Origin of the sequence: Pseudonocardia sp. EC080619-01, from assembly GCF_001420995.1 — a bacterium.
GTDB lineage: Bacteria > Actinomycetota > Actinomycetes > Mycobacteriales > Pseudonocardiaceae > Pseudonocardia.
Genome location: NZ_CP012184.1, coordinates 5,947,265 through 6,062,607, shown reverse-complemented (window position 1 = coordinate 6,062,607; position 115,343 = coordinate 5,947,265). Strand labels below are relative to the sequence as shown.

Here is a 115,343-nt window from a genome sequence, read left to right as displayed (position 1 = left end):
GCTGCGCGGTGCCGTCCGGCTCACGCAGCGGTGTGACGACGGCGTCGATCCAGATCTCGGCGTCGTCGGCGCGCCGCACCGGCTGGACCAGCCGCAACCGGTCCAGGGAGCCCTCGAGGAGCCGTCGCCGCTCGGCCCAGATCCCGGGGGCGTCGGCGCGCGAGACGAACTCCTCGACGCCCATCCCCGCCAGCTGCGCGCGGGTGTAGCCGAGCATGGTGGCGGCGGCGTCGTTCGCCTCGATCGACGCGGCGTCGGGATCGAAGATGACGATGCCCACCGCCGCCGAGTCGAACATCGCCGTGAACCGGGACTCCGACACCCAGCGGGCCCGCTCCGCGGTCTCCCGGGCCTCCAGCGCGGCCCGGGTGATCGTCTCGTGCTCGCCGAGCACCTGGTGCCGGGTGGCGTCGGTGTAGCCGCGGGCGAAGGCGCCCGCGACGGCGGCGAGCCGGCGCACCCGTGCCGCGGTGTCGGCGGCCGGTTCGAGGTGGGCGCCGAGGAGCCGCAGGCTGATCTCCAGGCAGGCCGGGTCGGTCAGCCGCGCGACGATCAGCTCGCGGCCCGCGGCCGCGGGGACGGCCGGGTCGAACGGCTCCGCGACGGCGGACTCCCGGATCTGCGCGGCGAGCCGGTCGAGCAGCGGGCGGAGCTCGCCCGCGGTCGGGACGGCCCTCCGGGACAGCTCGTCGGACCAGCGTTCCGCCAGATCGGAGGCATCGGGCAGCCCACCCGCGACGAGGGCCCGCCCGTGGTCGGGGCGTGCAGCGGCGACGTCGGCCTGCTGCATCCGCCGCCCCCGTTCGTCCCCGGCGGAGGGTGTCCCCCCGTGATCGGGAGACACCGTAACCGATGCTCACGGTCCGGTGGGGCCGACCGGGTTACATCACGGGGCCCGTCCGGGGCCGTCAGGACCCGTCCGTCACCGCCGTCACCCACACGACGGGAACCCCCGCCTCGTCCGAGGCCGCGAGATCGACCTCGGCGGTGACCGCCCAGTCGCGGTCGCCCGCCGGATCGTCGAGGACCTGACGCACGAGCCAGCGGTCCGCCTCCTCGGTGAGGTCGAACAGCTGGGGACCGCGCGCGTCCGGGCCGATGCCGATCCGGTCGTGCAGGTCGTAGTACGGGTCCAGGGCCTCCCGCCAGCGGTCGGCCGTCCAGCCGGCGTCGGCGTCGAGGTCGCCGAGCTCGGCGTACCGGCCGAGCGAGGCCAGCTCCACCCGGCGGAACATCGCGTTGCGGACCATGACCCGGAAGGCGCGGGCGTTGCCGGTGAGCCCGGACGGCCCGGTGGCGATCTCGGCCCCGGGCGGGGTGACCTCGCCGCCCTCGGCGTCGGCACCCGCGGCGAGCTTCTCCCACTCGTCGAGCAGCGACGAGTCGGTCTGGCGGACGAGCTCGCCCAGCCACTCGATGAGGTCGGTCAGCTCCTCGGTGCGGTCGTGCTCGGGCACGGTCTGGCGCAGCGCCCGGTAGGCGTCGGCGAGGTAGCGCAGGACCAGGCCCTCGGAGCGGGCGAGCTGGTAGTGCGAGACGTACTCGGTGAAGGTCATCGCCCGCTCGCTCATGTCGCGGACGACCGACTTCGGCGACAGCTCGGCGTCGGCGACCCACGGCGCACCGCGCCGGTAGGTCTCCAGCGCGGCCCGGAGCATCTCGTCGAGCGGCTTCGGGTGGGTGACCTCGTCGAGCCGGGCCATCCGCTCCTCGTACTCGAGGCCGTCGGCCTTCATGGCGGCGACGGCCTCACCGCGGGCCTTGTTCTGCTGGGCCGCGAGCACCTGGCGCGGGTCGTCGAGCGTGGACTCGATGACCGACAGCACGTCGAGCGCGTAGGTCGGCGACTCCTGGTCCAGCAGCTCGAACACGGCGAGCGCGAACGGCGACAGCGGCTGGTTGAGGGCGAAGTCGAGCTGCAGCTCGTCGACGATGCGCACCCGGCGCCGGGTGGCGCCGGGCTCGTCGTACTCCTCGACGACGCCCGAGGTCCGCAGCGCACGGTAGATCGCGATCGCACGGAGCATGTGCGCCCGCTGCCGCTTGCGGGGCTCGTGGTTGTCGGTGAGCAGGTGCTCCATCGCCGCGTAGGTGTCGCCGCCCCGGCTGATCACGTTCAGCAGCAGCGCGTGCGTGACCTCGAAGTGGCTGGTCAACGGCTCGGGCCGGGCCTGCTGCAGCTTCTCGAACGACGTCTCGGACCAGCCGACGAAGCCCTCCGGCGGCTGCTTGCGCTGCACCTTGCGCCGCTTCTTCGGGTCGTCGCCGGCCTTGGCGAGGGCCTTCGCGTTCTCGATGTCGTGCTCGGGCGCCTGCGCGACGACGGTGCCGACGGTGTCGTACCCGGCCCGGCCCGCGCGGCCGGCGATCTGGTGGAACTCGCGGGCCTTCAGCGGGCGGACGCGGCGGCCGTCGTACTTGGACAGCGCGGTGAACAGCACCGTGCGGATCGGGACGTTGATCCCCACCCCCAGGGTGTCGGTGCCGCAGATGACCTTGAGCAGCCCCGCCTGGGCGAGCGTCTCCACCAGCCGCCGGTAGCGGGGCAGCATCCCGGCGTGGTGCACGCCGATGCCGTGCCGGACGAGCCGGGAGAGTGTGCGGCCGAACCCGGAGCTGAACCGGAAGCTCCCGATCGTCTCGGCGATCGCCGCCTTGTCCTCCTTGGACGTGACGTTGACGCTCATCAGCGCCTGCGCCCGCTCGACGGCGGCCTGCTGGGTGAAGTGGACGACGTAGACCGGCGCCTCCTTCGTCGCCAGCAGCTCGGTGATCGTCTCGTGCAGCGGCTCGACGACGTAGCGGAAGTGCAGCGGCACCGGCCGCTCCACCGACGTGATCTCCGCGGTCTCCCGGCCGGTGCGGCGCCGGAGGTCCTCGGCGAAGAACGAGGTGTCGCCCAGCGTCGCGCTCATTAGCAGGAACTGCGCCTGCGGCAGCTCCACGATCGGGACCTGCCAGGCCCAGCCGCGGGACGGGTCGGCGTAGAAGTGGAACTCGTCCATCACGACGGAGCCGACGTCGGCGCCGGACCCGGTGCGCAGCGCGAGGTTCGCGAGGATCTCCGCGGTGCAGCAGACGATCGGGGCCTTCTCGTTCACCGCGGCGTCGCCGGTGAGCATGCCGACCTGGTCGGCACCGAACACCTCGCACAGGGCGAAGAACTTCTCGCTGACCAGCGCCTTGATCGGCGCGGTGTAGAAGGTGCGCTCCCCGCGGGCCAGCGCCGCGGCGTGCGCCCCCATCGCGACGAGGGACTTCCCGGAGCCGGTCGGCGTGGAGAGGATGACGTTCGCGCCGGTGACCAGCTCGAGCAGCGCCTCCTCCTGCGCCGGGTAGAGCGACAGGCCGCGCTCGTCGAACGCCCAGTCGGCGAAGGTGTCCACCAGCTCGGCGGGATCGGGGGAGCCGTCGGGGCCCGCGGTGCGTCGGAGTCGCTCGGTCAGCGTCATGATGGGTCGATTGTGCCTGGCCGCCCGGGAGCGGACGGCAGGGCCGCGCAGCCGCCCGACTACCGTGTCGTCCGTGGGCGGGGGCGCTGCGACGGGCGAGCAGGGCCCGACCCTGCCCGATCTCGTCCCGCCGATGCTGCCCGCGGCCGGCGAGCTCGGCGACGCGACCGACCCGGGCCGGTGGGCCGTGGAGTTCGGCTGGGAGGGCCACCGTTGCGTGGCCTACGTGCGTCCGGGCCGGGTGCGGCTGCTCTCGTCGACGGCGCGCAGCGTCACGCGGTCGTTCCCCGAGCTGGCCGTGCTCGGCGAGCAGTCGCCACCGGGTGGGATGGTGCTCGACGGCACGGTCGTCGCGCTCGACGAGGCGGGCCGCCCCTCGCGCGGGCCGCTGCTGCGCCGGACCGCGACCGTCGCCCCGGACGACGGGCTGCGCGCAGAGGTGCCGGTCGGCTACGTCGTGACCGACCTGCTCTGGAGGGACGGCCGCCGGGTGCTGGAGCTGCCCTACCGGCGCCGCCGGGCCGAGCTGGAGGCGCTCGGACTGGCCGGGCCCACGATCCTGGTGCCGCCGTCGTTCGGGCTGGACGAGGCCGATCTCGTCGTCCGCACCGCCGAGCAGTACGGGCTCGACGGCCTGCACCTCAAGCGTCTCGACGTGCCCTACCAGCCGGGCAGGCGCACCCGGAACTGGCTGCGGGTACCGCTGCGCCGGCGCCGTCAGGTGCAGGTCGCGGGCTGGGTCCCGGCCGGCAGCACGGCGGGCCGGGAACGGATCGCGGCCGTGCTGCTGGCGCTGCCCGGTGCGGACGGCCCGGTCTACGTCGGCCGGGTCGGGATCGGCGCGGCCGACGGCGACGCCCGCACGGTGCTGGGTGCCCGTCCGGGCCGCCCGCCCGCCGACGTGCCGGAGGGGATCGCCGCGGACGCCCGCTGGCTCGCGCCCGGTCTCGTCGCGGCCGTCGAGCACCGGGGCCGGACGGCCGCGGGCCGGCTCGCGCTGCCGTCCTGGCGCGGCCTGGTCCCCCCGGACGCCCAGGACGACGACCTGCGCGACCCGGCCCCGGCGCGCCGCGAGCCGCCCGGCGGCGGTGGCGCGACGGTGCCGGTCCGCACGGCCGCGGCCCCGCCCCCCGCCGCGACCCCCGCCCCGGCGACCACTCCGGCCACCGAGGAGACCGTCCGGATCCGGGTCCGCGAGGCCGTCCCGCCGGAGGCCCCGGCCCCGGCGCCCGAGGGCCCCTGGCACGGACCGCTGTCGCGGCGGCTCGAACAGCACTTCGTCTACAACACCCTCAACACGATCGCCTCGCTCGTCCGGACCGACCCGCCCCGCGCCCGGGAGCTGCTGCTCGGGTTCGCCGACCTGTCCCGGGCGGCGGACCGGGCCGAGGAGCCGGCGATCCGGCTCGACGAGGAGCTCGCCGCGGTCCGGGCGTACCTGCAGATCGAGCGGACCCGGTTCGGTGCCCGGCTGGAGTCGGACGTCGACGACCCGCGGACGGCGGGCGTGGACCCGGCCGCGGCCGTCCCGCCGCTGGCGGTGCTCGCCGCCGTCCGGCGCGGGGTGCAGGAGGAGATCGAGCCCGCCACCGCCGGGGGGACGGTGCACGTGCGTCTCGTCACGGGCACCTGCCGGGTGGAGGTCCGGACGGCGGACCGGCCGGGCGTCCCCGGCGGTGCCGCCCGCGCCCCGCTCGTCCTCCTCAGCCTGCCGCTGGACGCACCCGCCGAGTAACGCCCGCGTGACCGGGTAACGGAGTCGCCGCCCCGGCGCGACGGACTTCATCGATCCGGATAGCGTGCGCGCCATGCTGGGGCTGCCCGAGGGCACACGTGCGTGCCTGTTCGACCTGGACGGCGTGCTGACCGACACCGCGAGCGTGCACGCGGCGGCGTGGAAGCAGATGTTCGACGAGTACCTGCGCTCGCGCGACGGTGCCGGTTTCACCCCGTTCGACGCCGGGGCCGACTACGGCCCCTACGTCGACGGGAAGCCGCGCCTGGAGGGCACCCGCAGCTTCCTCGCGTCCCGGGGCATCGAGCTCCCCGAGGGCACCCCGGACGACTCCGCCGACACCGAGACCCTGTGGGGCCTGTCGACCCGGAAGAACGCGCTGGTCCAGACGAAGATCACCGAGGGGGTCGACGTCTATGCCGGCTCGCGCCGGTACCTGGAGGCCGTGAAGGACGCCGGGCTCGCCGCCGCGGTGGTCTCCTCCAGTGCGAACGCCGAGCAGATCCTGCGGGTCACCGGCCTGGAGACGTTCATCGACCACCGCGTCGACGGCGTCACCGCACGGGAGCGGGGGCTGCCCGGCAAGCCCGCACCCGACACCTTCGTCGCCGCCGCGGCCGACCTCGGGGTCGAGCGCTCCGCGGCGGTCGTGTTCGAGGACGCGCTGGCCGGTGTGGAGGCCGGCCGCGCCGGGGACTTCGGCGCCGTCATCGGCGTCGACCGTCTCGACCAGGCGGCCGCGCTGCGCGAGCACGGCGCGGACGTCGTCGTCACCGATCTCGCCGACCTGCTGGAGCGTTCGTGAAGCCCGACCACCTGCCCACGTTCACCACCGAGCCGTGGGTGATCCGCGAGCCGCGCCTGGACCTCGGCGCGATGGGCCAGACCGAGTCGGTCTTCGCGCTGTCCAACGGGCACATCGGCCTGCGCGGCAACCTCGACGAGGGTGAGCCGCACGTCCTCCCCGGGACCTACCTGAACTCGTTCTACGAGGTCCGCCCGCTGCCCTACGCCGAGGGCGGCTACGGCTACCCGGAGTCCGGGCAGACGATCATCAACACGACCAACGGCAAGCTGATCCGCCTGCTGGTCGACGATGAGCCGTTCGACCTGCGCTACGGCTCCCTCCGCAAGCACGAGCGGGTGCTCGACATGCAGGCCGGGACCCTGCAGCGGGACGTGGAGTGGGAGTCCCCGGCCGGGCGCGCGGTGCGGGTGCGCTCCACCCGGCTGGTGTCGCTGACCCAGCGCGCGATCGCGGCGATCTCCTACGAGGTCGAGGTGGTCCACGCCGGGGACGACGACAACGGCGAGGGCGCGCTGCTGGTCCTGCAGTCCGAGCTGGTCGCGAACGAGCAGCTGCCCGGCCGCAACGGCGACGACCCGCGGCTGGACAGCGCCCTGGACAACGTCCTGGAGCCCGAGCAGTCCCGGGCCGGTGACGCCGGGGCGACGCTGGTGCACCGCACCCGCCAGTCCGGCCTGCGGTGCGGCGCCGCGATGGAGCACGAGGTCTTCGGGCCGGACGGCGTCGAGGTCACCACCGACGCCAACGAGGACCTCGCCCGGACGACGATCATCGCGAGGGTCAAGCCGGGCGAGACGCTGCGGGTGGTCAAGTACCTGTCCTACGGCTGGTCGTCGCGGCGCAGCCTGCCCGCGGTGTACGACCAGGTGCGTGCGGCGATCGCCGCCGCCCGCTACACCGGCTGGGACGGACTCGTCCGCGAGCAGCGCGAGTACCTCGACGACTTCTGGGCCACCGCCGACGTCGAGATCGACGGCGACGCCGAGCTGCAGCAGGCGGTCCGGCTCGCCACGTTCCACATCCTGCAGGCCGGTGCCCGTGCCGAGCGGCGCTGCATCCCGGCCAAGGGCCTCACCGCCGACGGCTACGACGGCCACACCTTCTGGGACACCGAGACGTTCTGCCTGCAGGTGCTGTCGTTCGTCGCGCCGGACGCGGCGGCCGACGCGCTGCGCTGGCGCAAGTCCATCCTCCCGCTGGCGTTCGAGCGTGCCGAGACCCTGGGCCTCAAGGGCGCGGCGTTCCCGTGGCGGACGATCCGCGGCCAGGAGTGCTCGGGCTACTGGCCGGCGGGCACGGCGGCGTTCCACATCAACGCCGACATCGCCGACGCGGTGAAGCGGCACGTGCACGCGACCGGCGACACCACGTTCGAGCTCGAGGTCGGGCTGGAGCTGCTGGTCGCGACCGCCCGGCTGTGGCGCTCGCTCGGCCACCACGACTCGGCCGGCAACTTCCGGATCGACGGCGTCACCGGCCCGGACGAGTACTCCTCGATCGCGGACAACAACGTCTACACCAACCTCATGGCGCAGCAGAACCTGCGCTACGCGGCCGAGGTCGCCGCCAAGCACCCGCGTTCGGCGTCCCGGCTGGGCGTCGACTCCGAGGAGATCGCGTCCTGGCGGGACGCGGCGGGCGCGATGCTGATCCCGTTCGACGAGCGGCTCGGCGTGCACCCGCAGTCCGAGGGCTTCACCGACCACCAGCGGTGGAACTTCGAGGACACCCCGGCCGAGCGGTACCCGCTGCTGCTGAACTACCCGTACTTCGACCTGTACCGCAAGCAGGTGATCAAGCAGGCCGATCTCGTCCTGGCCATGCAGATCTTCCCGGACTCCTTCACCGACGAGCAGAAGCGCCGCAACTTCGCCTACTACGAGGGCATCACGGTGCGGGACTCGTCGCTGTCGGCGTGCACCCAGTCGGTGATGGCGGCCCGCACCGGGCACCTGGAGCTGGCCCACCAGTACCTCGCCGAGGCCGCCCTGGTGGACATGCAGGACCTGGCGGGCAACACCGACCACGGGATGCACATCGCCTCGATGGCCGGCACCTGGACCGCGGTCGTGCTCGGCTTCGGCGGGATGCGCTGCGAGGCCGACGGGCTGTCGTTCGCGCCGGTGCTGCCGCCGTCGCTGTCCCGGATCTCGTTCGGGCTGAAGTGGCAGGGCCGCAGGCTGCGGGTGACGATCACGCCGGACGAGGTCGAGTACCAGCTGCACGACGGCGCCCCGATGCGTCTGCGGCACCACGACGAGCCGATCGCGCTCGACGGGGAGACCCCGGTGACGGCGCCGACGCCGACCCCGGACTGGGTGGAGCCGGTCGAGCAGCCCTACGGGCGGGCCCCGCGCCAGCGCGCCTGAACCTCCGTGGTCCTGCGTGTACCGGACGGGCGGCCCACCGGGTTGACTGTCCGGTATGCGGCGTCCTGGGGCATGGGTCCTGTTCTTCGTGGTCGTGGCCGGGTTCCTCGGGCTGTGGGTGTGGGTCGCCTCGCCCGGGACCCGGCCGGACCGCGCGGAGATCGAGGCCGCCGTCCGGTCCCACCTGCTGGCCCGTGACGGGGTCGAGGTCACGGCGTCCTGCGAGGAACCGGCGGAGTCCCCCGACGGCGCCTACCGCAGCGGGTGCCGGCTGACCTCGGCCGACCGTGCCGGGTGGGCCGCGGTGCGCCTGGACGGCCGATGGGGTGGGGACGACCGCGGCCGGCCGCTGAAGCAGCACGAGCTCGCGCGGCTGCCGTCGTCGGGGGAGTGGCGGATCACGGTGTCCGGCTCCGTGCCGGTCGCCACCGGCCCTGCCGGGCCGGGCGCCGCCGCCTCCGGCACCCGGGTCGACACCGAGACCGACCTCCGGCGCTTCTCGGGGAGCTCGCCGACGGTCGCGGTGACCATGACGGTGTGGAGCGCGCTGAAGGCCGGCGGCCGCGACGAGTTCGTCCACCTCGAGTGCCCCGGCGAGCTTCCCGCCGGTCGCGCGGTGACCTGCACCGGGACGGACCCCGTCCCGGAGGCGACGATCGAGCGGCTCGACGGCACGCAGGTCCGGATCCGCGCAGAGATCGCCCCGCAGGCGGGGTGACCGCCGTCGGTGCGCGCACCGCGGCCGATCGCGCACTACTGGTACTTTGGTTCGTCGCGCCGCCGGGCGACGGGACATCTCCCGCCACCGGGCAGCGCGGTCGTGTACGCCCTCTCGGTGGAGGATCCCCGCGCCGTGCCCGAACCCACTCCTGCCACTGCCGGCGATCCCGCTGACGACCCGGAGCTGGCCCACGAGAAGACGTACGTGGGCATGCTCTACGAGCAGCTCGAGGACCGGCGTCGCGACACCGCGACGCGGCTCGCCGCGACCCTGCGCGACGAGACCGTCGGCACCCCGCAGGCGCTGACCCAGCGTGACGCCGCGGCCGCGCTGCTCGCCGACAAGCTGGCCGCGCTGCGTGCGGCCGAGCACGGCCTCGCGTTCGGCCGGCTCGACACCGACGCGGGCGAGACCCGCTACGTCGGCCGGATCGGCCTGCTCGACGAGCAGAACGAGTACGAGCCGCTGCTGATGGACTGGCGCGCGCCGGCGGCGCGGCCGTTCTACACCGCGACGGCGGCGAACCCGGAGGAGATGCGGCGGCGCCGGCACCTGCGGACCCGGCTGCGCGAGGTCGTCGCGATCGACGACGAGCCGCTCAACCTGTCCGACATGGACGCCGAGGAGCGCGCCCGTGCCGGGTCCGGCCTCACGAGCGAGGCCGCGCTGCTGGCCGCCGTGTCGGAGGCCCGCACCGGGCGGATGGGCGACATCGTCGCGACGATCCAGGGCGAGCAGGACCGGATCATCCGCTCCAAGCCGTCCGGGGTGCTCGTCGTGCAGGGCGGCCCGGGTACCGGCAAGACGGCCGTCGCGCTGCACCGCGCGGCGTACCTGCTCTACACCCACCGGGACCGGCTGGCGCGGCGCGGCGTGCTCGTCGTCGGGCCGAACCCGACGTTCCTGCGCTACATCGGGCAGGTGCTGCCGTCGCTGGGCGAGACCTCGGTCGTCCTCGGCACCGTCGCGCAGCTCTACCCGGGACTGGACGCCCGCCGCGAGGAGGACCCCGCCACCGCGGAGCTGAAGGGCCGGGCCGACCTCGCACCGGTGGTCGCCGCAGCCGTCCGGGACCGCCAGCAGGTGCCGCGCCGGCCGATCGAGCTCGTCGTCGAGCAGCAGCGGGTCGTACTCGACCGCGACACCGTCACCCAGGCCCGCACCCGGGCCCGGCGGTCCCGCAAGCCGCACAACGAGGCCCGCCGCACGTTCCGCAAGGAGCTGCTGCGGCTGCTGGCCCAGCAGGTCGCCCGCCGGGTCGGGGCGGAGCTGCTGGACCGGCGCGACATCGACGACATCCGCGACGAGCTCGCCGAGTCGCCGGACGTCCGGCGCGAGATGGAGGAGCTCTGGCCGACCCTGTCGCCGGAGCAGCTGCTCAGCGACCTGTTCGCGGACCGCAAGCGGCTCAACTCGGTCGCCCGGCGGATCCCGGCCGAGCAGCGGCGGCTCCTGGAGCGCGACGCCCCGGGCGACGACGTCCCCTACGACCGGCGCTGGACGCCCGCGGACGTGGCGCTGCTCGACGAGGCCGCCGAGCTGCTCGGCGACGACGGCGCCGCCCAGGCCGCGGCGGAGGCCGCCGCGCTCCGGGAGGAGGTCGAGTACGCGCAGGGCGTGCTCGACGTCCTCGATCTGGAGGAGGACCTCGACCCGGAGCTGCTGCGCGCGACCGACATCATCGACGCCGACCGGCTCGCCGAGCGGATGCAGGTGTCGCGGTACGACTCGACCGCCGACCGGGCCGCGGCGGACCGGGAGTGGACCTACGGGCACGTGATCATCGACGAGGCCCAGGAGCTGTCCGCGATGGCCTGGCGGATGGTGATGCGCCGCGCGCCCGCCCGCTCGATGACGCTGGTCGGGGACATCGCGCAGACCGGCGACCGGGGCGGAGCCGGGTCCTGGGACGAGGTGCTGTCGCCGTTCGTGGCCCGCCGCTGGCGGCTGGAGCAGCTGACGGTGAACTACCGGACGCCGTCGGAGATCGCCGACGTCGCCGACGACGTGCTCGCCGAGATCGACGCCTCGCTGGAACCGCCGTCGTCGGTCCGCTCGACGGGGGAGCCGCCGTGGGCGGCACCGCTCCCGGAGACCGGGGCCGACGAGGTGCTGGTGGACCGGGTGACGGCCGAGCGCGACGCCGTCGGCGACGGCCGGACCGCGGTGCTGGTGCCGTCGGCGCGCCTGGAGCCGGTGCGGGCGGCGCTCGCCGCGGCCGGGGTGACCGATCCGGAGGCGGACACCGAGGAGCTGGACACGGCCGTCGTCGTGCTGCCTGTGACGGCGGCGAAGGGCCTGGAGTTCGACGCGGTGCTCGTCGTCGAGCCGCAGGAGATGCTCGACGAGTCCCCGCGCGGCCTGAACGACCTCCACGTCGCGATCACCCGGGCGACGCAGCGGCTCGGCGTCCTGTACTCCGGCCAGCTGCCGCCGGTGCTGAAGCGGATCAGCCGGGGGTGACCCCCGCCCGGTACAGGTCGCGCAGCAGCGCGATCTCCGCGCCGTGGTGGATCACCTCGCGGTGGATGTGCAGGACGAGCGTCGCCAGCGGCGCGTCCGCGTACGGCCCCTCCGCGGGCCCGCACGGCCGGGCCAGGCCGCCGGCCCCCAGCGCCGCCACCCCCTCGGTCCAGCGGCGGTACACCTCGTCGAGCTGGGCGAGCGCGCCGTCGGCGGTGCCGGCGTAGGTGTGCGAGGCGTAGTCGACCGGCGGCCCGCCGAAGTGCGAGTGGTTCCGCATGCCGAACACCCCGACGATCACGTGGGCGAGCCGCCAGGCGATCGTCGTCACCGGGGCCGGGTCGGGCTCCGGGAAGGCGAAGTCGACGACCAGGTCACCGGCCCCGGCGCTGTGCGACGCGACGGACTCCGCCCGCGGCCGGACGCTCCAGGCACCGGGCGCCGGTTCCCAGAGGTACTCCTCGTCGGTGAGGCCCGCGAGCCGCGGCCGCAGCGTGGTCTCCCAGTGGAAGGTGAGCTGCGCGCTCAGCTCGGCGTTCCAGTCGATGTCCGTGGTGGTGGGCGTTATGCCCGGCACGGTAGAGCCCGACGCGGACACCCGCCGTCCTCGACCCGGCGCCTCACCCGGCCCGGCGTACCGGCGGGGGACCGGCCGCCCGCCGCTCCCGTGCCGCGTCGACGAGCGCCCGGGCCAGACGCAGGTCGTCCGGGCTGCGCTCGGGGTGCGACTGCACCCCCATCGCCCAGGCCCCGGACCGGGCCTCCACCGCCTCGACGACGTCCCCGGCGCGGGCGGTGACCCGCAGGCCGTCGGCGACCCGGTCGATCGACTGGTGGTGGTGGCAGCGGACGGTCACCGGGCCGGAGCCGAGCAGCTCCCCGATCCGGGACCCCGGCTCCGTGGTGATCCCGACCGGCGCGTAGGTCCCGGGCCCGGCCGAGTGCGCGGCAGCCACCTCCGGTGCGACGACGTCGGGCAGGTGCTGGTGCAGCGTCCCGCCGAGCGCCACGTTGAGCAGCTGGTGCCCGCGGCACACCCCGAGCACGGGGATGCCCAGCTCCATCGCCCGGCGGACGGCGGCCAGGTCGGCGGCGTCGCGCTCGGTGCGCGGGTCGTCGTCGTGCGGGCCGGGTGCGGCGCCGTAGCGGCCGGCGCCGATGTCCGGCCCGCCGGTGACCAGCAGCCCGTCGCACGACACGGCGGCGTCCGGGGCGTCGGCGGTCGGCGGCAGCAGCACCGGGATCCCGCCCGCCGCGGACACCATGTCGAGGTAGCCGCGGGGGAGCAGGACCGTCTCCTCCTCGTCGACGATCCAGTAGGTGGCGCGCTCGGTGTAGGCGGTCAGCCCGATCAGTGGCCTCACCCGTCGTCACCCCCGCGCAGGACGTCGATGACCTGGTCGCCGTACCGGGCGAGCTTGCCCTCGCCGATCCCGGAGATCGTGCCCAGCGCGGCACGGTCGGCGGGTGCCCGCGTCGCGATCTCGCGCAGCGTCGCGTCGTGGAAGATCACGTAGGCGGGCACGCCCTGCTCCTTCGCCGCCGACGCGCGCCAGGCCCGCAGCCGCTCGAACACCGGCGCGACCTCGGCCGGCATCTCGACCGCCGGCTTCGACCCGCCCCGCGACCGCGACGACCGCGCCGTCCGCTCCGGCTCGGTGCGCAGCATGACCTTCTGCTCGCCGCGCATCGCGGCGGGGGAGTCGTCGGTGAACCGCAGCGTCGAGTAGGTCCCGCCGACGGTCAGCAGCCCGCGCGCGACCAGCTGTCGCAGCACGTTGCGCCACGCGACGTCGGTCAGCTCGGTGCCGACGCCGAACACCGACAGCTCGTGGTGGCGGTGCTGGTCCACCTTCGGGGTGCGCTTGCCGAGCAGGATGTCGACGACCTGCCCGGCGCCGAACTCCTGGTTGCGCTCCTTCTTGAGCCGCCACACCGTCGAGAGGACCTTCTGCGCGGCGACCGTGCCGTCCCACGACGACACCGGCGTCAGGCAGGTGTCGCAGTTGCCGCACGCCTCGGTGGCGGGCCTCTCCCCGAAGTAGCGCAGCAGCTGCGCGCGGCGGCACTCGGTGGTCTCGCACAGCGCGAGCATCGCGTCGAGGTGCTGGGCCAGGCGCCGCTTGTGCGCGGCGTCGCCCTCGCCGTCGTCGATCATCTTCCGTTGCTGGACGACGTCGGCCAGCCCGTAGGCCAGCCACGCCGTCGACGGCTCGCCGTCCCGGCCCGCACGACCGGTCTCCTGGTAGTAGCCCTCGACCGACTTCGGCAGGTCCAGGTGCGCGACGAACCGGACGTCGGGCTTGTCGATCCCCATGCCGAAGGCGATCGTCGCGACCATCACCAGGCCGTCGTCGCGCAGGAAGCGGGACTGGTTGCGGCGGCGGACCTCGGCGTCGAGACCCGCGTGGTAGGGGAGCGCGGCGATCCCCTGCGAGCCGAGGAACTCCGCGGTCTGCTCGACCGACTTGCGGGACAGGCAGTAGACGATGCCTGCGTCACCGGGGTGCTCGGAGCGCAGCAGGTCCAGCAGCTGCTTGCGCGGCTCGTTCTTCGGCGCGATGCGGTACCGGATGTTCGGCCGGTCGAAGCTCGCGACGAAGTGCCGCGCCCCGGTCAGCTGGAGCCGCTGCGCGATCTCGGTGCGGGTGGCGTCGGTGGCGGTCGCGGTGAGCGCGATCCGCGGCACGTCCGGCCAGCGCTTCGGCAGCTCCGAGAGCAGCAGGTAGTCGGGCCGGAAGTCGTGCCCCCACTGCGCGACGCAGTGCGCCTCGTCGATCGCGAAGAGCGCGATCCGGCCGCGCTCGAGCAGGCGCACGGTCGACTCGACCCGCAGCCGCTCCGGGGCGAGGTAGAGCAGGTCCAGCTCGCCGGCGAGGAACTCCTGCTCGGTGAGGCGCCGCTCGTCGGCGTCCTGGGTGGAGTTGAGGAACCCGGCGCGGACGCCGAGCGCCCGCAGCGCGTCCACCTGGTCCTGCATCAGCGCGATCAGCGGCGAGACGACGACGCCGGTGCCGGACCGGGCGAGCGCCGGGACCTGGTAGCAGAGCGACTTCCCGCCACCGGTGGGCATGAGCACCAGCGCGTCGCCGCCGCCGGTGACGTGGGAGACGATCGCCTCCTGGTCACCGCGGAACGCGTCGTAGCCGAACACCCGCCGCAGCACCTCGTGCGGGTCGGACGACCGGACGGGGGCGGGCGCCGCACCGGCCGGTTCCGGCGCCTCCTCGGGCGGGGGCGGGTCCGCCTCGACGTCCTCGGGCTCGGGCGGGAGCGGGATCTCGTCCGGGTCGGAGGTGTCGAACACGGGGTCGATCGTACGAGCCGTGCTCGGCGCCGTCCGCCCGGCTCCGCGGATCCGGCAACGGGCGCCGCGGTGGGGGACTGTGAGCCACCCGGGGCTGCGCCGGGCCGCGCCGGGGTGTAGCAACACGGGAGGGACACGGCGCGCCGGACGGCCTGCGCGCCAGGCACGCGATAAGGACTGATCCGTGAATCTCAAGATCGGGTACAAGGCGTCGGCCGAGCAGTTCGGCCCGCGCGACCTCGTCGAGTACGCGGTACTCGCCGAGGAGCTGGGCCTGGACAGCGTCTGGGCCTCGGACCACTTCCTGCCGTGGCGGCACACCGGCGGGCACGCCCCCGCCGCGCTGCCGTGGATCGCGGCCGTGGGGGAGCGGACGAACCGGGTGCAGATCGGCACCTCGGTGCTCACCCCCACCTTCCGCTACAACGTCGCGGTGCTCGCCCAGGAGTTCGCGACGATGGCGATGCTGACCGGCGGCCGGGTCGCGCTCGGCGTCGGCACCGGCGAGGCGCTCAACGAGATCGCCGTGTCGGGCCGCGAGTGGCCGGAGTTCAAGGAGCGCTTCGCACGGCTACGCGAGGCGGTCCGGCTGATGAAGGCACTGTGGACCGAGGACAGCGTCAGCGTCGAGGGCGACTACTACACCCTCGTCGACGCGATGATCTACGACCGTCCGGAGCAGCCGGTGCCGGTGTACATCGCCGCCGGTGGGCCGATGGTCGCCCGCTACGCGGGCCGGCACGGCGAGGGCTTCATCTGTACCTCCGGCAAGGGCATGGAGCTCTACACCGACAAGCTGCTGCCCGGTGTCCAGGAGGGCGCCGACAAGCAGGGCCGCGACGCGTCGCAGATCGACAAGATGATCGAGATCAAGATCTCCTACGACCGCGACCCGGAGGCGGCCCGGGAGAACTGCCGGTTCTGGGCCCCGCTGTCGCTGACCCCGGACCAGAAGAACTCGGTCGACTCGTCGCGGGAGATGGAGCGGCTCGCCGACGAGCTTCCCATCGAGCAGGTGACCAAGCGCTGGATCGTGGCGTCCGATCCGGACGAGGCCGTCGAGCAGATCAGGCCCTACGTCGACGCCGGCCTGAACCATCTCGTCGTGCACGGCCCGGGGGACGACCAGCGTCGCTTCCTCGGTCAGTTCACCGAGGACGTCCTGCCGAAGCTGCGGGAGCTCGGGTGACGGCGGAGGCGGTCCGGAGGGACGGGCGCGTCCTGCGCTGCCGGATCTCCACCGGCCGGCACGGGGCGCTCGACGGCGCGGTGATGCAGGAGGTCACCGACGCGCTGACGGGGCTGGCCGGGCAGGACCCGGCCGATCCGGGCGCCGTCGGTGCGGTGCTGGTCCACGGCGACGGGGAGAACTTCTGCACCGGGGGCAACGTCCGTGACTTCGCCGCGGCCCCGGACCGGGGCGGCTACGTGCGCGAGGTCGCCGACATCTTCCACGCGCTGCAGCGCCCGCTCGTCGCGAGCCCGGTCCCGACCGTCGCCGCCGTGCGCGGCTGGGCCGCCGGGGCGGGGATGAGCGTGGCGCTGGCCTGCGACCTCGCCGTCGGCGGGCGGTCGACCCGGATGCGTCCCGCCTACCCGGGGATCGGCTTCTCCCCGGACGGCGGGATGACCTGGACGCTGCCCCGGCTGGTCGGCGCGGCCCGGGCCCGCCGGATCCTGCTGACCGACGAGGTGCTCGACGCCGACGCGCTCGACGGGCTCGGACTGCTCGCCTCGGTCGTCGACGACGACGCGGTCGACGACGAGGCCGCGACCCTCGCGCACCGGCTGGCGCAGGGGCCGACGGCGGCGCTGGGCCGCATCCGGGGACTGCTCGGCGGGACCTGGGAGGCCACCCTCGGCGAGCAGCTCGACGCCGAGGCCGCCTCCATCGCCGCCTGCGCGGCCGGGCCGGAGGGCGCGGAGGGGCTGGCGGCGTTCGGCGAGAAGCGGCGCCCGCAGTTCCACTAGCGGCGCCGGGGTGTGGTGTGTCGGGGTGCCGGGTTCAGCGGCCGCTGGCGGGGCTGCCCGCCGCGAGCCGGCGCCCGCGTTGCGCGGGCCGGTGTGCGCCCGGCATCCCGACGCCCCACCGCTGCACCGGGCGGTGCACCCCGGGGCCCAGGGGCCACGCCGAGTCGTAGGGCGCGAGGAGCCGGTCCAGCTCGGAGTCCGGGGTGGCGCCCACGCTGTTGCGGAGCAGCCGCTGGAACTCCTCGTACTCGGCGAGGGCGTCGGCGACGCGGCCGCCGGCGAGCAGGGCCTCGACCAGCGCCCGCCGCGAGCGCTCGCGGCTCGGCGCCGTCCGGACGGCGCGCCGGGCGACGGCGACCGAGTCGTCGTGCCGGTCGGCGGCGCTCAGCGTGGTGGACAGGTTCTCCAGCGCGGAGAGCCGCAGCTGCCGGAACCGCTCCCGCTCGACCACGATCCACGGCGCCGTCCAGGACGGGAGGATGTCGGCCTCGAGCAGGTCGGTCGCCGGGCAGCCGATCTCGCGGACGGTCCGCGCCATCTCCGGTGACGAGAACCCGCGGACCATCAGCAGACCCTCGGCGAGATCGACGGTCACGTCGTCGGCGAGGTGCAGGCGGCCGCGGTCGTCGGCGGTGAGCAGGCCGGGGACGTCGACGCCCGCGACGGCCTCGTCCAGCAGCCGGGCCGCCGGGGCGGGCCCGACGCCGGGCCACAGGTCGGCGGCCATCGCCGCGGTCGGCTGCGGGCGCGGGTGCACGGCCAGGTAGGCCACCAGGCGCCGGGAGTCGACGGGCAGCGGTACGGAGTGGTCGCCGACCCGCAGCCCGAACGCCCCCAGGACGCGGACGTGCAGCGCGGAACCGTCGGTGGGCTCGCTCAGCGTGGACTCACTGGATCGACAGTGATCGTCGTCGGACATGCCGTCTTCCCCGGGTCGGTCGTGACGTGCGGCCCGCACGCGGTTCTGCGCCGGTGCCGGGCGCGCCGCCCGGGCGGGAGGGCCGCGGGGCGCTGTGTGGACACGACGAAACCGCACCAGCACGGACGGCGGGCGGCGTCTCCGTGCGGTGTGCTCGAGGGCCAGGATAGCCGAGGTCGGGCGGGTGCGTGAGATCCGGGTGAGCGAATCGCCACGCACGGCTGCCGGTCGCCGGTGGAGGCGCTGGTCAGGCCCTGGCGAGGAGGCGGACGTGCGTGCCGTCGCGGGCCCGCCACACGTGCAGGCTGTCGCACAGCTGCCGGGCGATCCAGGTGCCCCGCCCGCGCGCCTGCGACGGGTGCGGCGGCGCGAGCCCGATCAGCGGCAGCGTGAGCGCGCCGGTGTCGTGGATCTCGCAGACGAGCTCGCCCGGCCGCGCCCACACCGACAGCCCCGCCTCGGGGGAGCCGTGCTCCACCGCGTTCGTGGCGACCTCGTTGACCGCCTGCACCATGTCCTCGCCGCGGACCGGGTCGAACCGGCAGGCGCGGGCCGCCTCCTCGACCGCGTCGCGGACGCGGGAGAGCTCGAAGGTGTTGTAGTGCAGGCGGACGTCCGGCGGCCCCAGCAGGTGCGGCGGCGCGAAGGGCAGCGCCGCGAGGACGTCGGCGGGGGCGGCGTGCCGCGGGTTCGGCACCCGCTCGCCGCCCCGCAGGTGCAGCGGGTGGTTCGCGAGCGCACCGTCGCCGACCGCGCCGTGCAGCGGCATCCGCGGGTACACGCACAGCTGGGTGACGGGCAGGCCGTCGAGCGAGATGTTCAGCGCGGCCTCGAACTCGACCCAGAAGCCGCCGTCCACCCCGTCCAGCTCGGGGTCGTGTTCCGCGACGACGACCACCGGCCGCCCGGACGACGACAGTGCCCGCAGCTCCCGGGCCCGCCACGCCGCGACGGTCTGGCCCGAGTCGCGGGCCGACCGCGTGAGCGTGGTGAGACGGCCGAGCGCGGCGCCGGTGCCGGCCAGCTCGTCGCGCAGTGCCTGTTCGACCGGCTCGGAGACGGCCAGTGCGATCTGCGCCCCGACGTCGTGGACGGCGGCCGCGGCCTGCGGGGCGACCTTGGCCACGAGCTCCGCCGGGTCGTCGGCGTGCACCAGGACGTGGACGAAACCGGGCGAGCGGGGAGCGGCGTTGATCTGCACGGGCGGCCTCCGGTCACCGGTCGGGCAGGACGGGGACGACCTTCGGCGGCTCGTCGTCGAGCGCCAGCTGCGGGGAGAAGGCCGCCCCGCAGCGCTCCAGGACCCGCTCGACCCGCGGGCGGACCCGGTGCAGGACGAGCCGGTGGGTGGCGGGGAAGCTCTCGGCGGCGTGCACGAACGCCACCGCCGACGCGACGTCGACGAAGCGGACCGAGGCCATGTCCAGCCCGATGTCGGTGGGGGCGTCGGGGGAGCGCAGCACGGCGTCCAGCGACTGGTGCAGCAGCGCGGTGATCTTCGGACGGTTGCTGTGGTCGATCTCGCCGGCCAGCCGGGCGTGCCCGACGCCGAGGCGCACGATCCGCAGCAGCCCGTCGTCGTAGGCGCCGGTCACCGCCAGGTGGTCCCGGTGCAGGGCGCGCATGATGTCGATCTGCTCGTCCGGGAAGTGCTCGTGGTCGTAGGTGCACAGCGCGGTGAGGGAGCCCGAGCTCTCCCGGACCAGCCGCGCCAGCAGCCCGTCGTACTCGGGCAGCGTCGCCGACGCCCCCGCCGCGATGGACGCGTGCATCTGGCCGGTGAGGCGGGTGCCGTGCCAGCCGTCGCGCAGCGACTCCTCGACCTGGCCGGAGACGCCGGCGTGGATGTCGGGGAGCGGCGTGCGGAAGGTCTGCCGGGTGTTCTCCTCCGGCAGGATCAGGAGCTGGCCCCGGCGCAACGGCTCCTCGACGTCGACGCCGTCCTCGGACAGCCTGCGCAGCAGGGTGTCCGCGGCGCCGTCGTCGTCGAAGTAGAGGACCCGCTCACCGAGGTCGAGGCCGTGCGCCACGAACCCGGCCCGGATCTCGCCGAGGTGCTCGAGGCTGTCCGGGACCGCACACACGTGATCGCCGGACGAGAGATCGTCCGCAAGCTTGATCACGATTCACCTGCCGTGACGTGCGCGCGCGGGTGACGCGGGCACGCCCAGTCACGTCGTCCCTGGACGCGACCACCGTACGGACGTCCGAACAGGAGCCCGCAGACCCCGGAGAGTGCCGGGCGCCGAACCGACGGTGAAGCGCGCCGAGCGGCCCGCCACCGGCGGTGAGCCGTGATCGTGGCGGGCCGCCCGTGTCCGTTCGCCGCGCGCCGGTGCTCCGGACGGACGAGCGGCGGTGTCCCGGGTACGGGCGCTCAGGACCTGCTGGTGACGTCCACCGAGGTCGTGGCGCTGCCCTTGATCGTCTGCAGCACCACGCAGTACCGCTCGGTGAGCTTGATCAGGGTGGCGATCTTCTCGTCGTCGGCCCCCGGCGCGTCGATGTCGAAGGTCAGCCGGATGTCGCGGAACCCGACGGGCGCGTCCTTGACGACGCCGAGCGTGCCGCGGAAGTCGAGGTCGCCCTCGGCCCGCACCGAGCCCGTCACGTCCAGCTCCAGCGCGGTCGCGACCGCCTGGAGGGTGACGCCGGAGCAGGCGACGAGCGCCTCGAGGAGCATGTCGCCGGAGCACAGCTGCGTGCCGTCGCCACCGGTGGCCGGGTGCAGGCCGGCCTCGGCGAGCGCCTGCCCGGTCGTCACCTTGCAGGAGACGCCGGCGCCCAGCTCGCCGTCCGCCTTCAGCGTCACGACGGCGGCCTCGGGGTCGTCGCGGTACTGCTGCTTCAGCGGGGCCTGGATGTCCTTCAGCGATGTGGTGTTCGAGTCCGTCACGCCCTCCATCCTCACCCCACCGTCCGCTCCGGTACAGCGCGGAGGGGCGTCTAGGCTGACCACGTGGGCGGGGAGTCGGACACGGGCAGGGCCGCAGCCGTGCGGCGGAACGCCCGCGAGACGGTGCGGGAGGCGCGCGACACGGTGCGCGTCACCGTCCGGGACTCGGTCCACGAGGTCGCGGGCCCGCCCACCGCCGACGACCGGCTGTGGACCGTCCCGAACGCGCTCAGCGTGCTGCGCCTGCTCGGCGTCCCGCTGTTCCTCTGGCTGATGCTCGGCCCGGAGGCCGACGTCTGGGCCGTCACCGTGCTGGCGATCGGCGGCTTCACCGACTGGCTCGACGGCAAGCTCGCGCGGGTCCTGGACCAGTACAGCCGGCTCGGCGCGATGCTCGACCCGGCGGTCGACCGCCTCTACATCCTGGCCGCTCTGGTGGGGCTGGCGATCCGCGGGCTCGTCCCGTGGTGGGTGGTGGCCGCGCTGGTGGCGCGCGACGTCGTGCTCGCCGCCTGCGTGCTCGTGATGCGCCGCCGCGGGTGGGCGCCGTTCGAGGTCGTCTACCTCGGCAAGGCGGCGACGTTCGTGCTCCTCTACGCCTTCCCGCTGCTGCTGCTCGGCGACGGGCCGACCCCCGCGGAGTCCGTCGTGGCCGTGATCGCGCACGCCTTCGCGATCTGGGGCGTCGCGCTCTACCTCTGGACCGGGGTCCTCTACCTCGCGCAGTTCGTGCTGGCGATGCGCCGCCCGTCGCCGGCCGGTCCCGCTGCGCGCACCCGGTTCGATCACGGCGGCGCGGGGGGCTAGGCTCGCCGCGTGAGCTCGGAGATTCCGTCGGACCTGACCTACACCGAAGCCCACGAGTGGGTACGTGAGACCGGGGACGGGGTGGTCCGGATCGGTATCACCGACCATGCCCAGTCCCAGCTCGGCGACGTCGTGTTCGTCCAGCTGCCCACGGTGGGCGAGACCGTGACCGCGGGCGACACCATGGGCGAGGTCGAGTCGACCAAGTCGGTGTCGGACATCTACGCGCCGGTGGCCGGCGAGGTGGTGGCCGTCAACGAGTCGCTCGAGGGCGCCCCGGAGCTGGTCAACTCGGGCCCCTACGGCGACGGGTGGCTGGTGGACGTGCGCCTGGCCGACGGCGGGCTGCCCGAGGGGCTGCTCGACGCGGAGGCCTACCGGCAGCTGGCAGACGGTTCCTGACCCGTTCCGCCGTGCCTGCCGGACCGGTAGTTTCGAATCCCCTGACAACGCCGCTGATCATCGCCCGGACCACGTCCGGGACCCGTTTCCTACAGGAGGAGACCCCGACGTGACCACGAACGACCCGCGCGACGTGCCACCGGAGCGCGCACCGGAGACCACGTCGGTGTTCCGGGCTGACTTCCTCGCCGACGTGGAGCAGCCGAGCGCGGAGCCGGCCGTCTCCGGTGTCGACGGTCTGCCCGCCGGGTCGGCGTTGCTCGTCGTCCGGCGCGGCCCGAACGCCGGTTCGCGCTTCCTGCTCGACGTGCCGACCACGAGCGCGGGCCGGCACCCGGACAGCGACATCTTCCTCGACGACGTGACCGTCTCCCGGCGGCACGCGGAGTTCCGCCGTGACGCCGGCGAGTTCGTCGTCGTCGACGTCGGCAGCCTCAACGGCACCTACGTCAACCGCGAGCCGGTCGACACGGCCGTGCTCGCGAACGGCGACGAGGTGCAGATCGGCAAGTTCCGGCTGGTCTTCCTGACCGGTCCGCGCGAGCCCGGCCAGGGCTGATCCCGCACGACGTGCGGGCGGGCGGATGTCGAGCCGACACGCCGCGCGCGACGGCCGTGTGACGATCGTCGAAAGGACGTCGTCACACCCCGTCCGGAGGCGGGCGTGGACGGCCCCGCCCGTGTAGCGTCGGAGCGTGTCGGTGGTGGGAGCGGAAGTGACCACACGGACCAGGGCGAGCAAGGCGATCCGGGCGGCCGGGGTGGCGGGTACACCCGGGCCGGCCGACAGGCCCGCAAGGGCCGGGGAGGCGGGCTGATGAGCGAGATGCGCGTCGTGGGCGTCCGGGTCGAACTCCCGGCGAACCAGCCGATCCTGCTGCTGCGGGAGACCAACGGGGACCGTTACCTCCCGATCTGGATCGGGTCCGTGGAGGCGACGGCGATAGCCCTGGAGCAGCAGGGCGTGAAGCCGGCGCGGCCGCTCACCCACGATCTCCTCAAGGACGTGATCGGTGCGCTCGGCCGTCGGCTGGAGCAGGTCCGGGTGACGGACCTCCAGGAGGGCACCTTCTACGCCGAGCTGATCTTCGACGGCGGCGTGACCGTCTCCGCACGACCGAGTGACTCGATCGCGCTGGCGCTGCGCACCGGGGTCCCGGTGCACGCCGACGAGAGCGTCCTCGCCGAGGCCGGGCTCGTCATCCCGGACGAGCAGGAGGACGAGGTCGAGAAGTTCCGCGAGTTCCTCGACTCCGTCTCGCCGGAGGACTTCCGCGGCGCCCAGCCGGGCTGAGAGCGACCGTTCGGCGCGGCCGGCGACCGCCGGCCGTGCTCCGTCCGGCCGAGGGACGTGGGTCCCGCGCCGTCCGGTACGCCCGTGTCGGCGAGCCGCGTTGACCACCCCGTCCGCCGGGCCTACCGTCATCACTACTGATGACATCCGTGGAACTCCTCGGGCACCCAGAGTGATGTGGTACCGGAGGGGAGCGCGGTGCGGCCGACCGAGGGAGACCACGCGGTGCAGACGCCACCACCCGAGGGGCCGGGACAGGGAGAGCTGTTCCCGGACCCGCTCGTCGGTGACGGGCTCGACGGGGTGCCCGACAGCCTCGTCGGCTTCCGCGGCCCGACCGCGTGCCAGGTCGTGGGGATCACCTACCGGCAGCTCGACTACTGGGCCCGCACGGGTCTGGTCGTGCCGTCGATAAGAGGTGCGGCCGGATCGGGCAGCCAGCGGCTGTACTCCTTCAAGGACGTCCTCGTCCTGAAGATCGTCAAGCGCCTGCTCGACGCGGGTGTGTCACTCCAGAACATCCGGATCGCCGTGGAGCACCTGCGCCGGCGGGGCATCCGGGACCTGGCCGGCATCACGCTGTTCTCGGACGGAACGACCGTCTACGAGTGCACCTCGCCGGAGGAGGTCGTCGATCTCCTCCAGGGTGGCCAGGGCGTCTTCGGCATCGCCGTCTCCGGTGCGATGCGCGAGATCACCGGTGTGATCAAGGATTTCCCGGCGGAGCGCGCCGACGGCGGCACCGTCGACGAGTCCCCGGAGGACGAGCTCGCCCGCAGGCGGTCCCGCCGCGCGATCTCCTGAGTCCTGCACGGCCCCGGGTCACGCCACCGAGCGGAACGGGTCGTGCTCGGACAGGAGCTTCTCCATCCGCGCCTGGTCTACCCGGTTGACCACGGTCAGGCTCTCCTGGCGGTCCCGCACGCACTTGGCGAGGGTGAACGCGGACGTGATCGCGTAGAGGACGGCGATCGCGAGGAACGCCTTCACCCACCCGTCGACGGGCAGGTAGACGGTCCCGATCACGACGGCGGCCAGCGACACGCCGAAGGACAGGACCGACTGCATGTGGAAGGCCGCGGTGGTCGCGGGCGTGGTGGTCGCGCTGCTGGTGTTCGACATGCACGGAAGTGTGACGAGCACCGGCGGGCGCCGGCGCCGTGAAAGTACGGAGAAGACGGGTACCCTGTTGCCGGTAGTCGTTGACGCCGTGCGGGAGAGACCCGGTGCAGGAGGCCGGGCGCCGAAGGAGCAAATCCCTTCCCGGAATCTCTCAGGCACACGGACCGTACGGTCGAGACGCCTCTGGAAAGCGACGGGCCACCACGGGGAGGTCCGTCCGCCGACGGGGAAAGCCCGAAGCCTCGGGTGAATCTCTCAGGCGCCCGCCACCGCGGGTACGGACAGAGGGGGAGGGGCGTGACCGCCCTGTCCCCGGCCTGACCGAGTAGTACCCCGGAGGCGCCGTGAGCCCGACCCCGCAGCAGGACCGCCCGACCCTCGCCGAGCTCGAGCACGGGTTGCCGTTCGCCGAGCGCCACATCGGCCCGCGCCCCGACGAGCTGGCGCGGATGCTCGAGGCACTCGGCGTCGACTCCCTCGACGCTCTCGCCGGCCGGGCCCTGCCCGACGCGATCCGTGACCCCGAGCCGGTCGGCGCCTCGCTGCCGGCCCCGGAGAACGAGGCCGGGATGCTCGCCGAGCTGCGGGAGCTGGCCGACCGGAACACGGTCACCGTCCCGATGATCGGGCTCGGCTACCACGGGACCCGCACACCGTCGGTGATCCGCCGGAACGTGCTGGAGAACCCCGCCTGGTACACCGCCTACACGCCGTACCAGCCGGAGATCAGCCAGGGCCGGCTGGAGGCGCTGCTGGCGTTCCAGACGATGGTGTCCGACCTGACCGGCCTGCCGGTCGCCGGGGCGTCGCTGCTCGACGAGGCGACCGCGGCGGCCGAGGCGATGACCCTGCTGCGGCGCGCCGGGCGCTCGAAGAGCCCGCGGTTCGTCGTCGATGCCGACACCCTCCCGCAGACCCTCGACGTGCTCCGCACCCGTGCCGAGCCGCTGGGCATCGAGCTCGTCGTCACCGACCTGACCGGCGGCCTTCCCGACGGTGAGTTCTTCGGTGCGCTGCTGTCGTACCCCGGGGCGTCCGGGCGGGTCGCGGACCCGTCCGCGCTGGTCGCCGAGGCGCACGAGCGGGGCGCGCTGGTCGCCGTCGCGTCGGACCTGCTCTCGCTGACGCTGCTGACCCCGCCCGGCGAGTTCGGGGCGGACGCCGCGGTCGGCTCCACCCAGCGCTTCGGTGTCCCGCTCGGGTTCGGCGGACCGCACGCCGCGTACCTGTCGGTCGGGCAGAAGCACGCGCGCCAGCTGCCGGGGCGCCTGGTGGGCGTGTCCCGCGACGCCGACGGCAACTACGCGCTGCGCCTCGCGCTGCAGACCCGCGAGCAGCACATCCGCCGTGAGAAGGCGACGTCGAACATCTGCACCGCGCAGGTCCTGCTGGCGGTGATGGCGGCCTGCTACGGCGTCTACCACGGCCCCGAGGGGCTCCGCTCGATCGCGACCCGCACGCACCGGATGGCCGCGGTGCTGGCCGGCGGGCTGCGCGAGGGTGGCGTGGAGATCGTGCACGACGCCTTCTTCGACACGGTGCTGGCCCGGGTGCCCGGGCGGGCGACGGCCGTCGTCGGCGCCGCGCACGACGCCGGCATCGCGCTCCGGCAGGTCTCCGACGACGAGGTGGGTGTGTCCACCTCGGAGATCACCACCGTCGCCCACCTGCAGGCGGTGTGGGAGGCGTTCGGGGTGACCGTCGGCGACGTCGCGGCCCTCGATGCGGCCACCGCCGACGCCGTGCCCGGTGGGCTGGTGCGGACCAGCGAGTACCTGACGCACCGGACGTTCCACGAGTTCCGGTCGGAGACCGCGCTGATGCGGTGGCTGCGCCGCCTCGCCGACGCCGACCTGGCGCTCGACCGCGCCATGATCCCGCTCGGCTCGTGCACGATGAAGCTCAACGCCGCCGCCGAGATGGAGGCGGTGACCTGGCCGCAGTTCTCGGACCTGCACCCGTTCGCGCCGGAGGCCGACACCGCCGGGTCCCGCGAGATGATCGCGCAGCTCGAGGGCTGGCTGGCCGACCTGACCGGGTACACCGCCGTCTCCCTGCAGCCGAACGCGGGCAGCCAGGGCGAGCTCGCCGGGCTCCTCGCGATCGCCGCCTACCACCGCTCGCGGGGGGACGACGAGCGCGACGTCTGCCTGATCCCGGCGTCCGCGCACGGTACGAACGCCGCCTCGGCGATCATGGCCGGGATGCGGGTGGTCGTCGTCGGGACCGACGCGCAGGGCGACGTCGACCTCGCCGACCTGCGGTCGAAGATCGCCGAGCACGGCGACCGGCTGGCCGCACTGATGATCACCTACCCGTCGACGCACGGGGTCTACGAGGCGCAGGTCCGCGACGTCTGCGGCGCCGTGCACGAGGCAGGCGGCCAGGTCTACGTCGACGGCGCGAACCTCAACGCGCTGGTCGGGGTGGCCCGGCCGGGCGCCTTCGGCGGCGACGTCAGCCACCTGAACCTGCACAAGACGTTCTGCATCCCGCACGGCGGCGGCGGTCCGGGTGTCGGGCCGGTCGCGGTGGCCGAGCACCTGGTCCCGTTCCTGCCGGGTCGCGGCGAGGTCGGGCCGGTCTCCGCGGCGCGCTACGGCAGCCCGGGCGTCCTGCCGATCTCCTGGGCCTACCTGCGGATGATGGGTCTCGACGGGCTGCGCCGGGCCACGTTGACCGCCGTCGCGGCCGCGAACTACGTCGCGAAGCGGCTGGCGGAGCACTACCCGGTGCTGTACTCGGGGACCGACGGCGCGGTCGCCCACGAGTGCATCCTCGACCTGCGGACGATCACCAAGGACACCGGCGTGACGGTCGACGACGTCGCCAAGCGCCTGATCGACCACGGCATCCACGCCCCGACCATGTCCTTCCCGGTCGCCGGGACCCTGATGGTCGAGCCCACCGAGTCCGAGGACCTGCCGGAGATCGAGCGGTTCGTGCAGGCGATGATCTCGATCAAGGGCGAGATCGACCGGGTCGCGGCCGGGGAGTGGCCCGCCGACGACAACCCGCTGCGCAACGCCCCGCACACCGCGGCCTGCCTCGCCGACGACAAGTGGGACCACCCCTACCCGCGGGAGCTCGCCGCGTACCCGGCCGGCCAGACCCCGGGCGTGCACGACCGCAAGGTGTGGCCGCCGGTCCGCCGGATCGACGGCGCGCACGGCGACCGCAACCTGGTCTGCTCCTGCCCGCCGCCGGAGGCGTTCGCCTGATCCGCTCCGGGCCCCGGCCGCCGCGCGGCCGGGGCCCGTTTCAGGACGGTGCGGGTGACCGCGCCAGCCGGGAGCGGCGGTGGGCGGCCATCCGGACGGGCGCGTCGGTCCAGCCGTGGCCGTCGTGGGTGCCGGTGCGCTGGACGAGGGCGAGGAACAGGCGCCCGCCGAGCAGCTCGGTACAGACCTGCAGGTAGTCGCCCCCGGCGTCGCGTTCGTGCAGGACACCGAGGTCGCGGTAGGCGGAGATCGTGGGTCCGGGCAGGTCGAGGCGGGCGGCGAGGTCGTCGTGGTAGTTGCCCGGTACGGGCAGCAGGGGGACCCCGGCGTCGCGGGCGGCGGCCGCGGTGGCGAGGACGTCGTCGCAGGCGAGGGCGACGTACTGGGGGTCGGCGACGCCGGGACCCCACTCGCCGCGGCGCAGCAGGGACACGGTGAGCGCGATCCGGACGCGGCGGGCGTCGTCGGCCAGGGCGCGGCTGCGGACCAGGCCGAACGGGGCGGCGTACTCGCCGTCGGCGACGGTGCCGAGTCCGAGGACGGTGCGGTGGAACAGCACGGCCTCGTCGAACGCGTCATAGGGCTGGGTCAGTCCGATGTGGTCGATCGCGTGGATGCCGGTGCCGGGCACCGGGGGCTCGTCGACGGTGACGAAGTCGTGGGCCCAGCTCGTGGGCGAGTCGGTGCGGCAGAGGAACACCGAGGTGCCGTCGGGCGCGGAGATCTCGGCGAGATCGGCCTCGCCGGGGCCGGTGGCCCGGGGCAGCGGGGGTGCGCAGAGCCGGGCGGCGCGGCGGGCCGAGGCGGTGGGGTCGGCCGAGTCGAGGGCGATCGCGGCGACGGCGCTGCCGGTGCCGGGGTGCGGGCCGGCGGCGTTGACCAGCAGTGTGGCGTCGCCCTGCCGGTAGCGCTCGACCTGTTTGGTGCGGTGGACCCCGGTGCGGCTGAACCCGAGGGCGCGCAGCACGCGGCCCAGCTCGGGTCCGGCGGCGAGCTCGACGAACGCCGGCCCGCCGAGCCGTGGTGCGGGTGTGGCGACCGGGTCGGTGCCGGTGCCGCCGGTGCCGTGGTGGGCGGTGGCCTCGGCCAGCGCGATCAGGGACCGGCGGGCGTCGACGGCGGTGCGGACGGGGTCGGCCTGGCGGAAGACGTCGTTGAACACCTCCAGCGACAGCGGGCCGCTGTAGCCCGCGGCCAGGACGGGTGCGAGGAAGGCGGGCAGGTCGAAGCCGCCCTGGCCGGGGAACAACCGGTGGTGGCGGCTCCAGGACAGCACGTCCATCGAGAGCTCGCGGGCGTCGGCGAGCTGGAGGAAGAACAGCTTGTCGCCGGGGACGCCGGCGATCGGGGCGGGATCGGAGCCGCGGGCCAGGACGTGGAAGGAGTCCAGGCACAGTCCGAGTGCGGGGTGGTCGGCGGCGGCCACGGCGGCCCAGGAGGCGTCCCAGGTGTCGACGTGGCGGCCCCACGCCAGGGCCTCGTAGGCGATCCGGATGCCGCGGTCCTGGGCGCGGCCGGCGAGGGTGTGCAGCTGTGCGGCGAGCCGGTCGGTGCCGGCGACGGCGTCCGGAGCGACCGAGGAGCAGACGAGCACCGTGTCGGCGCCGAGGCCGGCCATCACGTCGAAGGTGGCCTCGGCCCGGCGCAGGTTGGCGGCGAACCGGTCCGGGTCGGTGGAGTCGATGTCGCGCAGCGGCTGGTAGAGGTCGACCGAGAGGCCCAGGTCGCGGCAGCGCTCGCCGATCGCGGCGGGCGGCAGCGGGTCGGCGACCAGGTCCGGGGCGAAGATCTCCACGCCGCCGAACCCGGCGGTCGCGGCGGCGGCGAGCTTGTCCTCCAGGGTGCCGGACAGGCACACGGTGGCCAGCGCGAGCCGGGGGACCTCAGGCGACACGCTCGGCCTCCTGCTCGGCGGTGACGAGCTCGGCCAGGTGCTCCAGCATCCGCGCCGGGTCCGGCGCGTGCCCGGTGAACAGCCGGAACGCCTCGGCCGCCTGGTGCACGGCCATCCGGCCGCCGTCGACGGTGCGGCAGCCCGCCGCACGGGCGGTGCGCAGCAGCTCGGTGTCCAGCGGCCGGTAGACGATCTCGGCGACCCACGGGCGCCCGGCGAGCAGCGCGGCGTCGCACGGCAGGCCGGGGTGGTCGGCCATCCCGACCGGTGTCGCGTGCACCAGGCCGTCGGCGCCGGGGAGGAGCCCGTCCAGCTCGGCCCGCGGGCGCCCGGTCGCGGTGGCGCCGTCGCGGAGGTGCGGGGCGAGCAGCCGGGCGAGGCAGGCCGCCCGGTCGGCGTCGACGTCGACGACGTGCAGCTCGCGGACGCCCTCCCGGGCGAGCGCGTACCCGGCGGCCGCCCCGGCGCCGCCTGCACCGAGCAGCACGACGCGTCCGGCCCCGGCGCCGGGGAGCCCGTCGCGCAGGCCGTCGCGGAATCCGGTCCAGTCGGTGTTGTGCCCGGTCAGGGAGCCGTCGGTGCCGACGACGACGGTGTTCACCGCGCCGATCGCCGCCGCGTCGGGGGACAGGGTGTCGAGGTGCCGGATCACCTCTTGCTTGCAGGGGTGGGTGATGTTGACACCGGCGTAGCCCTCGGCGCGGGCCCGGTGGAGCAGCTCGCCGACGTCGGACGGCGCGGCACCGAGCGCGCCGAGGTCCCAGCGCCGGTAGCGCAGGGGCACGCCGAGTGCGGCAGCCTCCCGCTCGTGCAGCGCCGGGGACAGCGACGGTCCGATCCCGGCGCCGATCAACCCGGTCCGGACGGTCCCGGTGGCGGTCTGGCTGCTCTGCACACGTCCTCCTCGGCTTATGTACCGTACGGTTAGTTGTACCGGACAGTGCGCGCGTCGGCCAGTCCCGGCCCGGCGCGGTCCGTAGAGTCCGGCCCGACGACGGAGCCGGGACGAGTGGAGGTGGGCGGTGGCCGCGGCACCGGAGGAGGGCGTGCGGCAGCGCGACGCCGAGCGGACCCGCGCCGAGATCCTCGACGAGGCGACCGCGGAGTTCGCGCGGGCCGGCCTGGCCGGTGCCCGGGTCGACGTGATCGCCGCCCGGACCCGCACCACCAAGCGGATGCTCTACTACTACTTCGGCTCGAAGCAGGGCCTCTACCTGGCGGTCCTCGAGCGGGCCTACGTCGGGATCCGGGCGCTGGAGCGGGGTCTCGAGGTGGACGACCTGCCGCCGGCGAAGGCCGTGCGCGCGGTCGCCGAGCTGACCTTCGACCACCACGAGGCGCACCCGGACTTCATCCGCCTCGTCGCGATCGAGAACATCCACCACGCCGAGCACCTGCGGACCTCCCCGGTGCTCTCCGGGCTGGCCGACCCCGCCGTCGACGTGCTCGGCGGCATCCTCGAGCGGGGCCGGTCGGTCGGGCTGTTCCGTGACGACGTCGACGCGCTCGACGTGCACGTCCTGGTCAGCTCGTTCTGCGTGTTCCGGGTGGCGAACCGGCACACCTTCTCCGCGATCTTCGGCCGGGACCTGCTGGAACCCGGGCGGCGCGAGCACTACCGGCGGATGGTGGGCGACGTCGTCGTCGCGTACCTGACCGCGAACGTCGGCCGGGACTGAACGGGCCGGGCCCCGGGGCTTGACACGCCACCGCCGGACAACTCACTATCCGGTACGTAACCAGACGGTACATAAGCGCGGCCTGCCGCCTGCGCCACCGTGCCTGCTACGTGCCTGCAACGACGCACACGCCGGGAGAGACCCGTGAGCCCCAGTCCGTCCGACCCCACCCTGGCGCCGACCGCCCAGCCGAGGCGGGCCGCGCTCGCCGCCTGGACCGGCAGCGCCCTCGAGTACTACGACTTCTTCATCTACGGCACGGCCGCGGCGCTGGTGTTCAACAAGGTGTTCTTCCCGGAGACCAGCGCGGTCGCCGGCACCCTGCTGTCACTGGCCACCTTCGGCGTCGCCTACGTCGCCCGCCCGCTCGGCGCGGTGCTGTTCGGCCACATCGGTGACCGGCTCGGCCGCAAGAAGGTGCTGGTCGCGACGCTGCTGATGATGGGCATCGCCACGCTGGCGATCGGCCTGCTGCCCTCGTACGGGCAGATCGGGGCGCTCGCGCCGGTCCTGCTCGTCGTCTGCCGGCTGCTGCAGGGCCTGTCCGCGGGCGGTGAGCAGGCCGGCGCGAACTCGATGACGCTGGAGCACTCGCCGCAGGACCGGCGGGCGTTCTTCACCAGCTTCACCCTGTCCGGCACCCAGGGCGGCCAGATCCTGGCCACCGCGGTGTTCCTGCCGGTCGCGCTCCTGCCCGAGGAGGCCCTGCTGAGCTGGGGCTGGCGGGTGCCGTTCTGGGCGAGCGTGCTCGTGCTGGTCGCCGGTGTCCTGATCCGGCGCACGCTGCACGAGACGCCGGTGTTCGAGCGGGAGGTCCGGGAGGGCGCGGGCACCACCGCGGACGGGGCCCCGGCACCGTCGGCGAAGGACCAGCTGCCGATCGCCGCGCTGCTGCGCGGGCACTGGCCGAACCTGCTGCGGGTGTCGCTGGCCGCGACCGTCGCGTCGGTCAGCACGCTCATGACGGTGTTCGCGCTGTCGTTCGCCGTGAACACCGTCGGCCTGGAGCGCTCCACGATGCTGTGGGTGGTCGTCGCCGCCAACATCGTCGCGCTGGCCGCGATCCCGCTGTTCGCCACGCTCGCCGACCGGATCGGCCGCCGCCCGGTGTTCATCGGCGGCGCGCTGGGCAGCGCGGTGATGCTGGCCGCGTACCTGTGGGCCGTCTCGACCGGCGACCTGGTGCTCGTCTTCGTCACCGGCATCCTGCTCTCCGGTGTGGTCTACAGCGCCGCGAACGGTGTCTGGCCCGCCTTCTACGGCGAGATGTTCCCGGCGAAGGTGCGGCTCACCGGCACCGCGGTGGGCACCCAGATCGGCTTCGCGCTCGGCGGGTTCGCCCCGACCATCGCCACCGCACTGGCCGGTGACTCGGGTTCGGGCTGGGTGCCCGTCGCCGTCTTCGGCGGGGTGATCTGCCTGCTGGCCGCGGGTGCGGCCTGGTCGGCCCGGGAGACCGCGCAGCTGAGCCTGACCGAGATCGAGGCGGCCCAGGGCGGCGAGCGGGAGCCCGCCCGCCTCTGACGGTGCCGGCCCGGTGGCCGTTGTGTCAGGCCGGGCCGCCGTCCCCGGGACCGGGGGCGGCGGCCACCAGCAGCCGGACGACGTCGTCGGCGGCGGCGCGGTCGGTCCGCCACACCGCCTCGGTGCCGATCCGGACGTCGGCCCCGAGGACCGGCAGCACGTGCACCGGCTCCCCGACGAACGCCTTGTGCGTGGCCCCCGACCCGAGCCCGACCAGCGTGAACGCCTGCCCCGCCGCGACGACGTGGGTCAGGTCCCCGGGGTTGTGCGTGTCCAGCTCGATCCGGCCGTGCACCCCGTGCCGGGCCAGCAGCTCACCGGTCGCCCGGTAGACCGAGGGTGCCGCGTCGTAGCGGATCGAGACGTAGGGCAGATCGGTCAGCTCGTCGAGCCGGATCCCGGTGCGGTCGTCGAACCCCAGCCCGTGCCCGACGGCGACGCCCGCGGGCCGGCTGTCCACCCGCCGCTGCGCGAGCTGCGGGTCGTCGTCGTAGCGGCCGTGCACGAACGCCAGGTCGAGGTCGCCGCGGCCCACCGACCGCGCCAGCTCCGCGCTCGCGCCGGGCCGGATCCGCACGGCCAGCTCGGGATGGGCGGCCCGGACCCGCTCCAGGAAGCCGTCGCGGACCGCCGCGGACACGTCCGGTGCGATCCCGACCGCGGCGACCGGATGGCCGTCGGCGGCCGCGAGCTCGCCGGGGAGCGACTCCACCCGTCGCACGATCTCCCGCGCGCGGGGCAGCAGGGCCCTCCCCGCAGCGGTCAGCGCCATGCCGCGCGAGGACCGGACGAACAGCGGCGTGCCGAGATCCCGCTCCAGGTCCCGGATCCGCCGCGACAGCGGTGACGCGGCCAGGTGCAGCCGCGCCGCGGCCCGCGTCAGGTTCAGCTCGTCGGCGACGGCGAGGAAGTAGTGCAGGTGGAACAGCTCCACCCGCATGACCCTAGGGGTCACGCCGTCGTGTGCGCATCGGTCGTGGTCACGGGCACGCCGCACCCCTAGCGTGACCGGTATGGCCACACGATCACTGCGGATCGGCAACGTCTCGGGCTACCTGGGCGACCGGTTCACCGCCGTCGACGAGGCGATGGCGGGCGACCCCGTCGACGTCCTCATGGGCGACTACCTCGCCGAGATCACCCTCGCCGCTCTCGCCGCGGCGGCCGGGCGGGGGAAGCCGGGCTACGTCGCCTACGCCCTCGACCAGCTCACCCCGCACCTCGGCGAGATCGCCCGGCGCGGCATCCGGGTCGTCACCAACGCGGGCGGGTTCGACCCGGCCGGGATGGCCGCCGAGCTGCGGCGCCGGATCGCCGACGCCGGCCTGGACCTGCGGGTCGCGCACGTCGCCGGTGACGGGGTGTTCGACCGGCTGGCCGACTTCCACGCCGACGGCCACGGCATGGAGCACCTCGACACCGGCGCCCCGCTCAAGGACTGGGGGTTCGAGCCGATCACCGCCAACGCCTACCTCGGCGGGTTCGGCATCGCCGGCGCGCTGGCCGCGGGCGCCGACGTCGTCGTCACCGGGCGGGTCACCGACGCCTCGCTGACCGCGGGCCCGGCCGCCTGGTGGCACGGCTGGACCCCCGACGACCACGACGCGCTGGCCGGCGCCGTCACCGCCGGGCACGTGATCGAGTGCGGCGCGCACGCCACCGGCGGCAACTTCTCCGGCTTCCGCGCCGTGCCGGGCATGGTGAAGCCGGGCTTCCCGATCGCCGAGATCGCCGCCGACGGCTCCTCGGTGATCACCAAGCACGCCGCCGACGGCGGCACCGTCACCGTCGACACCGTCACCGCGCAGCTGCTCTACGAGATCCAGGGTCCGCGTTACCTGAACCCGGACGTCACCGTGCACCTGGACACGGTCCGCCTCACCCAGGAGGCGCCCGACCGGGTCGCGATCGGCCCCGTGACGGGGTCACCGCCGCCGCCCACGGCGAAGGTCGCGGTGTTCGCCCCGATCGGCTACGAGATCTCCACGATGCTGTTCTGCACCGCCCCCGACGTCGAGGGGAAGGTCGAGCTGCTGCGGGCCCAGCTCCGCGCCCAGCTCGAGGGGCACGTCGACCGGCTCGACGTCACCCCGCTCGGCGTCGCCGCGGTGGACCCACCGGACCAGTGGGCGGCGACCGTCCCGATCCGGGTGATGGCCACGGCCCGGCACAAGGAGCCGCTGCGGCGCTTCGCCCCGGCCGTCGGGTCGCTGTACCTGCAGGGTTTCCCCGGCTTCCACCACGACGGCCACGCCCCGCGCGCGTCGGAGCCGTGGCCGCGGATCGAGTACTGGCCCGCGCTGCTGGAGTCGGCGCTGCTCGACCACCACGCCGTCGGGGAGGACGGGGTGCGGATCGAGGTGCCGCGCTCGTCGCGCACCGCCACCCCGGACGAGCTGGCCCAGCCGGTGCACCCGGAACCGGACCTCCCGGCGCCCGCCGGTGACCCGGTGGAGCTCGGCGCCTTCACCCACGCCCGGGCCGGGGACAAGGGCGGCAACGCCAACGTCGGCGTCTGGGCGCCGGACCCCGCGCACTGGGAGTGGCTGCGCGCCACGCTGACCACCGCGACGGCGGCGGAGCTGCTGCCCGAGGCGCGGGGCGAGATCGTCCGGCACGAGTTCCCGCACCTGCGTGCGGTGCACCTGGTGTTCACCGGGCTGCTGGGGTCCGGCGGATCGGCGAACATGCGGGTGGACCAGATCGGGAAGTCCGTGGGTGAGTACCTGCGGTCCAGGCACGTGGGAGGGCCCCGGTGAGCATCGCGGAGCGGATCGGGAAGAACGTCGCCACACCGGCCACCGGGGACGCGTTCGACCCGGGGGCCGCGCTGGACGAGCTGCTCGGCTGTGTCGGGCTCTCCGCCGCCGACGCCGGTGGCCGGGTCCGCTTCCTCGGCGCCGACCCGGTCGTGCCCAGCGCGCTGCGGCTCGGCGGCGGCGCCGCGGTCGCGCTCGCCGCGAAGTCGGTCGGGATGGCGGCGGTGCACCGCGACCGCGGCGGCGAGGGCCAGGAGGTGACCGCCGACCTGCGCAGCGCCCCGCACCGGCTGTGCCCGTTCTACGACCGTCGCTGGGAGCTGGTGAACGGCTTCCCGGCGGCCAACGCGGCGTCCACCTCGCAGGCGCTCGGGTTCTCCTTCCACCGCACCCGGGACGGCCGCTGGGTGATGCCGCTGAACCCGTACCCCGCGCTGCGCTATGCGGGGGAGCGGTTCCTCGGCGTCCCCGAGACGCCCGAGGCGGTCGCCGCCGCGATCGCCCGGTGGGACGCCACCGACCTGGAGGACGCGGCGGGCGAGGCGGGCATCGTCATGCCGGTGGCCCGGACCCCCGGCGAGTGGCTGGCCACCGCGCAGCACGCCGCGCTGGAGGGCACGCCCCCGATCACGCTGCGCCGGATCGGCGACGCGCCGCCGGAACCGTTCCCGGAGCGGGGACGGCCGGACCTCCCGCTCGACGGGCTGCGCGCGCTCGGCATGGGCCACGTGATCGCCGGGGCCGGCACCGGGCGGGCGCTGGCCCTGCACGGCGCGGACGTGCTGAACGTGTGGCGGCCGGGGGAGTACGAACCCGACACCACCTACGTGAGCGCGAACGTCGGCGTCCGGTCGGCGACCGTGGACCCCCGCGCGGAGGACGGGAACGCACTGCTGCGCGGGCTCCTCGGTGGGGCCGATGTCTTCTACGCCAACCGCCGGCCCGGGTTCCTCGGCTCGGTCGGGCTGTCGGCCGAGGAGGCCGCCGCGGTCCGGCCGGGCATCGTGCACGCCACGAACACGCTGCACGGCCCGGTGGGGCCGTGGGCCGACCGGATCGGGTTCGACCAGACCGCCGGGACGCTCGTCGGGATGATGACGCTGGAGGGCGGCTCCACCGACGACGGCTTCGTGCCGCCCCGGCTGTCCCCGATCCTGGTGGTCAACGACTACGTCGTGTCCTGGCTGACCGCCGCCGGGATCACCGCGGCCCTGCGCCGGCGCGGCGTCGAGGGCGGCTCCTGGGCCGTCGAGGTCTCGCTGGTGCGGGCCGCGCTGTGGATGCTGGAACTGGGCGTGGTCGACCTGGGCTACGCCCGGGCGGTCGCCGGTACCGGCGCCGACCACGCCTACCTCGACCCGGAGACCTTCACCGCCGACACCCCGCTCGGCCTCTACCGGGGCGTCACCGACCAGGTGCGGATGTCGGCGACCCCGGGGGAGTACCGGACGGTGCTGGTGCCCCGCGGGTCGGGCCGCCCGGAGTGGCTGCCGCGCTGACCTGTCGCCCCGGAGTGGCTGCCGCGCTGACCGGGCGCCCCGGGTGTGCTCAGCCGCGTCCGGGGCCGTCCGGCGGTCCCGCCGGGGGCCGCCCGGGCCCGTCGGGGGTGATCCGCGGGAGCGGGCGCGTGACATCGGCGTCGGAGTCGGCGGGCGGGACCGGGGCGAGGCGCCGGGTCTCGCTCTCCGCCCCCGCACCGGGCGCCGGGTCCGGCTCGCCGACGCGTGCGGCCGCGGGCTCGAGCCGCCGCTCCAGGAACATGATCCCGACGACGAGCGCGGCGCCGAGCAGCGCCGGGACCAGCATCGCGTACCAGCCGGGGTCGGGTGCGAGCAGGCCCCGGGCGTCGTCCTGCCAGGGCCACAGCGCCCGCAGCGCGCCCAGCAGCACCCCGGTCATGACCACCATGAGGGTCCGGCGGTGGTGTTCCAGTAGCCACTGCAGCAGTGACACGAACGAGGCGAGGCCGAGCACCGCGCCGAGCCCGAACACGGCGATGTAGGCGATGTCGAGGTCGCGCACCGCGCGCAGCGTCGGCTCGTAGAGGCCGAACACCAGCAGCAGGAACGACCCGGAGAAGCCCGGCAGCACCAGCGCGCAGATCGCCACCGCGGCGGCGAGCGCGATCAACGGGTACGGCGGCCGTCCGTCGCCGGCCGCCGGGGGCAGCCCGCTGACCAGGAACGTCACGACGAACCCGGTGACGACGAGTGCCCACTCCCGGACGCCGCGCAGCATGCCGGTGATCCGCAGCGGGACGGCGACCGAGGCCGCGACCATCCCGAGGAACACCGCGCGGGACCCGACCGGGTGGGCCTCGATCAGGCCGGGCAGCACCTGCGAGGCCAGCACCACGGCGAGCACCATGCCGGCCGCGACCGGGAGGAGCAGACCCCAGTCGAGCCGCCGGAGCTCGGTGCCGGCCCGAGCCGCGCGACCCTGCCCGCCGGTGCCGGGGCGGACGACGGCGCGCGCCGCGCCGACGAGGTGCCCGGCCTGCGTGATCAGCCGCTCGTAGATCCCGACGACCAGCGCCATGGTCCCGCCGCTGACGCCCGGGATGGTCTCGACGACGCCGATGGCCGCTCCGCGAGCGAGATTCATTCCGGACATACGCGACAACACGTAGACGAATCGTACGGATCGACCCGTCCGGTGCGTCGTGCGGGGCAACCCGTTGCACGGTGGAACGTCAAGAGGGGTGTACGGACCATGACGATCGGGGGACTGACATGGACGACAGGAGTGACGGACGGGGCCGGAGCGGTGCCGTGGGCCGGCGTGCGGGCTGGACGGCGGCGGTGGTCGCCTGCGGCGCGCTCCTCGCCGGGTGCGGGGCGGGCTCGGGCCGGCCGGGCGCGGCGGGGCCGGCCCGGGGGCAGGACGAGGCCGCGGTGGCCACGCCGGCCGCCGCGGAGCTGCCGGAGGAGCCGGTCGCGGGCGGCTCCGACGTGCCCGGCGGGGCCGATCCCGCAGGGGGCCGGTCGCCGAGGGCGCCGAGCGCTGCCACACCTCGGAGCTGGGAGGCTCGCTGGTCGCCGATCCCGCGGGCGGCGCGGCCGGGTCGACCTACGCGACCCTCGTGCTGCGCAACGACGGCGGCCGGACGTGCGTCGTGCGCGGGTTCCCCGGCCTGTCCTACGTGGGCGGTGACGACGGGGCCCAGGTGGGTCCGGCCGCCGCGATGCAGGGCGGGCACGGCGATCCGGTGCAGCTCGCGCCCGGAGCGTCGGCGGGTGCGCGGGTGCGGATGGTGAACGCGCACAACTTCGACCCGGCCGACTGCGCCCCGGTCCCGACCCGTGGTTTCCGGGTCTACCCGCCGGGGGAGACGGACTCGCTGTTCGTCGCCCAGGACGGGACCGGCTGCTCCGGGCGGCCCCCCGGCGACCAGCTGACCGTGGAGGCCTTCGGGCCGCAGTGATCCGGTTCGGTCGCGGCGCGGCGGGTACCTACCCTGGAACGCCCGCCGCGACCGTCCGGAGAGGATCTGCATGACCCGCCCGCACCGTTCCCGACCCGGCTCCCGATCCGGGGGCCCGCGCCGTACCGGCCCTGCGCCACGGGGGATCCAGGGCGACGGCCACGAGCTCGCCTCGCGGCTGCACGGTCTCGACGGTGCGAGCTACGGCGCCTACAAGGGCCTGGCCGGTCGCTGGAGCATGGACGGGTTCGAGCTGGAGATCCGCAAGGTCCAGTCCGACCCGTTCGCGCCGCCGTCGCGGCTGCGGGTGACCGTGCCGGCCACGACGGCCAACCTGCCCGGCGATCTCCACCGCACCCCGGAGCGTGCCCGCGCGCTCGGCGGCTTCCTGCTGCGGGCGCTGCGCAGCGCGCTGCGCGGCACCCCGGTGACCGTCGACGCCGGCGGGCAGGAGGTCCTCGACCGCAGCGCGATCCGGATCGGCCGCGCCGGGACCGGCGACGGTGACGGGGCCGGGGACGGGGACGGATCGGTGACCGTCGAGCTCGGCGCGCCGTTCCCCGGGCACGGCCGCCGGATCGCCGGGCACGCGGCGGCCCGCACCCTGGCCGGGGACCTGCCCGACGCCGTGCACCAGGCGCTGACCTGGGCGAACGCCGACCGTGACGCGGCCGTGGAGTTCGTCGAGACCGTCGAGGACTCCTGCGCCCTGCGCGCCGCGCTGCCCGGCGCCGGTCTCGTCGCGTTCGTCGCCGACGACGCCGTGCTGCCGCGGGCGTCCGGGGTGGACGACCGCCCGCTGCGCGACGGCGTGCCCTTCGCCTCCCCGGAAAGTCTGCGCGTCACCCTCGACGTGCCGAACCGCGGTGCGGTGCCGGGCATGGGGGTCCCCACCGGCGTCACGCTGATCGTCGGGGGCGGCTACCACGGGAAGTCGACCCTGCTGCGGGCGCTGGAGACCGGGGTGTACGACCACGTCCCCGGCGACGGCCGGGAGCTCGTCGTCGCCCGGCGGGACGCGGTGTCGGTCCGGGCCGAGGACGAGCGCTCCGTGCAGCGGGTCGACGTGCGTGCGTTCGTGTCGGGCCTGCCGTCGGGGAAGCCGACTGCGGACTTCTCCACCGAGTCGGCGTCCGGCTCGACGTCGCAGGCCGCGTCGACGATGGAGGCGCTGGAGTCCGGTGCGGACGTCCTGCTCATCGACGAGGACACCTCTGCGACGAACGTCATGATCCGCGACGCCCGGATGCGGGAGCTGATCGAGGCCGAGCCGCTGGTGCCGTTCGTGGACCGGGTCCGGCCGCTGCACCGCGGCGACGGTGTGTCGACGGTGCTGGTCATGGGCGGGTCCGGCGACTACCTGGACCGCGCCGACACGGTGGTCCTGCTGCAGGACTACCGGGTCTCCGACATCACCGCCCGGGCCCGCGACGTGGCGGGTCTGGCCCCCGAGGGCAGCGACCCGGAGTTCCCCGGCTTCGGCGCGCGGGCCTTCGACCCGCGCAGTGTCGATCCCGAGGTGCGCGGGCGCCGCAAGATCACCGCCCGCGGGCGCGGGCGGCTGACCTTCGGCGGCGACGACATCGACCTCTCGGCCGTCTCCCAGCTGGCCGACCCGTCGCAGACCACCGGCGTCGGGCTGGCGCTGGCCCACCTGGACCTCGACGGCGTCACCCTGGCCGAGGCGCTGGACCGGCTGGAGGCCGACCTGGGACGCGGTGGGGCGGCGGCGATCGCGCACGGCTCGCTGTCCGACTTCGCGGTGCCCCGCCGGCACGAGGTCGCGGCCGCGGTGAACCGGCTGCGGGCGGCACGTGTCACGGGTCACCGCACAAACGGTCAGCACTGACTGTTAATGTCCCTCGGGACCGTGCACCGCCGCACCGCAACCCGGAGGACCCCATGACCGATCTGCAGGGCCGCACCATCATGATGTCGGGAGGCAGCCGCGGCATCGGGCTCGCCATCCTCACCGCCGCCGCGCGGCGCGGGGCGAACGCGGTGATCCTCGCCAAGACCGACCGGCCGGACCCGCGGCTGCCCGGCACCGTGCACACGGCCGTCGCCGAGATCGAGCAGGCCGGCGGCCGGGCGGTCGCGGTGGTCGGTGACGTCCGGGTGGAGGAGGACGTGGAGCGCGCCGTGCAGGCCGCGGTCGACACCTTCGGCGGCGTCGACGTCGTCGTGAACAACGCGAGCGCGCTCAACACCCAGGGCACCGAGGACGTCACCCCCAAGCGCTACGACCTCATGCAGTCGATCAACTCGCGCGGGACGTACCTGCTGACCAGGGCCGCGCTGCCGCAGCTGCGGAAGTCCGGTGACGCGCAGGTGCTCACCCTGTCCCCGCCGATCAACCTGGACCCGAGGTGGCTGGGCGAGTTCCCGCCCTACATGCTGTCGAAGTACGGGATGTCGCTGCTGACGCTGGGCTGGGCGCACGAGTTCGCCGCCGACGGCATCCGCGCGAACTGCCTGTGGCCGCGCACCACGATCGCCACCGCGGCGGTCGTCAACCTGCTGGGCGGCGACGAGGCCGGGAACCGGGCCCGCAGCCCCGAGATCATGGCCGACGCGGCCGTCGCCCTGCTCACCGACGACGCGCGGCCGACCGGCCGGACCTTCGTCGACGACGAGGTGCTCGCCGCGCACGGCGTCTCCGACCTGTCCCGCTACGGCGGGGGCGACGAGCCGGACCTCGACTTCTTCGTCGAGCGGGCCTGATCGGGCGGGCCGTGACCGGTTGACCCGTCCGGGTGATCACGGGAACCGCCCGGGCCGGGCGGGCGACCACCACGACGGCGCGGGCATCCGCCCGCGACCGCCGATGCGAGGAAGAGGAGCGCCGCGTGCGTCACATCGCCACCTTCTGCGGCAGCTGCAACTGCGGCTGCCCCGAGCTCTACGTCGACGAGGCGGCCGCGCCGGACAAGCGGATCGTGATCACCGACGACTTCGGGCAGCGGGTGCAGATGAGCGTCGACCAGTTCTCCGACCTGGTCGCCTCGGCCCGTGACGGCGTCCTGGACGAGCTCGTCGGGAGCGCGACCGGGTGATCACGGCATCGGAAGGGATCCGGCCGGATGTGGCCGGATCCCTTCCCGATCCGTGATCAGGGGTCGAGCAGGGTCCCTGCCACGTCGATCAGGCGGTCGCGGAGCGGGGCGGCGCGGCCGGCGAAGGCGGACTGGGCGCGTGCGTAGTCGGCGCGGCCCTCGGGTGTCTCGATCCGCACGGGGGAGAACCCGTGGTCCGCCAGGTCGTACGGGCTCGCCCGCATGTCGAGCTCACGGACGTCCGCGGCCAGCTCGAAACAGTCCGCCACCAGCTCCGACGGCACCGCGGGGGCCAGCTTGTACGCCCACTTGTAGAGATCCATCGTGGCGTGCAGGCAGCCCGGCTGCTCCAGCTCGACCTGGGTCTCCCGGGTCGGGGTGAGGGTGTTGCGGGGCGCCGCGGGACCGGTGAAGAACCGGTACGCGTCGTAGTGGGTGCAGCCGATCCGCATCGACTCGACGACGTCGTCGGTCCCCTCCGGGCCCAGCCGCAGCGGCACCGTGGCGCCGTGCCGGGGCCGGTCGGTCCGGTAGACCATCGCCCACTCGTGCAGGCCGAAGCAGCCCAGGCGTGGCGGCCGGGAGCGGGTCGCGGTGAGCAGCCGGTGCACGAACCCGGCCGTGGTCCGCAGCCGCTCCGGCGCGGCCGCGGGATCGAACGCGACCCCGCCGCCGGGGACCCGGACGTAGCCGGGCCGGTCCAGGAACTCCCCGCCGTCGGCCAGGACGACGCCGGCACCCGGGTCCCAGCGCTCCAGCAGCGCGGGCCGGTGCGAGTAGTAGGTGAACAGGAAGTCCCACACCGGGTGCGGCTCGCGACGCCGACGGCGCTCGCGGTGCGGCGTCGTCCAGGCCGACACCCGGTCGCGGTGCGCCTGAGCGCGGGCCCGCCAGGAGCCGGCGTCGAGCTGCGCGCCGGTCCCGCGTCCGGCGGGGGCGCCCGTGCCGTGGCGGGCGGCGTCGGTGGTCACGCCTGCGACGGTACGTCCCGCGCGGCGACCGGCACGGCCCCGGGCCGCGCCCGGCTCAGGCCGGTGCGCCGGGGGTGTGCGTCGCGTCCCGCACGGTCCCGACGAACGCCTCCGTCACGTCCTCCATGGTCACGACGCCGACGGTGTCGCCGCGCGCGTCCACGGCCCGCGCCAGGTGCGCCCGCGCCGTCCGCAGGGACGCGAGCGCCTCGTCGAGGCGGGCCGTGACCGGCACCGACGGCAGGCTGCGGACGCGCTGCGGCGGCACCGCGGCCGAGCCCGTGTCGGCGAGGTCCAGGACGTCCTTGACGTGCAGGTATCCGGTCAGCCCGCCGCGGGCACCGCGGATCGGGAACCGGGAGAACCCGGTGCGCTCGACCGCCGCGGTGAGCGCGTCGACGGTCGGGGAGCTGTCCAGGCACACCAGGTCGTCCACCGCGACGACGACGTCGGCGACGGTCGCCTCCGCCGAGGACAGCGTGCGGGCGATCCGGGACGACTCCTCGTCGTCGAGCAGGCCCTCGCGGCGCGAGTCGTCCATCATCTCGGACAGCTCGCCGGGGGTGAAGGCCGTCTCCAGCTCGTCCTTCGGGGTCACGCCGAGCAGCCGCAGGGTCCCGTTCGCCATGTGGTTGAACAGGTCGATGAAGGGCCGCGCGATCGAGGTCCACACCAGGAACGGCGGGACCAGCATGATCGCCGCGCGTTCCGGCCCGGCGATCGAGATGTTCTTCGGCACCATCTCGCCGAGCAACATGTGCGCGACGACGACCACCATCAGCGACACCACGAAGGCGATCGGGTACGCCAGCGCCTGCGGGACGCCGACGGCGCCCAGCGGGCCGTCGATCAGGTGCGCCACGGCGGGCTCGCCGAGGCGCCCCAGCAGCAGCGAGGCGATCGTGATGCCCAGCTGGGAGGCGGCGAGCATCCGCGACAGGTCGTGCGAGGCGTCGAGCACCGTGCGGGCCCCGGTGGAGCCGTTCTCGGCCATCGCCTCCAGGCGGTCCTTGCGGGCCGAGATCAGCGCGAACTCGGCGGCGACGAAGAACGCGTTCGCGCCGAGCAGCGCGACCGCCGCGACCAGGGCCAGCACGTCTCCCGAGCTCATGCGGGCACCCCCTGCTCCACCGTCCGGGACAGCCGGACCTCCGCCACCCGGTTGCGGTCCCGGCGCAGCACCGTCAGCCCCCAGCCGTCGACGACGAGGTCGTCGCCCACGTCGGGGATCCGGCCCAGCTCGGCCATCACCAGTCCGGCCAGGGTCTCGTACTCGCCGCGCGGCATCCGGAACCCGGTCGCCTCGTCCACCTCGTCGGACCGCATCAGCCCGGACAGCGCCCACACGCCGTCACCGAGCCGCCGTACCCGGTTCTGCTCGTCCCGGTCGTGCTCGTCGCGGACGTCGCCGACGATCTCCTCGAGCAGGTCCTCCATGGTCACCAGACCCGCCGTGCCGCCGTACTCGTCGACGACGACGGCGGTCTGCAGCCCGGCCGCCCGGAGCCGGGTCATCAGCTCGTCGCCGTCCAGCGACGACGGCACCGTCACCACCGGCCGCGCCAGCTCGCGGACCGGGGTGCCCGCGCGCTCCCCGGCCGGGACGCCGAACGCCTGCTTGACGTGCACCAGCCCGAGCGGTGTGTCCGGGTCGCCGTCGATCACCGGGAACCGGGAGAACCCGGAGCGCCGGGCCAGCGCGACGAGGTCGGCCACCGTGTCGGTCGCGTCGATCGTCTCCACCCGCACCCGCGGCGTCATCAGGTCCTCGGCGACCCGGTCGGTGAACCGCAGCGACCGGTCCAGCAGCGCCGCGGTGCCGGCGTCGATGCTGCCGCTCTCGGCGCTGGCCCGCACCAGGGAGCTCAGCTCGCCGGGAGAGCGGGCCGAGCGGAGCTCCTCGGCCGGCTCGACGCCCAGCCGTCGCACGATCGCGTTCGCGGCCCCGTTGAGGCCGGTGATCAGCCAGCGGAAGGTCCACGCGAACCCCGCCTGCAGCCACACGACGGCCCGGGCGACGCCCAGCGGGTTCGCGATCGCGAGGTTCTTCGGCACCAGCTCGCCGAACACCATCGACAGCGCGGTCGCGACGACCAGCGAGAGGACCGTCGCGACGCCCGACGCCCAGGACGTGGGCAGCCCGGTCAGCTCCAGCGGCGGGCGGAGGAGCTCGGCGATCGCGGGCTCGGCGATGTAGCCGGTGGCGAGCGTGGTGACGGTGATGCCGAGCTGGCAGCCCGAGAGCTGGAAGGACAGCGTCCCGTGGGCGCGCTGCACGGACCGCGTCCGCCGGTCACCGCTCGCGGCGACGGCGGCGTCGATCCGGCTGCGCTCGAGTGCCGTGAGGGAGAACTCCGAGGCGACCGAGACCGCGGTGCCCAGGGTCAGGGCGGCCACCGCGACGAGGCCCAGCAGGGAGAGCAGGACGGTCACCGGTGTGTGCTCCTGGATCGCGACGACGGGCAGCGGACACGGGGAAACGGTGCACGACGATACGACGGTCCGGAGGTACCTGCGCGGCGGGCACTGCGAGTGATCTCACGGTCTGCCGGGCCCGTGCGGGGTCTAGGTTGGTCTGCCATGACCACGGCGATGCCGCCTCCGGCCCGCGAACCCCTGTCCGCACGCCGGGTCCTCGTGACCGGTGCCTCGGCCGGGATCGGTGAGTCGACCGCCCGGGCGCTGACGGCCCGCGGGGCGCGGGTCGCGCTGGTGGCCCGCCGGGGGGAGCGGCTCGCCGAGCTGGCCGCGGAGCTGCCCGGCGCGGTCGCCGTGCCCGCCGACCTCACCGACGACGCCGCGGCGGCCGCGGCCGTGCACACCGCCGCGGACGCGTTCGGCGGTCTCGACGCCGTGGTGAACGCCGCGGGCGTCTTCCACGGCGGCCCGGTGCTCGGCGACGAGCCGAGCACCCCGGACCAGTGGCGGCGGATGTTCGGGCTCAACGTGGTCGCGCTGCTCGTCGTGACCCGGGCCGCGGCGGAGCACCTGGAGCGGGGCACCGAGCCGGCCGTCGTCTGCGTCTCGTCGATGTCGGGACGGCGGGTGCCGAACCCTGCCGGGGCGGTGTACGCGGCGTCCAAGCACGCGGTGCACGCCGTCACCGAGGGCCTGCGGGCGGAGCTGGCGCCGCGCGGGGTGCGGGTGACCACGGTCTCGCCGGGTTTCGTCCGCACCGGGATCGTCGACGGGTGGTCCGACGGTGCGCTCCGGGACCGCTACACCGAGCGGCTGGCCACGGTCGGGCTGGACCCGGCCGTCGTCGCCGACGGGATCGTGCACGTGCTCGCGAGCCCCGCCCAGGTCGTCGAGTACGCGCTGACCTCGGTGACGCAGTGACGGCCGCCGCACACTACGGGGGCCGCAGGCCATCGGGGCTGGCCAAGGGCAGCGCGTCGCCGTTCGTCGACTTCGACCGGGCGTCGTGGGCCCAGCTGGCGTCGTCGACCCGGGTGCCGCTGTCGGCGGAGGAGCTGGACCAGCTGCGCAGCTTCGGCGACTTCGTCGACCTCGACGAGGTCCGCGAGGTCTACCTGCCGCTGTCGCGGCTGCTCAACCTGCACGTCGAGGAGGGTGGCCGGCTCTACCGGGCCTACCGCCGGTTCCTGGGGGCGGGCGGCGCCCGCACCCCGTTCGTCATCGGGGTCGCGGGGTCGGTGGCCGTCGGGAAGTCGACGACGGCCCGCCTGCTGCGCCTGCTGCTCGCCCGCTCGCCCGAGCACCCCAACGTGCAGCTGGTCACCACCGACGGGTTCCTCTACCCGACCGCCGAGCTGGACCGGCGCGGGCTGATGGAGCGCAAGGGCTTCCCGGAGTCCTACGACCGGCGCAAGCTGCTCCGGTTCGTCTCGGAGATCAAGGGGGGCCGGCCCGAGGTCACGGCCCCGGTGTACTCGCACCTGACCTACGACATCGTCCCGGACGAGGAGCTGGTCGTCCGCAGCCCGGACATCCTGATCATCGAGGGCCTGAACGTGCTGCAGCCCGCGGTGGCGGGTGCGCTGACCGTGTCGGACTTCATCGACTTCTCGGTCTACGTCGACGCCGCCACCGCCGACGTGCGGCGCTGGTACGTGGAACGGTTCCTGCGGCTGCGGGAGACCGCCTTCCGGGACCCGCAGTCGTTCTTCCGGCGCTACGCCGAGCTCGACCACGACGCCGCGGTCGCCCGGGCCGAGACGATCTGGGCGTCGATCAACGCGCCCAACCTGGAGCAGAACATCCTGCCGACCCGGTCGCGGGCCAGCCTCGTGCTGACCAAGGGCGCCGGGCACGACGTCAAGCGGATCCGGCTGCGCAAGCTCTGACCAGGGCGTCGGTGCAGGCGACGACGTTCGCCGCGGAGCAGGTCTCGTCGGTGACGTGGGCGAGTGCCGGGTCGCCGGGGCCGTACACGAGCACGGCGCAGTCGCCGCCGGGCCCGCCCAGCGTCCCGGCGAGCACCGAGGCGTCGGTGAAGTAGGACGCGAACTCCGGCGCGCCGCTGTGCCCGAGCCGCTCCGCGACCGCGGCCGCCCGGGGATCGGCCGGGTCGGTGGCGACCGCGGGGAGGTCGATCAGGACGTCGATCTCCGGCGCGGTGCCCGGCCGGACGGGGGCCGCGGCGAGCGCGTCCCGGGCCAGCGCGGCGACGGCGTCGCGGGCGGTGCCGGCGTCGAACCCGGGGACCAGCCGCAGGTCGAGCTCCAGCTCCGCCCGGTCCGGGACGAGATTGGGCTGGCTGCCCGCGCGCAGCACGCCGGGATTGCAGGTGACCGCCCCGTGGGTGTCGCTGACCGGCCAGCCCGCGCCGGCGCCGTGGTCGTGCACCGCCGCCGCCACCCGGCCGAGCGCCACCAGCGCGTTCTCGCCCAGCTCCGGCCGGGAGCCGTGGGCGCTCACCCCGGCCTGCCGCAGGCGCAGCCACAGCACGCCCTTGTGGCCGTGCAGGACCCGGTTCGACGTCGGCTCCGCGACCACCAGAAGCGGCGACGGTTCCAGGCCGTCGAGCGTGCGGGCACCGTCGCAGCCGGTCTCCTCGCCGAAGGTGAACACCAGCTGCAACGGGACGTCCGGGGCGCTGCGCAGCGCCGCGACGGTGATCGCGGCGACACCGGCCTTCATGTCGGTGCTGCCGCGGCCGCGCAGCCTGCCGTCGACGACGTCGCCGGCGTGCGGGTCGAACGACCAGCCCGCCGGGTCGGCGGGGACGGTGTCGAGGTGCCCGGTGAGCGTCGTCGGCGGTCGGCCCGCGCCGCGGCGGGCGACGAGGTTCGCGCGGCCCGGCTCCGGCTCGTGCAGACGGACGTCGAAACCGCCGTCGTCGAGGAGGTCGGCCAGCAGGTCGGCGGCGGCGCGCTCGCCGCCGCCGCGGGTGTCCAGGGCCACCAGGCGGCCGGCGAGATCGACGGGATCGGGCACGGGGAACCTCCGTTCGCGGGAACACCGACTGTGACACGTGACGGGGCCGATGCCATTGCTCATGGATTGTTTGGCACCATGTCCGGATGGGTGGGAACTCCGGCGCCGGCAACTCCGGCGCTGCGGCGGTGAGCAGCAGGTTCGAGACCCCGGACGACGAGGTCGCGTCCCGGCTGCGGCTGGCCGTCGGCCGGCTGAACCGGCGGATCCGTATCGACGGCACCGAGTCGCTGCCGCCGTTGCAGCTCTCCGCACTGGTCACGGTGGAGAAGGACGGCCCGTTGCGGCTCTCCGAGCTCGCCCGCCGGGAGGGCGTGACGGCACCGACGATGTCGCGGGTCCTGTCCGCCCTCGACGACCAGGGCATGGTCCGGCGGGCACCCGATCCCGGCGACGCGCGCGGCGTGCTCGTCTCGGTGAGCGACGAGGGCCGCGCGAAGCTGCGGGAGGTCCGCAACGAGCGCACCGCCCTCATCGCGCGGCGGCTCGACCGCCTCGACGCCGACCAGCGGGCCGCCCTGGAGGCGGCCCTGCCGGCGCTCGAGGCGCTCATCGTCTGCGACGACGAGGAGTAGGGGTCAGGCCGGCTCGCCGTCGACCGTCACCCTGATCTCGGACCCGTCGTCACGGGGGCCGTCGGTGACGCTGAGCAGCCCGGCGATCCGGGCCGACTCGGGCAGCGGGTCGGGATAGACCCAGAACGCGTCGGCCAGCGTGGTCGCGGGTGGCAGCAGGGCGTCGCGGTAGGCCGCCTCGCCCTTGTACGGGCACCGCGTGCGGGTCTCCGAGGGCGCCAGCTCGACCGTCACGTCCCCGGCCGGCAGGTACCAGCGGTTGCGCAGCCCCGTCTCGGACAGCACGAACGGCGCGTGGGACTCGGCGAGCACCGTCGTCAGGCCGTCCGGCGCGACGTGCGTGACGACGACGTGGCGGTGCGTGGGACGCACGTCGACCCGGGTGTAGGGGTCGGTGAGGTGGGCGAAGACCTGCTCGTCCTCGTCGTACCAGGCGTCGGCCGCGTTCCAGTACAGGGCGACCAGCCCGTGCAGCCACGGGGCAGCGGCGACCGGTTCCGGGTAGGTCCAGACGGCGTTCTCCCGGACCGTGTCGCCGACCCGCAGCGAGCGGTAGGTCGCGTCGCCCTTGAACGGGCAGTGCGTGGTGTGGTCGCTCGGGACCAGCACGGAGGTGTCGACGTCGTCCTCGGGCACGTAGAGCACCGGGAGCAGGTTCGACTCGTGCACCAGGTACCCGCGCCGGGTGTCGAGCACGGTCCGGCCGGCGACCTCGGCCCGGACCCGGCGCGGGAACGGGTGCATCAGCAGTTTGTGCGGCGGGCCGTCGATCGCGTAGTTCACCGTCGCCGGTGCGTACGACGACAGCGGGCCGTCGGTGCGGGTGAGTCCCACGGGTGCCCTCCTCCGGAGCTCGACTCAGGGAGCGGTGGTCCGGTTCCACCGAACCAGAGCTCCCCGGGCCGGGCCAGCGGAGGTGCGCGGGGCTACACCGCCAGGTCGATGTCGTAGTCGCGGATCCAGGTGTTCAGGTCGATGATGCGCTCCAGCTGCATCCGGCTGCCCATCGAGTTCTGCTCGTGGGTCGCCGCAGAGTCCAGCCGCCGCTGCACCGCCGCACGGTCCACCAGCGGCGCGACGGGGGCGTCGTCACCCTCGGAGAGGATCGACGAGACCTGGTCGCGCAGCGACTTCTCGTACCCGGCGTCCTGGGTGGAGGGGTAGGGGCTCTTCACCCGCTGCACGACGGACTCGGGCAGCAGGTCCTTCGTCGCGTGCCGCAGCAGCGACTTCTCGCGGCCGTCGAAGGTCTTCTGCGACCACGGCGTGCCGAACACGTACTCGACGAGGCGGTGGTCGCAGAACGGCACCCGCACCTCGAGCCCGACCGCCATGCTCATCCGGTCCTTGCGGTCGAGGAGCACGGGCAGCCACCGGGTGAGGTAGAGGTAGCAGATCTCGCGCATCCGGCGCTCGTGCGGATCGTCCGCCGCCTTCCCGGTGAGCTCCGGGACCTCCGAGAGCGCCGTCCGGTACTGGTCCTCGACGTAGCCGGGCACGTCGAGCGTGTTCCACAGGCTGCGGTCGAACAGGCCGGGATCGTGGTGGTCCTGGTTCATCATCCGGCCGGCCAGCCAGGGGAAGGTGTCGGCGGCGACGGTCTCCGGGTCGTGGAAGTCGCGGTACCCGCCGAACACCTCGTCGGCGGACTCCCCGGAGAGCGCGACCGTCGACTCCTTCCGGATCGCGGAGAACAGCAGGTACAGCGAGGAGTCCATGTCGCCGATGCCGGCGGGCAGGTCGCGCGCGTGCAGCGCGGCCCGGCGCACCGCCGGGTCCATCATGTCCTCGGTCTGCAGGACGATGTCGCGGTGGTCGGTGCCGACGAACTCGGCGACCTCGTGCACGAAGGGCGTGTCGGGCGTCCCGCGGGCGTCGTCGGCGACGAAGTTCTCGGCGTAGCCGGCGAAGTCGACGGCGAACGAGCGGACGGTGCCGTCGACGTGCTTCGCGGCCAGCGCGGTCAGCGCCGACGAGTCGAGTCCGCCGGAGAGCAGCGTGCACAGCGGGACGTCGGCGTAGAGCTGGCGCAGCGCGGTGTCCTCGAGCAGCTCCCGGACGTTCCCGACGGTGGTGTCGACGTCGTCGGCGTGACCGGTGTCGGTGAGCTGCCAGTAGCGCTCCTCCCGGTACCCGTCACGGCCGATCCGGACGACGCAGCCGGGCGGCACCTCCCGCATGCCGCGGAACACGGCGTTCGACGGGTCGGAGACGAACGCCAGCGCGCGGCGCAGGCCGTCGGCGTCGACGGTCCGGTCGGCCTCGGCGTTGGCCAGGATCGCCTTCGGCTCGGAGCCGAACAGCACCCCGTGCGGGGTGGGGTAGTAGTAGAGCGGCTTGATGCCGAGCCGGTCGCGGACCAGCACGAGCTCCTGGGTGCCGGAGTCCCAGAGCGCGTAGGCGAACATCCCGTTCAGCCGGCGCGCGACGGCGGACGGGTCCCGCCGTCCCCACTCGCGGTGGGCGCGGAGCACGACCTCGGTGTCGCTGGACGTGCGGAACCGGTGCCCGGCGGCGGCGAGCTCCTCGCGCAGCTCCCGGAAGTTGTAGGTCTCGCCGGAGTAGACGATGTGCAGCCCGGGGGCGTCACCCTCGTCGAGGCTCATCGGCTGGCGGCCGCCCTCGATGTCGATGACGGCGAGGCGCCGGTGACAGAGCGCGGCCGGCCCCTGCGCCCAGACGCCCTGCTGGTCCGGTCCGCGGCAGGCCATCGTGTCGTTCATGGCGGCGAGGGTGCGGACGTGCTCGTCCGCACCCAGGTCGTGCCGGTAGTCGATCCAGCCGCAGATTCCGCACACGGGCGCGCTCCTCACTTCTGATGAAACCGGAACAAGATCCAACACATCGATTGCAACGCTAATCATTGCGGCGCGCAACACCGGCGTAACACGGAAGATCCCGTGGTGTCCGTTCCCCGGTGCAATGACCTGCGACGACGTCGTGGAGCGGTCCCCGTCACACTCGGACGGCCCAGCGTGCCGGTGCCCGGAGCTGCCAACCTTTCGATCGGCTTACGTGATTGCGATGCCGAATGTTGCGGTCCGCAACGTGTGTACCATGCGAAACATGACCGAAAGTCCGATTGGCCCGATTGACGGTGACGTGGCCGGCGGCGGGGTCGCCACGGCCGAACGCGACGACCTGGAGGGCGCGCTGCGCCCGGCGAGCACGGGTGCCGCCGAGGCGTCGCTGGAGTCCCTGGAGAAGCAGATCACCCTGCTGGTGCGTCGCACCATGGAGTCCGTGTGGGCGCACGGCTACGGCGCGAACGACGCCGTCGACCGCTACACGTACCCCGTCCTCATGCTGCTCGACGACGAGGGCGCCCTCTCGCTGACCGCCCTCACCGGCAAGCTCGGTGTCAGCAAGCCCACCGCGAGCCGCCAGGTCTCCCGGCTGTCCCGGGCCGGCCTGGTCGACGTGTCCCCGCACGAGCGCGACCCGCGTTCGGTGAGCGTCGCACTGACCCCGGCCGGCGAGGCCGCCCGCGAGGAGGTCCGCGCGGCCCGGCTGGCGCCGCTGCGGGAGGTCATCGCGCACTGGCCGCAGGCCGACCGGGACGGGCTGGCCGGGCTGCTGGACCGGTTCAACACCGACCTGGACCTGTTCCTGCGCTGATCCCGCCCCGGTCCACCCGCCCGGCGACGACGGCGGCGGGACCCGATGCGCGCCACGGCCCGCCACCCGGGTGATGCCATAGTGGGGGAGCCCGGCCGGCCCGGCCGGGCCGGCGGATCGGCGGACGAGGGGGGTTGCGGGCGTGGACGCGCTGGTGGCACTCGTCGCCGGGCTGCTGAGCGGCATCCGGGGCCTCGGGATCCCGGACACCTGCCCCGGTGACTGGGCGTGGTCGGTCACCGCACTCGGTGTCCTGACCGGGCTGCTCCCGACCGCCGGCGCCGCGACCGTCGCCGTGCTGCGCCGCCGGATCGGGTCCGGGTCGTCGTCGGGGTACAGCGGCGCCGAGTCCGTGCTGATCGGCGGGATCGGCGTCCTCGCCGCCGGCCTGCTGCCGCTGGCCGTCTTCGTCGGCGCGGGCGGGGTGTTCGCACAGGCGACCCAGGGGGTCCCCGCGGTGCCCGGGCTGTCCGCCCAGGTCACCGACTCCATCCGGGTCACCACCTGCGACCTCGTCGGCACCCAGAGCAGCTACCTCGGCCGGGGCAGCGTCGCGGGGTCGATCGGCGGCGGCGACGTCGTCACCTCGGTGACCGCGATCGTGCTGCTCGGCCTGGTGCCGCTGCTCGCCGTCGTGCTCGTCGCGGTGCAGGCCCGCACGGCGCTGCGCCGCGGGCCGCGCTGGCCCGCCAAGTTCTTCTGGCTCCCGCTGTTCGCGCTGGTCGTGCTGACCGCGACGGTCCCCGCCGGGACGGCCGAGCACCTGTGGGTCGGCATCCTCGGCGGGAGTCTCGCCGGGGTGCTGGTCGTACCGATGTTCCCGGCGCCGTCGCGGGCCAGGATCGAGCGGGTCCGGGCCGGCCGCGACGCGGCGCCCGCCGCACGGGCCGTCCCCGCCGCCCCGACGGGCTCGTCGCGGGGCGGGGCCACGGCCGCCGGCTCGTCGCGGGCGGGGCGCGGCCCCGGGGAGCCACGGGGCAGCGGGGTGAGCGCCACCCCGAGCGTCGCCGAACGGCTCGCCGGCCGGTTCGCCCAGCGCGAGCCGGAGCACCCCGTCGACTTCTCCGGCCGGTCCGCCGCGGCCGCGCCCGGAGCGCCGTCGTCGTTGCCGCAGGCGGCGCCCTACGCCGGGTTCGGGGCGCTGCCCGCCCCGGCCGGTTCCCGGCCGCCGTCCGGGTACGCGGGGCCCCCGGGTGCGCCGCCGCCCGGTGCGTACGCCCCCGGCGGGCCGGGGCGCCCGCCGACCGGGCCCGCCGCGCACCCGGCCGCGGGGCCGATGCGGCCGCAGGCACCGTCGGGCGGGCCGTTCCCGCCGCCGGGGCCGCCGCGGCGCCCGACGCTCGTGGCGCCGGTGCCGGGAGGCCCCGGCCGCGCCCCGCGGTTCCGGCTGATGAAGCGCCTCGGTGCCGGAGGGTTCGGTGGCGTCTGGCTGGCCCACGACGCGAAGCTCGGCCACACGGTCGCCGTGAAGTCCGCGCACGCCGCCGACCCCGAGACCGAGGAGCGGATCCGCCGGGAGGCCGCCGCGCTCGGGTCGATGCGGCACCCGTGCTGCGTGGAGATCTACGACCTGCTGCACGCGTCGTCGGACCCCGGCCTCCAGGGCATGGACGGCCTCGTGATCGTGATGCAGTACGTCGACGGCATGTCGCTCGGGCAGCTCGTCGCCGAGCGGGGCACGGTCGACGACGTCTCCGCGGCCCGGATCTGGACCGGGGTGGCGGGGGCGCTGGACACCGCGCACCGGTCCGGGGTGCTGCACCGCGACCTCAAGCCCGGCAACATCGTCGTCGACCCGCACGGTCACCCGCACCTGATCGACTTCGGGATCGCCCGCAAGCAGGGCGACTCGACGCTGACCCAGACCGGCTACGTGCTCGGCACCCCCGACTACCTCGCCCCGGAGACGGCGGCGGGCAAGCCCGCGTCCCCGGCGTCGGACGGCTGGCAGCTGGCCGCCGCGGTCTCCTTCGCGCTGAGCGGGGCACCCCCGCGGGGCGAGTCGAGCGACGCCGTCGCCGGGCTCCGTGCCGCCGCGGCCGGGGGGAAGCTGACCCACCTGCCGTCGCGGACGGCGCACCTGTCGCTGCTCAAGCAGGCGTTGCGCACCGAGCCGCAGCGGCGTCCCGAGCTGCGGGCGGTGCAGGCGAAGCTGGACGGCTGGCTGCAGCGCCAGGGCTACCGCGCCGACGGGCCCGTCACGGCGGTGTTCGACCGGCAGTGACCCGGCGGGCCGGGCCCGGTGGTGTCTCGACCGGCCGGGCGCGCTCGGGCACCATTCCCGTCATGACGGGGGACGACGGGCAGGGCCGGGACGGGCAGGACACCGGGAGCGAGCAGCACTCCGGTGCGGTCGCCTCCGCCGGCAGCGTCGGGACCTCCGGCAGCGTCGCCGTCGCGGGCAGCGTCGACACCGGGGGGAGCGTCGCGGTGGCGGGCAGCGTCGGGACCGCCGGCAGCGTCGGCGTCGTCCGGAGCGCAGCCACCGCGGGCAGCGTCGCCGTGGCCGGGAGCGCGGCGACCGCCGGCAGCGTCGCGGTGGCAGGCAGCGTGGCCACGGCCGGGAGCGTCGCGGTGGCCGGCAGCGCCGGGACCGGCGGGAGCGCCGGGATCGTGGCGAGCGTCCTCACCCTGCTCGGGGTCGGGCTCCGGCGGTGCGTGGCGACCCTGGCCTGCGTGAACTGCACGCGGTGCGTGGCCTGCGTCGCCTGTGTGGACTGCGTGGACTGTGTCGGGTGCGTCGGCTGTGTCGGTCTCCGCGGGGCCGTCGGGCAGCGGGGCGTCCGCGCCTGACCGGGGACCCGTCAGAGCCAGGCGTCGGCGAAGAGCGTCCCGGCGAGACCGAGCCCCGCGACGGCGATCCCGATCCGCATCAGCCGTGCCGGGAGCCGCCGGGCGACGGCGGGGCCGAGCCTGCCGCCGGCGACGAGGCCGAGCGCGAGCGCCGGCACCACGGCCCACGCGACGTCCCCGAACACCGCGAACCCGACGGCCGCCACCGCGTTCGCCGCCCAGGTCAGCACGTTCTTCAGGGCGTTGGCGCGCAGCAGCGTCGCCCCCGGCAGCGACGCCAGCAGTGCCAGCATGAGCACGCTGGCGGCGGCGCCGAAGTAGCCGCCGTACACCGCGACCGCGAACACGCCGACCGTGACGCCTCGCCCGGGGGTCCGGGTGGAGTCCGGCCGCGGGGGTACGAGGAGCAGGACCGCGGCGCCGGCGACGAGGAACGGCACGATCCGTTCGAACCCGCCCTCCGGGGTCGCCAGCAGCAGGGCGGCACCGGTGGCGCCACCGAGCAGGGCCGGGAGCACCCACCGGCGGACCTGCGGGCCCGCGCCGCGCAGCTCGGGCCGCGAGCCGGCCACCGCCCCCGCACCCTGGAAGAGCAGGCACACCGTGTTGGTGACGTTGGCGGTCGTCGCGGGCAGGCCGACCGCGAGCAGCGCCGGGTAGGAGAACAGCGAGGCCAGACCGGCCACGGCACCGCTCAGGCCGGCGGCGAACCCGGCCACGAACAGCAGGGCGAGCTCCGGTGCGGTCACCGGCCGGGGAGGGGGAGCGGGAGATCGATGGCGATGCACACGACCCTACCCAGGGCGCACCGTCCGGACCCCGGACGTCCGACCGGGTGACACGCAGGTCACAATCACGCCGTGGGCGGGCGGCGCACGGCGCGACTGCAGGTGAGCGGGGTGCTCGCCGGCCTGCTCGTGCTCCTGAGTGCGTGCGGTGCGCCTGATGCCGCACCCCCGGTGTCCCCGGCCCGGTCCACGCCCGCCGCCGCGCCGGCCACGGAGGAGCCCCCCACGACGGTTCCGACGGAGCCAGCGGCGACCGGGCCGGTGCGGCCCTGCACCGGCGACGGTCTCGACGTCTCGGCCACCCCGCCCCGCACCGACGACGGCGGCACCCTCTCCGAGATCGTGTTCCGCAACACCGGCTCCGCGCCCTGCGTGCTGCGCGGCTACCCGGGCGTGTCGTTCGTGGCCGGGAACGAGGGCACCCCCGTCGGCCCGCGGGCCTCCGTCGAGGGGCCGCGTGCCGAGGTCCGGCTGGAGCCCGGCCGGGCCGCCACCTCCGCGCTGCGGGTCCGCGACACCGACCGCTACCCGGTCGCGGTGTGCGTGCCCGCCGAGGCCCGCGGGCTCCGGGTGCACCCGCCCGGCGGCAGCGGGGGGACGTTCGTGCCCCGGGCCGGCCGCGTCTGCTCCGGCGAGCCCCACCGGCCCCAGGTCACCGTGGAGTCGGTCGTCGCCCGCTGACGGCCGTGCTCACGTCGCCGGGACCGGGGTGCGCAGCGCGGGCCGCAGCACGGCGAGGGTCCCGGCCGCCGCCGCGACCAGCAGGACCGCGACGCCGAGCCGCCAGCCCGCCGACCCACCGCCGGTCAGGGTCCACCCGAGCGCCGCCACCGCGGGCCCGACGGCGCTGCCGACGGTCCGCGCGGTCATCGCGATCCCGCCGGTCGCGCCCTCGGTGCCGGGTGGCGCCGCGGCCAGCACCGCAGCGTTGACCGCCGGGTTGAACACCCCGCCGGCGACGCCGAGGAGCGCCATCCCCCCGGCCAGCGCGGCCCAGCCCGTCCCGGCGCCGAGCGGCAGCAGCGCCGCGAGCGCGAGCACGCTCAGCGCACCCCCGGCGACGGTGACCCGCAGGGGCCCGAACCGGTCGGTGAGCCGGCCCGCCACCGGCGAGGTCACCGCCACGGCGGCGACGAACACCAGCAGCGCGGAGCCGCCGGACGCGGCCGTCCCGCCCAGCACGTCGGCGACGAACCACGGCACCAGGAACGACACCAGCCCCGCCGTCGTCGACACCGCGAACAGGGCGGCGAGGGTCGGCCCGAACGACGGGCGGCGGACCAGGTCCCGCACCGCGCCCGCCGCGGGCAGGCGCAGCCATCCGGCGAACAGGACGACCGCGGCCACGGCGGCCACCGGCGACCGCCAGCCGGGGCCGCTCCCGTCGAGCGCGAGCAGCACGGCGGTCACCGCACCGCCGAGCAGCACCGCCTCGGCGAGCAGCGACCGTGCCGGCGCGGGCACGCCGCGCACCCGCCGCCGGTCCAGGAACAGGATCCCGGCGACGACCGCGGCCAGCACCGCGGGCACCTTCACCAGGAACACCGCACGCCAGCCCAGTGCGTCGGCGACGAGGCCGCCGGCCGGGGCACCGGCCATCGTGCCCACTGTCATGATCATGATGATGAAGCCGATCGCCCGGCCCCGGCGTTCCGGCGGGACCGACGCCGTCACGATCGGCATGTAGACCGCGACCACCAGGGCCGCGGCGACCCCCTGCACCACCCGGGCGGCGACGAGCACCGCGAACGTCGGCGCCAGCACGGTCAGCGCCGTGCCGAGCAGGATCCCGAGCTGGGCCAGCAGGAACACCGGCCGCGGGTCGGCGCGGTCGCCCCACCGCCCGGCCGGGATGCCCAGTGCCGCCATCGGCACCGTGTAGGCCAGCATCACCCAGGCCGTCGCGCCCGGTCCGACGCCCATGTCGGCGCCGACGCCCGGCAGCGCGACCGCGGCGATCGTGATCTCCGAGGTCACCGCGAGCATCGCCAGCCCGAGTGCGGTGACGGCGCCCCGGCGGGCCGGGGCGCTCATGCGACGGTCCCGTAGGTGGCACGGGCGTCGCGCAGGGCTCGTCCCCACCACACGAGCTGGTCGGTGAGCACCCCGGCGGCGGCCGCGGCGGCACCGCCGTCGGCGGGACGGCCGTCGGCGCCGAAGAGCTCCGGGAAGGAGTGCAGGCTGACCGCGTCCCGTACCGGGGCGCCGTGCAGTTCGACGAACACCGGGCGCAGGTGCTCGACCGCGCGGATGCCGCCGGAGAGCCCGCCGTAGCTGACGAACCCGACCGGTTTCGTGGCCCACTCGGCGTGGAACGAGTCGATCGCCGTCTTCAGCCCGGCCGGGTAGGAGTGGTTGTACTCCGGGGTGACGACGACGAACGCGTCGGCCGCGGCCAGCCGCGCGCGCAGCGGGCCGGCCGGGGCCCGGTCGAGTGCGGGGGAGAGGTCCGCGCCGAGCAGGTCGACGACGTCGACCGTGACGTCGTCGCGGTCGTCGATCTCGCCGGCGAACCAGCGGGCCGCGGTCGGTCCGAACCGCCCGGTGCGGACGCTGCCGACGATCACGGCGATGCGGATCGGTGTGCGGCTGGGTGTGTCCGTGCCGGTCATGGCGGTGCTCCTCACGTCGACGGGGTGGCCTCCCCACCCGATCGGCCGCGACGCTAGAAGCTGGAGCTGACTTCAGGTCAAGAACATCACCGGCCGGCGTGCAGCGCGAACCACAGCTCGGCCCGCACGCCGGGGGAGTCGAGGTCCCGGTCCAGCAGCGCACCCGCCTTCTCGATCCGGGCGCGCAGCGTGTGCCGGTGCACCCCGAGCCGGGTCGCGGCCGGGTCCCACTGCCCGTGGTGGGCGAGCCACTCGCGCAGCGAGCCGACGAGGTCGCCGCGGCGCTCGGCGTCGTGGCGTACCAGCGGTGCCAGCACCGACTCGGCGAACGCCTCCGCGTCCTCCGGCAGCACCAGTGCCGACAGCCCGCGGGCGGCGAGATCGGCGAAGCGGACGGTGCGGCGGTCCAGGCGCTCGGCGGCGTCGAGCGCGCGCCCCGCCTCGCGCAGGGCCCGGGCCAGGCCGGTCACCGGGGCGGGGTCGGAGATGCCGGCCCGGACGTCGCGGACCCGGGAGGCCACGGTGAGCAGCGGCGGCACGGCGTCCGCGCCGACGATCACCGCCACCCGGCCGTCGAGCTCCGCGTGGAAACCGGCCGACGCCCGCTCCAGGGTGTCGAGCAGCACGTCGAACCGGCCCGTCGCCGGCCGTCCGCCCAGCGCGACGGCCACCAGGTCGCCGTCGGGGAGCGGCCCCCAGGTGTCGGCGAGGACCTGCTCGGCGCCGGAGCCGGGCAGCACGGCCAGTGCCCGGAGCACCGCGGTGCGCACCCGGTGCTCGGCCCGTCCCGCGGCGGCGCTGCGGGCGTGCGCGAGGGTCAGCACCGACACCGCGGAGCCGATGACCTGCCGGTCGACCGGGGAGAACTGGCGGTCCCGGCCCACGACGAGCACCGAGGGCCCGACCATCCGCACCGGCTGGAGCACGACCTGCCCGCCCCCGGCGGCGACCGTGACGCTGGAGGGGCCCGCGTGCTCGCGGACCCGGGCGATCTCGCCCGCCAGCGCGGCGGCCCGCCGCGAGGACGGGCGCGGTGCCGCGTACCGGACGCGCTCGTCGGCGTCGGAGATCAGCGACCACGCGTCGAGGCGCTCGGCGAGCCGGTCGAGCACCCGCCCGGGGCCCGACTCGCGGTCGTCGCCGAGCGCGGCGGCGGTGAGCGCGCGCTGGGCCTCGTCGGTGCGGACGACCTCGGCGTAGCGCTCGGCGGCCCGGGCCTCGGACACGGCCCGGCTCAGTGCCAGGAACGGGGTGCGCTCGGGGACCTCCACCAGCGGGAGCCCGGCCCGGGCGCACGCCGCGGTGACGGCGGGCAGCAGGTCGTCGTGGCCGAGACCGGTGCCGAACCCGAGGCCGGCGAGCCCGTGCGCGGCGAGCCGGGCGACGTAGCCGTCGGGGTCGGCCGCCGGGCCGAGGCCGGTGGTGAGCAGCAGCTCGCCGCCGTCGAGGTACGGCGTCGGATCGGACAGTTCGCTCGAATGCACCCAGGTGATGCGTCGTTCCAGATCCGCGGAGGGACACGCGGAGCGCAGTCCGAGGCTGCGGTCCGCGCAGAGCTCACGCAACGAGACCGGCACGGCTCCCCCTGACAGATCGGAGTGTGGTGACCCTCGAACTGGACGATCGGGACACTACCGCGTCCGGGTGTCGTGGATCACGCTGTGCCACACGCAGGACGTCGGCGAAGGGAAGCCCAGCGTGACCACCACCGCGCCCCGGTACGTCGGGACGAGCCTCCCGCGCAAGGAGGACCCGGCCCTGCTGACCGGCCGGGCGACCTGGACCGACGACATCGTCCCGCCGGGGACCCTGCACATGGCGTTCGTCCGCAGCCCGCTGCCGCACGCCCGGATCACGAGCATCGACACCGGCGCCGCGCGGCAGCACCCGGGTGTCCGGGCCGTCCTGACCGCCGACGACGTCGACGGCGAGTTCCTCGCCGGCATCCCGTGCGGCTGGCCGGTCACCGAGGACATCAAGGTCCCCGACCACCGCCCGCTGGCCGCCGGGGTGGTCCACCACGTCGGCGACGGCGTCGCGGTCGTGCTCGCCACCAGCGCCGCCGCCGCGCGGGACGGGGCCGACCTGGTCGACGTCGAGTACACCGAGCTGCCCGCGGTCGTCGACATGGCCGACGCGCTGGCCGACGACGCCCCGCTCGTGCACGCCGAGCTGGGCACCAACCACTGCTACACCTGGCCGCTGGCCACCGGGGACGTGGACGCCGCGTTCGCCGGCGCCGACGTCGTCGTGTCGGGGCGGTACCTGCAGCAGCGGGTGGTGCCCTCGCCGATGGAGCCGCGCGCCGTCGTCTGCGTCCCGGACGCGGTCGGTGGCGGGTTCACCGTCTACACCGCCACCCAGGTGCCGCACTTCGTCCGGGACATCCTGGCCGCGTGCACCGGCATCGCCGACACGAAGATCCGGGTCGTCGCACCGGACGTCGGCGGCGGGTTCGGGGCGAAGCTCAACGTCTACGCCGAGGAGTTCCTCGCCCTGGTCCTGGCCCGGAAGCTGGGCACCCCGGTCAAGTGGACCGAGACGCGCTCCGAGCACCACCAGGCCACCACGCACGGCCGCGGCCAGATCCAGGACGTCTCGGTGGCCGCCACCCGGGACGGGAAGATCCTCGCGATGCGGGTGGAGCTGCTCGCCGACATGGGCGCCTACCTGCAGCTGCTCACCCCGGGCATCGCCGTGTTCGGCGCCTTCACCTTCTGCGGGCTCTACGACTTCGGCAGCTACTCCTTCACCGCGAAGGGCGTGTTCACCAACCTCACCCCGACCGACGCCTACCGCGGCGCCGGCCGCTCCGAGGCCGCGTACGGCCACGAGCGGATCATGGACGACCTGGCCCGCGAGCTGGGGATGGATCCCGCGGAGGTGCGGCTGCGCAACCTGCACCCGAAGTTCGACGAGCCGCGCACGGTCCCCTCCGGCGTCCAGTACGACTCCGGCGACTACGAGACCTGCATGCGTACCGCCATGGACCTGGTCGGGTACGACGCGCTGCGGGCCGAGCAGCAGGACCGCCGCGCGTCCGGCGACCCCGTGCAGCTCGGCATCGGGTTCGGCAACTTCACCGAGTCCGGCGGGCTCTCCCCGTCGAAGGTCGCGGCCGGGGTCCGGCTGCAGTCCGGCGGCTGGGAGCAGGCCACCGTCCGGATGACGACGAGCGGCAAGGTCGAGGTCGTCACCGGCACGTCGCCGCACGGCCAGGGGCACGAGACGGCCTGGTCGCAGATCGTCGCCGACCGGCTCGGCGTACACCCCGACGACGTCGAGGTCCTGCACGGCGACACGCTCGTCGCCCCGTTCGGCCGGGACACCTACGGCTCGCGCAGCCTCGCCGTCGGCGGCACCGCCGTCCACCTCGCCGCCGGGAAGGTGCTGGACAAGGCGATGCTGATCGCCGCGCACCTGCTCGAGGCCGACGAGTCCGACCTGGAGTTCAGCGGCGGGCAGTTCCGGGTGGCGGGTACCGGCGGGCCGTCGGTGACCATCCAGGAGGTCGCCGGGGCGGCGTCGCTCGCGGCGGACCTGCCCGAGGGCATGGAGCCCAACCTGACCGCCGACTCGGCGTTCGACCCGCCGAACTTCACCTGGCCGTTCGGCACGCACGTCTGCGTCACCGAGGTCGACACCGAGACCGGGTTCACCCGGATCCGCCGCTACGTCGCCGTCGACGACTGCGGTGTCGTCGTGAACCCGACGATCGTCGAGGGCCAGCTGCACGGCGGCATCGCGCAGGGCATCGGCCAGGCCCTCTACGAGCACGCCACGTTCGACGAGGCCGGGAACCCGACCGCGGGCAACCTCGCGTCCTACACGGTGCCGTCGGCGTCGGACCTGCCGAACTTCGAGCTGACCCAGACCGTCACCCCGTCGCCGACGAACCCGATGGGGGTCAAGGGGATCGGCGAGTCCGGTGCGATCGGCTCGTCCCCGGCGGTGGTCAACGCGGTGATCGACGCGGTCGCACACCTCGGCGTCACCCACGTCGACATGCCGGCGACCCCGCAGGCCGTCTGGCGGGCGATCACGGCCGCGGCGCGGAAGACTGCCTGACCCCAGGGGAGAGGAGGCACCTCATGGTGGCCATCAACTGCGACATGGGCGAGTCGTACTCGATCTACCACTGCGGCGACGACGAGGGGCTCATGCCCTACGTGACCGTCGCCAACGTGGCCTGCGGGTTCCACGCGTCGGACCCCCGCGTCATGACCCGGACGGTGAAGCTCGCCAAGCGGCACGGCGTCCGGGTGGGCGCGCACCCGTCGCTCCCGGACCGGGAGGGCTTCGGCCGGCGCGAGATGAAGCTCGACCGCGACGAGCTGACCGCGGCCGTCGTCTACCAGATCGGGGCGCTGACGGGGTTCCTGCGCGCCGAGGGCATGGAGCTCCATCACGTCAAGGCGCACGGCTCGCTCTACGGCATGGCGTCGCGCGACGAGGAGGTCGCGGCCGCCGTCGCCGACGCGGCCGACGTGTTCGGCGCGCCGCTGATGGGCATGGCGGGCTCGGTGCACGAGAAGGTCTGGGGCGACCGCCCCGCCGGGTTCATCTCGGAGTACTACGCCGACCTGGACTACCGCGACGACGGCTCGCTGATCATCACCCGCGAGCACCAGGCCTTCGACCCGGAGACGTCCGCGGCGGGCGCGCTGCGCGCGGTCACCGACGGCGTCGCGACCTCCGAGAACGGTCGCGAGATCCCGGTGCGCGCCGACTGCGTCTGCGTGCACTCCGACACCCCGAACGCGGTCGAGCTGGCCCGTGCCGTCCACACCGCGCTGACGCCCCACCTGAGCTGAGGAGCCGCACATGTCCCGTCACGAGGTCGTCTCGCCGATCCCCGGCGTCTTCTACCGGCGGCCGGACCCGGACAGCCCGCCGTTCGCCGAGGACGGCAGCGCCGTGTCCGGCGACTCGCCGGTCGGCCTGGTCGAGGTCATGAAGTCGTTCCACCAGATCGCGGCGGGGGCGTCCGGCACGCTCGTCGAGTTCCTCGTCGGCGACGAGGACGAGGTGGACGCCGGCCAGCCGGTGGCGGTCATCGAGATCGGCTGAGGGACGGCACCGTGGAGAAGCTGCTCGTCGCCAACCGCGGCGAGATCGCCGTCCGGATCGTCCGGGCCGCCCGCGACCTGGGGATCCGGACCGTCGCCGTGCACTCGAAGGCCGACGCCGGCGCGCTGCACACCCGGCTCGCGGACGCCGCCGTCGAGATCGGGCCGTCGCCGGCGTCGAAGTCGTACCTGGTCGCCGACGCGGTCCTGGCGGCCGCGGCGGAGACCGGTGCCGACGCCGTGCACCCGGGCTACGGCTTCCTGTCCGAGCGGGCGTCGTTCGCCGCGGCCGTCGCCGGCGCCGGGCTGACGTTCGTGGGGCCGTCGGCGGCGACGATCGAGCGGATGGGCGACAAGGTCGCCGCCCGGGAGGTCGCCCGCGCCGCCGGTGTGCCGACCGTGCCGGGCACCCCCGGCGGCGTCGACGGCGTGGACGCCGCCGCGGCGGCCGCCCGCGACGTCGGCTACCCGGTGATGCTCAAGGCCGCGGCCGGCGGCGGTGGGCGCGGCATCCGGGTCGTGGACGACGAGGACGGGCTCCGGGCGGCCTTCGGGCAGGCGTCCACCGAGGCGCTGAAGGCGTTCGGCGACGGGACCATGTACCTGGAGCGGTACGTCGAGAAGGCCCGGCACGTGGAGGTGCAGGTCCTCGGTGACGGCTCGTCCGCGGTGCACCTGTTCGAGCGGGAGTGCTCGCTGCAGCGGCGCAGGCAGAAGGTCGTCGAGGAGGCGGTCTCCCCGGGGATCACCGACGCCGTCCGGGACCGCATGACCGCCGCGGCGGTGGCGCTCTGCCGGGAGGTCGGCTACACCTCCGCCGGCACCGTCGAGTTCCTCGTCGACGACGCCACGCAGGAGTTCTTCTTCATCGAGATGAACACCCGCATCCAGGTCGAGCACCCGACGACCGAGCTCGTCACCGGCATCGACCTGGTCGCCGAGCAGCTGCGGATCGCGGCGGGGGAGACGCTGCGCCCCGGACAGGACGGCATCGAGCGGCGCGGGCACGCCGTCGAGTTCCGGATCTGCGCCGAGGACCCGGAGCGGGACTTCCTGCCCCAGCCCGGACCGGTCGGCCGGATCACCCTGCCGTCGGGGCCGTGGGTCCGCTGCGACACCTGGCTCGAACCCGACGCGACCGTCCCGCCGTACTACGACTCGCTGCTGGCGAAGGTCGTGGTCTGGGGCGGTGACCGGGCCGAGGCGCTCGCGCGGTCGCGCCGGGCGCTGGAGGAGTTCTCCGTCGACGGCATCCCCACGACCGCGGGTCTCCTGCGGTCGCTGGTCGACGAGCCGTGGATGGCGTCCGCCGACTTCCACACCGCAACGCTCGAGCACTGGTTGAGAGGGGACAAGGCATGAGCGCCCGCTACAGCTGGGGCGGCGACGAGTTCGTGTTCGTCGAGCTGGCCGAGGAGATGAGCCTGCAGGCGAACTTCAAGGCCGTCGCCATCACCAACCTGCTCCGCGACGAGCGACCGGACGGGATCCTCGAGATCTGCCCGGCCAACGCGTCGTACCAGGTCCGCTACGACCCCGACGTGCTGGAACCGCACGCCTTCCTGGCCCACCTGAAGGAGCTGGAGGACCGCGTCGGCGACGCGCTCGGCGTGACCCTGGACTGCCGGGTCGTCGAGATCCCGGTGCTCTACCAGGACCCGTGGACCACCGAGACGCTGATGCGGTTCCGCGACCGTCACCAGGACCCGGACGCCACCGACATCGAGTACGCGGCCCGGATCAACGGCTTCGCCGGTGTCGACGAGTTCATCGGCGCGCACTCCGGGTCGCCCTGGTTCACCTCGATGGTCGGGTTCGTCGCCGGACTGCCCTTCAAGTACCAGATGGTGCCGCGGGAACGGCAGATCGTGGTGCCCAAGTACCTGCGCCCGCGCACCGACACCCCGAAGCAGACCGTCGGCTACGGCGGCTGCTTCTCCTGCATCTACTCGGTGCGCGGCGCCGGCGGCTACCAGATGTTCGGCATCACCCCGGCGCCGATCTACGACCCGCGGCAGACCAAGCCGGACTTCACCGAGCACACGGTGTTCATGCGGCCCGGCGACATGGTCAAGTTCCGGCCCATCGACCGCGACGAGTACGACGACGCGCAGGCGCGGGCCGAGGCGGGGGAGTACCGGATCACCGTCCGGCCCGTCGAGTTCGACCTGCAGCCGTTCCTGGACGACCCGGACGGCTACAACAAGCGCCTCCTGGAGGTCCTCGCATGACGGCGATCGAGGTCCGCAAGCCCGGTCTGTCCACGACGGTCCAGGACCGCGGACGATCGGGGTACTACCACCTGGGCATCCCGCCGTCCGGTGCACTGGACATGTACTCGCCCGAGGTGGCGAACGCGCTGGTCGGCAACACGCCGGACGCCGCGGTGCTCGAGATCGTCTACATGGGCCCGGAGCTGCGGTTCACCGGGCCCGCCGTCGTCGCGGTGACCGGCGCGGAGATCGCACCACGGGTGAACGGCGAGGCGCGCCCTCAGTGGGAGTCGTTCGCCGTCGCCGAGGGCGACGTGCTCGACTTCGACTACCTCAAGGCCGGGGCGCGGGCCTACCTGGCGGTGTCCGGCGGGCTCGACACCCGGGTCGACCTCGGCAGCCGCGCCACCTACGTGATCGGCTCGCTCGGCGGCGTGGACGGCCGCCCGGTCGCCGAGGGCGACGTGCTCCCCGTCGGCGACGGCGGGACGGGCCGCCCCGGGCGCGTGCTGCCGGCCGCGCTGCGCCCGGTCATGGCGAAGGACGTCGAGGTACGGGTCGTGATGGGCCTCTACGACCACCGGCTGACCGACACCGGCCGGGCCACGTTCCTCGACACGACCTGGACGCTGACGCCGGTCGCCGACCGGATGGGGTTCCGCTACGCCGGCGGGCAGCTGGAGACCGTCGACCGCGAGCCGCCGTTCGGGGCGGGGCAGGACCCGTCGAACATCGTCGACTCGCCCTACCCGATCGGCTCGATCCAGGTGCCGGGCGGCGTGGAGCCGATCGTCCTGCACCGCGACGCCGTCTCCGGCGGCGGGTACATGATGGTCGCGACGGTGATCTCCGGTGACCTGGACGTCGTCGCCCAGTCGGCCCCCCGGACCCGGACCCGGTTCGTCGAGGTCGATCTGGAGACCGCGCTGGGGTTGCGCGCCGAACGGAAGGACCGGATCGCCCGCATGTACGCCGCGTTGGGCGATTGACCCGTTCGATTCCCCCGATCGGGGTGGCCGAACGCGATCATCTGGTCCACACTCGACGCTCGGTCACACACCGATCACGGGGAGGCGGCGGACGCAGATGAGCGGCAGGCACCGGAGGACCGTTCGTGCGGGGCTCGTCAGGAAGATCCTGGCGGTCGCCGTGCCGTCGATCGGCGCGCTCGCGCTGGCGGCGGCCGTCGTCATCGGCAGCGGCATGGTCGGCGACCGCGCCGGCGCCCGTCCGGCCGAGCCGGAGGCGGGTGGGCCCGACCCGGTGGGGACACCACGGCCGGGCACGACCGGCGAGTCGTCGCCGCTCGCGGCACCGGCGCCCGATCCGGCCGGGGCCGCGGGGTCGGCCGCCGGAGCGGTACCGCGCGCCGCCGGATCCGACCGCTCCGCCGGAACGGCGCAGGACGGGTCGTCCGGTGCGCGGAGCGCTCGGCCGGACCGTGGTGCCGCCCCGGGCGGCGGCTCGTCCTCCAGCGCTTCCTCCAGCGGCTCGTCGAGCGGTTCGTCGTCGGGCAGCGGGTCCGCGTCCGGGGGCAGCTCCTCCGGCGGTGGGCACGACCGCGCGTCGGGATCGGGCACGGCCACCGGACGGGACACCGCCACCGGGCCGGCCGACCCCGTCGCCGTTCCCCGGCAGCGTTCCGCCGGTCCCACCGGTACCCCGGCCGCACAGCAGCCCAGCACCCCGCAGCAGCCCAGCGCCGTGCAGCAGCCCAGCGCCGTGCAGCAGCCCAGCGCCGTGCAGCAGCCCAGCGCCCCGCAGGAGCCCAGCGCCCCGCAGCAGACCACGGTCCCGCAGCAGACCACGGTCCCGCAGCAGCGTTCGGCGGAGCCGTCCCCGTCGTCCGCTCCGGGCACCCGCTCCGAGCCGGCCGACCAGGACCCGTCCGACGGCTCCGGCTCCGGTGGATCGGCCCGCGACGACGACCGGGGTTCCGACGACGCCCTGGTCCGGCTGCGGCTGAAGGTGCTGGAGTCCCAGGACGTCGAGGTACGCGTCCCGGGGCCCGCACTGTCGCTGATCGGCGACTGAGCGGGCGCCGCCACCCGGCCCGTCCGAGCCCCGCTGTCGGCGCCGGCGCCGCCCTCCGCATCCGGTCACCGCGTGCCGTGCGTCACCGGACGGCCCGGCCCGCTCGTCGACGTCACCCGCTGAACCGGCCCGGACCGGCCGGACCCACCCGATCGGCGCATGACCGGGGCGCCGGACAGCCGTCACGATCATGGGTATGACTGCGCCGAACGGCTCATCGGAATGTGGCTGATGCCGGGCCGGCACTCCGTCCCGGGCGCGCCGGAGGCGCCGGAGGCGGCACCGCCGGGCGGCCCGTACGGGGCGGACCCGCTGCGGGAGGCTCCGCCGGAGCCCGTCGCGCGGCCCGTGACCGGCGGCGGGCGGCCCGCGCGGCGTCTGCGGACGGTGCTCGCCGGCGTCGTACCGGTCCTGCTGGCGGCCTCGTTCGCCGCGGCGGTCGGGACGGGGCCGCTGGGCGGGAACGCTCCGGCCGGGCAGCGCACCGGACTGTCGGTGCCGGTCCCGACGTTCGCGGGCGGCCCGCCCGCCTCGTCGCCGGAGGGTGCCACGGACGGGGGTGTGATGGAGGCCTCGCCCGACCTGCGGGCGCGGCCGCCCGCCACGGCGGGGGCGGGGTCACGCGAGACGGCGGCAGCGGGGGCCGCCGGGGACGCGGCACGCGCCGCTGCCGTCCGGGTGGCCGACGAACGCGCGGTGGCGCAGGAGCGGGCGCAGGAGGCCCGGCGGGCGGAGCAGCGCGCGGCCGCGCAGCGGGCCGGACGCGAGCGCGCGCAGGAGCGGCAGGCCGCCGAGCAGCGTGCGGATCAGCAGCGTGCGGACCAGCAGCGTGCCGATCAGCAGCGCGCCGCCGAGGAGCGGGCCGCGCAGGAGCGGCGCGACCGGGAACGGGCGGAGCAGCGGGCCCGGCAGGCGCCGGCCCCGTCGGCGCCGCCGCCGGCCGGCACCCCGGCAGCCCCGGCCGGACCTCCGCCGCCGCCGGCGGGCGGGACCCCGGACGGCACCGGACCGGGCGCACCGCCCCGCCCGTCGCCCGCGGCCGAGGGCGCCGTGTAGCGCGGCCCCGGCGTCCGCGCCGGGACCCGTGTGAGTGAGCGGCGGCCGGGCCGCTCGCGCCGCACTCCGGTTCGCGCCATCATCGCTGACCACTACGCCGTTCGGTCGTGCCGGGGAGGGTCCTGATGGGCGGACGTCATCGCGTGCCGCGGGCCGAGCGGCGTGGGTCCCCGTGGACCGCACACGTCGTGCTCCCGCTGGTCGCGGCCGTCGGGGTGGTGGCGACCGTCGTCGCCGTCGTGACCGCAGGAGGGCTGCTCGCCGAGCGGGGGGCCGATGTACCCCGGTCCGGCCCGGGGACGGCCGCCCTGTCCGCCCCGCTCCGGCCCCGGACGGCTCCGCCGATCACCCTGCCGGCGTCCGGCGGGGCGGCCGACGCCGCTGCCGCGGCGGCCCGGGCCGCGACCGACCGGGCGTCGGGTGACACGGCGGAGGACGACGGCACGACCGACGGCACAACCGACGGCACAACCGACGGCACGGACGACGGCACGGACGACGGCACGGACGACGGCACGGCGGAGGGCGACGCGGACCCCGGTCCGGCCGGCGGCGGCATCGGGACCGGCGTCTGCGACCTCGACGGCCCGCCGAGGTTCGACGACCCGCAGAACCCGGACATGATCACCAACAGGGACTGTGGCTACGTCGACGACCAGGGGCGGGAGCGGTCCCGCGACCCCTGGATCGACGACCAGCTGCTGCAGATGCAGGACGGCTGACCGGAATCCGGTGTTTCGACCCGTCCCGAACGGGATACGGAAGTCGGGACTGGAGGCGATCACATGAGCGGTAGGCACCGACGTCCAGGCAGTACTCCCGCCCGCCGTGCCCTGCTGGGCACGGTCCCGCTGGTCGGCGGGGCCGGTCTCGTGACCGGGCTGCTGGCCGGGGCGGCCCCCCAGCCGATCGGCCCGGCCGCGGTGGCCACCACGCTGCCACCACCGGCGGAGCCCGAACTCCCGGGCGCCACGGCGTCCGGCGCGCTGCCCGGGCGTGGGGAGACCGCGATCGACGCCGTCGCCGGCGCCCGTGACGCCGCGCTGGCGCGGGAGGCCGCCGAGACCGCGTCGGCGGACCGGGTCAGTACCGTCGCCGACGAGCTCCGCGCACAGGCCGACGAGCGCGCCGAGCGCGCCCGGGCCGCCGGTGACTCCGAGCTGGCGGACTACCACCGCGCGGAGGCCGAACGCCAGGAGCAGGCGGCGGCGTCGTCGCGGGCGGTGGTCCCGGCGGACACGGAGCCCGTGGCGGATCCGGGTGAGCAGTGCCGGTCCGCCGACCTCCTGCAGCTCGGCCCGCTCAGCCTCGCCGGCCCGGACGATCCCGACTGCGAGGTCGACCCGTGGGTGGCCGGGCAGGTGCAGGACAGCGAGCCGGGCTGACCGCTACCCGGCCGGTTCGAGCACGGTGAGGCCGAGCGCCGCACAGATCGCGCCGGCCTGCGCGGACGAGATGATCGCGCCCCGCAGCGCGCCCGGGGTGTCGGGCGTGACCTCACCCAGGTCGCACGTGCGCAGGTCCGCCTCCTCCAGCCGGGCGGCGCGCAGCACCGTCCCCCGCAGCCGGCACCGCTCGAAGCCGACGGTGCGCAGGTCGGCGCCCGACAGGTCGGCCTCGGACAGGTCGCACCCGGAGATCCGCAGTCCACGCAGGCTCAGGTCCTGGAGGTCGGCGATCTGCAGGTTGCAGCCCGACAGCGTGAACGACGCCGTCAGGCCGCGCATGCCGCGCAGGGAGACCCCGATCATCCGGCAGCCGTCGAAGCGGGTGTCGCCGAGGACCGCCCCGGCGAAGCGTGCGCCCGAAAGGTCCACACCGGACAGCACGGCGTCGGTCAGGTCCGCCTCGCGCAGGTCGACGGCGGCGAGCGAGGTGCCGGTGATGCGGGCCCGGTCCAGCCGCGCCCCGCGCAGGTCGGCCCCGGCGAGCGAACCACCGTGCAGCTCGAGCCCGGCGAGGTCGGTCTCGCGCAGGTCGCACTCGTCCAGAACGGGCCCGTGGACCGGCTGCCCGCTCCGTGCCGCGGCGATCAGGTCCTCGGGCGTGCTGACGTCGGCGCTCACCGTGCCAGCCTCGCACGGGGCACCGACGGTCCCGTGCGGCGCGGTGGTGCCCGCTACGACGAGGCGGTGGCGGGCGGTGCGTCCGGTCCCACGGGGAGGCACCGGACCGGCTGTGCGTGGTCCGGGTCGAGCGCGTTGGTGATGTGCTGCAACGTGACCGGGTCGAACGCGACGGCGACGTGCTCGGCCAGGTCGGTCGGGCACCCCTCCTGCAGGACGATGTTGTCGGCGCCGTCCATGAGCCCCGAGGTGTAGGGCACGACCAGCTCGTCGTAGCGGGTGAGGATCATCGTGTAGTCGACGCCGTCGACCCGCGGCCCGCCGCCGGAGTTCATCTCGGCGAGGAAGTCCGAGCCGCGCAGGAACTGCCGGCACGACGCGCAGAGCGGGTCGAGCGCGAGCCCGATCGCCGGGCCGAGCCCGAGCTGCTCACCGGTGCGGTTCAGCAGCGCCAGCCCCGCGGTGCTCGTGCCGTCCCACAGCGGGGTCATGCCGACGTACCGGTCGACGTGCTCGGCGCCGCCGAGGAACTTCACGTAGTGGTTCGGCATCAGCGAGCCCTCGGAGTGGCCGACGATGTCGACCTTCTCCGCGCCGGTCTCGTCGAGGACCCGGTCCACGAAGTCGGAGAGCTCCGCGGCGCTCGCCTCCATCGGCGCGAGACCGCCGACCTGGGTGAGCGGCGGTGGGGCGAGCGGGTTGCGGCCGTAGGTGAGGGAGAAGACGCAGTAGCCGCGCTGCTTCAGCTGCGGCGCGATGTAGGCCCAGTTGTTCGCCTGGTTCGCCGACAGCCCGTGCACGAGGACGACCGGGTTCGGGTGGTCCGCGCCCGGTTCGCAGTCCCAGTCGTTCGACCCGGCCGGGGACGGGTCCAGCAGGTCCTGACCGGGCAGCGCCGGGGCGGAGCCGGCGGCGGGTGCCGGGCCGGGTGTGGCCGGTGTGGCCGCCCGGGCCACGGGCGTCACGAGCGCCGAACCGACGACCACCGTCGCCAGTGCGATCGCCGCGATCGCGCCCCATCGCCGTCGGTCCATGCTCGCCGCCTCCTCGCACCGGTTACCGAGCGGTACAACGAGGACGGACCCGAAAGGTTGCGGGCCGTGACCACATACGGCCGTCCGGGTGAGGGGAGTGGCCGCCGACGGGCACCGCGCTCAGGCGGGAGGGGAGTCCTGTGGCGGGCGCCCGCCGCGACGCATGTTGCCGTTGGTGGTGCGCCGGGTGGGGTCGATGAGGCGCTTCCACTTGGCCTGTGCGGCCTGCCTGCTCGACATCTGCGCCTGCACGGCGTCGGCCACCTGCTGCCAGGTCAGGCCGTCCGACCGCAGGGTCCGGATGAGATCGCGTTCGTAGGCGTCGGCCAGGCGGTGCATCTCCTGGACGAGCGCGTACCAGGCCGCGGCGGCGTCACGGGTCAGCACGCCCTCGGCGGCCCGGGTCTTCATGTCCTCCAGCTGTTCGGGCAGGGACTGCCGCTTCCGGGCGATGGACGGGTCGGCACGCTCCAGCCACCGCTGGGCCTCCTCGATGTTCATGATGTCAATGTTTCATTGACGCCAGCCGATCGTCAACGAAACGACGACCACCGCACCCCGCCACGACGGGGGAGCCGGGCCGCCGGTCCACCGAGGATCGCCGTGACCCTCGACGCGACGGGTGCCCGTCGGGTGGAATGCCCGGATCACCGGTACCGGGGGAGGGCACGTGACCCGACAGGACGACCAGGGGTTCGTGAAGGTGCTCGGCCGGGCGGACGTGCTCGCCGTCGGCTTCGGAGCGATGATCGGCTTCGGCTGGGTGGTGCTCGCGGGGGACTGGGTCTCCGGTGCGGGGACGGCCGGCGCCGCGCTCGCCTTCGTCCTGGGTGGCGGGGTGATGGCCGTCGTCGGCCTCACCTACGCCGAGCTCGTCTCGGCGATGCCGAAGGCCGGCGGCGAGCACCACTACGTGCTGCGCGCGCTCGGGTCGAGGTGGGCGTTCGTCGCGTCGTGGGCGATGGTGCTCGGCTACCTGTCGGTGGTGGCGTTCGAGGCGGTCGCGCTCCCGGAGACCGCGCTCTACCTGTTCCCCGACCTGCAGGCCGGGCTCCTGTGGACGGTCGCCGGCTACGACGTCCACGCCACCTGGGCGCTGGTCGGGATCGCCGGCGCCGTCGTCGTCACCTGGCTCAACTACATCGGGATCCGGCCCGCCGCCGTCGCCCAGACGGTCGCGGTGGCCTTCCTGGTCGGCGTGGCGTTCGTGATGCTCACCGGCATCGCCGCGGGTGGCAGCGCCGCCACGGCCGAACCGTGGTTCACCGGCGGGGTCGCCGGGATGCTCGGCGTCCTCGTCGCCGTGCCGTTCCTCTTCGTCGGGTTCGACGTCATCCCGCAGTCGGCCGAGGAGATCCGGCTCCCCGAACGCCACATCGGACGGCTGCTGGTCGTCTCCGTCCTGATGGCGATCGCGTTCTACGTGGTCATCGTCCTCGGCACCGGTGCCGCGCTCGGCGACGACGAGCTCGCGGGCTCGCAGCTCGCCGCGGCCGACGCGATGGCGACGCTGTGGGGGCACCCGGCGTTCGGCACGCTGCTCGTGCTCGGCGGCATCGCGGGCATCCTGACCAGCTGGAACGCCTTCCTCATCGGCGCGAGCCGCCTGGTGTACGCCATGGCGGCCTCGGGGATGCTGCCGCGCTGGTTCGCGGTGGTGCACCCGCGCCACCGGACGCCGTCGCACGCCGTGCTGTTCATCGGCGGCCTGTCGGTGCTGGCGCCGCTGTTCGGCGACAGCATGCTGACCTGGCTGGTGAACGCCGGCGGGATCACGATCACCATGGGCTTCACGATGGTCGCGGTGACGTTCCTGGTGCTGCGTCGGCGCGAGCCGGCGCTGGAGCGGCCGTTCCGGGTGAGCGGGGGGCCGGTGGTCGGGACGGTCGCGGCCGTCGCCGGGCTCGTCCTGTTCTCGCTGTACCTGCCCGGGATGCCCGCCGCGCTCGGTGCGCCCGAGTGGATCATCGTCGGCGGCTGGTGGGTCGTGGGCCTGTGGTTCCTCACCCGGTTCCCCGAGGTGGGCCCCGGCGTCGACGCCGAGGAACGCCTCGTCCGGGCCACCGGCCGCTGACCGGCCCCGTGGCCCCGGGCCCGGGCTTCCCCGGCCCGCCGCAGTGATGTCGTGCGGCCACGGTGCGCGGCGGGCCCCGAAGGCGTCACCATGCCTCCATGTCCACCGACATCGACATCCGGACCGGCGGCACCACCCCCGCCGCCGCGTCCACCGCACCGGTCACCGTGTCCTTCACCCGCCGGGCCGACCCCGAGCACGCCACCGAGATGACCGCCTGGATCCGCTCCGGCCTGCTCCTCGCGGAGGGCTTCCCCGGATTCCTCGGCGGCGGCTGGGTCCGCACCCGCGGCGGGTCCGACGAGTGGCACATGCTCGCCCGGTTCGACTCGCACGAGTCGCTCGCCCGCTGGGAGGCCGCCCCGGAGCGCCGCTGGTGGCTCGGGTCGGCGCAGGGCCTGGCCGAGATGACGCGCAGCGAGCGCCGCACCGGCATCGAGGGCTGGTTCGACGAGGCCGAGAAGGTCGAGACGGCGGGGCCGCCGCAGCCGACCCCGCCCCGCTGGAAGCAGGCGACGACGATCTGGCTCGTCTTCTTCCCGATGAACCTGCTCGCGACCGTGACCCTCGGAGCGCTGCTCGCCGACTGGCACGTCGTGCCGCGGATCGCGGTCACGACGATCGTCCTGACGCCGATCATGGTCTACCTCGTGCTGCCCTGGATCACCCGCGTGCTCGGCTGGTGGCTGCACGACACACGCTTCCGCGACCGGCACCGGGGCCCGGTGGGCTGACCGGCCCCGGTCACGGGACGGGGGCTCCGGGTGTCGCACGGAGCCGGGTCGCTACCGTCGTTCGGTGCTCACCGAGGAACCGAGGGTCGCGGAACGGGAGCAGGTCGACACGTCACGTGACACACGTCGCCTGCGGTGGGCGGGCGGGCTCGGCCTGCTCGCCGTCGTCCTTGCCGTCGCGGTGCCGTTCCTCCCCGTGGTGCAGCACGAGAACACGATCGTCTGGCCGTCGCAGGCCACCGGTGCGCAGGACGTCAACGCCCCGCTGGTCGCGCTGCGTCCCGAGTCCATGTCGGTCGCCGTGCCCGCGGAGGCGATCCGCAGTCTCGACGAGCGCAGCGCCACACCGGCGACCGTGCTGTCGACCGTGCCGCCGGAGTCCCCCGAGGGCGCGCGGTCCGGGATGGTGCTCACGGTCGGCGACGGCCAGCTGACCCTGGTCAACCGGGGTGAGCAGCTGTCCGCGGCACCGCTGCGCGACGGGCCGTCGGAGATCAGGATCTCCTCGGACGCCGAGGAGACGACGGTCGACCTCGGTTCCGGCGCGCAGACGTTCCCCGGGGACCTGCGGCCCCAGTCGGTCGGCATCTACTCCGACCTCGACGGTGCCGCCGACCCGCTGGCCGGCACGTCCGTCCGGATCAGCCCGGACACCCGGTTCGACAGCAGCCCGTCGGTCTGGAAGTCGCTCGCCACCGCCGTCGCGAGCCTGGCCCTGGTCGGGTCGCTGCTCGCGCTCGCCGGCGTGGACCGGCACCTCGGGCGGCGCCCGCACCGCGCCGGCCGGGAGGCCGGCGGCATGGCCGAGCGCTGGCCGCCCCGGCTGCGTCGCTGGTGGACCCGCGCGCGACCGCGCCCGGTGGACGTCACCGTCGTCGGCGTGCTGGGGCTCTGGGCCGCGATCGGCGGCCAGACCTCCGACGACGGCTTCACCCTCGGCATCGTGCGCGACGTGCCCACCTCCGGCTACGTCGGCAACTACTACCGCTGGTACAACGCCGCGGAGGCGCCGTTCGGCTGGTTCTACGACCTCTACGCGCTGTGGGTGCAGGTCTCCGACTCGCTGCTGTGGCTGCGGCTGCCCGGCGTCCTGATGGGTGTGACGGCGTGGTGGCTGGTCTCCCGGGGCCTGCTGCCCCGCCTCGGGCGCCAGGCCCGCCGGTCCCGGGCGGCGACCTGGGCCGCGGCGATGACGTTCCTCGCGTTCTGGATGGCCTACAACTCGGGCCTGCGGCCGGAGCCGGTCGTCGTGGTCTGCTCGCTGCTCGCGCTGGTGTGCGTGGAACGCGCGATCGCGCTGCAGCGGACGCTGCCGGTCGCGCTCGGCCTGTTCGCGGCCTCGATGGCGGTGGGCGCGAACCCGGCCGGGCTGATCGCGATCGCCCCGTTCCTGGCCGGGATCCGGCCGCTGTGGCAGCTGCTCGCGACCCGGGTCCGGACGTTCGGCGCGGTGTCGGTGCTGGCACCGCTGCTCGCCTCGGGCACCGCGATCCTGATGATCGCCTGGGCGGACCAGAGCTGGGCCGCGGTCATCGACTCGACCCGGATCCGGTCCGACGTCGGGCCGGACTGGCCCTGGTACTCCGAGATCGCGCAGCGGTACGCGCCGCTGTTCGGCAGCCTGGCCGACGGGTCGATCGCCCGCCGGTTCCCGATCCTGCTCGTCATCCTCTGCACGCTCGCGTGCGTCGTGGTCCTGATCCGGCGGAACCGGATCCCCGGCGCGGCGCTCGGGCCGGCCCAGCGGCTCGTCGGCAGCACCGTCATCGCCCTGCTGATCTTCGCGATGACCCCGACCAAGTGGACCCACCACTTCGGCGACCTCGTCGGCCTCGGCGCCGGGATGGTCGCGCTGGCGGCCATCGCGACCGGGTCCGACGCGTTGCGGTCGCTGCGCAACCGGCTCGCGTTCCTGGCGGCCGCGTTCCTCGTGGCGGCGCTGTCCGCGGCCGGGCCCAACACCTGGTGGTACACGAACAACTGGGGTGTGCCCTGGGCCGACCAGCAGGTCCTCATCGGCGGCTACGAGGCGTCGAGCGTGCTGCTGGTCGTCGCGCTGCTGCTGGCCGCGGGCGCCGGGGTCGAGCACCTGCGGGGGATCCGCGAGGACCGGCACCCCGACCAGCTCGCCGGGCTCGAACGCGCGATCGGACGGCTGCCGCTCATCGGGCGCTGGTGGCGGGCCCGCGACTGGCGCCGCGACGCGTCGGCCGCGCTGGACGCCACGCGGCGGCTGCGGCTGACGTCGGCCCCGCTGGCCGTGCTGTGCGCTCTGCTCGTCACGTTCAACCTGTGGTCGATGGGCGCGGCCATGCAGGCCCGCTCGGGCACCTGGTCGATGGGTTCCGACGCGTTGTCGAACCCGCTCGGCGGGTCCTGTGGCCTGGCGAGCCAGGTGTTCGCCGAGCGGCGCCCGGCCGACGGCGTGCTCGCACCCGCCCCGGAACCGACGGGCATGGCGACCCCGGCCAACCCCGACCTGCTGCCGACGGTCGCGTCGCCGCCCCCGCCGGGGGAGTCGACGGCGACCCCCGCGCCGCTGCCACCCGGCGTCGTCCCGGCGAACAGCCCGGAGGCCCAGCTGCTCGAACCGACCAGCGGAGGCTCCGGTTTCCGCCGCGACGGTGTCCCGCCGACGGGCGGCGGGTCCGGGGTCTCCGGGTTCGAGTACGTGCTCTCGGGCGGGCTGGGCAGCGACGCCGCCCCGGCCTTCGGCAGCTACGACTCGTCCGGTCGCGGCACCGGCACGCTGCGCACCCCGTGGACGCAGCTGACCGCCGAGCAGCGCGCCGGCGCCACCCCGCTGGTGGTGACGGCGGCGGGCCGGCTGGGCGGCGGCAACAAGCTGACCGTGCAGTACGCGACGAGACTGTCCGACGGCCGGGTGCGAGTGGTCGAGCAGACCACCCTCGACGACGGCCGCGGCGAGGAGATGCCGTGGCGTGAGCTGCGGTTCGACCTGCCGGAGGCCGCCCGCGCCGCGACCGAGGTCCGGCTGGTGGCGCAGGACAACTCGCTGGGGGCCGACGGGTGGCTCGCGGTGGCCCCGCTGCGCGCCCCGCAGCTGGCGCCGCTGTCGGCGGTCGTCGGGAACCAGGCGATGTTCCTCGAGTACCCGGTGTCGCTGGCGAGCCCCTGCCTGCGCCCGTTCTCCACCGCCGGTGGGATCGCGGAGGTCCCCGCCTACCGGCTGCAGGCCGACGGCAGCCGGATGCGGGTCGACGGCGAGGGCTGGTCGACGCCGCAGGCCGGCGGCCCGCTCGGCTGGATCACGGTGATCGGAAAGCAGAACGAGCTGCCGACCTACCTGGAGGGCGACCCGGGCCGGGACTGGGGCAAGGTCCAGGCGATCCAGCCCTACCGCCCGAACGCGGTGCGGCCGACGTTGGAACGCTCCGACGTCCTCCGGTCCGGGCTCTACAGCCCAGGGCCGCTGCCGGCCCCGCCGCCCGGCATCCCGTCGCCGAGCCGCTGACACGCGTCGCGCTGCCCGGGGCGACCCGTCTCCCCGGGCAGCGCGACGTGACAGCGCCTCAGGACAGGGCGGCGACGCCGAGCGCGACGAGCACGCCGACCTTGACCAGCTCGAGCGCGACGTAGCCGAGGTGGGCCGGCGAACGGGGCCCGGGCGCCGCGCTCCCGGCGCGCAGCAGCACGTTCGAACGCCGCGTCAGTGCCGGGCGCACCACGAGGAGCTGGACCGCGAGCACGACGGCGGCGGCCGCCGCGAGCAGGGACGCCGGGACCGGTGTCCCGGCGACGACCAGCGCGACCGCGACGACGGCGAGCAGGACGAGCTCGGCGACGTTCAGCGCCCGGAACACCAGGCGCCCGATACCGACCCCGAGTGCGGTCGTGATCCCCGGCGCGCGGAACTTCAGCGGCGCCTCCAGGAACGAGATCGCCAGCACCATGCCGAGCCACACCCAGGTCGCGGCCGCGGCCACCGCCATCGCCGGTGCCTCCCGCCGGTCAGCCGCTGAACTCGACCGCGGGAGCCGTCGACTGCCGGGTGGCGGGTGCCGCGACCGGCTCGGGTGCCTGCTCCACGGCGCTCGCCTCCGTGGTGGCGGGCTTCTCGGCGGCCGGTTCCGTCGTGGTCGGCCCGGCCGTGCGGGCGGGCTTCGTGCCCGCGGTCGTGGTCGTGCCCGCGGTCGTGCCGGACGCGGCGGCCTCGTCCCGCCGGTAGGCCTCGGCGACCTCGGACGGGATGCGGCCCCGCTCGGAGACGGTGAACCCGTTCTCCCGGGCCCACTCCCGGACCGCGCGGTTGTGCTCACGGACGGCGGCACCGGAGCCCTCGGCCCCGGGAGCGGCACCCGCGGACCCGGCCCCGGCACCGCCCGGCGTGGCGGCCGGTGCCGTGCGGCCGTGGTCGCGGGCCGACCCGGCGGAGCGGGCGGCGCCCAGGAAGGGCGCGAGCCCCTCGCGCAGGGCGCGGGCGTGGGCGGAGGTCAGGTCGATCCGGAACCGCCGGCCGTCGAGTCCGAAGTCGACGGTCTCGTCGGCCTCGTCGCCGCTGATGTCGTCGACGAGCCGGACCGTCTCGACCTTCGCCACTGCCGTTCCTCTCGCGTCGCCGACCGGAAGTCGCTCCGGCGTCGTCGCGAGCATAACGACGGGTCCGCCGGGGCGCGGAACCCGCACGACACGCCGGGCGTGGCGGACGGTGCGGCAGAGTGTCCGGGTGCACATGGTGATCGACGACCTCGCCGGAACGGAGATCGCGGAGTTCCTCTCCGGGCATCTCGCCGACATGCGGGCGCAGTCGCCGCCGGAGAGCACCCACGTGCTCGATCTCGACGGCCTGCGGGGCCCAGCCGTCACCGTCTGGACGGTCCGCGACGACGACGGCACGGTGCTCGGCTGCGGTGCCCTGAAGGAGCTCGGCCCGGACGGCGGCGAGATCAAGTCGATGCGGACGGCACCGGCGGCGCGCGGGCGGGGCGTCGCGGCCGGGCTCCTCGTCCACCTGATCGGCGTCGCCCGCGGGCGCGGGTACCGCACGCTGCACCTGGAGACCGGCTCCATGGAGTTCTTCGCCCCGGCCCGCCGGCTCTACGCCCGGCACGGGTTCACCCCCTGCCCGCCGTTCGCGGACTACCCGGACGACCCGAACAGCGTCCACGTGGTGCTGGTGCTGGACCCGTCACGCTCGGCCGGACGGGTGTGACCCGGCGATCATGTGATCCCGCCCTCGCCTGTGCGCGGAGTGTGATCTAGAATACTCTACGAGCCGTAGAACACGGCGCCGACGCCAGACCGTTCGACGGTCCTCCACCGGGGCGCCGGCCGCCCCGCTGCGGCGGGCCGACGCACGTCCCGTGGGTGGCGGCCCGCACGGGGGCCGCCGTCCGCCGCCGTCGCGGGGACGGAAATGGGGCCACGGGCATGACGGTCGAGACCGGCCTGGTCAACGCGGACCTGCGCCGCAAACGATCGGTGGATCTCGCGCAGGTGATCCAGGCGCGGTACGGGGACGACGTGACCCGGCTGCGGGTCGGCCTGCTCGCCCACCCGTATCCGCATCCGGTGCCGGACCGCCACCGCAGCGAGGTCGAGGTCACGGCCCTGCGCGGCGGGTCCGGGCTGGTGCTTGTCGCGTCGACCGCACCGGACGACGAGGCTCCGGCCGCGGGCGTCGGGATCTGGGAGCTGACCGTCGCGACCCGGGACGGCACCGTCCTGCCCCGGGGTGAGGCCGAGGGCTGGGCACGGGCGCTGTTCGGGTACCGGTGCGCGCCGCTGGTGTACCGGCGCCCGTCGGGCGGCGGACTGTTCCGCCGCCCGAGCCGGGTCGACTTCGTGGTGCATCACGGCGAGCACGGCCCGATGCACCCGTCGGACGTCGAGGCGTTCGGCGCCTGCGCCTGAGTCAGAGCGGGAACGAGCGCAGCCACACCGTCTGCGCGGCCCTCCCCAGCGCGGAGAGCACGTCGTCGGGGAGGACACGGTCGGTGTCGGTCAGCACGTAGCCCAGGTCGCCCCAGGTCGACAGCGACTGACCGGTGACGTTGACCCCGGCGTCGGCGAGCAGCCGGTTGATGTCGGCCAGCACCCCCGGCTTGCTGGTGTGCAGGTACGCCATGCGGAACACGCCGGCCGGGTTCGGGGCGCCGACGTTGGGCAGGCTGACCGACAGGGGAGTGGCACCACCGGTCACGAAGTCGACCAGTTTCGCCGACACGAAGTGGCCGATGCCCTCCTGCGCCTCCTGGGTGGAGCCGCCGATGTGCGGGGTCAGGATGACGTTGTCGAGCCCGCGCAGCGGGGACTCGAACGTGTCGCCCTGGGCCTTCGGCTCCACCGGGAACACGTCGACGGCGGCACCGGCGATGTGGCCCGAGAGGATGTTCTCCCGCAGCGCCTGCTCGTCGATCACCATGCCGCGGGAGGCGTTGATGAACATCGAGCGGGGCTTCATCGTGGCGAACTGGTCGGCGCCGAAGAGGCCGGCGTTGCCCGGGCGTCCGTCGACGTGGATCGAGACGACGTCGGACTCGGCCAGCAGCGCGTCCAGCGACGGCATCCGGCGGGCGTTGCCGTGGGCGAGGCGGTCCGCGGTGTCGTAGAAGACCACGCGGAGGCCGATCGCCTCGGCCATCGTCGACAGCTGGGTACCGATGTTGCCGTACCCCACGATGCCCAGGGTGCGGCCGCGGAACTCGTGCGCCCCCTTCGCGGACTTGTCCCAGACCCCCTCGTGCATCCGCTGGGTCTTCTCGGTGAGCCGCCGCGCCAGGACGACGATCTCGCCGATCACCAGCTCGACGACGCTGCGGGTGTTGGAGTACGGCGCGTTGAACACGGCGATGCCGCGCTCGGCGGCCGCCTCGAGGTCGATCTGGTTGGTGCCGATGCAGAAGCAGCCGACGGCCAGCAGATCCTTGGCGGCGTCGAGCACCTCGGGTGTCACGGTGGTGTTCGATCGGATGCCGAGCAACTGCACGCCGGACACGGCCTCGAGGAGCTCGTCGCCGCTGAGCGAGCCGGGCCGGGTCTCGACCTCGAAGCCCGCGCGTTCGAACGCCTCGGCGGCGCCGGGGTGGATGTTTTCGAGCAACAGGACCTTCACGCCGACCAACCTATGCCCGGGACGGCCGTCACGGGGGATCAGCCCGTCACCGTTGCGGTGCGCTGCGACGGGGGTGCCGGACGAAACGCCCGAACTCGTCACACTCGTTGTCAATGTTTCGTTGACGCCAACTCGACGTCAACGAACCGACGACGCCCGACCCCGTCACGACGGTGCGCCCAGGGGGAGGCCCCCTGCCGCCGCCGGCGCCGCAGGGCCGTGCTGCACCGTCACTTCGGGCCGGAGTACGACCACGTCCTCGACCAGGCCGGCGGCCGCACTGCCGGAGAGGCCGAGCTCGAGCGACGCCTGCGACGGCGTCGCGAGCTCGACGTACGCACCCTCGACGCCGACGAACGGGAACGGTTCACCGGCTCGTGGGTGCAGGCGCAGAACTCCTTCGTACAGACCCCGCGCAGTGGACTGCGGGACGCCGATCTGCTGATCCTGCAGGTCATGCGGGCGCGCGGGTACCCCGTCGAGCACTACTCCGAGCGCGAGCAGGTCATCTCGGTCCACCATCCCGACCTGGTCGGGCACTACCGCGCCGCCCACACGGTCGCCGTCGCCGACACCCACGACGAGGCCGGCACCGAGCAGCTCCGGCTGGCGATGGTCGACTACCAGTACCTGTTCGACGAGCTCGTCGGCGCCGGCCACCCCGAGACCACCCACCGCGGGCTGCAGGCGCCGTGACCGGTCCTCCCGTACCCGGAGCGGGGGAGGAGCCGCCCGCCGTCGGCGCCGGCCACCTGCTCGCCGGGCGTTACCGCGTGCGGGAGCTGCTCGGCGAGGGTGGCATGTCGCGGGTCTACCTCGCCGACGACGGTGACCTCGACCGACCGGTCGCGGTCAAGGTGCTCCGCGCCGAGGACTCCGAGGACGCCGAGCAGGTGGGACGCCTCCGCGACGAGGCCCGTGCCATCGCCGCGATCGACCACCCCGGCGTCGTCGAGGTGCACGACGTCGGCGTCACGGCCTCCGGGGTGTTCGTCGTGATGGCCTACGTCGAGGCGAGTCGCTCGACCGGCGGCTCGACCGCACCGGACCGCTGCCGGTACCTCTGGCGGCCGCGCGGTGTGCGATGCACTCGCGGCCGCCCACCGGCCCGGGTGGTGCACCGGGACGTCAGCCCCGGCAACATCATCCTGCGCCCGGACGCCCACCGTTCACCCGTCCCGACCCCTGACGGTCGTGCTGGCCCAGCTCCGGGAACCACCACCCCGGCCGTCCGCGTTGCGGCCCGGCATCCCGGCCGGCCTCGACGACGTCGTGCTGCGGGCGCTGGTCAAGGAGCCTGCCCACCGGTTCCCCGACGCCGGGGCCGTGGCCGCGGCGCTGGTCCGCCTCGAGCCGCCCACAGGAACGCTCGAACTGGCCGCGACGACCGGCCACGCAGCTCCCCGGCCCTCGACGACGCCCGGGCCGGCGCCGCCGTCGGTGTCCGTGGGATCCCGGGCCGGGCGGACCGACCGGCCCGCGCCCGCGGTCGAGCAGACCCTGACCCAACTCGACGACACCCGCGATGCCGGTCCCGGCCGTCACCGCCTGCGCACCACCGTCATCACCGTGACCGCGCTGGCCGTCCTCGCCGTCCTGGTCGTCGTGGCCACGATCGGGCTCGTCTGAGCGGGCATCGAGGCGGTGCCGGCCGGGAACCGGGGCTCAGCCCCGTGCCGACCGGGCGACCGGGCTCTGCACGCGGATCTCGTCCGGCACACCGTGGCCGGCCCCGGGCAGGGCTGCGCCGGGCCGCGACATCGACAGCAGTCCGGCCACGGCGAGCGCGAACCCGGCCAGGAGGCCCGCGACGTGTGCGACCCCGGTGGCGGGCGACCCGCCACCGACCGCCAGCTCGGTCGCACCCATGGTGGTCGCGGTGGCGTACAGCCCGTCGGCGAACGCCACCGCGCTCCCGACCCAGGCTGCCACCGCCACGGGCCATCCCGGGCGGCCGGCCGTCAGACCGACGATCCCGGCCACGCCGATGACGATCAGCACCGCGGTCACGACAGCAGGGACCAGTACGACCGGATCCCCCGAGCCCCACCCGCCGACGACCCGCAGCCCCGCAGCGACAGCCGCGGTCACTGCACCGCCCCCGGCGAGAGCCCGCAACAGCGGTCGCGCCGCGTCCTCGGCCCGGTGATGCGTCGTGACCCGGGCACCCCAACGGTCGCGTGCCAGCAGGGCGAACGCGGTCAGCAGGCACACTCCCTGCACGGTGAACCCGCCGTAGACCATCGGGTGCACCCAGGTGGCCATCCCCGTCGCCGTCGCCGGCGGGAGCACCAGCGTCATCGGCAGCGACACCAGCGCGATCGGGACCAACAGGCCGGTCGCGACCCACGCCGGCAGGAGGACCGGCAGGACCGGGAACCGCAGGGCCGTCCGGCTACCCAGCGCCACCGCGAGTGCGACCACGCAGAGATCGAGCAGCACGGTGATCGCGTTCATCACCGGCATACCCGCACCCTCCAGGATGCGTGGGTCGGTGACACCGACCGGGTTCCCCGTGAGCCAGGCGATCTTCATCGTCACGTAGGGCAGGGTCGCGAGGGCGGCAGCCGCGCCGAGGATGCGGCGGGCGGTCGGCGTGCCGTGGACATCGTGTGGGGTCATGGACCCAGGCTGGCCACCCGGGCACACGTCGGCCTCCCCTTCGCGGGTGGACGATCTCCCTCGCAGGAGGGAACGGCCGGAGGGCCCCGTCTGCGACGATTCCCGCGTGGGGGGATCGCCGTCGTGGACGACGCTGACGACGCCGACGGGGTGGGCCGCGGGCCGCACCTGTCGCCGTGTACTCCACGTACTGCTCGGCGCGGTGGTGTTGTTGCCGTACCTGGGAGCCGCCTGGGTACTGGTGCGCACCGCGGCCGGCGGCGTGGGCGCCGGCGCCATGGTCGGCCTGACCGTCACGGTGGTGTTGCTCGCGATCGGTGTCACCGTCCTTCCCGGCGTGCGCGAGCTCCTCATCGCCGCGGCCCGTGCCTTGCTCGGCGTCGACCTGCCCGACGACCCGGCAGGCAGCCCGGTCCCACTGACGACCCGGCTCCGTGCGGCCGGATGGCTGCTGGTCTGCACCGCACTGGGCGCGGTCTCCGCGGCAGCGCTCCTGGTCGCGCTGCCGGTCACCGTCGCCCTGGTCGCCACCCCGTGGGAGCAGTACCCACCGCTGCCGACCGGCCTCGCGGCATGGTGGACCGCGCCGCTGGCACTGCTGCCGGTCCCCGCGGTGCTCACCGCGCTCGCCGCGGCCGGAGCACTACAGGCCCGTCTGGCGCCGGCACTCCTGGGACCGGACCCCGGACAGCGGCGCGCCGCCGAGCTCGCCGAACAACTGGCACGAGCACACCGGCGCGCCGACCGGCAGGCCGAGCGCACCCGGCTGGCGCGCGAGCTGCACGACTCGGTCGGCCATGCCCTGACCGTGTCCACCATGCAGGCCGCGGCGGCCGCCGAACTGCTCAGCACCGATCCGTCGTTCGTCGCCCGTGCCCTCGACGCGATCGCCACGACCGGCCGCGCCGCCCTCGATGACCTCGACCACGTACTCGGCCTGCTCCGGGACGACGGCGACACCCCGCAACCGGTCCGCGACCTCGACTCGCTCGAGCCCCTGCTCGCCTCGGCGCGTGCCGCCGGACTCGACCTGCACCACGACGTGGACCCGGCCGCAGGGGTCCCCGCGGTGGTGTCCCGGGAGGCCTACCGGCTCGCCCAGGAAGGACTCACCAACGCCCTGCGCCACGCCGGTCCCGGACCGGTCGAGCTGCGTCTGCGCCGGAGCGGGAGCGGGCTGCACCTCACGATCACCAACACGATCACCGCCGGCGGGGACGGAGCCCGGGAGCGCCGCGTCGGGCGTGGCCTCGCCGGAGCCCGGGAGCGTGTCGCACTGCTCGGCGGCACCGTCCGCGCCGCCCCCGACGGGGACCGCTGGGTCCTGCACGCCCGCTTCCCCTCCACACCCACAGGCCCTTCGGGGCCCGGCTCGACCCGTGGGACGACCGCGGAGGAGTCGTCCCCCACGACGCACGATCGGGAACCGACATGACCACCGGGCTGCTCCTGGTCGACGACGACGAGCTCGTCCGCACCGGACTGCGCGCCGTGCTCGACGCGGACCCCGCCCTCACGGTGCTCGGTGAGGCCACCGACGGCGCCGAGACCCCGGGTCTCGTGGCACGACTGCGGCCCGACGTCGTCCTGATGGACATCCGGATGCCCGGTGTGGACGGCATCACCGCCACCCGGGACCTGGTCCGTCGTCCCGACGCGCCGCGGGTGCTGGTGCTGACCACCTTCGGCCACGACCGCTACGTCTACGACGCCCTGCGCGCCGGAGCGACGGGGTTCCTGCTCAAACGCACCCCACCGCGCGACATCGTCCGCGCCGTCCACACCGTCGCGGCGGGGGAGTCGTTGCTGTTCCCTGCGGCGCTGCGTGGACTGGCTGCCGGATTCGCCCCCGACGGCGGCGACCGCCTGCAGGACGCCGGACTGACCGCCCGCGAGGGTGAGGTGCTGGCACTGATGGCGCGGGGTCTGTCCAACGCCGAGATCGCCCGCGAGCTCTACCTGGGTGTCGAGACCGTGAAGACCCACGTCGCGGGAGTGCTCGCCAAGACCGGGTCCCGGGACCGCACCCAGGCCGTCGTCGCCGCCTACGAGTCCGGTTTCGTCGATCCCCGTCGCCGGGACGACGCCTGACCCGCGGGCACCGCCGGCGGGCACGCGACCGCCGTCGGCGACCGGTCCGTGGTCCCGTCTCAGATCCGGGGCACCGCCACCGGCGTACCGCCGGCGGCGAGCGACCCGGCGGCGACGACACCGACCAGCGAGGCATCGACCGCGGCACGCACCGGCACCAACGGCGGCGCGCCATCGTCGAGACAGGCTCTGAACGCCTCCAGGACCCCGACCGTGCCCGCGGAGCCGGGCTCGTCCCGATCGCCGCCGGACACCCGCTCCGGCACCCTCACCTGCTCACGTACCGCGCCGGTCGGGCTCGCCCACGGTTCGCTCCGCAGCCGGATCGACCAGGCATCGGCCCCGGGCATCCGGCGGGACTCGACGAGTCCGCGCGTCCCGCGTACCGATACCCAGCTCCAGTGGCTGTCCGGTTCGCCCTGCAGGAACCCGTGGCGGGCCACGGCCAGCGCGCCGGTGGACAACCGCACCACCAGCACGACCGCGGTCTCCCGCCCCGGCGGCCCGATACCGTGCGCGGCCACCGACACCGGCCGGGCGCCGGTGATCGCGAGCACCGGGCTGAGGGTGTGGGTGCAGTAGGCCGTCGGCGAGATCCGGTTGCGCCAGTGCCCGGGTGCGCCGAGAAGGTCCTGCAGCGCCGCGGGCCCCAGACCGTGCAGGTACTCGGCCTCGATCAACTCGATGTCGCCGACCTCGCCGGCGGCCACGACCTGGGCGATCGACCGCACGTGGGGCAACGCGACATAGTTCTCGGCGAACGAGTAGCTCGCTGGTGAGGCGTCTGCCGCTGCGACGAGGTCTCGCCCCTCCGCCTCACTGGCACACGCCGCGGTCTCGGACAGCACGTGCACACCGGCATCGAGGAACGCGACGGCGCGCGGCGCGTGGGTGTCGAAGTCGTCCGCCAGGACGACGCCGTCCAGACCCGCGCCAAGCAGCTCGGCCCAGTCCCGGGTCCTGGGGATCGACCCCGGATCGTCGACATCGCGGGTCTCGCAGCCGATCACGACCTCGAAGCCGAGCCGGTCCGCCCAACGAGCCAGGTACCGCCCCTGCGGCCCGAGCCCGATCACACCGATCCGTCGCCCCACGCCTGTGACCATGGTCCGGGTCGGGCACGGCGGCAAACCCTTTCCGCCCTACCCGGCACCGACGCGCGGGCACGTCGTCACTGTCCGGATCGCACCGCCGGCGCGGAGCCGGTCAACACATGAGAGCCTGTTCAGATGTCATCCACGGCTCGCTGCCGGCGAACCCGTCACGGCCGAGGCCGCCGGTGACCGGACGTGCGCTGGTGCTGGTCGCCCGGCCCACGCCGGCCGGAGTGGATCGCCGGTCGATGGAAGGGCTCGCCCGCGCGGTCGCCCGGCAGGTCCCGGACGCGGTCCACATCGCCTACCTCGACCAGCAGGACCCGACGGTGCCGGCCGTCCTCGACGAGCTCGCCCGCGACGGCGTCGGATCGGTGCTGGTGATCCCGCTCGCCGTCCCCGCCGACCGCTACCTGGTCACCTGGATCGGTCGTGCCGTGGCGCACCACCTCCGCGCCACCGCGACGTCCGGACCCGAGGTCCGCATCGCGCCCGGACTCACCGGCCTCGTCGCCTCCACCGTCGCCCGGCTGGCCGGCGCCGAGGGCGAGCCGGTGACCGCATCGGCGAACGCGTTCGTGAGTCCGGCGTTCTCCGAGCTCGACGTCCCGCACCGGCACCTGTTCGTCTGCCGCGGCCCACGCTGCCTCGTCCACGGCGCGGGGGAGACCCACCGCGCACTGTCCGCGGCGGCGAAGGGCACCACGACACAGGTCACGCCCTGTGGCTGTCTCGGCCCGTGCAACCTCGGCCCCCTGGTCGTCGACGGCACGACGTGGCACCGGGCGGTGAGCCCGCTCGACGCCGACGAGCTCGTCAGCGGGCGCTGCGCCCCGTGAACGACGGCCGGGCGCCCCGGACACGATGAGTCCGTGGCCCCGGGCCGGTCCACCCTCGTGACACCGAGGAAGGGACCCCGCCATGTCAGAGCTTCTCGTCGACTTCATCACCTCGCTCGACGGCTACGCATCAGGGGAGGGGTGGCCCGGGTTCTGGGGCCTCGAGAGTCCGGAGTATCTCGCCTGGCTCGGCGAGCAGCCCGAGGTCACCTACCTGATGGGAGCGAACACCTACCGCCTGATGTCGGGTTTCGCCGGCGGCGAGGTCCCGGGCGGCCAGGACGAGTTCAGAGCCGAGGAACAGGCGTCGGTCGACGAGCTCACGCAGGCGGCCAAGGTGGTGTTCTCCGCCTCGCTCGAGGCGCCACCGGCCTGGGCGAACTCCACACTCGTCCGCGACGACGCCGTCGAGACGGTCCGCGCCATGAAGGAGAACGGCTCGGGGCTCCTCAGCACGATCGGCAGCCTCAGCCTGTGCCGGTCCCTGCTCCGTGCCGGGCTCGTCGACCGCTTCCGGGTCGTGATGTTCCCGGTGATCACCGGGGCGACGGGCGAAGAACGGATCTACGACGGCTATCCGGACCTCGCCCTGACGATGATCGAGCACCGCACCTTCGACGGCGGCATCCAGCTGGTCGAGTACGCGCCACGCGTCCTCGAGCACCCGCCGCTCGGCGCCCCTGCGTGACCGCCGCGGTCGTGGCCGGATCTGTGCGGTGGTTGTCGCTCCGGCCACTGTGGGTCGACGTCGCGGCCGACCACCGTGGAGACATGTCGAACCCCGAGTGCCGAGCCCGTCCCGTCGCCGCCGAGTCCGGGACGATCCTGGCGGGAGTGCTCCTGGCCGCGGTCACGCTCGCGCCGTCGGCGGTAACCGTCGTCCTCGCGCTCGCGGCGCTGATGTTCGTCGCGACGCTGGTCCTCGTGCCGCTGCTCGGCGACGGCGGCGCCGGTGGCCCCGACCCGGTCCGGGCCGCGCTGCGTGCGGCGGTCCTCACCCTCGTCGTGTTCGGGGTCCCGGTCTCGGCCGCATCCGTGCTCGGTCCGTCGTCGGTCGTCCTGGTCGGTGCCGCGATCGCGGCGGGGACGATCACGGTCCTCGGAAGGTGGACCGGTAGGAGCGGGGGGAGACCCCGACCGCATCGGTGAAGTGTCGTCGCAGGCCTGCTCCGGATCCGAACCCGCAACGGCCGGCGATCTGTTCGACCGGCAGGTCCGTGGTCTCGAGCAGCTCGCGCGCGACCGCGACGCGCTGGCGCAGCATCCACTCCAGCGGGCTCATCCCGATCTCGTCACGGAAGCGCCGGCTGAGGGTCCGGACGCTCACGCCGGCCCGCTCCGCGAGGTCGGCGAGCGTCACCGGCCGGGCGAGATCGGCGAGCAGGTGCTCGCGCAGCTCGGTGAGGGCCGGCGCACGGTCCGTCCCGGGGGCCGCCCGGGGGATGTACTGGGTCTGGCCGCCGCGCCGGAACGGAGGCACGATCGTCCGCCGGGCCACCTCGTTCGCCACCGCCGAGCCGAGATCGCGCCGGACGAGATGCAGGCACATGTCGATCCCGCACGCGTCGCCGCCGGAGGTGAGGACGCGCCCGTTGTCGGTGAACAGTGCGTCGGGGTCGAGCACGACGTCGGGGAACCGCCGCCGGAAGTGGTCGAAGGCCATCCAGTGCGTGGTCGCGCGCTGCCGGTCCAGCAGCCCGGCCTCGGCCAGCACGAACGCGGCGGTACAGATCGACGCGATCCGGGTCGACGACGGCAGGCCGGTGAGTGCCTCGCGCAGACCGCCGTCGAGCACGCCGGGTTCCTCGTCGGCGGCGTAGGAGGCCGGGACGACGACCGTTCCCGCGGTCTCCAGGATCTCGATCCCGTGGTCGACACCGACGGCGAAGTCCGCGTCGGTGGCGATCCGGCCGGGTCGCAGCGCGCAGGTGCGGACCCGGTAGCCGAACGCGCCGTCCGCCAGGCGGGCCCGGCCGAAGATCTGGTGGATCAGCCCGAGCTCCATGGACAGCACCCCGGGCCGTACGAGCACGACGACGTCGTGGGCCGCGCCGGTGGTCGACATGTGCCGACCGTAGCGACCCCGCCGGCGGCCCGAGCAGCATCCCGGGCGGGCTCGGCACGTGCCGTGCAACGTGGGCGGCTCCCTGCGCCGGTTCTCAGCCCGCGAGCAGGCGCCGCGGGTTGTCGACGAGGACACGGTCGAGCACCTCGGTGCTCACACCGCGGTCCACCAGCCACGGCAGCACCTCCCGGAACAGGAAGGTGAACCCGAACTCCTCCCAGCGCGGGTCCTCCTCGGTGCTGAAGAACTCGCCCAGCGAGGCCGCGACGGCGTCGTGGCTGAGCAGGACCCGGTCCGGGTGGGTACCCAGCAGCGCGAGAATCGCCTCGTGGCGGGGACCGTCCGGGGTGATCGTGTAGTGACCGACCCGGTCGAAACCGACGTGCGCGCCGCGCTCGGCGATCTCGCGGTGGTACTCCGCGGCGGTGCTGTTGTCGCAGTGTCCGATCAGGACCCGCGACAGGTCCGCCCCGGCATCGGTGAACGCCTCGAGCTGCTGCAGCGCCCCGGTCGGGCCCTCGTTGTGGGTGAGGATCCCGGCACCGGTGCGCTGCTGGGCGAGCACGGCCGCCTCGATCGCGCGACGCTCGTACTTGCCGACGCTCTCCTGCCCGGTCGCGATCTTGATCATCCCGGCCCGCACGTCGGTACCGGCCATACCGTGCTCGATCTCGCGGGTGAACACGTCGGCCAGCTCGGTGGCCCGCAGCAGCTTCAGATGGAACGGCCAGCCCATCCGCTCGGTGTAGAGCCCGGTGCTGGCGACGACGGCGACGCCGCTGCGCTCGCTGATCCGGCGCATCAGGTCGGGCCGGCGGTACCAGTTCATCGGTGTCGCATCGACGACGGTGCCGACACCGTGACCGGCCGCTGCGGTCAGCCAGCTCGCCGCGCGTTCGACGGCGGAGTCGGCATCGAGCTGCAGCCTGCCGTCGAGCTCCAGGCCCGGCAGGCCGGTGAAGACGTGCTCGTGCACCAGTGTGCGGCCGAGCTGGTCGGCGTCGAGGTCGCCGGTCACGGTACGGACGGTCATTGCTGCTCCAGACGTGCGGCCATCTCGCGGCGGCGGATCTTTCCGGTGGACGTGCGAGGGAAGTCGTCGACCACGGCGATCCGGCGGGGAACCTTGTACGAGGCCAGACGCTCCCGGGCCCAGGCGCGCAAGGCCTCTCCGTCCGCGTGGGCACCGGGCCGCAACCGGGCGGCGGCCACCACCGCGTGCCCGTACACCGGGTCGGGCACACCCGCGACGACGATCTCCTCGACGGCCGGGTGCCCGGTCAGGACCTCCTCGACCTCCTGCGGGGCGACGTTCTCCCCACCGACCTTCAGGGCGTCGTCGGCACGCCCGGCGAAGCGGAGCACCCCGTCGTCGTCGAGGGTGCCCAGGTCGCCGGTGCGCAACCGGCCGCGCTCGTCGAACTTCTCGGCCGTGCGGTCGGGCATCCGGTAGTAGCCCGACATCAGGCCCCAGCCCGACACCCGGATCTCGCCGGCCTCGCCGGTGGCGACCGGTTCCCCGGAGCTCGGGTCGACCACCTCGACGACCCGCTCGGCGAGGACGACGCCCATGGTCGTGGCCCGTTCGGCAAGGGGCCGGTCCAGGGGAGTGGCGGACACGTTCCCCGACGCCTCGGTCATGCCGTACAGGTTCATCAACCGCGCACCCAGGGCCTTCTCCACACGCTCGCACGACGACGCGGGCCCGACCCACCATGCCGCCTCCAGCGGAACCGGTCCGGGATCGGCGTCGAGAGCATCGAGCAGCCTCAGGTGCGTGACCTCGAACCCGCCGGTGATCCGGCAGCCGTGCCGCCTGATCGCCGCGAGCGCGCGGACCGGGTCGAACCGGGTGTGCGTGACCACCGCGGCGCCGCGGACGTGGGCGGCCAGCAGGACGAAGATCGCCCCACCGGCATGGAACAGGGGAACCGGGCAGTAGTACCGGTCGCCCGAGGTGATCCCGAGCCGTTCGCCGAACAGTGTGGCATCGGCCAGCACCCCGTCCGCCGGGAGCACGACGCCCTTCGCCGCGCCGGTGGTGCCGGAGGTGTAGAGGATGTAGGCGGGATCGCCGGCCCGTCGCGGGTCCGGTGGATCGGGACACGGCCCGGTCACCGGCCCCACCGCGCCCGGCAACCGGCGATCGTCGACGACCACGGCCCGCAGCTGCGGGAACTGCGGCGAGAGGAACCCCGTGACCGGTCCCTCGGCCGTGCCCAGCCGGGGGAGCAGCTCGGCGAGCACCGCGCCTGCATCGGTGCCCGGTACGTCCGGCTCGGCCAGCAGGACCCGGGCGTCGGACTGCGCCAGGCAGTAGCCCAGTTCGCGCGGGGTGTGCCAGGTGTTCATCGGGACCAGGACGGCGCCCGCGTAGGCCGCCGCGTAGAAGGCCCGCACGTAGGGTTCGCCGTTGGGCATCCAGACCGCGACATGGTCACCCGGCCCCACACCGAGCGAGCGCAGCCCGCCGGCGAGCGCGCGTGCACCTGCCCGCAACCGGGAGAACGTCGTCACCTCCTCGCCGACGACGAGGGCGGGCGCGTCCGGTGCGGTCGCCGCCGCCCGGTCCAGGACCTCGGCGACCGAACCGGGTGTCCCGGCCGGCACGGCCACGGTCACCGGGCCCCTCCCGGATAGTCCTCCCCGATCCGGAAGTCCGGGATCCCCGGCGGGTCGTCACCGAACGCGCCGTCGAGCAGGTCGCGCAGCGCGGTGTCGGTGGCGCCGTGGACGGTGACCGGGTCGCCGACCTGCCAGGGCCGGGCGAGCGCGACCTCGCCGCCGTGGACCACGAACACCTGCCCCGTGACGTCGTGTGCCGCCGGGCTGCAGAGGAACCCGACGAACGCCGCCACGTGCTCGGGCGCCCACTGCTTCTCCTGCTCGGGATCGATCTCCCCGAACGCCCCGGTCATCAGCCGGGTCGCGGCCCGTGGGGCGACCGCGTTGCAGGTCACGCCGTAGCGGCGCAGCTCCCGCGCCGCGATCTGGGTCAGTGTCGCGACGCCGGCCTTGGCCGCCGCGTAGTTCGCCTGCCCGGGGTTGGCCAGCAGCGCCGCCCGCGAGCTGGTCGTGACCAGCCGTCCGCCGGTGGGCTCTCCCGTCTGCTTGAACCGGGCCCGCCAGGCCGCTCCCGCCTCCCGGACCAGCAGGAAGGTGCCGCGCAGGTTGATCCGGACGATCTCGTCCCACTCGTCGTCCGACATCGAGAACGTCATCCGGTCCCGCAGGACACCGGCGTTGGAGACCACGGCGTCGACCCGGCCGAAGCGTTCCAGCGCCGCCCCGACCAGCTCGGCCGCCGTGCCGCTCGCACCGACGTCACCGGGGACCCGTACGACCGGACCGGTACCGAGGTCTGCGGCGGCGAGCACGGCGGCGTCGACGTCGTTGACCACGAGTGCGTACCCGCGACCGGCGAGATCGCGTGCCTCGGCGGCGCCGATGCCCCGGGCGGCACCGGTCACCACCGCGACCGGGGCGCTCACCGCGCCGACCAGGTGATCGACTTGTCGACGAGGTACTCACCGATGCCGAACTCGCCCCACTCGCGGCCGACACCGCTGTTCTTGTAGCCGCCGAACGGGCCGTGCGGTGACAGCCACGGCCCGCCGCCGTTGATGTTGATGTAACCCGCCCGGATCCGCTCGGCGACCGCGAGCGCCCGGTTCGGGTCACCGGACCAGACACCTCCGCCGAGCCCGTACTCGGAGTCGTTGGCCAACCGGATCCCCTCCTCCTCGTCGTCGAACGCGATCACCACGCCGACCGGGCCGAACAGCTCGGTGCGTGAGATCTCCATGTCGTTGGTGACCCCGGTGATCAGCGTGGGCTCCAGGAAGAACCCCTTGTCCAGGTGCGCGGGCCGCCCACCACCGAACGCGAACTCGGCGCCCGCGTGGCGCGCGGTCGCCATCGCCGCCTCGACGCTCGCGCGCTGGCTCTCGCGGATCAGCGGGCCCATCGTCGTGGCCTCGTCCGCCGGATTCCCGACGACCACGGACTCCAGCATCGCCGTCACCGCGGCGACCAGCTCGTCGTGCACCGCGCGGTGCACCAGGGTCCGGGTGAGCAGGGAGCAGCCCTGCCCGGCGTGGGTGGCCAGTCCCTGCACCACCGACGCCGCGGCGCCCTGGATGTCGCAGTCGGGCAGGATCACGTTGGCGGACTTGCCGCCCAGCTCCAGCACGACCGTCTTCAGCGAGTCCGCGGCCTGGGTGTAGACCAGCCGGCCGATCGCGTCCGAGCCGGTGAAGCTCACGACGTCGACCATCGGGTTGCGGGTCAGTTCCTCGGCGGCCGCGGTGTCCCCGGTGACGACGTTGAGCACGCCCGGCGGCAGTCCGGCCTCCTCGGCGATCTCGCCCAGCACCAGCGCCTCGAGCGGGGTGTAGGGCGAGGGCTTGAGCACCGCGGTGCACCCGGCGGCCAGCGCGGGCGCGACCTTCATGACGTTGAGGAACAGCGGGTAGTTGAACGGGGTGATCAGCGCGGCGACCCCGGCGGGCTCGTGGCGGATGACCCCGGAGCCCAGCCCGAAGCCCGGTTTGGCGTAGTGCGCCATCGGCTCGGCGAACGAGTACCCGGGCAGCGCCCGGTCGGCCATGTCGTGCAGGTGCTCGATCGGCGTCGCGACCTGCAGGAAGTGCGCCATCGCCCGGGTACTGCCCGCCTCGGCGACGTTGAGGTCGACCAGTGCGTCGTAGCGGGACTGCAGGGCGTCGGCCATCCGGGCGAGGACGGCGGCCCGCTCGGCGGGACGCATCCGGGGCCACGGGCCGTCGTCGAAGGCGCGCCGGGCCGCGGTGATCGCGGCGACGGTGTCGGCGACGCTGCCCTGTGCGACCTCGGCGAGCACCTCCTCGGTCGCCGGGTTGAGGACCGCGACGGTGTCGTCGCCGGTGGCGTCGGTGAAGCGGCCGTCGATGTAGAGCCGGTCGAGCGGGCGGATCGGGGTCGTGGTCATGGAGGCTCCCGGTCGTCGTGGGGCGGTGGACGGACCGGGGCGCGGGCGAGCGCACCGCGCCCCGGAACCGGGATCAGTCGAAGACGATCATTCCGCGGATGTTGAGCCCGGCGTGCATGTCGGCGTAGCCCTGGCGGATGTCGTCGAGCCGGTAGGTACGGGTGATCAACTCGTCGAGCTTGAGCTGCCCCGCCCGGTACATCGCGACCTGCCGCAGGATGTCCGAGGCGGGGTTGCTGGCGCCGAACAGCGTGCCCTGGATGCGCTTCTGCATCATCGACAGCTCCCACGGGCTGACCGGGATGCCCTTCTCGGCCATGTCGCCGATCCCGGTGGCCACGACGGTGCCGCCCTTGCGGACGGCGGCGAAGCCCTGCGCGATGTGCTCGCCGGTGGTGACCCCGACGGTGATGATCGCCTCGTCGGCGCCCTGGCCGTCGGTGATCGAGCGGGCGTACTCCGCGGCGTCGTCGATCGACTCGTAGACGTGGGTGGCACCCATCTCCTGGGCCTTCTCCCGCTTGAACGCCACCGGATCCACCGCGATGACCGCTCGGGCCCCGGCGTGCGCGGCGCCCTGGACGGCGTTGATCCCGATGCCGCCGATGCCCATGACGATCGTGACGTCGCCCGGCCGGACCTCGCCCGCGTAGACCGCCGAGCCCCAGCCCGTGCCGACCCCGCAGCCGAGCAGGCAGATCGTGGTCAGGTCCAGATCCTTGTCCACCTTGACCGCAGACATCGTGGAGATCACGGTCCGCTCGGCGAACGTGCCGAGCCCACCCATCTGGCCGGTCGGCTCGCCGTCGAGGCTGAACCGGTAGCTCTCGACGTCGTCGTCGGGCCGGCAACCCTTGATCATGTACTTGCCGGCGTTGCAGAGGTTGGACATGCCCTCCGAGCACCAGCGGCACCGCCCGCACGAGGGGATGAACGAGAACACGACGTGGTCGCCGATCTCGAAGCCCTTCGTATCGGGGCCGATCGCCTCCACGATCCCGGCCCCCTCGTGTCCGCAGACCATGGGGAAGTGCTCGACGACCAGGTCGCCGGTCTGGACGTGGTCGTCGGAGTGGCAGAGCCCTGCCGCGACCAGCTTGATGCGGAGCTCGTCGCGCCGCGGTTCGTCGAGGTCGATGTCGACGACCTCGAACTGGCCCGGTGCCGAACGCATGATCGCTGCGCGTGTCTTCACGGTGTGCCTCTCTGCAGAACGTGAACCGATGGGGATCGAACTGGACGTGCAGGTCAGTGCCGGGCCGCGCGCCGGCGCGCTGTGGCGGGCGTGGTCGTGCGACGGGCCAGGGCGAGCGCGGCGACGAACGCCAGCAGTAGCGGGAGCGCGCTCGCGAGGTACATGGCGGCGGGGGAGACGACGGCCAGCGCCGCGCCCGCCAGCACCGGAGCGACGATCCCCCCGACGCGGCCGACGCCGAGCATCGCGCCGTACCCGCTCGCGCGCAGGTGGACCGGGTACCGGGGCGGGGCCAGTGCGGTGAACGCCGCGACGGTCACGAACACCGCCAACCCCAGGATCCCGCCGACCCAGACCGCGGCCGGGGAGCTGACGGTCAGGGAGAAGACCACGACCCCGAGGGCCGCGACGGCCAACGCGATCCAGGCCACCCGGGTCGCCCCGACGCGCAACCCGATGATCCCGAACAGCAGCGAGCCGAGGACGCCACCGACCGAGAGCACGGTCCCGGTCAACGCGCCCCGTGCGGCGTCACCACCGGCCAGCGTGACCAGCTGCGGTGTCCACGTGGACACGAAGTAGAACGCGGCCAGCAGCCCGAAGTAGCCCAGCCACAGCAGCAGGGTGACGGCCCGCAGCGGCGGGGCGAGCAGCGCGGGCAGTCCGCCGCGCGGTGCCCGGTCCGGGGCGGTGGCCGCGGGACCGGGTTCGGGCGGTGCGTCCAGCCGCAGCCGGCGAGCCAGCCGCCGGGCCCGTTCCCGCGACCTCGGGTCCCGGCGGGCGGCCAGGAACTCCAGGGACTCGGGCACCAGCACGACCGAGGCGACGAGCACGGCCAGGCTCAGTGCCGCGCCGGCCCAGAACAGGGCACGCCAGTCCCCGCCGTCCACGGTGACCGCGAGACCGACGGCTCCGGCCAGCGTGCTGCCCAGCGGGAAGCCGACCCCAATGATCCCGACGACCAGGTTGTGCCGCCGGGCCGAGGAGAACTCGGTGGCCAGCACGATGTAGGTCGCGCTCAGCACACCGACCCCGACACCGGTGAGCACCCGGGCGGCGAGCAGCACCCCCGCTGTGGGTGCCAGTGCACTCGCCACCATCCCGACGACGTCGACCGTCAGCCCCGCGATGAGAAGGGTGCGGCGACCGAACCGGTCCGCCAGCGGTGCGACGAACAGCGCGCCGAGCCCGATGCCGACGAGGCCGGCGCTGACCAGCAACCCCTTGACCGCACCGCCCGCGAAGTCGGCGGGCAGGTGCGGCAGTACGAAGCCCATGACGAAGAAGTCGAACCCGTCCGCGGTGTTGACCAGCAGGCACATCGCCACCACCAGCCACTGGTAGGGCCGCATCGGCGCCTCCCGCAGGGAGGACACCTCAGGCTCCGTCCCGGGCGCGGACCAGCAGCTTCCAGGTGCTGACCATGACGGTCTCGCCGCGCTGGTTGACGACCTCCCGGGTCATCGTCACCACCCCACGGCCCGGTCTGCTGGTCGCCCGGCAGTCCTCGATCGTCAGGACCACGTGGATCGTGTCGCCGAACCGCGTCGGCCCGGGCCAGCGGCACTGCAGGTCGAGCAGACCCAGGATGTTGGGTGCCATCGCCTCGCTGACCGCCAGGCGGGTGCTCAGCCCGGAGGCGACCGAGAGCACCAGCAGCCCGTGCGCGACCCGCTCACCGAACGGTGTCGTGGCCGCGAACTCGGCGTCGACGTGGAGACGGTTGTAGTCGCCCGAGAGCCCGGCGAAGGACACGACGTCGGTCTCGGTGACCGTGCGGCCCGCGGTCGTCCAGCTGCTGCCGGGCACGAGGTCGTCGAAGTACACCGGCGCGGTCACGAGTACCGGCCGCCCGTCACGTGCACCGTCTCGCCGGTGATGTAGGAGGCCCGTGGACCGGCCAGGAAGGCGACGGTGTCGGCGATTTCGGCGGGCGTCCCGACCCGGCGCAGTGGTGCCTTGTCCACCGACCGCTCCTTGAGCACGTCGTAGTTGTCCAGCGCCAGCATGCCCTCGGTCTCGACGAATCCGGGCGCGACCGCATTGACCGTGATCCCGAACCGGCCCGACTCCAGCGCCAGTGCCCGGGTGAACCCGAGCAGCCCGGCCTTGGCCGCGGAGTAGTTGGTCTGGCCCGGGTTGCCCAGGTGGCTGCGCGAGGAGATGTTCACGATCCGGCCCCAGCCGGCGGTGCGCATCGGGTCGATCACGGCCTTGGAACAGTTGAACGAGCCGGTGAGGATCACGTCGATCACCCGCTGCCAGTCGGCGGGGTCCATCTTGGACAGCACGGCGTCCTTCGGGAAGCCGGCGTTGTTCACCAGGATCCCGACCTCGCCCAGGTGTGCGCGGGTCTGCTCGACCGCGGAGCGCACACCGGCCAGGTCGACGACGTCGGCGGTGAGGCCGATCGCCCGCCGCCCGGTGGGGTCCACCGCCGTCGCGGTGTCGACGACGCCGGGGTCCAGGTCGAGCAGCGCGACGGCGGCCCCCTGGTCGTACAGCGCCTGCGCGCAGGCGCGGCCGATGCCGCGTGCGGCACCGGTGACGAGGGCGACGCGGCCTTCCAGCTCGGTCACGGCAGTGTCCTTCCTGTGCAGACGGTCGTGGCGCGGGTCATCGGACCGGGTCCTCGCGCTCGCGGTCCCAGAGCTTGCGGGCGACCGGATCGCGCTCCTCGTCGAGCAGTTGCCCGACCAGCCCGGCCGCCCGGGCGATCACCGCGATCCCGCGGCCGAAGGTCGGGCCGTAGCCCATGTCGGCCACGATCGCGCCGCACAGCCCGCCACCGTTGACCGGCAGCCGCGGCCCACCGGCGCGGGCGAGCGCCTCGGGCAGCTCCAGCAGCAGCTCGATCGTGCGGCCACGCACCCCGTGGGTGCCGGCCAGCTCGAGCAGCCGGGGCACCCTCGGGTCGCCGTGCTTGTGCTCGGGATGCCCGATCCCGATCACCGGACGGCCGTCGGCCTTCGCCTCGGCCACCACGACGTCGGCGACCTCCGCGAGGGGGACGTCCGGGTGGCGCTCCAGCACGTCGGTCAGGATCGTGCCCGCGTTCTCCAGCGTGCCGAGGAACCGCGAACCGGCCCCGCACAGTCCTGCGGCGACCGCGGCCTGCATCGCCTCGGGAGCCCCCAGCAGGGTCAGCCGGGCCGCCATCGAGCTGGGCGTCACACCGTGGTCGCACAACGTCACCAGCAGGGCGTCGATCATCTCGCGGTGCCCGGGAGGCGGGCTCGGGTCCCGGGTCAGGACGAGATGGATCATGTCGGTGAAGCTGCGCCGGCCGATCAGCTCGTCGACCAGGTCGTGCCCGGCCACGGTGATGACGTCGGGTGGCCTCGTGTCGGTCACCGGTCCTCCTCCATCAGCGATACGGCGCGCTCGCGCAGCGCGCGTCTGAGTGCCTTGTCCCCGTTGGCGCTGGGGATGACAGGGATGTCGTCGACCCACTCGATGCGGGCCGGGATCTTGAACGCGGCCAGCCGCTCGCGACACCAGGCCCGCAGCTCGTCCGGCTGCGCGGCACCGACCACGAAGGCGACCGCGAGGTCCTCATCGGTACCCGGATCGGGCACGCCGACGACCTGAGCCTCACCCACACCGGGGTGGGCGAGCAGGACCTCCTCGATCTGGCCGGGGTCGACGAGGAAACCCTTGAGCCGCAGGGTGTCCGAGAGCCGGGCGAGATAATCGAACGCGGCGCCGCCGGATTCGACCCGCCCGCTGTCACCGGAGCGGTACCAGCCGCCCGGGCCGAGCGCGGCCGCGGTGGCGGCGGGGGAGTCGAGGTAGCCGGTGAACACGCTCGGGCCGCGGAACTGCAGCTCACCGTCCTGCCCTGCGGGCAGCAGCGTGTCCGTGCCGGGGACGACAGCGCGCACCTCGGCACGCGCTGCTGCCTGCTCACCGACGATCGTCCCGCCCGCGGCGGCCCGCTCGGGCACGGCCGCGGACGGATCCCGCACCGCGAGCAGGGCGAGCACCTCGGACGCGCCGTAGACGTTCACCACGCGGGTCCCGTCCCGCTCGAGGGTCGCGGCGACGTCGGCGAGGCTGCCGCCGGCCGATGCCGCGAGCCGCCAGTGACCGCCGGGGTGCGGCACCCCGGCGGCCAGCGCCGCGCGCAGGATCGCCTCGGTCACCGCGACGACCTCCACCCGGTGGGTGGCCACCAGGTCGAACAGCTCGGTGGGGGTGAAGGTGGGCACGGTGACGAGCCGGCACCCGGCGGCGAGCGCGGCCATGGCGAGGGTGTAGCCGTAGGCCCCGCACGGCGGCAGCGCGCCCAGCACCACGCGGCCCCCACCGCACTCGCCGGTCAGCCCCGTCGCGTCCGCGACCGCCGCGACGTGTCCGGCGACCCCGTCGTGGGTGTGCACGGCCAGCTTCGGCGCACCGGTCGTCCCCGAGGTGCCGAAGCAGACCAACGGTGCGGACGCGCCGTCCCCGGCCACCGCCGGGGCCATCCCGTCCAGGTCGTCCAGCTCGCGGGCTCCGGGCACGGTCGTCGGGGCCGTGGTCAGCACCCGGTCGATCGCCCCGGAGCGGGACAGCCGGGCGGCCACCCGGTCCAGGCCGAGCCCGAGGAACCCCGGATCGACCACGACCAGCCGGCACCGGGCCGAGCGGACCAGGTCGTCGATCTCCGGCGCGGCGAGACGGGTGCTGACCGGCACGGTCAGCACGCCGAGGCGGGCCAGCGCCAGGTGCACCAGGTACCAGTCCGGGCCGTGCGGGAGGACGACCGCGGCGCGGTCCCCGGGAACCAGCCCCCACCCGGCGAGCCCACCCGCGAGCCGCTCGGACGCGGCGAGCAGCCGGGACAGCGGCACCGTGGGACCGCCGGTGCCGTCGTCGATCACGGCCCCGCGGCCCGCGCCGCGACCCAGCAGGTCGAGCAGTGGAGCCGGCATGTCATCCCCATCGATTCGATGCAGCATCTAACATATCAGATGTGCTGATATATAGCATGCACGAGGGGAGGTCTGTCCATACCCGCGTGTCGTCGCAGGTGGAAACCCGTGGTCAGACCATTGATATGTTAGATTTCCAGCTCGTCCGACACGTCCACCGGAAGCGGCGGTCATGACTCCCACCACCTGGCACGACCAGTCGTCCGGCAGCATGCGCCTGGGCGGCACGGTGCGCGACCGGGTCGTCGCCGTCCTGCGCGACCGGATCCTCTCGGGCGCGCTGCCCCGCGGCCGGCGCCTCGACCTCGACGAGCTCGCGCGCGAGTTCGGGACCAGCCGCACGCCCGTCCGCGAGGCCGTGCTCGGTCTCGCGCAGGAGGGGCTCACCGAGGTGACCCCGCGCAGCCGGGCCACCGTGGTCGGGCTGAGCCCCCAGGACGTCCGCGACAACTTCACGCTGATGGCGGTGCTGTCCGGTCTCGCCGCCGAGCTGGCGGTCGAGCGGGCCGACGACGAGGAGCTCGCCCGCGTCCTGGAGCTCGGACGGGCCCTGGACACCGCCGAGGGCCCGGAGCTGGACCGGATCAACTACGAGTTCCACCGCGCGGTGAACCGGGCGTCGCACTCGCGCCCGCTGCTCACCCAGCTGCGGATGTCGAGCAAGCTCATCCCGCAGAGCTTCCTGCCCGAGCAGGCCCCGCACAGCAGGGCCGAGCACCGCGAGCTCGTCGCGGCGCTGGAGGCGCGCGACGCGCCCCGCGTACGCGAGGCGATGGAGAGCCACTTCCGCGCCGCGGGTGACCTGTTCTCCTCGCGTCACGAGGCGGCCGCGGCCGACGTCGACACCCCGGCCTGAGCGGTCAGGTCGCCTCCGGACGCACGTCCTCCCAGCTCAGACCGTTCAGATCGAGCCGGCCCAGCGCCGGGCTCGTGCGCCGGTCCGGGCCCCGCAGTGCACCGGGTACCGGAAGCGGCATCGCTGTCCGCTCGGTCCCGTCGCCGTCGACCACCCGGCGCTCGAGCACGCCGCGCTCGCGCAGCGCCGGATCTGCCGCCGCCTCGGCCGCCGTCGCCACGACGGTCGCGCAACAGTCGGCCTCGGCGAAGACCTCGCTCCAGTGCGCGGCGTCCTTCGCGGCGATGCGCTCGGCGATCGCGGCCGCGGTCGCGGCAGGGTCGGCCTGGTCGCCGCGGAACCGTGGCGGAAGATCCACCGCTGCGCAGAACCGGTCCCAGAACCGTGGTTCGAGCGGGGTCGCCGCCACGGCCCGGCCGTCGGCCGTGCGATAGATCCGGTACCGCGGCGAGCCGCCGGTCAGCGGCGCCGCCGACGGCGTCGGTGACTCGCCCTGCACCGCGCCGGGCAGCGCCCAGTACTGCATCGGGAACACGTTGTCGGTCATGGCCACGTCCAGGTGCGCGCCGCCGCCCCCGGCCGAGCGGCGGGCCAGCGCGAGCAGGATCGCGATCACCGCCGGGTAGGCGCCGCCGGCGATGTCGGCGACCAGGGCCGCCGGCATCACCGGGAGGCCGTCGGCGTGCACGACATCGAGCAGCCCGGTGGTGGCGACGTAGTTCAGGTCGTGCCCGGCGGTGCGGGCCCGGGGCCCGCTCTGGCCGTACCCGGTCACCGAGCAGTAGACGACCTCCGGGTTGCCCGCCCTGATCCCGGCGTAGCCCAGGCCGAGCCGGTCCATCACGCCCGGCCGGAAACCCTCGATCACCACGTCCGCCCGTGCCGCCAGAGCCCGGACCCGGTCCCGGTCCTCGTCGCGTGTCAGGTCGGCGACGACCGAGGCCTTTCCTGCGTTGAGCATCGGGAACAGCGCCCGATCGTGGTGTCGCAGGCCGTCGCCCTCGGGGCGTTCGACCTTCAGTACCGAGGCCCCGGCGTCGGCCAGTACGAGCGAGGCGTACGGGCCCGGCAGCAGGGTGCTGAAGTCCAGCACGGTCACACCGGCGAGAGCTCTCACGGGATTGTCCACGCTAGATTTTGTATGTCAGATGTAGCATTGACCACCAGAGCGGTGAGGTGTTTCACTGAGGACCGGTCGCGGTTGTAAACGTTTACACGCGAACGTCCCGGCAGTCGCAACGGAGCGTCATGACCCCTCGTTCCCGGTCCAACCCGGTCGGCATCGTCGATCTCGCCACCGAACTCGGCGTGTCGACCGCGACCGTCTCCCGTGCGCTGAACGGGAGCCCGGCCGTCCGTCCGGAACTGGCCGAGCGGGTGCGTGCCCACGCCCTGACCCGCGGATACGCGACCAACCGGCTGGCCAGCGCGCTGTCGGCGAACACCAGTCGTGCGTTCGTCGGATTCGTCATCCCCTACGTCGACACCCCCGCGTACTCGGCGGTGGCCGCCGAGTGTGCGCGGCTCCTGTCCGCCGGCGGCACCCAGATGATCCTGACGATCACCGAGAACGACCCGGACCGCGAGCTGCACCAGATCCGTGAGCTGGTCGCGAGCCGGATCGCCGGCCTGGTGATCTCTCCGAGCAGCAGGATGCGCCCGGAGAGCCGCGACGCCCTCGGCGCGGTCCCGGTGGTCGAGCTCCACCGCTCGGCCGGGCTCGGCGGATCCGGCGTGGCCACCGACGACGAGCAGGCGATGGTCGACGCGATCGCGCACCTCGCAGCACTGGGCCACACCGACATCGGCTACGTCGGAAGCCCGCAGCGGCTGTCCAACGGGGCCGCGCGCCTGCGTGGCGTGCACCGCGGGATGGCCGCAGCGGGCCTGGATCCGAACGCGACGTCGATCCGCCTGGTCGAGCCCACCCGGGACAACGGCCGATCGGCGGCGACCGAGCTGCTGCGCGGACCCGCCACGGCGTTGCTCGCCGGCGGCGGCTCGCTCTCGCTGGGCGTCGCCGAGGCGGTGGCCGCATCCGGCCGCCGGGTCCCCGACGACCTGTCGCTGGTCGTCTACGGCGACCCGGCCTGGTTCGCGCTGAACACCCCGGCGCTGACCCTGGTCGAGGTCGACTACGCCGAGCTGGCCCGCCGCGCCGCCGGCCTGCTCCTCGAGGCGCTGGAGTCCCCGGGTGCGGCAGGTGCCGGACCGGTGTTGCTGCCCGCCCGTTTGCGTGTCGAGGGCTCGACGGCCGCCCCGCACGGCATCCCCGGCGCGACACGACCGGAAGTGGAAGGGGAGCGATGAGTACGGCAGGAACCGACGACACGGCGAACCGGGCAGGGCCGCTGCGCGGGGTCCGGGTGATCGACGCGGCGTCACTGGCGGCCGGGCCGCTGGTGGCGACCTGGCTCGCCGAGCACGGCGCGGAGGTCATCAAGATCGAACAGCCCGGGCCGGGTGACCCGATCCGGCAGTGGGGCGCCCAGCGCGACGGCGTCGGCCTGATGTGGAAGAGCCTGGGGCGCAACAAGAAGGCCGTCACACTCGACCTGCGCCACGAGCGCGGCCGCGATCTGCTTCGCCGGCTCACCGACACCGCCGACGTCGTCGTGATGAACCTGCGGCCCTCCACCCTGCAGCGCTGGGGCCTCGACCACGCGACCCTGGCGTCGTCGAACCCGGGACTGGTGATGCTGCACGTCACCGGGTACGGCGCGGGCGGCCCGAAGGCCGACCGGCCCGGGTTCGGCACCCTCGGCGAGGCGATGAGCGGGTTCGCGCACGTCACCGGCGAGCCGGACGGGCCGCCCACGCTGCCCGCCTTCATGCTCGCCGACGGCGTCGCCGCGCTCACCGCGACCTGGGCGGTGATGATGGCGCTCTACCACCGCGACGTGCACGGCGGCCCCGGCCAGCTCATCGACGTCAACCTGATCGAGCCGCTCACCCGGCTGATCGAGCAGCCGCTGCTCGCCTACGACCAGCTCGGCACCGTGACCGGGCGCGCCGGGAACAAGTGGGACATCTCGGCTCCCCGCAACACCTACCGCACCTCCGACGGGCACTGGCTGGCGATGTCGGGCAGCGCTCCCTCGATCGCGATGCGCGCGCTGCGGGCGGTCGGCCGGGAAGACCTCACGACCGACCCCCGCTTCGCCGAGGCACAGCAGCGGTTGCGCAACGCCGACCTGATCGACGCGGTGATGGCCGACTGGGTCGCGGCGCACACCCTCGACGAGGCGATGGCGGTGTTCGAGGCGGCCGAGGTCGCCGCCGCCCCCGTCTACGACGCCGCCCAGCTGCGCGCCGACGAGCACCTGGCCGCCCGCGGCGCGTTCGTACCTGTCGCCGATCCCGAGCTCGGCTCGATGACCGTGCAGGCCCCGGTACCGCGGTTCTCCGCGACCCCCGGCGAGGTCCGCCACCTCGGCGCGGCGATCGGCGAGCACAACGACGAGGTCTACGGCGACCTGCTCGGCCTGCCCGCCGAGGAGCGGGCCGGGCTGCGCGCGGACGGGATCATCTGATGGCCCGTCGAGCGCGCCCGCGCCGCTCCGAGCTCGCCACCCCGGCCAGCAACGACCGGATGTTCGCCAAGGCCGCCGCAGCCGGCGCGGACCTGGTCTTCCTCGATCTCGAGGACGCCTGCGCACCCGCCGAACGCGAGTCCGCCCGGGGCAAGGCCGCCCGTGCGCTGCGCGAGCTCGACTGGGGCCACACCACCCGCGCGATCCGGATGAACGGCATCGACACCCGGTGGGCCCACGGCGACGTCGTCGAGGTGGTGACCGCCGCCCGCGGGGCGCTGCAGACGATCATCGTTCCCAAGGTCCGCCGGGCCCGCGACGTCTGGTGGGTCGACGTGCTGCTCGGGCAGCTCGAGGAGAACCTCGGGCTGCCCGCCGGCGGCATCGCGCTCGAGGTCCTGATCGAGGAGACCGAGGGCCTGGAGAACGTCGGCGAGATCGCGCGCGCCTCGCCCCGCACCGAGGCGATCATCTTCGGGGCCGGTGACTTCTCCGCGTCCCAGGGCGCCCGGGTGAACACCAACTTCGACCCGGTCGTCGACTTCCCGGGCGACATGTGGCACTACGCGCGGTCCCGCATCGTCGTCGCCGCCCGCTCGGCAGGCGTCGACGCGATCGACGCACCGTTTCCCGACTACCGCTCCCCGCAGGAGTACCGGACGGCGTGCGACCGGGCCGCCGCCATGGGCTACACGGGCAAGTGGGCCATCCACCCCAGCCAGGTCGAGATCGCCAACGAGGCCTTCGCCCCGACCCCGGCGGAGATCGCGCACGCCCGCCGCGTCGTCGCGACCTACCGGGCGGCCGAGGCCGGTGGGCTGGGCGCCACCGGCCTCGACGGGATGCTCGTCGACGCCGCCCACCTGCGTCACGCCGCGACCGTCGCGGCCACCGCCGAACTGCTCGGCATCGAGGAGGACACGTGACCAGACAGATGACCCTCGTCGGCTTCATGCAGGCCGGCAACGTGACCGTCTACTCCGGGTCGTGGCGCTATCCCGCCGCCGACCACGGCTTCCTGACCATGGACTACTACACCCACGTCGCACGCACGCTGGAGGCCGCGTGCTTCGACTGCGTGTTCTTCGACGACCGGCTCGCCATGCCGGGGGTCTACGGCGACTCGGTCGCCGACGCCGTCCGCTACGGCGCGCGGCCGATCAAGCTCGACCTCACCGCGGTGCTCGGGGGGATCATCGGCGCGACCCGCCGGATCGGCGTCGGCGCGACGTACTCGACCACCTACTACGACCCGTTCCACGTAGCCCGCACGTTCGCCACCCTCGATCATCTGTCCGGCGGGAGGGCCGCGTGGAACGTGGTGACCTCGGTCAACGACTCCGAGGCACAGAACTTCGGGATCGAGTCCCACCTGGACCACGACCAGCGCTACGACCGGGCCGAGGAGTTCCTCGACGCCGTCACCGCGCTGTGGGACTCGTGGGAGGACGACGCCCTCGTGCTCGACCGCGCCTCCGGTGAGTTCGCCGACCCGGCCAAGGTGCACGAGATCGACCACAAGGGCGAGTACTTCTCGGTCCGCGGCCCGCTGACCGTGCCCCGCACCCCGCAGGGCCGGCCGGTGATCCTGCAGGCCGGATCGTCGGGCCGGGGGCGGCGGTTCGCCTCCCGCTGGGCCGACATGATCTTCACCGCCGACCCCGGCCTGCCCGTGGCCCAGCAGCACTACGCCGAGCAGAAGGAGCAGATCGCCGCCTCCGGTCGGGATCCCGACCAGGTCAAGCTGCTCCCGATGGCCTACACCGTCGTCGGCGAGACCGAGGCCATCGCACGGGAGAAGGAACGGCTGTTCCTCGACGCCTACGTGCACCCGGTCGCGTCGCTGGCGCTGCTGTCCGAGGTGCTGAACTACGACTTCTCCCGCCACGACCTCGACGACGTGATCTCCGACGAGATGATGGCCGCCAGCGGTGGCATCCGCGGGCTCGCCCAGGGCGTCCGCAACCACCTCGGCCGGGAGGTCACCCTGCGCGACCTCGCCGCCCACCGGGCGACCCTGCTGCAGGGACCACGGTTCGTCGGGGACCCCGAGCAGGTCGCCGACCAGATGCAGGAGTGGTTCACCACCGGTGGCTGCGACGGGTTCGTGCTCGCGGCGACCCACCTACCCGGCGCGTTCGAGGAGTTCACCCGGATGGTCGTGCCGATCCTGCAGGAGCGCGGCCTGTTCCGGCGCGAGTACCCCGGCGCCACCCTGCGCGAGCACCTCGGGGTTCCGCGCCCCTGAGATCCCCACCCCGTGTGCGGACGCGGCCACGCGTCCGACCGGACCCCCGATAGGAGACGACGATGTCCCGTCACGGGTCGAGCACGCCAGGCATGGGACGTGTGGTCGCGACCGCCGTCACGGCCACCGCCATCGAGACCTTCGACTTCTTCATCTACACCACCGCCTCGGCACTGGTGTTCGGCACGCTGTTCTTCCCGTCCTTCAGCCCCGTCGCCGGCACGCTGGCCGCCTTCGCCACGCTCGCCGTCGGCTTCGTGGCCCGGCCCATCGGCGGAGTCGTCGCCGGCCACCTCGGCGACCGGATCGGCCGCAAACCCGTCCTGATCGGCGCGATGGTGGTCATGGGCGGCGCCACCATGCTCATCGGCCTGCTGCCCACCTACGCCCAGATCGGGGTGTGGGCGCCGGTGGTCCTCATCGTGCTGCGCCTCGCCCAGGGATTCGGCCTCGGAGCCCAGTGGGGCGGTGCCGCGCTGCTGCTGACCGAACACGCACCCCCGCACCGGCGCGGCTTCTTCGGCAGCTTCACCCAGGTCGGCGGGATCCTCGGGGCCGCAGCAGGCAACCTCGCCTTCTTCATCGTGCTCAGCACCATGTCCACCGAGTCCTTCGAGTCGTGGGGCTGGCGCCTGCCCTTCCTCACCGGCGTGCTGCTGATCGTCGTCTGCTTCTACCTCAACCGGCGGATCGAGGAGACCCCGGTGTTCCGCGAGCTGTCCGACGGACGCAACGACGCGCCCGCACCCCGGAGCTCCCCGCTGTCGGAGGTGCTGCGCACCCACAAACGCACCGTGCTGCTCGCCGCCGGCGCCTACCTCGTGGTCAACGCCGCCTACTACGTCATGGCCGCCGGCATCCTGACCTACGGCACCACCACGCTGGGCTTCACCTCCAGCGAGATCCTGCTCATCGCGCTCTGCGCGGGCGGCACCCAGCTGATCACCATCCCGCTGGCCGGTCTGCTGAGCGACCGGGTCGGGCGCCGCCCGGTCTACCTCACCGGCGCAGCACTGATGGGCGCCTGGGCGATACCGATGTTCCTGCTGATCGACACCGCGAACGCCTGGCTGGTGTTCCTCGCACTACTGGTCGGGTTCACCCTGCACTCGCTGATGTACGGCCCCCAGGCCGCGCTCTACGCCGAGCTGTTCCCCGCCGAGGTGCGCTACTCGGGCGCGTCGCTGGGCTACCAGCTGGCCACGATCTTCGCGGGTGGGCTGGCACCGTTCATCATGACCAGCCTGCTCGCCGCGACCGGAGCGTCCTGGACCGTCGGCCTCTACCTGCTGGGGCTCGCCGTGCTCACCTTCGCCTCGGTCTACGCCATGTCCGAGACGTCGCGGCGGAGCCTGTTCGCCGGGGACGACCGGGCCCGGACGACGAGCGGCGACGGCGTCGCCGCCACCGAGGAGGCACGATGAGCACCGACGTCACCGGCGATCTCACCCTCGTGGCGCTCATGGAGCGCTGGGCCGCACAGCGCCCGGACGCACCGGCCCTGGTCCACCACGGCGGAACGGTCACCTGGGGGCGCCTGGGCGACGACGTGACCGACCTGCGCGGCCGGCTGGCCGCGGCCGGAGCGGTGGACGGGGCACGCGTGGTCCTGGCGTTACCGAACTGTCCGCTCGTCGTCGCGGCGTGGGTGGCCGTTCCCGCCAACGGTGCGGTCGTGGCCGCCGTCGACCCGGAGTCCGGAGCCGCCGTGCTCGCCCGGACGCTCTCGACGATCGCGCCGGTGCTCGTCGTCGGGACGGAGGACAACGCCGGAGGCATCCAGCAGGCGCTGCAGCGCATCGGTTCCGATGCCCGCGTCGTCGCCACGACCGCCGCGGAACGGGAGGGCACCCGGCTCGACCGGCTCGGGCCCACCACCGCGCCACCGGAGGCGACCGCCGCAGACGTGGCGGCACTGCTGCCGACCTCGGGCACCAGTGCCGCACCCAAGCTGGTCGAACTGACCCACCGCAACCTGGTCGCCGGCGCGGACCGCATGGCCCGCAACAGCGGCTTCCTGGCCGCCGACCGCCACTACCTGTGCACGCCGTTCTTCCACGCCGTCGCCCAGTCCTACGTCTGCCCGCCGCCGTTCGTGACCGGCGGCTCGATCGCGATCGTGGCCGGGTTCAGCGCGTCGCGGTGGTTCGACGACGCCCGCACCCTCGGGGTCACCGTCTCCTGCATGGTGGCCCCACCCCTGCGGATGGCACTGCACCGCGCAGTCGAACGCGGTGGAGCGGTCGATCCCGGCCCGCTCCGGGCGATCCACTACGGCATGACCCTCTCGGCCGCGGACTGGAAGGACTGGGACCGGCTGCTCCCACAGGTCCACATGCGACAGATCTACGGGCAGACCGAGTCCGTCAACGGGGTGATCGGCGCCGGCCCCTGGGACACCGACGACCGCGCGACGCTCGGCCGGCCCTACCTCGGGATCGACGGGCTCAGGCTGGTCGGCCCGGACGGTGCCGACGTCCCCGACGGCGAGCCGGGGGAGCTGTGGGTGCGGGGAGTGCCCGGCGCGACGGTGATGCGCGGCTACCGCGACGCCCCCGAGGCGACGGCCGCCACCCTCGTCGACGGCGCCTGGCTGCGCACCGGTGACCAGCTCGTCCGCCACCCAGGGGGCCGCTACGAGTTCCGCGGGCGGGCCATGCACATCATCCGACGCGGGGGCGAGAACCTCTCGGCCTATGCACTCGAGACGGACCTGCGGTCCTGCCCCCACATCAGCGACGTCTGCATCACCGCCGAGCCGGACGAGATCCGCGACAACCTCGTCGTCGCCCACGTCATCCCGCTGGCCGGCTTCGACGAACGGGTGTTCCTCGACTGGTGCCGCGAGCACGCCGGACGGCAGGGGGTCCCCGACCGGGTCCGCCTGCACACCGGGTTCCCCCGCACCCCGAGCGGCCGAGTGATCGTCCGGGAGCTGGGGTCCGGGTGAGACGGCCCGGGTGAGATGTCCTGGCCGCCCCGGTCCGGTCCGGGTCCCCTGGTGCGTTCCGGTCGGTGACCGATTGCACGACCGATCCGTGGTGCCCCGCGGCGTCCTACCGTCGTTCCCGCGGTCGACGTGGCCGGCGGGTCCGGTGCACCCGGGCGTCCCGACCGGCTCCGTCGACCTGCCCGACGACGCACCCCGAACACCCGGAGCAGGCCTGATGATCACCGTGTCCGACCACCGTGCCGCGAACCGGTTCGAGGCCCACGAGGGGGAGACGCTCGCGGGGTTCGCCGCCTACACCCGCACCGCCGAGCTCGTCGCCTTTCTCCACACCGAGGTCGACCCGGCGTTCGAGGGCCGCGGGGTGGGCTCCGCGCTGGCCCGCCACGCGATCGAGGCGGTGCGGGCCGAGGGCCTGCGTGTACTCGCGGTGTGCCCCTTCGTCTCCGGCTGGCTGGCACGCCACCCCGAGTACGCCGACCTGGAGTACCGCTCCACCAGCCGGGTCACGGACTGACCGCACCGACCGTGGTCCTCGCGGCGGTCGCTGCCCTGATGGTGGCCGCCCACGAGATCGCCCCCCGACCCGGTCACCCCCCGACGCGAGACCTGCGAGGCCCTGCCGTGCCACCGACCGACCCCACGGGCTGGGAGCTGCCCGAGTCCCACGAGACCGACGACGGCGTCGTCCGCTGGGCCCGCCTGGGCACCGGCGGGCACCCGGTCGTGCTGGTCCACGGGACGCCGTACTCCTCGTTCCTGTGGCGGGACGTCGCCCCGGCACTGGCCCGCACACGCACCGTGTACGTGTTCGACCTCCTCGGCTACGGGCGCTCGGACCGCCACGAGGGCCAGGACCTCACCCTCGCCGCCCAGGCCCGCCGCTTCGCCGGGCTGCTCGACCACTGGGGACTCACCGCGCCCAGCGTGGTCGCGAACGACATCGGTGGGGCGGTGGTACTGCGCGCCCACCTGCTGGAGTCGGCGCGCTACCGCGACCTGACCGTCTTCGACGCCGTCAGCGGCGGCCGCTGGGAGCGTGGCCTGTTCCAGCTGATGCGTGAGCACCCGGAGGTGTTCGCCGCGTTGCCCGGCTACGCGCACGAGGCGCTGGTCGCGGCCCACCTGCGCAACGCCAGCCACCGGGGTCTGCACCCCGACGTGCTGGAGGCCCACCTGGCGCCGTGGCGCGGACCGGAGGGACAGGCGGCCTTCTACCGCCAGTACCGCCAGCTCGCCGAGGCCGACACCCGCCCCTACGAGCACCTGCTGGACACCATCACCGTCCCGGTGCGGCTGCTGTGGGGCCGCCACGACCGGATCCTGCCACCGGAGTACGGCGTCTGGCTGCACGAGCGGATCCCGCACTCGACCCTGCACTGGTTCGACGACGCCGGACACCTCCTGCAGGAGGACCGTCCCGCCGAGCTGACCGCGCACCTGCTCGACCCGCCGCCCCCGCGCGCGTGACGCCCGTTCGCCCGACAGGAGATCCCCACGTGACGCCCCCCATGCACCCGAACACCCCGCCCGGGGGTCGTGACCGGCCCGTGAGTGCGGAGACGACCGACCGGACCGGCGCGGCCGTGACGATCGCGCTGCGGGACCCGAGCCCGGTCGGCTCCTTCGTCGTGACGCGCACGGTCGGGGGTACGCCATGAGCTCCGCGCCGGCCGTCGCCGGACGCGACCGTTCCGCGGGGACCGCCGCCGCCGTCGCGGCCGACGGGCGTCGCGCCCGCAGGCGCGCCCCCCGGCGGACCGCGGCCCGGTGGGACCCGGCCGTGCGGGAGCGCACCGCCCTGGACCGGTTGCGCGCCCAGGACGCCGTGCGTGACCCCGCGCTGCTGCCGCTGCGCTACGCCCGGATGGCGGCCTCGCCGTGGACCCATCTGCGCGGCGCCGCGGCCGTCATGGCCGCCGACCTGGCCTCGGCGCCGCACTCGGGACTGACGGTGCAGATGTGCGGCGACGCGCACGTCCTGAACTTCGGGCTGTGGGCCTCGCCCGAACGCCGTCTGCTGTTCGACGCACGCGACTTCGACGAGACCCTGCCCGGCCCCTTCGAGTGGGACCTCAAGCGCCTCGCCACCAGCGTGCACGTGCTCGCCGACACCGAGCGGCTCCCGGGCGGGTGCGGTGCGGACGCCGCGGCCGCAGCGGTCGAGGGCTACCGCACGGCGATGCGCCGCTACTCCCGGATGGGGGAGCTGGACGTCTGGTACGACCGGATCACCGCCGACGTGCCGTTGCGGGGCCTGGCCTCCGACGTCGCCGAGGCCACCCTCCGCGCGGTCGAGGAGCGCTCGCGCCGACGGACCCACCACGGGGCCGCGCGGCGGCTGGTCGCCGACGACGGCGACGGCGGGCGCCACATCGTCCTGGACCCGATGAAGCGGATCGACGACGGCCTGACCCGCGACGAGCGGGTGCGCGCCTACGAGCAGGTCTACGACTCGTACCTGGCGTCGATACCGCCCCACCTGCACCGGCTCGTCGCCCGGTTCCGGCGGGTCGACTCCGTCCGCCAGATCGTGGGGGTGGGCAGCGTCGGCATGCGCGTCTGGCTGCACCTGCTGGAGGGCGACAGCGGCCGCCAGCCGGTGTTCTCGCAGGCCAAGCAGGCCACCGCGTCGGTCTACGAGGAGTTCCTGGGCGCCGGCGGGTTCGACAACCACGGTGAGCGTGTCGTCGTGGGCCAGCGCCTCATGCAGTCCGCCAGCGACATCTTCCTCGGCCACATGCGCGTCGACGGCCACGACTACTACGTCCGCCAGTTCCGCGACATGAAGGTCATCCCCACCGGCGCGGAGATCTCCGGGTTCCTGCCCCAGTTCGCCGCGGCGTGCGGTCACGCGCTGGCGAAGTCGCACGCCCGCAGCGGGGACCCGCAGGCGATCGCCGGCTACCTGGGCCGCGGCACCGCCTTCGCCGAGGGGATCCTCGGCTACGCCCGCGCCTACGCGGCCCAGAACGAGGCCGACCACCGTGACCTCCGCACCGCGATCGCGGCCGGTGACGTGCGGGCCGCGGAACGCGGATGGTGAGCGCAGGTCCGTTCCTCGACCGGGCGGTGCCCGAGGCGTGGCGGGCCGCGCAGGGCCTCGCCACGACGGTCAGGGACGCCGCGTCGGCCCGGGGGTTGTCGGCGCCGGAGTCCGAGTTGGTCAAGGTCCGTGTGTCGCAGCTCAACCGGTGTGCGTTCTGCCTGGACCTGCACTCCCGCGAGGCGCGCCGGGCCGGTGTCGCCCAGCAGAAGCTGGACCTGCTGCCTGCCTGGCGGGAGGTCGCGCTGTTCGACGAGCGGGAGCGGGCCGTGCTCGCGGTGGCCGAGGCCGCGACCACCCTGCCCGTCACCGACGAGGCCGACGCCGACCTGCTCGGCGCACGGTCGGCGCTCGGGGACGACGCGTTCGTCGCGGCCGCGTGGGTGGCGGCCACGATCAACGCGTTCAACCGGATCTCGATACTCAGCCGGCACCCGGTCCGGCTCCGTGACGACGACGGGACGGTCACCCGATGACGAACCTCGCCGCAGCGCATGCGCTCACCGGTCGGAACGTGCGGTCACCGACCCCCGCTGCCGGAGATGTCCGGCGAGACGGGTCAGCAGGTATACCTCCGCCGCGATCGTCAGCGCACCGACGAGCGCGGAGGTCGGCGAGCCGGGCATCATGAACGCGGTGTGGGACACGAGGATCCCGCCGAACAGCCAGATCCGGTGGCGGTCACCCCAGTTCGCTCCCGCCTGCCAGCGCAGTACCAGCAGCCCGAACGCCACGGCGGTCAGCGGCGCGATGATCAACCGCTGGACGGGGGACATCAGGTCGCCGAGCAGCATGGTGGAGCCGAGTCCGAGCGGAAGGAGAGTGGTCAGGAACGCCATGGTCAGGTACCCGGACACGAACCCGACCACCCCCGGGCGTGGCGCGGTCCGGGCCGCTGGACGGCCTGCAGCGGTCCGCAGGCGAGGAAGGACCGTCAGCGCCACCAGCCCGAGCGCGACGATGAGCGCGACGAACAGCAGTGTG

The 115,343-nt window shown here is 74.4% G+C and carries 106 protein-coding genes, 1 pseudogene and 1 riboswitch (2 of these 108 running past the window's edge); of the genes and pseudogenes, 62 read left to right on the top strand and 45 right to left on the bottom strand.

The window, feature by feature from the left end; all coding sequences use genetic code 11:
* Both AD017_RS27885 and AD017_RS27880 read right to left on the bottom strand, forming a co-directional pair.
* Nucleotides 1–790, bottom strand: partial view of a bifunctional diguanylate cyclase/phosphodiesterase gene (locus tag AD017_RS27885; RefSeq protein ID WP_060576102.1) — the 5' end (the start) only. Its footprint begins 1,358 nt before the window's first position; the window shows 790 of its 2,148 coding nt (coding positions 1–790); its start codon is at nt 788–790; its stop codon lies off the left edge, out of view.
* A 118-nt stretch (nt 791–908) separates the two neighbouring features.
* The gene (locus tag AD017_RS27880) at nt 909–3,452 is read right to left on the bottom strand and encodes an RNA helicase (RefSeq protein WP_060576101.1); all 2,544 of its coding nucleotides are present in this window, start codon (nt 3,450–3,452) and stop codon (nt 909–911) included.
* A 73-nt stretch (nt 3,453–3,525) separates the two neighbouring features.
* On the opposite strand from AD017_RS27880, the gene AD017_RS27875 reads away from it, so the two are divergent.
* The 5 genes from AD017_RS27875 to AD017_RS27855 all read left to right on the top strand — a co-directional run bounded on the left by AD017_RS27875 (nt 3,526) and on the right by AD017_RS27855 (nt 11,548).
* Complete coding sequence (locus tag AD017_RS27875) at nt 3,526–5,187, top strand: histidine kinase (protein ID WP_168172294.1); 1,662 nt, start codon at nt 3,526–3,528, stop codon at nt 5,185–5,187.
* A 73-nt stretch (nt 5,188–5,260) separates the two neighbouring features.
* Nucleotides 5,261–5,992 (top strand): beta-phosphoglucomutase family hydrolase, encoded by a 732-nt coding sequence (locus tag AD017_RS27870; RefSeq protein WP_060576099.1) that lies wholly within the window; start codon nt 5,261–5,263, stop codon nt 5,990–5,992.
* The gene (locus AD017_RS27865; RefSeq protein WP_010235648.1) at nt 5,989–8,364 is read left to right on the top strand and encodes a glycoside hydrolase family 65 protein; all 2,376 of its coding nucleotides are present in this window, start codon (nt 5,989–5,991) and stop codon (nt 8,362–8,364) included. Before AD017_RS27870 ends, AD017_RS27865 begins: the two co-directional genes overlap by 4 nt.
* 55 nt (nt 8,365–8,419) lie before the next feature.
* Complete coding sequence (locus tag AD017_RS27860; protein ID WP_060576098.1) at nt 8,420–9,082, top strand: hypothetical protein; 663 nt, start codon at nt 8,420–8,422, stop codon at nt 9,080–9,082.
* 213 nt (nt 9,083–9,295) lie between these two features.
* The gene (locus AD017_RS27855) at nt 9,296–11,548 is read left to right on the top strand and encodes an ATP-binding domain-containing protein (protein WP_227012879.1); all 2,253 of its coding nucleotides are present in this window, start codon (nt 9,296–9,298) and stop codon (nt 11,546–11,548) included.
* On the opposite strand, the gene AD017_RS27850 is transcribed toward AD017_RS27855, so the two are convergent.
* Genes AD017_RS27850 through recQ form a run of 3 tightly spaced genes read right to left on the bottom strand, consistent with a single transcriptional unit; the run spans nt 11,535 to nt 14,714 of the window.
* Nucleotides 11,535–12,125, bottom strand: coding sequence for a DinB family protein (locus AD017_RS27850; RefSeq protein ID WP_227012617.1), 591 nt, complete (start codon nt 12,123–12,125; stop codon nt 11,535–11,537). The two genes, AD017_RS27855 and AD017_RS27850, sit on opposite strands and share 14 nt — an antisense overlap.
* 43 nt (nt 12,126–12,168) lie before the next feature.
* Complete coding sequence (locus tag AD017_RS27845; RefSeq protein ID WP_060576097.1) at nt 12,169–12,912, bottom strand: gamma-glutamyl-gamma-aminobutyrate hydrolase family protein; 744 nt, start codon at nt 12,910–12,912, stop codon at nt 12,169–12,171.
* The gene (gene recQ / locus AD017_RS27840) at nt 12,909–14,714 is read right to left on the bottom strand and encodes a DNA helicase RecQ (RefSeq protein WP_060576659.1); all 1,806 of its coding nucleotides are present in this window, start codon (nt 14,712–14,714) and stop codon (nt 12,909–12,911) included. The genes AD017_RS27845 and recQ overlap by 4 nt, the downstream gene beginning before the upstream one ends.
* A 325-nt stretch (nt 14,715–15,039) precedes the next feature.
* Here recQ and fgd point away from each other — a divergent pair, with 325 nt between their 5' ends.
* Together fgd and AD017_RS27830 are read left to right on the top strand one after the other, a co-directional pair.
* A complete protein-coding gene (gene fgd, locus AD017_RS27835; protein WP_010235633.1) occupies nt 15,040–16,044 on the top strand; it encodes a glucose-6-phosphate dehydrogenase (coenzyme-F420) in 1,005 nt (334 codons plus the stop codon).
* Nucleotides 16,041–16,826 carry an enoyl-CoA hydratase/isomerase family protein gene (locus AD017_RS27830; RefSeq protein ID WP_060576096.1) on the top strand — a complete coding sequence of 262 codons (786 nt, stop codon included), beginning with the start codon at nt 16,041–16,043 and terminating at the stop codon, nt 16,824–16,826. Before fgd ends, AD017_RS27830 begins: the two co-directional genes overlap by 4 nt.
* A gap of 34 nt (nt 16,827–16,860) precedes the next feature.
* On the opposite strand, the gene AD017_RS27825 is transcribed toward AD017_RS27830, so the two are convergent.
* The 4 genes from AD017_RS27825 to AD017_RS27810 form a co-directional block, all read right to left on the bottom strand.
* Entirely contained in the window at nt 16,861–17,745 is an 885-nt protein-coding gene (locus AD017_RS27825; RefSeq protein WP_060576095.1) for a BTAD domain-containing putative transcriptional regulator, read from the bottom strand.
* 247 nt (nt 17,746–17,992) lie between these two features.
* On the bottom strand, nt 17,993–18,946 hold the full coding sequence (locus AD017_RS27820; RefSeq protein ID WP_010224682.1) for an ATP-binding protein: 954 nt from the start codon (nt 18,944–18,946) through the stop codon (nt 17,993–17,995).
* A gap of 13 nt (nt 18,947–18,959) precedes the next feature.
* On the bottom strand, nt 18,960–19,868 hold the full coding sequence (locus AD017_RS27815) for an MEDS domain-containing protein (RefSeq protein ID WP_010224684.1): 909 nt from the start codon (nt 19,866–19,868) through the stop codon (nt 18,960–18,962).
* Nucleotides 19,869–20,122: 254 nt separating this feature from the next.
* Nucleotides 20,123–20,650 (bottom strand): OsmC family protein, encoded by a 528-nt coding sequence (locus AD017_RS27810; protein ID WP_010224686.1) that lies wholly within the window; start codon nt 20,648–20,650, stop codon nt 20,123–20,125.
* 54 nt (nt 20,651–20,704) lie between these two features.
* Here AD017_RS27810 and AD017_RS27805 point away from each other — a divergent pair, with 54 nt between their 5' ends.
* From AD017_RS27805 to AD017_RS27785, 5 genes are all read left to right on the top strand, one after another.
* Complete coding sequence (locus AD017_RS27805; RefSeq protein WP_174521773.1) at nt 20,705–21,448, top strand: CDP-alcohol phosphatidyltransferase family protein; 744 nt, start codon at nt 20,705–20,707, stop codon at nt 21,446–21,448.
* Between the two features lie 9 nt (nt 21,449–21,457).
* Nucleotides 21,458–21,850 carry a glycine cleavage system protein GcvH gene (gcvH, locus tag AD017_RS27800; protein ID WP_010224689.1) on the top strand — a complete coding sequence of 131 codons (393 nt, stop codon included), beginning with the start codon at nt 21,458–21,460 and terminating at the stop codon, nt 21,848–21,850.
* A 109-nt stretch (nt 21,851–21,959) separates the two neighbouring features.
* The gene (gene garA / locus AD017_RS27795) at nt 21,960–22,409 is read left to right on the top strand and encodes a glycogen accumulation regulator GarA (RefSeq protein WP_010224691.1); all 450 of its coding nucleotides are present in this window, start codon (nt 21,960–21,962) and stop codon (nt 22,407–22,409) included.
* Nucleotides 22,410–22,667: 258 nt separating this feature from the next.
* A complete protein-coding gene (locus AD017_RS27790) occupies nt 22,668–23,144 on the top strand; it encodes a bifunctional nuclease family protein (protein WP_010224693.1) in 477 nt (158 codons plus the stop codon).
* A 225-nt stretch (nt 23,145–23,369) separates the two neighbouring features.
* Nucleotides 23,370–23,948, top strand: a complete 579-nt coding sequence (locus tag AD017_RS27785) for a MerR family transcriptional regulator (protein ID WP_369821655.1) — start codon at nt 23,370–23,372, stop codon at nt 23,946–23,948.
* An 18-nt stretch (nt 23,949–23,966) separates the two neighbouring features.
* Here the strand turns inward: AD017_RS27785 and AD017_RS27780 are convergent, their stop codons facing one another.
* On the bottom strand, nt 23,967–24,266 hold the full coding sequence (locus tag AD017_RS27780) for a YiaA/YiaB family inner membrane protein (protein WP_010224698.1): 300 nt from the start codon (nt 24,264–24,266) through the stop codon (nt 23,967–23,969).
* An 81-nt stretch (nt 24,267–24,347) separates the two neighbouring features.
* Nucleotides 24,348–24,443, top strand: a riboswitch (glycine riboswitch).
* A gap of 167 nt (nt 24,444–24,610) precedes the next feature.
* Here AD017_RS27780 and gcvP point away from each other — a divergent pair.
* The gene (gene gcvP / locus AD017_RS27775) at nt 24,611–27,487 is read left to right on the top strand and encodes an aminomethyl-transferring glycine dehydrogenase (protein WP_060576093.1); all 2,877 of its coding nucleotides are present in this window, start codon (nt 24,611–24,613) and stop codon (nt 27,485–27,487) included.
* A gap of 40 nt (nt 27,488–27,527) precedes the next feature.
* Here gcvP and AD017_RS27770 read toward each other — a convergent pair whose 3' ends face one another.
* Together AD017_RS27770 and AD017_RS27765 are read right to left on the bottom strand one after the other, a co-directional pair.
* Nucleotides 27,528–29,381 (bottom strand): bifunctional sugar phosphate isomerase/epimerase/4-hydroxyphenylpyruvate dioxygenase family protein, encoded by a 1,854-nt coding sequence (locus AD017_RS27770; protein ID WP_060576092.1) that lies wholly within the window; start codon nt 29,379–29,381, stop codon nt 27,528–27,530.
* Nucleotides 29,371–30,276, bottom strand: coding sequence for a shikimate dehydrogenase (locus AD017_RS27765; RefSeq protein WP_060576091.1), 906 nt, complete (start codon nt 30,274–30,276; stop codon nt 29,371–29,373). The genes AD017_RS27770 and AD017_RS27765 overlap by 11 nt, the downstream gene beginning before the upstream one ends.
* Before the next feature lie 127 nt (nt 30,277–30,403).
* Here AD017_RS27765 and AD017_RS27760 point away from each other — a divergent pair, with 127 nt between their 5' ends.
* Together AD017_RS27760 and AD017_RS27755 are read left to right on the top strand one after the other, a co-directional pair.
* Nucleotides 30,404–31,060: a TetR family transcriptional regulator gene (locus tag AD017_RS27760; RefSeq protein WP_060576090.1), complete on the top strand. Its 657-nt coding sequence runs from the start codon at nt 30,404–30,406 to the stop codon at nt 31,058–31,060.
* Between the two features lie 144 nt (nt 31,061–31,204).
* Nucleotides 31,205–32,584 (top strand): MFS transporter, encoded by a 1,380-nt coding sequence (locus AD017_RS27755; RefSeq protein WP_060576089.1) that lies wholly within the window; start codon nt 31,205–31,207, stop codon nt 32,582–32,584.
* Nucleotides 32,585–32,609: 25 nt separating this feature from the next.
* On the opposite strand, the gene AD017_RS27750 is transcribed toward AD017_RS27755, so the two are convergent.
* Complete coding sequence (locus AD017_RS27750) at nt 32,610–33,518, bottom strand: LysR family transcriptional regulator (protein ID WP_193408774.1); 909 nt, start codon at nt 33,516–33,518, stop codon at nt 32,610–32,612.
* 79 nt (nt 33,519–33,597) lie between these two features.
* Between AD017_RS27750 and AD017_RS27745 the strand changes: the two genes are divergently transcribed.
* The gene (locus AD017_RS27745; RefSeq protein ID WP_060576087.1) at nt 33,598–35,343 is read left to right on the top strand and encodes an acyclic terpene utilization AtuA family protein; all 1,746 of its coding nucleotides are present in this window, start codon (nt 33,598–33,600) and stop codon (nt 35,341–35,343) included.
* Nucleotides 35,340–36,842: a CoA transferase gene (locus AD017_RS27740; RefSeq protein ID WP_060576086.1), complete on the top strand. Its 1,503-nt coding sequence runs from the start codon at nt 35,340–35,342 to the stop codon at nt 36,840–36,842. Before AD017_RS27745 ends, AD017_RS27740 begins: the two co-directional genes overlap by 4 nt.
* 49 nt (nt 36,843–36,891) lie before the next feature.
* Here AD017_RS27740 and AD017_RS27735 read toward each other — a convergent pair whose 3' ends face one another.
* Nucleotides 36,892–37,947 carry a DUF368 domain-containing protein gene (locus AD017_RS27735; protein ID WP_227012615.1) on the bottom strand — a complete coding sequence of 352 codons (1,056 nt, stop codon included), beginning with the start codon at nt 37,945–37,947 and terminating at the stop codon, nt 36,892–36,894.
* 226 nt (nt 37,948–38,173) lie between these two features.
* Here AD017_RS27735 and AD017_RS27730 point away from each other — a divergent pair, with 226 nt between their 5' ends.
* The 4 genes from AD017_RS27730 to AD017_RS27715 all read left to right on the top strand — a co-directional run bounded on the left by AD017_RS27730 (nt 38,174) and on the right by AD017_RS27715 (nt 41,823).
* The gene (locus AD017_RS27730; RefSeq protein ID WP_060576085.1) at nt 38,174–38,767 is read left to right on the top strand and encodes a DUF4232 domain-containing protein; all 594 of its coding nucleotides are present in this window, start codon (nt 38,174–38,176) and stop codon (nt 38,765–38,767) included.
* A gap of 70 nt (nt 38,768–38,837) precedes the next feature.
* Complete coding sequence (locus tag AD017_RS27725) at nt 38,838–40,616, top strand: ABC-ATPase domain-containing protein (protein WP_060576084.1); 1,779 nt, start codon at nt 38,838–38,840, stop codon at nt 40,614–40,616.
* 53 nt (nt 40,617–40,669) lie between these two features.
* Entirely contained in the window at nt 40,670–41,491 is an 822-nt protein-coding gene (locus AD017_RS27720; protein ID WP_060576083.1) for an NAD(P)-dependent oxidoreductase, read from the top strand.
* A 125-nt stretch (nt 41,492–41,616) separates the two neighbouring features.
* Complete coding sequence (locus AD017_RS27715; RefSeq protein ID WP_010232679.1) at nt 41,617–41,823, top strand: hypothetical protein; 207 nt, start codon at nt 41,617–41,619, stop codon at nt 41,821–41,823.
* Nucleotides 41,824–41,879: 56 nt separating this feature from the next.
* Here the strand turns inward: AD017_RS27715 and AD017_RS27710 are convergent, their stop codons facing one another.
* From AD017_RS27710 to AD017_RS27700, 3 genes are all read right to left on the bottom strand, one after another.
* Entirely contained in the window at nt 41,880–42,683 is an 804-nt protein-coding gene (locus AD017_RS27710) for a hypothetical protein (protein WP_060576657.1), read from the bottom strand.
* Nucleotides 42,684–42,849: 166 nt separating this feature from the next.
* Nucleotides 42,850–43,905: a hemolysin family protein gene (locus AD017_RS27705; protein WP_060576082.1), complete on the bottom strand. Its 1,056-nt coding sequence runs from the start codon at nt 43,903–43,905 to the stop codon at nt 42,850–42,852.
* Nucleotides 43,902–45,227 (bottom strand): hemolysin family protein, encoded by a 1,326-nt coding sequence (locus AD017_RS27700; protein WP_060576081.1) that lies wholly within the window; start codon nt 45,225–45,227, stop codon nt 43,902–43,904. The genes AD017_RS27705 and AD017_RS27700 overlap by 4 nt, the downstream gene beginning before the upstream one ends.
* 147 nt (nt 45,228–45,374) lie before the next feature.
* Between AD017_RS27700 and AD017_RS27695 the strand changes: the two genes are divergently transcribed.
* Together AD017_RS27695 and coaA are read left to right on the top strand one after the other, a co-directional pair.
* On the top strand, nt 45,375–46,133 hold the full coding sequence (locus AD017_RS27695) for an SDR family oxidoreductase (RefSeq protein WP_227012614.1): 759 nt from the start codon (nt 45,375–45,377) through the stop codon (nt 46,131–46,133).
* Nucleotides 46,130–47,101 (top strand): type I pantothenate kinase, encoded by a 972-nt coding sequence (gene coaA, locus AD017_RS27690; RefSeq protein ID WP_010240706.1) that lies wholly within the window; start codon nt 46,130–46,132, stop codon nt 47,099–47,101. The genes AD017_RS27695 and coaA overlap by 4 nt, the downstream gene beginning before the upstream one ends.
* On the opposite strand, the gene AD017_RS27685 is transcribed toward coaA, so the two are convergent.
* Nucleotides 47,073–48,194, bottom strand: coding sequence for a M20/M25/M40 family metallo-hydrolase (locus AD017_RS27685; protein ID WP_060576080.1), 1,122 nt, complete (start codon nt 48,192–48,194; stop codon nt 47,073–47,075). The genes coaA and AD017_RS27685 overlap by 29 nt on opposite strands.
* An 86-nt stretch (nt 48,195–48,280) precedes the next feature.
* Between AD017_RS27685 and AD017_RS27680 the strand changes: the two genes are divergently transcribed.
* Nucleotides 48,281–48,769 (top strand): MarR family winged helix-turn-helix transcriptional regulator, encoded by a 489-nt coding sequence (locus AD017_RS27680; protein ID WP_010240708.1) that lies wholly within the window; start codon nt 48,281–48,283, stop codon nt 48,767–48,769.
* A gap of 3 nt (nt 48,770–48,772) precedes the next feature.
* On the opposite strand, the gene AD017_RS27675 is transcribed toward AD017_RS27680, so the two are convergent.
* Nucleotides 48,773–49,603 (bottom strand): DUF427 domain-containing protein, encoded by an 831-nt coding sequence (locus AD017_RS27675; protein ID WP_060576079.1) that lies wholly within the window; start codon nt 49,601–49,603, stop codon nt 48,773–48,775.
* A 92-nt stretch (nt 49,604–49,695) separates the two neighbouring features.
* Nucleotides 49,696–51,567, bottom strand: coding sequence for an asparagine synthase (glutamine-hydrolyzing) (asnB, locus tag AD017_RS27670; RefSeq protein WP_060576078.1), 1,872 nt, complete (start codon nt 51,565–51,567; stop codon nt 49,696–49,698).
* 268 nt (nt 51,568–51,835) lie between these two features.
* Between asnB and AD017_RS27665 the strand changes: the two genes are divergently transcribed.
* From AD017_RS27665 to AD017_RS27655, 3 genes are all read left to right on the top strand, one after another.
* Complete coding sequence (locus AD017_RS27665; RefSeq protein WP_168172293.1) at nt 51,836–52,387, top strand: MarR family winged helix-turn-helix transcriptional regulator; 552 nt, start codon at nt 51,836–51,838, stop codon at nt 52,385–52,387.
* A 142-nt stretch (nt 52,388–52,529) separates the two neighbouring features.
* Nucleotides 52,530–54,611 carry a serine/threonine-protein kinase gene (locus tag AD017_RS36640; RefSeq protein ID WP_060576077.1) on the top strand — a complete coding sequence of 694 codons (2,082 nt, stop codon included), beginning with the start codon at nt 52,530–52,532 and terminating at the stop codon, nt 54,609–54,611.
* A gap of 62 nt (nt 54,612–54,673) precedes the next feature.
* The gene (locus AD017_RS27655) at nt 54,674–55,180 is read left to right on the top strand and encodes a hypothetical protein (RefSeq protein WP_227012613.1); all 507 of its coding nucleotides are present in this window, start codon (nt 54,674–54,676) and stop codon (nt 55,178–55,180) included.
* An 11-nt stretch (nt 55,181–55,191) separates the two neighbouring features.
* Here the strand turns inward: AD017_RS27655 and AD017_RS27650 are convergent, their stop codons facing one another.
* Complete coding sequence (locus AD017_RS27650) at nt 55,192–55,929, bottom strand: sulfite exporter TauE/SafE family protein (RefSeq protein WP_060576076.1); 738 nt, start codon at nt 55,927–55,929, stop codon at nt 55,192–55,194.
* Between the two features lie 111 nt (nt 55,930–56,040).
* Between AD017_RS27650 and AD017_RS27645 the strand changes: the two genes are divergently transcribed.
* On the top strand, nt 56,041–56,649 hold the full coding sequence (locus AD017_RS27645) for a DUF4232 domain-containing protein (protein ID WP_060576075.1): 609 nt from the start codon (nt 56,041–56,043) through the stop codon (nt 56,647–56,649).
* Nucleotides 56,650–56,658: 9 nt separating this feature from the next.
* On the opposite strand, the gene AD017_RS27640 is transcribed toward AD017_RS27645, so the two are convergent.
* The 3 genes from AD017_RS27640 to AD017_RS27630 all read right to left on the bottom strand — a co-directional run bounded on the left by AD017_RS27640 (nt 56,659) and on the right by AD017_RS27630 (nt 60,064).
* The gene (locus AD017_RS27640) at nt 56,659–58,002 is read right to left on the bottom strand and encodes an MFS transporter (RefSeq protein ID WP_060576074.1); all 1,344 of its coding nucleotides are present in this window, start codon (nt 58,000–58,002) and stop codon (nt 56,659–56,661) included.
* Complete coding sequence (locus AD017_RS27635; protein WP_060576073.1) at nt 57,999–58,580, bottom strand: NADPH-dependent FMN reductase; 582 nt, start codon at nt 58,578–58,580, stop codon at nt 57,999–58,001. Before AD017_RS27635 ends, AD017_RS27640 begins: the two co-directional genes overlap by 4 nt.
* 86 nt (nt 58,581–58,666) lie before the next feature.
* Complete coding sequence (locus tag AD017_RS27630) at nt 58,667–60,064, bottom strand: PucR family transcriptional regulator (protein WP_255358475.1); 1,398 nt, start codon at nt 60,062–60,064, stop codon at nt 58,667–58,669.
* 214 nt (nt 60,065–60,278) lie between these two features.
* On the opposite strand from AD017_RS27630, the gene AD017_RS27625 reads away from it, so the two are divergent.
* From AD017_RS27625 to AD017_RS27580, 10 genes are all read left to right on the top strand, one after another.
* Entirely contained in the window at nt 60,279–62,648 is a 2,370-nt protein-coding gene (locus AD017_RS27625) for a xanthine dehydrogenase family protein molybdopterin-binding subunit (protein ID WP_060576654.1), read from the top strand.
* A 23-nt stretch (nt 62,649–62,671) separates the two neighbouring features.
* Nucleotides 62,672–63,394, top strand: a complete 723-nt coding sequence (gene pxpA / locus AD017_RS27620; RefSeq protein WP_010232662.1) for a 5-oxoprolinase subunit PxpA — start codon at nt 62,672–62,674, stop codon at nt 63,392–63,394.
* Nucleotides 63,395–63,404: 10 nt separating this feature from the next.
* A complete protein-coding gene (locus AD017_RS27615) occupies nt 63,405–63,650 on the top strand; it encodes an acetyl-CoA carboxylase (RefSeq protein WP_010232661.1) in 246 nt (81 codons plus the stop codon).
* 11 nt (nt 63,651–63,661) lie between these two features.
* A complete protein-coding gene (locus AD017_RS27610; protein ID WP_060576071.1) occupies nt 63,662–65,011 on the top strand; it encodes an acetyl/propionyl/methylcrotonyl-CoA carboxylase subunit alpha in 1,350 nt (449 codons plus the stop codon).
* Nucleotides 65,008–65,880: an allophanate hydrolase subunit 1 gene (locus AD017_RS27605; RefSeq protein WP_060576070.1), complete on the top strand. Its 873-nt coding sequence runs from the start codon at nt 65,008–65,010 to the stop codon at nt 65,878–65,880. The genes AD017_RS27610 and AD017_RS27605 overlap by 4 nt, the downstream gene beginning before the upstream one ends.
* Nucleotides 65,877–66,851 (top strand): biotin-dependent carboxyltransferase family protein, encoded by a 975-nt coding sequence (locus AD017_RS27600; protein ID WP_010235843.1) that lies wholly within the window; start codon nt 65,877–65,879, stop codon nt 66,849–66,851. Before AD017_RS27605 ends, AD017_RS27600 begins: the two co-directional genes overlap by 4 nt.
* 97 nt (nt 66,852–66,948) lie before the next feature.
* On the top strand, nt 66,949–67,896 hold the full coding sequence (locus AD017_RS27595; protein WP_060576069.1) for a hypothetical protein: 948 nt from the start codon (nt 66,949–66,951) through the stop codon (nt 67,894–67,896).
* Between the two features lie 231 nt (nt 67,897–68,127).
* Nucleotides 68,128–68,952 (top strand): hypothetical protein, encoded by an 825-nt coding sequence (locus tag AD017_RS35550; RefSeq protein WP_168172292.1) that lies wholly within the window; start codon nt 68,128–68,130, stop codon nt 68,950–68,952.
* Between the two features lie 125 nt (nt 68,953–69,077).
* Entirely contained in the window at nt 69,078–69,674 is a 597-nt protein-coding gene (locus AD017_RS34755) for a hypothetical protein (protein WP_145984081.1), read from the top strand.
* Nucleotides 69,675–69,737: 63 nt separating this feature from the next.
* Nucleotides 69,738–70,337: a hypothetical protein gene (locus AD017_RS27580; protein ID WP_145982592.1), complete on the top strand. Its 600-nt coding sequence runs from the start codon at nt 69,738–69,740 to the stop codon at nt 70,335–70,337.
* Nucleotides 70,338–70,340: 3 nt separating this feature from the next.
* Here AD017_RS27580 and AD017_RS27575 read toward each other — a convergent pair whose 3' ends face one another.
* From AD017_RS27575 to AD017_RS27565, 3 genes are all read right to left on the bottom strand, one after another.
* Complete coding sequence (locus AD017_RS27575; RefSeq protein ID WP_075315072.1) at nt 70,341–71,018, bottom strand: pentapeptide repeat-containing protein; 678 nt, start codon at nt 71,016–71,018, stop codon at nt 70,341–70,343.
* 53 nt (nt 71,019–71,071) lie between these two features.
* Nucleotides 71,072–72,052 carry a triacylglycerol lipase gene (locus AD017_RS27570; protein ID WP_060576065.1) on the bottom strand — a complete coding sequence of 327 codons (981 nt, stop codon included), beginning with the start codon at nt 72,050–72,052 and terminating at the stop codon, nt 71,072–71,074.
* A 120-nt stretch (nt 72,053–72,172) separates the two neighbouring features.
* Nucleotides 72,173–72,553, bottom strand: a complete 381-nt coding sequence (locus AD017_RS27565) for a hypothetical protein (protein WP_010237011.1) — start codon at nt 72,551–72,553, stop codon at nt 72,173–72,175.
* Between the two features lie 169 nt (nt 72,554–72,722).
* Between AD017_RS27565 and AD017_RS27560 the strand changes: the two genes are divergently transcribed.
* The 3 genes from AD017_RS27560 (at nt 72,723) to AD017_RS27550 (ending at nt 78,335) form a co-directional block, all read left to right on the top strand.
* Nucleotides 72,723–74,126, top strand: coding sequence for an APC family permease (locus AD017_RS27560; RefSeq protein WP_010237014.1), 1,404 nt, complete (start codon nt 72,723–72,725; stop codon nt 74,124–74,126).
* Nucleotides 74,127–74,224: 98 nt separating this feature from the next.
* On the top strand, nt 74,225–74,860 hold the full coding sequence (locus tag AD017_RS27555; protein WP_060576064.1) for an antibiotic biosynthesis monooxygenase: 636 nt from the start codon (nt 74,225–74,227) through the stop codon (nt 74,858–74,860).
* Nucleotides 74,861–74,924: 64 nt separating this feature from the next.
* Nucleotides 74,925–78,335, top strand: coding sequence for an arabinosyltransferase domain-containing protein (locus AD017_RS27550; protein ID WP_060576063.1), 3,411 nt, complete (start codon nt 74,925–74,927; stop codon nt 78,333–78,335).
* Nucleotides 78,336–78,393: 58 nt separating this feature from the next.
* On the opposite strand, the gene AD017_RS27545 is transcribed toward AD017_RS27550, so the two are convergent.
* Together AD017_RS27545 and AD017_RS37550 are read right to left on the bottom strand one after the other, a co-directional pair.
* Nucleotides 78,394–78,813, bottom strand: a complete 420-nt coding sequence (locus AD017_RS27545; protein ID WP_060576062.1) for a hypothetical protein — start codon at nt 78,811–78,813, stop codon at nt 78,394–78,396.
* 19 nt (nt 78,814–78,832) lie between these two features.
* Nucleotides 78,833–79,420, bottom strand: coding sequence for an Lsr2 family protein (locus AD017_RS37550; RefSeq protein ID WP_060576061.1), 588 nt, complete (start codon nt 79,418–79,420; stop codon nt 78,833–78,835).
* Nucleotides 79,421–79,529: 109 nt separating this feature from the next.
* Between AD017_RS37550 and AD017_RS27535 the strand changes: the two genes are divergently transcribed.
* Both AD017_RS27535 and AD017_RS27530 read left to right on the top strand, forming a co-directional pair.
* Nucleotides 79,530–80,033 (top strand): GNAT family N-acetyltransferase, encoded by a 504-nt coding sequence (locus tag AD017_RS27535; RefSeq protein WP_202968930.1) that lies wholly within the window; start codon nt 79,530–79,532, stop codon nt 80,031–80,033.
* A gap of 218 nt (nt 80,034–80,251) precedes the next feature.
* Nucleotides 80,252–80,734: a hypothetical protein gene (locus AD017_RS27530; RefSeq protein WP_010232161.1), complete on the top strand. Its 483-nt coding sequence runs from the start codon at nt 80,252–80,254 to the stop codon at nt 80,732–80,734.
* A gap of 1 nt (nt 80,735) precedes the next feature.
* On the opposite strand, the gene serA is transcribed toward AD017_RS27530, so the two are convergent.
* Nucleotides 80,736–81,935, bottom strand: a complete 1,200-nt coding sequence (gene serA / locus AD017_RS27525) for a phosphoglycerate dehydrogenase (RefSeq protein WP_010232163.1) — start codon at nt 81,933–81,935, stop codon at nt 80,736–80,738.
* A 219-nt stretch (nt 81,936–82,154) separates the two neighbouring features.
* Between serA and AD017_RS27520 the strand changes: the two genes are divergently transcribed.
* The 3 genes and pseudogenes from AD017_RS27520 (at nt 82,155) to AD017_RS36620 (ending at nt 83,564) form a co-directional block, all read left to right on the top strand.
* Complete coding sequence (locus AD017_RS27520; RefSeq protein WP_193408773.1) at nt 82,155–82,631, top strand: hypothetical protein; 477 nt, start codon at nt 82,155–82,157, stop codon at nt 82,629–82,631.
* A 104-nt stretch (nt 82,632–82,735) separates the two neighbouring features.
* Nucleotides 82,736–83,029, top strand: a pseudogene (locus tag AD017_RS37545) (protein kinase); the annotation flags it as partial.
* A 100-nt stretch (nt 83,030–83,129) separates the two neighbouring features.
* Nucleotides 83,130–83,564, top strand: a complete 435-nt coding sequence (locus AD017_RS36620) for a hypothetical protein (protein WP_060576058.1) — start codon at nt 83,130–83,132, stop codon at nt 83,562–83,564.
* A 36-nt stretch (nt 83,565–83,600) separates the two neighbouring features.
* Here the strand turns inward: AD017_RS36620 and AD017_RS36615 are convergent, their stop codons facing one another.
* Nucleotides 83,601–84,557: a hypothetical protein gene (locus AD017_RS36615; protein WP_060576057.1), complete on the bottom strand. Its 957-nt coding sequence runs from the start codon at nt 84,555–84,557 to the stop codon at nt 83,601–83,603.
* A gap of 106 nt (nt 84,558–84,663) precedes the next feature.
* Between AD017_RS36615 and AD017_RS27500 the strand changes: the two genes are divergently transcribed.
* Both AD017_RS27500 and AD017_RS27495 read left to right on the top strand, forming a co-directional pair.
* Nucleotides 84,664–85,992 (top strand): sensor histidine kinase, encoded by a 1,329-nt coding sequence (locus tag AD017_RS27500; protein WP_060576056.1) that lies wholly within the window; start codon nt 84,664–84,666, stop codon nt 85,990–85,992.
* On the top strand, nt 85,989–86,648 hold the full coding sequence (locus AD017_RS27495) for a response regulator transcription factor (RefSeq protein ID WP_060576055.1): 660 nt from the start codon (nt 85,989–85,991) through the stop codon (nt 86,646–86,648). Before AD017_RS27500 ends, AD017_RS27495 begins: the two co-directional genes overlap by 4 nt.
* 59 nt (nt 86,649–86,707) lie before the next feature.
* On the opposite strand, the gene AD017_RS27490 is transcribed toward AD017_RS27495, so the two are convergent.
* The gene (locus AD017_RS27490) at nt 86,708–87,742 is read right to left on the bottom strand and encodes a Gfo/Idh/MocA family protein (protein ID WP_227012611.1); all 1,035 of its coding nucleotides are present in this window, start codon (nt 87,740–87,742) and stop codon (nt 86,708–86,710) included.
* Nucleotides 87,743–87,927: 185 nt separating this feature from the next.
* Between AD017_RS27490 and AD017_RS27485 the strand changes: the two genes are divergently transcribed.
* The 3 genes from AD017_RS27485 to AD017_RS27475 all read left to right on the top strand — a co-directional run bounded on the left by AD017_RS27485 (nt 87,928) and on the right by AD017_RS27475 (nt 89,730).
* Entirely contained in the window at nt 87,928–88,581 is a 654-nt protein-coding gene (locus tag AD017_RS27485; RefSeq protein ID WP_060576053.1) for a (2Fe-2S) ferredoxin domain-containing protein, read from the top strand.
* A gap of 82 nt (nt 88,582–88,663) precedes the next feature.
* Complete coding sequence (locus tag AD017_RS27480; protein ID WP_010232182.1) at nt 88,664–89,269, top strand: dihydrofolate reductase family protein; 606 nt, start codon at nt 88,664–88,666, stop codon at nt 89,267–89,269.
* Between the two features lie 83 nt (nt 89,270–89,352).
* Nucleotides 89,353–89,730: a hypothetical protein gene (locus AD017_RS27475; protein ID WP_145982593.1), complete on the top strand. Its 378-nt coding sequence runs from the start codon at nt 89,353–89,355 to the stop codon at nt 89,728–89,730.
* Here the strand turns inward: AD017_RS27475 and AD017_RS27470 are convergent.
* From AD017_RS27470 to AD017_RS27420, 11 genes are all read right to left on the bottom strand, one after another.
* The gene (locus AD017_RS27470) at nt 89,672–90,646 is read right to left on the bottom strand and encodes a GlxA family transcriptional regulator (protein WP_060576051.1); all 975 of its coding nucleotides are present in this window, start codon (nt 90,644–90,646) and stop codon (nt 89,672–89,674) included. The two genes, AD017_RS27475 and AD017_RS27470, sit on opposite strands and share 59 nt — an antisense overlap.
* Before the next feature lie 94 nt (nt 90,647–90,740).
* Nucleotides 90,741–91,679 (bottom strand): phosphotriesterase, encoded by a 939-nt coding sequence (locus AD017_RS27465; RefSeq protein WP_060576050.1) that lies wholly within the window; start codon nt 91,677–91,679, stop codon nt 90,741–90,743.
* Entirely contained in the window at nt 91,676–93,268 is a 1,593-nt protein-coding gene (locus tag AD017_RS27460) for a class I adenylate-forming enzyme family protein (RefSeq protein WP_060576049.1), read from the bottom strand. Before AD017_RS27460 ends, AD017_RS27465 begins: the two co-directional genes overlap by 4 nt.
* Entirely contained in the window at nt 93,265–94,137 is an 873-nt protein-coding gene (locus tag AD017_RS27455) for an SDR family oxidoreductase (protein ID WP_060576048.1), read from the bottom strand. Before AD017_RS27455 ends, AD017_RS27460 begins: the two co-directional genes overlap by 4 nt.
* Nucleotides 94,134–95,615, bottom strand: a complete 1,482-nt coding sequence (locus AD017_RS27450; RefSeq protein WP_060576047.1) for an aldehyde dehydrogenase family protein — start codon at nt 95,613–95,615, stop codon at nt 94,134–94,136. The genes AD017_RS27455 and AD017_RS27450 overlap by 4 nt, the downstream gene beginning before the upstream one ends.
* 73 nt (nt 95,616–95,688) lie before the next feature.
* Entirely contained in the window at nt 95,689–96,789 is a 1,101-nt protein-coding gene (locus tag AD017_RS27445; RefSeq protein WP_238591990.1) for an NDMA-dependent alcohol dehydrogenase, read from the bottom strand.
* A gap of 74 nt (nt 96,790–96,863) precedes the next feature.
* Entirely contained in the window at nt 96,864–98,186 is a 1,323-nt protein-coding gene (locus AD017_RS27440; RefSeq protein WP_227012610.1) for an MFS transporter, read from the bottom strand.
* A 1-nt stretch (nt 98,187) separates the two neighbouring features.
* Nucleotides 98,188–98,649 carry a MaoC/PaaZ C-terminal domain-containing protein gene (locus tag AD017_RS27435; RefSeq protein WP_060576045.1) on the bottom strand — a complete coding sequence of 154 codons (462 nt, stop codon included), beginning with the start codon at nt 98,647–98,649 and terminating at the stop codon, nt 98,188–98,190.
* Nucleotides 98,646–99,389 (bottom strand): 3-oxoacyl-ACP reductase FabG, encoded by a 744-nt coding sequence (gene fabG, locus AD017_RS27430; protein ID WP_060576044.1) that lies wholly within the window; start codon nt 99,387–99,389, stop codon nt 98,646–98,648. Before fabG ends, AD017_RS27435 begins: the two co-directional genes overlap by 4 nt.
* Nucleotides 99,390–99,426: 37 nt before the next feature.
* The gene (locus AD017_RS27425) at nt 99,427–100,164 is read right to left on the bottom strand and encodes a citryl-CoA lyase (protein ID WP_060576043.1); all 738 of its coding nucleotides are present in this window, start codon (nt 100,162–100,164) and stop codon (nt 99,427–99,429) included.
* Nucleotides 100,161–101,726, bottom strand: coding sequence for an AMP-binding protein (locus AD017_RS27420; RefSeq protein ID WP_060576042.1), 1,566 nt, complete (start codon nt 101,724–101,726; stop codon nt 100,161–100,163). Before AD017_RS27420 ends, AD017_RS27425 begins: the two co-directional genes overlap by 4 nt.
* A 172-nt stretch (nt 101,727–101,898) precedes the next feature.
* Here AD017_RS27420 and AD017_RS27415 point away from each other — a divergent pair, with 172 nt between their 5' ends.
* A complete protein-coding gene (locus AD017_RS27415; protein WP_060576041.1) occupies nt 101,899–102,582 on the top strand; it encodes a GntR family transcriptional regulator in 684 nt (227 codons plus the stop codon).
* A gap of 4 nt (nt 102,583–102,586) precedes the next feature.
* Here the strand turns inward: AD017_RS27415 and AD017_RS27410 are convergent, their stop codons facing one another.
* A complete protein-coding gene (locus AD017_RS27410; RefSeq protein WP_227012609.1) occupies nt 102,587–103,711 on the bottom strand; it encodes a CaiB/BaiF CoA-transferase family protein in 1,125 nt (374 codons plus the stop codon).
* 119 nt (nt 103,712–103,830) lie between these two features.
* On the opposite strand from AD017_RS27410, the gene AD017_RS27405 reads away from it, so the two are divergent.
* The 10 genes from AD017_RS27405 to AD017_RS27360 all read left to right on the top strand — a co-directional run bounded on the left by AD017_RS27405 (nt 103,831) and on the right by AD017_RS27360 (nt 114,835).
* Nucleotides 103,831–104,892 carry a LacI family DNA-binding transcriptional regulator gene (locus tag AD017_RS27405; protein ID WP_060576039.1) on the top strand — a complete coding sequence of 354 codons (1,062 nt, stop codon included), beginning with the start codon at nt 103,831–103,833 and terminating at the stop codon, nt 104,890–104,892.
* A complete protein-coding gene (locus AD017_RS27400) occupies nt 104,889–106,115 on the top strand; it encodes a CaiB/BaiF CoA-transferase family protein (protein WP_060576038.1) in 1,227 nt (408 codons plus the stop codon). Before AD017_RS27405 ends, AD017_RS27400 begins: the two co-directional genes overlap by 4 nt.
* Nucleotides 106,115–107,041 carry a CoA ester lyase gene (locus AD017_RS27395; RefSeq protein ID WP_060576037.1) on the top strand — a complete coding sequence of 309 codons (927 nt, stop codon included), beginning with the start codon at nt 106,115–106,117 and terminating at the stop codon, nt 107,039–107,041. The genes AD017_RS27400 and AD017_RS27395 overlap by 1 nt, the downstream gene beginning before the upstream one ends.
* Nucleotides 107,038–108,363 (top strand): LLM class flavin-dependent oxidoreductase, encoded by a 1,326-nt coding sequence (locus tag AD017_RS27390; protein WP_227012608.1) that lies wholly within the window; start codon nt 107,038–107,040, stop codon nt 108,361–108,363. The genes AD017_RS27395 and AD017_RS27390 overlap by 4 nt, the downstream gene beginning before the upstream one ends.
* Before the next feature lie 92 nt (nt 108,364–108,455).
* Nucleotides 108,456–109,787, top strand: coding sequence for an MFS transporter (locus AD017_RS27385; RefSeq protein WP_060576035.1), 1,332 nt, complete (start codon nt 108,456–108,458; stop codon nt 109,785–109,787).
* Nucleotides 109,784–111,313, top strand: a complete 1,530-nt coding sequence (locus tag AD017_RS27380; protein ID WP_060576034.1) for a class I adenylate-forming enzyme family protein — start codon at nt 109,784–109,786, stop codon at nt 111,311–111,313. The genes AD017_RS27385 and AD017_RS27380 overlap by 4 nt, the downstream gene beginning before the upstream one ends.
* Nucleotides 111,314–111,530: 217 nt before the next feature.
* Nucleotides 111,531–111,830: a GNAT family N-acetyltransferase gene (locus AD017_RS27375; RefSeq protein WP_033199799.1), complete on the top strand. Its 300-nt coding sequence runs from the start codon at nt 111,531–111,533 to the stop codon at nt 111,828–111,830.
* 107 nt (nt 111,831–111,937) lie between these two features.
* Entirely contained in the window at nt 111,938–112,783 is an 846-nt protein-coding gene (locus tag AD017_RS27370) for an alpha/beta fold hydrolase (RefSeq protein WP_060576652.1), read from the top strand.
* 187 nt (nt 112,784–112,970) lie between these two features.
* Nucleotides 112,971–114,359 (top strand): DUF2252 domain-containing protein, encoded by a 1,389-nt coding sequence (locus tag AD017_RS27365; protein WP_082538318.1) that lies wholly within the window; start codon nt 112,971–112,973, stop codon nt 114,357–114,359.
* A complete protein-coding gene (locus AD017_RS27360; protein WP_060576033.1) occupies nt 114,353–114,835 on the top strand; it encodes a carboxymuconolactone decarboxylase family protein in 483 nt (160 codons plus the stop codon). The genes AD017_RS27365 and AD017_RS27360 overlap by 7 nt, the downstream gene beginning before the upstream one ends.
* A gap of 24 nt (nt 114,836–114,859) precedes the next feature.
* On the opposite strand, the gene AD017_RS27355 is transcribed toward AD017_RS27360, so the two are convergent.
* Nucleotides 114,860–115,343: the 3' end of a hypothetical protein gene (locus AD017_RS27355; RefSeq protein WP_010232194.1), read on the bottom strand. Its footprint extends 536 nt past the window's final position; only the last 484 of its 1,020 coding nucleotides appear in the window; its start codon lies beyond the right edge, outside the window; it ends in the stop codon at nt 114,860–114,862.

Coding starts and splice junctions, on each gene's coding strand:
- AD017_RS27395 (WP_060576037.1), top strand. CDS start 106,115: ATGGCCCGTCGAGCGCGCCCGCGCCGCTCCGAGCTCGCCACCCCGGCC.
- AD017_RS27580 (WP_145982592.1), top strand. CDS start 69,738: ATGAGCGGTAGGCACCGACGTCCAGGCAGTACTCCCGCCCGCCGTGCC.
- AD017_RS27615 (WP_010232661.1), top strand. CDS start 63,405: ATGTCCCGTCACGAGGTCGTCTCGCCGATCCCCGGCGTCTTCTACCGG.
- AD017_RS27545 (WP_060576062.1), bottom strand. CDS start 78,813: ATGGCGGTGGCCGCGGCCGCGACCTGGGTGTGGCTCGGCATGGTGCTG.
- AD017_RS27790 (WP_010224693.1), top strand. CDS start 22,668: ATGAGCGAGATGCGCGTCGTGGGCGTCCGGGTCGAACTCCCGGCGAAC.
- AD017_RS27385 (WP_060576035.1), top strand. CDS start 108,456: ATGGGACGTGTGGTCGCGACCGCCGTCACGGCCACCGCCATCGAGACC.
- AD017_RS27705 (WP_060576082.1), bottom strand. CDS start 43,905: ATGAGCTCGGGAGACGTGCTGGCCCTGGTCGCGGCGGTCGCGCTGCTC.
- AD017_RS34755 (WP_145984081.1), top strand. CDS start 69,078: ATGGGCGGACGTCATCGCGTGCCGCGGGCCGAGCGGCGTGGGTCCCCG.
- AD017_RS27360 (WP_060576033.1), top strand. CDS start 114,353: ATGGTGAGCGCAGGTCCGTTCCTCGACCGGGCGGTGCCCGAGGCGTGG.
- AD017_RS27855 (WP_227012879.1), top strand. CDS start 9,296: ATGCTCTACGAGCAGCTCGAGGACCGGCGTCGCGACACCGCGACGCGG.
- AD017_RS27665 (WP_168172293.1), top strand. CDS start 51,836: ATGACCGAAAGTCCGATTGGCCCGATTGACGGTGACGTGGCCGGCGGC.
- AD017_RS27595 (WP_060576069.1), top strand. CDS start 66,949: ATGAGCGGCAGGCACCGGAGGACCGTTCGTGCGGGGCTCGTCAGGAAG.
- AD017_RS27780 (WP_010224698.1), bottom strand. CDS start 24,266: ATGTCGAACACCAGCAGCGCGACCACCACGCCCGCGACCACCGCGGCC.
- AD017_RS27420 (WP_060576042.1), bottom strand. CDS start 101,726: ATGCCGGCTCCACTGCTCGACCTGCTGGGTCGCGGCGCGGGCCGCGGG.
- AD017_RS27480 (WP_010232182.1), top strand. CDS start 88,664: ATGTCAGAGCTTCTCGTCGACTTCATCACCTCGCTCGACGGCTACGCA.
- AD017_RS27495 (WP_060576055.1), top strand. CDS start 85,989: ATGACCACCGGGCTGCTCCTGGTCGACGACGACGAGCTCGTCCGCACC.
- AD017_RS27555 (WP_060576064.1), top strand. CDS start 74,225: ATGTCCACCGACATCGACATCCGGACCGGCGGCACCACCCCCGCCGCC.
- AD017_RS27380 (WP_060576034.1), top strand. CDS start 109,784: ATGAGCACCGACGTCACCGGCGATCTCACCCTCGTGGCGCTCATGGAG.
- AD017_RS27375 (WP_033199799.1), top strand. CDS start 111,531: ATGATCACCGTGTCCGACCACCGTGCCGCGAACCGGTTCGAGGCCCAC.
- AD017_RS27745 (WP_060576087.1), top strand. CDS start 33,598: ATGGCCACACGATCACTGCGGATCGGCAACGTCTCGGGCTACCTGGGC.
- AD017_RS27450 (WP_060576047.1), bottom strand. CDS start 95,615: ATGACCACGACCCCGATCCGCCCGCTCGACCGGCTCTACATCGACGGC.
- AD017_RS27870 (WP_060576099.1), top strand. CDS start 5,261: ATGCTGGGGCTGCCCGAGGGCACACGTGCGTGCCTGTTCGACCTGGAC.
- AD017_RS27655 (WP_227012613.1), top strand. CDS start 54,674: ATGACGGGGGACGACGGGCAGGGCCGGGACGGGCAGGACACCGGGAGC.
- AD017_RS27725 (WP_060576084.1), top strand. CDS start 38,838: ATGACCCGCCCGCACCGTTCCCGACCCGGCTCCCGATCCGGGGGCCCG.
- AD017_RS27880 (WP_060576101.1), bottom strand. CDS start 3,452: ATGACGCTGACCGAGCGACTCCGACGCACCGCGGGCCCCGACGGCTCC.
- AD017_RS27605 (WP_060576070.1), top strand. CDS start 65,008: ATGAGCGCCCGCTACAGCTGGGGCGGCGACGAGTTCGTGTTCGTCGAG.
- AD017_RS27640 (WP_060576074.1), bottom strand. CDS start 58,002: ATGAGCGCCCCGGCCCGCCGGGGCGCCGTCACCGCACTCGGGCTGGCG.
- AD017_RS27470 (WP_060576051.1), bottom strand. CDS start 90,646: ATGTCGACCACCGGCGCGGCCCACGACGTCGTCGTGCTCGTACGGCCC.
- AD017_RS27810 (WP_010224686.1), bottom strand. CDS start 20,650: ATGGAGGGCGTGACGGACTCGAACACCACATCGCTGAAGGACATCCAG.
- AD017_RS27565 (WP_010237011.1), bottom strand. CDS start 72,553: ATGAACATCGAGGAGGCCCAGCGGTGGCTGGAGCGTGCCGACCCGTCC.
- AD017_RS27530 (WP_010232161.1), top strand. CDS start 80,252: ATGACGGTCGAGACCGGCCTGGTCAACGCGGACCTGCGCCGCAAACGA.
- AD017_RS27475 (WP_145982593.1), top strand. CDS start 89,353: ATGTCGAACCCCGAGTGCCGAGCCCGTCCCGTCGCCGCCGAGTCCGGG.
- AD017_RS27680 (WP_010240708.1), top strand. CDS start 48,281: ATGGGTGGGAACTCCGGCGCCGGCAACTCCGGCGCTGCGGCGGTGAGC.
- AD017_RS27415 (WP_060576041.1), top strand. CDS start 101,899: ATGACTCCCACCACCTGGCACGACCAGTCGTCCGGCAGCATGCGCCTG.
- AD017_RS27735 (WP_227012615.1), bottom strand. CDS start 37,947: ATGAATCTCGCTCGCGGAGCGGCCATCGGCGTCGTCGAGACCATCCCG.
- AD017_RS35550 (WP_168172292.1), top strand. CDS start 68,128: ATGCCGGGCCGGCACTCCGTCCCGGGCGCGCCGGAGGCGCCGGAGGCG.
- AD017_RS27445 (WP_238591990.1), bottom strand. CDS start 96,789: ATGCGTTCGGCACCGGGCCAGTTCGAGGTCGTCGACATCGACCTCGAC.
- AD017_RS27825 (WP_060576095.1), bottom strand. CDS start 17,745: ATGTCCGACGACGATCACTGTCGATCCAGTGAGTCCACGCTGAGCGAG.
- AD017_RS27465 (WP_060576050.1), bottom strand. CDS start 91,679: ATGACCGTCCGTACCGTGACCGGCGACCTCGACGCCGACCAGCTCGGC.
- AD017_RS27860 (WP_060576098.1), top strand. CDS start 8,420: ATGCGGCGTCCTGGGGCATGGGTCCTGTTCTTCGTGGTCGTGGCCGGG.
- AD017_RS27365 (WP_082538318.1), top strand. CDS start 112,971: ATGAGCTCCGCGCCGGCCGTCGCCGGACGCGACCGTTCCGCGGGGACC.
- AD017_RS27570 (WP_060576065.1), bottom strand. CDS start 72,052: ATGGACCGACGGCGATGGGGCGCGATCGCGGCGATCGCACTGGCGACG.
- AD017_RS27695 (WP_227012614.1), top strand. CDS start 45,375: ATGACCACGGCGATGCCGCCTCCGGCCCGCGAACCCCTGTCCGCACGC.
- AD017_RS27600 (WP_010235843.1), top strand. CDS start 65,877: ATGACGGCGATCGAGGTCCGCAAGCCCGGTCTGTCCACGACGGTCCAG.
- AD017_RS27405 (WP_060576039.1), top strand. CDS start 103,831: ATGACCCCTCGTTCCCGGTCCAACCCGGTCGGCATCGTCGATCTCGCC.
- AD017_RS36615 (WP_060576057.1), bottom strand. CDS start 84,557: ATGACCCCACACGATGTCCACGGCACGCCGACCGCCCGCCGCATCCTC.
- AD017_RS27400 (WP_060576038.1), top strand. CDS start 104,889: ATGAGTACGGCAGGAACCGACGACACGGCGAACCGGGCAGGGCCGCTG.
- AD017_RS27635 (WP_060576073.1), bottom strand. CDS start 58,580: ATGACCGGCACGGACACACCCAGCCGCACACCGATCCGCATCGCCGTG.
- pxpA (WP_010232662.1), top strand. CDS start 62,672: ATGGTGGCCATCAACTGCGACATGGGCGAGTCGTACTCGATCTACCAC.
- AD017_RS27720 (WP_060576083.1), top strand. CDS start 40,670: ATGACCGATCTGCAGGGCCGCACCATCATGATGTCGGGAGGCAGCCGC.